We start from the raw sequence: 115,343 nt of genomic DNA, 5'->3' as shown, positions 1-115,343 counted from the left end.
AAGGTCGCCTTGTTATAAAGGGCGCGTTGGCGTTCTTTAGGCTCAAGCTTTAGGGTTAGGAGGGCATCGCTTTGTTGCAAAGCTTCTTGGATTTTGCCCTCTCTGCTTAGTGCGCTGATGAGCTGGTTTTGGGCATAGGGAGTGTAGCTGTTATTTTCGTAGCGCCTTTGCAAGGCAAGAAGGCTTTTAGCGTAAAGTTCTAAAGTTGTAGGGTTATTCTTGCCCCGCTGCTCGCTCTCTAAAAGCAAGGCATACACTTCAATCATCCGTTCATCATCCTTAAATTCTTTTTGTAATTGGCTATAGACTTTAAAAGCTTCTTGGGGGTTATTGGTTTTCATATAGTCTAAAAATACGGTGAAGGCGATGTCGTAGTACTTGGGCTGTTTTTTAAGATTGGCTAAAGTCAATGCATCCTTAGCCGCCAGTAAAGAGTTTTGGTAGTCATTTAAAGCGTAGAGGTTGCGCCCCTGTCTATAAAGCCAAGGGAGTTTGTCAATGGGTTTATCTTTTATAGCTGTGGTTGAAAAAATAGCGGCTTTGTCGTAAAGGGCATTTTCATACAAACAATCAAAGGCTTCGATTTGTTCTTCATCGTTAAAGCCGTGTGGATTGATTTTATCCATACGCACTAAGTAAGCACTAAAGCTTTTACAATCGGCCTCTTTTAGGGCTTGACGCTCTTGTTGCAATAGGGCTTCTTGCATAGCTGGGGAGTCTTTAGGGAGTCCCATATTTAAAACTTGGCTGTAGTAGTGGCGCTCTAAGAGCAATTTAGCCTTATACTCTAGGGCTTTTCGGTGCTCTTTAGAGGTTTTGGGGTAATCTTTTAAAACTTGGTTGTAGCGATCTAACTTTTCTTTATAATCCCCACGCATGGCAAACAAGACTTGCTCATCTCTAGCTTTAACCAAGGCGATGTGGATCACATTGGTGTAATTGTCTAGGTATTCTAAATTCGCAAAGTGGGCTTCGTTGGGTTGGTTGTTTTTAGCGTAGAGAAAGCCCAACTCAAAAGCAGCCTTTTCTTGGATAGTCTTATCGCTATCATCGTGGGAAAGCAAAGTGGCGATTTTAATGGCTGGACTGAAAATGGATTGTGTTTTTAAAGCAATGAGTAGATCGTAGGATTGGCTTGGGTGTTTCATGAAGTACTCAGGGTTGCCATAGATGATTTTATTTAAAATCAAGGTGGCGTTCTTGCCTCCATTGTCTACATCAAAAGACCCCCAACTAAAGGCGATTTGGCTCGCACTCTCAATGTCCTTAGCCTCACTATAGGCCTTTTGAAAGAGGGTGAGTGCACCAGAGCGATCCCCGCCACTAGCGGCTTGCTCGGCTAAATGCATTTGGGCTAGGGGGGTGTAGCGGCTGTCTGGGTATTCATCAATGATGCGCTTGTAGGCTCTGGTGGCTTGGATGGTGTAGTTGATTTGGCTATAGGCATTGCCTAACAAATAGAGAACATAGGGGATTTTGGGGTCTGAGGAGTAGAGTTTGATCCACTGCGTGGCGATTTGTGTTGTTAGGTCTTGCTTTTTTTTGAGTGCACTCAAGGCGACAATCTCGTAAAAATACAAGTCTTTCTTAAAAATGCTATTGGGGTAAAGCCTAAAGATCCGACTAATGGCTTCTAAGCCCTCCAAGTAGTCGCCATTTTTAATGAGTTGTTTTAAGGCTAAATACTCTTCTAAGTCTTGACCTTGGGAGTAGGTTAGGGGTCTATTGTCGACATCTAATTCTTGGATATAGGGGGTTTGCGCCCCATTTATAAGAATAGGAAAATTTAACCCCACATTGCTAGGGGCGCTGGGGTCTTTGGGGGTCAAAAACGGCAGTTGCTTGTAAAAGCCCACCACTTGCCACACCTTAGAAATTTTGAGTTGGAGTTTTTGTATGGGGATGCTCTGTTTGTAGTCGTAGGGGAGCGCAAATAAGGCTTCTTGGAATTTGGGTCTAATGTGTAAATGGAAAATAAAATTTTTCATTTCGTAGGACACTTTAAAAAACTCTGTTTTAAAGGGCATGAAACCGATCTTAGGCACGGACGCAATTGTGCAAGTGATCTCTACTCTAGGGTATTTAATGAATTCGCAGGCGAAAGGTTTATCGTTTTTAAGGGTCAAGGTGGCGAAATTGGAGTCCTTCTCCCGCCCCTTGGTTACGCTCAAATCAAGGGCGTGCAAAAAGGGCAAGAAGGCGCAAAAAAGGGCAAATAGGCGCAACATCAAGCTTGGCTAGAGTTTAAATAAAGGCGCAGCACAAAGATAGAGAACACGCACAAGAATGCCATCGCAGTGCTGACGCTATAAAGGGCAGGAGTGGCGTTTGTGGCGGGGGTGGTGCTGGGGGCTTTAAAGAACATCGCCACGAGCAAGCGCAAATAATACACCGCGCTCACCGCACTATTGAGCACCATCACAATGGGTAAAAAGACTTGGTGTTGGTTAATCACCTGCTCTAAAACCATCACCTTGCCCCAAAACATGGAAAAAGGGGGGATGCCCGCAAGCGAACATAGAAAAATTGCGCTTAAGATCGCTAAAAGGGGTTTGGTTTGGATTAACCCATTAAAACGCTCATAAGGGTAAGTGTAGGTGTTTTGTTTCGCGTCCTCTTGGTTGGTTACCATCCACAAAATCGCAAACGCCCCGATATTGGTGATTAAAAACAAGAGCCAATAGCCAAACAACGCCCCCGCGCCACCTGCCACGCACGCTAAGGCAAAGCCCGTATGCGAGATCGAGCTATAAGCCATCATGCGCTTGACATCTTTTTGCAAGAGCGCCATGGCATTGGGGATTGTGATCGTGAGCGCAATGAGAGCCGTGTAAAGGTTTTCAATGACAAAGGATTCAGTATTCATAAAGGCGTAAAGCACCCTTAACATCACCACTAGCCCCGCCATTTTGGGGACAATGGAGATGAAGCCGGCAAAAACGGGGCTATTGCCCTCGTAGATGTCGGGCATCCAAGTATGAAAGGGCACTAAGGACACCTTAAAGCCGATCGCCCCTAGCATGCACGCCAAAGCGACAAAGAATAGGGGTAGGGCTTTGGGCTCGTGGTGGAAAAACACGCTCCTTAGCCCATCGCCCACCCCGCTTAAGTCTAAATGCCCCGTGAGTAGGTAGAGCAAAGCCACACCCAGCACAAAGAACACCCCCGCTAAGACACTCATAGTGAAGTATTTCACCGCCGCTTCTAGCCCCGTTTGTTTGCCATTAAGTGCCATGAGAACACACATCGCCAAAGATGCGCTCTCTAGCCCCAAGAAAATCAAGAGCAAATGATCGGTAGAAACCATGAGCGTGAAGCCGCCCACCATAAAAAGGTAAAGGGGGTAAAACTCGGGGGTTTCAAACTCGCTAAATTTCTCTTTGCTTAGGGCTAAGAGCAGCAGGAGCAAGCTTGCTAGGGCGATGAAAAGCTGTCCGCTCAAAGACGCGCCATCGGTTAAGAAGTCGCCCACGCTATCTGTGGGGGGGTTGTAAAAGGCGATCCACAGCACGCTAAAGGTAAGGATCAGCCCGGCGATTGCCACGCTTAAAGGTTTAGAAAAGCCCCTGACATTTAAGAGCAGCAAGAAAATCCCGCCCCCTACGCACAGAAATAGGGGCATTAACACTTGTAGGTCTAACTCGGGCATGAGAGATGAGATCAAGGGATTCATTGTCTTTCCTTAGGCATTGATGCGCCCTTGTAGGCTTTCTAAGAGCACTTGCACGCTTTGCTCAATGGGAGCAAGCAGCGGTTTAGGGTAAATGCCTAAAAAGAGCACCGCCGCCACCAAGAGAGCCAACACACTTTTTTCGCTGCAGGTTAGGGGGGTCAGGGCTTTGGCTTTTTTAAGGGTATAGAAGCCTTGCGGCTCTGCACCATAGAACACCTTTTTATACAACACTAGCATATAAATAGCGGATAAAATAATGGTCGTCCCCGCTAAAAACGCTATAAACGGAGAGCTTTTAAAAAAGCCAAGTAGGCTTAAAAACTCACCCACAAAGCCGCTTGTAAGGGGCATGCCCACATTGGCTAAGAGAAGCACCATGAAAAACGCCGCATACGCCGGCATAGAGTGTGCCACGCCCTTAAAGGCGACAATCTTGCTAGAATTGCAGCGATCCAAGAGCACCCCCACCAAGATAAACAGCCCGGCACTCACTAGCCCGTGCGAGAACATGGTAAAGACAGCACCCCCCACGCCCTCGACATTCAAGGCGTAAAGCCCAAGCAAAGCCACGCCCATATGCGACATGGAGCTGTAGGCAATCAAGCGTTTCATTTCTTTTTGTGCGCTCGCCAAAAGCCCGCCATACAGCACCATTAAGAGGGCTAAGACGCTTAGGGGCAAGAAGTAATGCAAGATGACATTAGGGAATAGGGGGAGTAAGAAGCGCACCATCGCATAAGTCCCCATTTTTAAAAGCAAGGCAGAGAGCACCGCCGAGCCGATGACGGGGGCGTTGCCATAGGCGTAGGGCAGCCAATTATGGAGGGGGAAAATGGGGATTTTCACCGCAATGCCGACAAAGAAGGCGATAAACACCCATAAACGCTCTTTAGGGGGCAAGACTACGCTGTTAAAGGTTTCTAAATCAAAGTTAAAGGGGGTTTCAAGCGCGAGGCTACACGCATGGGCGTAGTAGAGAATGGCTAAGAGCATAAATAACGAAGCCAAAAAGGTGTAAAGGAAAAATTTAAGCCCCGAATAGACCTTAGGCCCCACGCCGTAACGCCCAATCATGTAAAGCACGGGCAAGAGCGACACCTCCCAAAAGACATAAAAGAAAATGAGATTAAGGGAAGTGAAAACCCCCATTAAAATCCCCTCTAAGAGCAAGATACAAATGAGCATGTCTTTTATGTGCTGACTCACATACAGAGCGAGCAAGAATAAAATGAAGGCGGTCAGCACCAATAGGATTAAAGAAATCCCATCCACGCCTACATGGTAGTTGATCCCTGCTTGCTTGACAAGGTCGGCAAACTCTTCAAATTGCAACACCCCCGTGTCCTTGTCAAAGAGCACCCACAGCCCCACAACAAGGGCGAGCTCAAGGGCGGTTACCAACACCCCATAGGGCTTGGCGTGCTTTTCGCTCAAGCCAAAAATGGGCAAACACGCCACAATGGGGAAGAAAATCAACACGCTTAAAAAGTGGTGCGGCAAAAGTGCGTCCATACTAACTCCAAAAACTTAACATTGTAACAAAGACAATCACCACCACCCCAAAAGCCATAAGGCGTAGTGCTCCGCTCAAATTGCCGCTTTGTAGGGGGGTTAGCATTTGCCCGATTAAAGTGGGGATTTTGGCAATGGTATCCACAAAGGCATCGAGCATACGCACTTCAATTTTACGCCACACCCAAAAGGCAAGGCTTAAAAACGCCTTAGAGATCGCCCCATACAGAGCCGGGATATAGTATTGGTTTAAAAGCAGGCGGTAGAAAAAGCCGCCTTCTTTATTGCCAAAGCCCTTTTTATACTTTTGCACGGCGTAAGCAATGGAGAGCAACACCCCAATGGTGGTGAGAGCCAATAAGAGCAATTTAGGCACGGGGTAATCGGCAAAAGAAGGCACTTTGATCGCTTGGGAAACAAAATGAAAAAACCCATGCTCAAAAAAGCCCGCCACCACCGCTAAAATCGCTAAGGGGAGCATCGCCCATAACATAAAGCTAGGGGCTTCGTGGGGGTGCTCGATTGTATGCACTTTGGGGGCAAAGAACACGAGCATTAAGAGCCTAAAACTATAAAAGGCGGTGAAAAGCGCGCCTACGAGTAGAGCTAAGAAGAGCCCGTGGTGTCCTGTAGCAAAGGCGACTTCTAGGATTTTATCCTTAGAGAAAAAGCCAGCAAAGGGGTAGAGCCCACACAGGGCTAGCGAAGCAAGCCCCATTAAAATGGCGGTGGTTTTTAAAGGCTTATACAGCCCGCCCATTTTGCTGATGTCTAGCTCATCGTGCATGGCGTGCATGACATTGCCCGCCCCCAAGAACAGCAAGGCTTTAAAAAAGGCGTGGGTGAAAAGGTGAAACAAGGCAATCCAGTAAGCCCCAAGCCCTGCACCCACGAACATATAACCCAGCTGTGAGAGCGTGGAGTACGCCACAATGCGTTTTAAATCTTTATTCACTAACGCCATGCTGGCCCCAAAGAGTGCCACAAACGCCCCCAAGCAGGCAATACCATAGCCCAATTCAGGCAAGGCACTATACAAGGGGTGGGCGCGAATGACTAGATACACCCCAGCGGTAACCATAGTGGCGGCGTGGATTAAAGCGGATACAGGTGTGGGCCCCTCCATCGCATTGGCTAGCCAAGTGTGTAGGGGGAACTGGGCGGATTTACCCACCGCCCCAATGAAGAGCAAGAGCCCGATACAAAAGAGCGTGTGCGGATTAGTGTTTGCGATATTGGCAAAAACCACGCTGTATTGCAATGAGCCAAAAGTCCATTGCACCAGCAAAATCCCCATGAGCATGCCTAAATCGGCGATGCGGTTCATCACAAAGGCTTCAATGGACGCATTGTTGGCACTCTCTTTATGATACCAAAAGCCAATGAGTAAATAAGAGCAAAGCCCCACGCCCTCCCAGCCCACAAACAGCCCCAAGAAGTTATCGCTAAGCACCAAGACAAGCATAGAAAAGACAAAGCCAGAGAGATAGCTAAAGTAGCGGTTATAGCCCTTGTCGTGTAGCATATAGCCGATTGAATACACATGCACCAAGAAGGACACTAAAGTAACCACCACAATCATCACAGCACCAATAGAGTCTAGCCCAAAAGAAAACTTGACGCTAAAGCCCCCGAGCGTGATCCAGTCAAACAACACTGCTTGTACGCTTTGGTGGTGTAGGCTTAAATTCAATAAATACAACGCCCCTAAAAAGGACAGCCCCAGCAGGCTAGAATTAACCACCCCCACTTGCACGCTTTTAGGGCAAGTGCCAAAAAGCCCGGCATAAACAGCCCCCAGCAAGGGCAAGAGCAACACCGCCTCCAACACCAAAGACGCACACATGCTCTCTTGCATACTAGCCCCTCATGCGTGCTAGAGTGTCTATGTCTAGGCTTTTGTGTTTTCTATGCCACAAAATCACAAGCCCTAGCCCCACCGCCACTTCTGCCGCCGCCACCGCGATCATAAACAGGGCGAAAATCTGCCCGTCTATGTTTTTTAGGGCGTGGGCGGTTGCCACAAAGGCGACATTGATGGCATTTAGCATGATTTCTGTAGAGAAAAAGAGCATTAAGATATTCTTGCGTCTTAGCATGCCAAAGAGCCCTACGCTAAAGAGCAGAGCCGAAAAGACTAAATAATGCGACAGGGTAACCATCAATGATCCTTTGTAGGGCTTTTTTTAAGGGCACTTGCCATCGCCCCGACTAGAGCGACTAAGAGCATGAACGCCCCCACTTCAAAGGCGACTAGGTATTTGGTGAAAAGCACATACCCAACGAGCTTGGTGTTTGAAGTGTTTAAGTCGGGGTTTAAGCTCTCTTGTAGGCTGTGGGCGTAATGCGAGATGAAGGGCGCGCCTAAAAGTGCCACCAGCACTAGGGCTAGGGCAATGGCAAGCAGGGCAGGGATTTTAGGGGCGTGTTTTCTCTCTTGCACCTCTTTGGACGCATTCAAAAAGAGCATGCCAAAGGCGTACATCACCACCACCGCCCCCACATAGACTAAGATTTGCACCACGCCTAAAAACTCAGCGTCCAAGAGAAAGAAAAAGGCGGACACAAACACCATCGCGGCGGCTAGAGAAGTCATGGCGTATAAAATATTCGTGGTTGTTACCACCACAAACGCCATGCCTAAAGTCAAAGCAGCGAAGAAGTAAAAGGCAAGGGTTTCAAGCATGGCTCTCCTCCTTCTCTTTTTTCTCTTTACCCTCTGTTGCCCCCTCTTTATTCTCTTGTGTCTCTTGTGCTTCTTTAGTGGCTTGTGCCTCTTTTGCCTCTTTAGCTCCAGCTTCCTTCGTCTCTTTTACCCCCTCTTTTTTCTCTTGCACGCCTTTAGCCTCAGCCTCCCCTTTTACCTCTCCCTTCACTTCTTTTACCTCTTTGGCTTCTTTTGTTTTTTTAGCCTCCTCTTTTTTGCCCTCATCTTTGGTCTCTTCTTCTCTCTCTTCTTTTAGGGCGTAATCTAGGGGGGTTTGGGCTAAGCGTTCATTAGCGTTTGTGCTAGGCGCACCAAAGCCCATGAACTCTTGGTGGGTATGGTTTTTGGCACTTTCTATGTCGGTTAGAAACTCTGCCTTGCCTCCAAATTGGGAGCGTTGCACGCTGCTGTTTTCAAAGCGTTGCCCCATCACAATGGCAAGCTCGGGGCAAACCTCCGCACACAATCCGCAATAAATGCAGCGTCCTAAATTGATGGTGTAGCTGTCTATGTATTTTCTCTCGTCCTCGCCCTTGTGGGTGATGATACGGATGCAATTACTCGTGCAAATCTTTTCACACAATCCACAGCCGATACACCGCTCACTGCCCGACTCCAAAAGCCTTTGTAGGTGATGCACTGCCCTATATCTAGGGCTTAAGGGCAACACCTCCATAGGGTAGTGTATGGTAACTTCTTTGCTGAAAAACTCTTTAATGGTGAGCCCCAAGCCCTTAAACAACTCTAGCCCAAAGCTGGTTTTGAGCGTGTCTAAGAGTTTGGGGCTTGGCTTCTTGGGGTCTAGCCACTTGTAGTTTTGTCCCACAAGCACCTCCTTAAAAAAGTAAAATGACTAGCCCAGTGGCTAGGATATTGACTAGGGCTAAAGGGAGCATGATCTTCCAACACAAACGCATGAGCTGGTCGGGGCGGACATGGGGGAAGGTCGCTCGCGCCCACATGGATAAAAACACAAAGAAACAGACTTTAATCAAAATTGCAATCCCCCCCGGGATAAAGCCCCACGCATTGTAACCCCCAAAGAAAATGAGAGAAATCACAAAGCAAAAGGCGAATAAATGGGCGTATTCGGCTAAGAAAAACATGCCCCAACGCAAGCCACTATACTCCGTGCAAAAGCCCGCCACGATCTCCGCCTCGTGCTCTAGTAAGTCGAAAGGGGTGCGGTTTAACTCGGCATAGCTAGAAATTAAGAATAAAAAGAAGGCTAAGGGCTGTTTAAACACTAACCAGTGCAACATGCCCCCCTCTTGGTATTGGTTGATTTCTACTAAAGAGAGCGAGCCTACTACCATAATAGGGGCTAAAATCGTTAAAGTACTCACCACTTCAAAGCTTAAAAGCTGTATGGTCGCCCTTGCCGCCCCGATTAAAGAATACTTGCTGTTAGACGCAAGCCCGGCTAAAAGGGGGGCGTAAATGCTCGCTGAGCCCACCGCTAAGAAAAACAAAAGCCCGACATTAATGTCGGAGATGATGGGCTTAATGGTGTGCCCGAAGACTTTAAAGTCGCCAAAGAAAGGGATGGGTGCCATGCTCACAAAGGCACTCACCATCGCAATCACGGGAGCGATAGAGAAAATCAAGCGGTTGGCATGTTGGGGGATAATGTCCTCTTTGGTGAAAAGCTTGATCGCATCGGCGATCACTTGTAACAGCCCAAAGGGGCCCACATAAGTAGGGCCTAAACGCCTTTGAAAATAAGCCAAGACTTTGCGTTCTAAATAAGTCCCAAACGCCCCTAGCCCAGAGAACACTAGCACCACCACTAAGATTTTAATGATGGTTTCTACAATTTCAGCACTCATGCACGCTCCCACTCTAAAGTTTCAAAGGGGCTAGCAAACACCCCTTCAGTGTCTAGGCTAGGGCTTGCCATAAACACGCTGCTTTTTAGGCTGTGATCGATATACACCTTGCCTGTGAGTGTATGCCCCTCTCTTTTTAGGCTAATGGTTGTGCCCTCCTCTAGCCCCAAACTCTCTAAATGTGCCTTAGAAGTGTAAATGCCCTCTTTGAGCTGTAGGTTTTGGCTCTTTAGGGTGTGGGTGTTAAACTGCGTCTCGGCAAATTGCAAATAGGTGTTAAACTCGCGGACACTCTCTAGGGGGCTTATGGCTTGGCTTTCTTCTGTGCTTTCTTTGGGGCTTGTGTTAAGTTTATAGCCCCTGTGGTTGCTCTTGTCATTGGCGTAAAAGTTTGTCAAATCATCATACGCCACGCCTAAAAAGCCCTTTTCTGTAGGCAATTCGTGGGTGTATTCGGCTAGCGTTTCGCCATAAAAGCCAAAATGCTGGGCAATGTCGGCAAAGTCTAGCCCCTCATAGGCTAGAGCCGGGCGAAGGGCAAGCACCCGACCCTCCAAATTCACCATGCTCGCCTCCATTTGTGAGAAGCTTGGCAAAATAAAATCCACGGGGTTTTGGGCGACTCCATCGCTATCCACGCAATCGCTATCGATCACAAAATCCCCTTTAGTCCGCACGCCTACGCTAGGACTAGCTTTGCTGTCCTTTTCTAAAGTGCAAAGCGACACAATGCCTAGAGCATTGGCACTTGGGGGGATTAAAAAGATTTTAAGCTTGTCTAGCTTGCTTGCCTCTTGCAACATTAAAGCGATATTTCTAGCTTTAGGGTGGGTGTAAATTTCAGGCCCGATTAACAAAGACACGCTAGCGGCTTTCTCTAACAAGCCCTTAATCTTTTCAAAGGTGGGGCTGTCTAACTTCACACTTTCTAGCATGGCATAAACAGGGGGTTTTGGCGCGGCTTTTTTAGGCTCTGCCTTTGCCTCGCCCTCTGCATTTTCTGCACCCTCTGCAACTTCTACAGGCTCAGGCTCTGGCTCAATAAGGGCACTATCTTTTAGACTCTGCAAGCTCGGGCTACTCACGCCCAAAGCCATTAAAAACGCCCCTAAAATGATCTCCTCCGCCCCCACAGCGTGGCACACGCTCACCACGCTACGGCTGATTTTCTCTACGCTCAAATCCTCTAGGGGGTGGGCGTAAATAAGGCTCGTGCCTTTATTCACTTTAAGCGTGTTTGCTATGGCGTATCTCAGTAGGGGGGCTTCGTTTTTCAGCCTTGAGCCCAAAGAAAGCACACAGCTAGACTTTTTCAAATCTGCCAAATCGTGCCACACGGGGTTAAAGGTGTTTAAAAACTCTTGAAAAGCGTAAAGTTTGTCGTTATGGATTTGAAAGCCACAAATGCGACGCATTTGCTCGATTAAATACGCCTCTTCGTTTGTGATATCCCCCCCCACATACACCGCCTTCGCCTCTTTGAACTTCTGCACCGCTTGTTCTATGTTGTTACTCCCCCCCCTTGAAGCGTGCAAGTCAAAAGCAAACCGCCCCGCCCCACAAATGGGGTTGTGGTAAAAGTCGTTGCCGACTCTAAAGATTTTTTGCTCTTCGCCCAAAGTGTCGAAGTGGCGGACTTGGTAATCCAACAAGCACCCTGCCGCACAATGCATGCAAGTTGAATCGATGTGCTTTAACTCCCACGCATTGGCTTTGTAGCTAAAGTCCTTATAGACAATCGCCCCCACCGGGCACACCGCAATACACTCCCCACAATCATAGCAAGGCGTGTCGCCCACAAAGGCGATCATGCCCTTTTGTTTGCGGCTCCAAACGCTAAAGGGGTCTTTTGGCATGCTCTCTTTGAATTTGTCGGGGGCGTGTAAATTCGCCTTGCTCGCCTTCAAATTGCTATCGCCTATGTTGTCGCTGCAAGTGGTAACACAGCGTTCGCACATGATGCATAAATTCGGGTCGTAGGACGCTTGCGCCCAAAAGGCAAAGGGTTTTAAATCGTCCCTCACGCTAAAGGGTTGCCGATCCACTAGGGTTCTATGCGTCATGTCTTGCAACTCGCACTCCCCGCTTTTGTCGCACACCCCACACTCTAGGGGGTGATTGACATCGTAGGTTTGCATGATCATTTGGCGTTCTGCCACTAGGGCGGGGGTCATCGTGGCGACTTTGGTGTTTGCCTTCGGTTTGGTGTTGCACGCATAAACCCTTTTGCCCTCCACCTCCACCATACACATTTTGCAAGCCACTGTTGGCGAGCACCCGCTCAAATAGCAAATGGCGGGAATATACACGCCGGCACTCCTTGCCGCCTCTAGGATTGTCTGCCCCTCGCTAAATTCTACTTGTTGCCCGTCTATTTCTATGCTTGGCATGCATTTGCCCTTTTCACCACTAAAGTCCAATCCACCCGATTAAAACGCAATGAGTTCATCAAAATATCCCCCCGATCTCTAATCGCCTCTGCACTCTGCTCCACAATGCCAAAATCCACCACTTCAAACATGAAAATCGCCACCTCCCCGGGGCTAACGCTTTTATCTAAAATCACTCCCATGCGTTCAATCACCACGCCATTAGGCTCATTTCTTAAATGCCTCAAGTCAAAGCGTTTCATCGATCCACCTCCCCAAAGACGGCATTGCTTGAGCCAATGATCGTTACAGCGTCTGCTAGATACTGCCCCACTAAAATATCTTGCATCGAGCCTATGTGAAAAAAGCTCGGGGCACGGATTTTTAAGCGGTAGGGGTAGGGCTCGCCCTGTGAGTGGATAAAAAAGCCTAATTCGCCTTTGGGCGACTCGGTGGGGGCATACACCTCGCCTCTTGGCGGACGCATGCCTTGCGTTACTAGGACGAAGTGTTGCATTAAGGCGTAATTTTGGCTCATGATGTCCTCTTTGGGGGCGCTGAAGTATTGCGGGGCATGTGCCATTATGCTAGGCTCTGTGGGGGCGTACATGGGGATTAATTGCTCTAAAATGCGTAAGGACTCTAAAATCTCAAGCATGTAGAGTTGATAGCGATCGTAACTATCCCCATAATTGCCTACGGGTATGTCAAAGTCTAGCTCAGGGTAAAGCTCATAGGGCTCTTCTTTACGCACATCATAGGCGATCCCAGTGCCCCTTAACATGATCCCACTCGCCCCCCACGATTTGGCTTGCTCTTTGGTGATTGTGCCGACATTTTCTAAGCGGGCTTTCCAAATGCGGTTGCTATCTAACAAGCCGCCCACAAGTTTATGCAAATCCCTCACTTCTTGCATGAATTTTTTAAGCCCCTCAAGCCAGTTAGGGGGCAAGTCTAAGGGCACGCCCCCGATTCTAATGGCGTTGTGTGTGAGCCTTGCGCCACAATAATCCTCCATCAAATCCAGCCCATATTCACGGGTTTTAAAGCAATACAAAAACACAGACATCGCCCCGACATCTAAGGCATGCACGCTTAAAAAGAAAATGTGCGAGATCACACGATTAAGCTCTAAAAGCAAAGTGCGGATCACTTGGGCACGCCTAGGGATTGTAACGCCTAAAAGCATCTCTACCGCATGGGCGAAAGCGTAGTTATTGCTCGTAGAAGAAGTGTAGTCTAGGCGGTCGGTGGTGGGCATATACTCGTTATAGGTCATGTTCTCGCCCAGCTTTTCACAGCCTCGATGCAAGTAGCCGATCTCGGGTGTGGCTTTGGTGATTTTCTCGCCCTCTAGCTCTAAAATGAGACGCAACTGCCCGTGTGAAGACGGGTGTTGGGGACCAAAGTTAATCACCATTTGCTTATCGTCTCTCTCAAACAAGACATTTTCAAATTGCGGTTTGAGTTTGGTGAAAATCTGTGCCATTAGGGGCGATCCTTTAACTCTGTGGGCTCTTGGCTGTGTAGGTCTTTGACGAACGCCGACTTTTCAAAGGCGTATTTGCCCGCCTTGTCCTCTAGGGGCAAGCCTTTTTCTTGCGTGTGCCCCACTTTAGAGAAGTTGAAGGTGTCCTTTTCATCTACCCTTGCACTATCCCTTTGCTCAGGACCTATGATTTCTCTATACTCTTTGCCAAAAATCTTATCCACCTCATACCATGCGGCATGTTCATCGCCTTTGAGCGGATAGGATTTTAAAAGGGGGTGTCCCACCCAATCATCGGGCATTAAAATGCGTTTTAAATGTTTATGCCCCTCAAAGACAATGCCAAACATGTCATATGCCTCCCTTTCGCTCCACACAGCCGAGCGGTATAAGTGGCTTAAAGTGGGGGGGTTGTCGCCTTTTTTCAACACCGCTTTTAGGCGTAATCGGCGTTTGGTGGCATAGCCGGGCAGGTAGGATAAAAACTGATAAAACAGCTCAAACTCCCCCCTTTTTTCTAAAAAGTCGATCGCACTCATTTCGCTTAAAGATTCATAGCCCAAATTCTTTAATCGTTCAGCGACTTTATCCACTTCGCTAACTTCGATCACAAACACCGCTGTGCCTAGCTCAATGAAGCTTGCTAGCACCTTGTGGTAGTAGCTGATATGGTTGTAAATCACTTCATAGGGCGAGCCGATAATGGCAACTTTGGGCGTTTTAGGCACGACATAGAAGCGATCGGAGTAATGGACTTGCTTTTGGATATTGGCGTTAGGGCGTTGTTTTCTAACCATATGAAGCCTTTAGACTAAGCGTTTCGTGTTGGTTTCAGGCAACGCCTTTTGGCGGCGGATTTTATCCTGCAGCACCATTAAGGCGTATTGCAGGGTTTCAGGGCGGGGGGCACAGCCGGGCAGGTAAATATCCACAGGGATCACCCGATCCACCCCCTGCACGGTGGCGTAAGTGTTAAACATCCCCCCCGTGTTGGCACAAGAGCCCATAGAGATCACCCATTTAGGCTCGGGCATTTGGTCGTAAAGCCGCCTTGTAAATTCGGCGTGCTTTTTGGTAAGCGTGCCAGCGATAATCATCACATCCGATTGTCTAGGCGAAGCCCTAAAGATCGTGCCAAAGCGATCAAAGTCAAAACGCGAACCCCCCGTTGCCATCATCTCAATCGCACAGCACGCCAGCCCATAAGTCAAAGGCCATAATGAGTTGCTACGCCCCCAATTCAACAACTTATCTAGCGTTGTCAAGGCAATGGGTAGCCCCCCGTTTTTTAAATAACTCACTGCATGCTGTGCCATTCTAGCGCTCCTCTCTTTAGGGCATAAACAAAGCCCACCACCAACAAGAAAATAAAACTTGCCATCTCAAAAAAGCCCAAAAAGCCCAATTCTTTAAAATCCAAAGCCCAAGGGAACATAAACACAATCTCCACATCAAAGAGGATGAACAACACCGCCATCGCATAGAATTGATGGCTCAAGCGGTTTTGTTGCTTTAAAGCGAGCGGACCGCACTCATAGGCGGCAAGTTTTAACTTCTCGTTTTGCTTGCGCGCCAACTTGCGGCTGATGAACCTTTGTATCCGCAAAGTCCAATTAAAGACTAGAAAACTAAAGACTAGTAAAACAAACGCCCCAAAGTAGGGGTGCTCGGCGACATTTTCTACGCCCATCGTCATCTCCCACAAACTAAGATAAACCAAAGCATTAAACCCAACTATTAAACCCAACTATTAAAGCATATTTTCATTAATCCTAACTTTTGGCAAGAGGATAAATGGAGGTAAGTGTGTCGTTTTGTGCTATAATGCCCCTTTCTTGCCCCATACTTTGCGGTGCAAACCATTGATAGGGACAGCCAATGTACACAATCAGTAAAAAAATCTTAAATGTCGTGGGGCGTACAAACGCCGCTTACAATCTCATCAGCGAAGGCGATAAAGTGCTTGTGGGGCTTAGTGGGGGCAAGGATTCGATTTTGCTCTCTTGCATTCTAGCACGCATGCAAGCGCATGCCCCCTTTGACTTCAGTTTTAAAGCCACCACCGTGCATTATGGGCTGAATGAAGATTTGGCGTGGCTTACTAAGCTCTGTGCTGAACAAAACATCCCCCATGAAATCCTACACACCAACATCGCCCAAACGATTAGAGAGAAACGGCGGGAGCAAAGCTCTTACTGCAGTTTCTGCTCGCGTATGCGCCGTGGGGTGCTTTATAATTACGCCTTAGAGAATGGCTTTAACAAACTTGCCATCGCCCACCATTTAGACGATGCTGTGGAGAGTTTTTTCATGAACTTCACTTACAACGGCAGTTTGCGTAGCATGCCCCCCATTTATAAGGCAGAAAATGGGCTATTTGTGATCCGCCCTTTAATCCACATAAGAGAACGCCAAAGCATCGACTTTGTCAAATCCCAAAACATCCCCACCGCCCCCGATTGCAACTGCCCGGCTAAACAACCCGACTCGGACAAGCCCCCCATTGCACGGCTTGCTACTAAGAATTTTTTAAAAGAAATGGAGCAGAACAACCCTCGTCTTTTTACATCGCTCAAAAACGCCTTTTGCAACTTGCACGCCAATAGCTTTAGCGATCACGCCTTTTTGGACGCACAGGGGGCGTAAATGGGGCTTGATTTAATCGTTTTCTTGCTTTTCATGGCTTTGGCGTTGTTGATTGACTTTAAGGCACACAGCCAAGACAAGGCTATGGGGCTAAAAAGTGCCATAGGGTGGTCGCTCTTTTGGGTCGCCACCGCCCTGCTCTTTGCTGCCTATTTGTATTGGCATGACGGCTCTGTTAGTATGTCGCTCTTTTTAACGGGCTATGTGTTAGAAAAAGCCTTGTCTGTGGATAATCTCTTTGTGATGATGGCGATTTTTGCGTGGTTTAAAGTACCCGAGATTTACCGCCATAGAGTGCTTTACTATGGCATCATCGGGGCGATCGTCTTTAGGCTCATTTTTGTGCTGGTGGGCAGTGGTCTTATGCACCTATCCGCCTATGTAGAAATTATCTTTGGCTTGCTGGTGGGCTATAGCTGTGTGGTGATGGTGAAAAACCAAGATAAAGAGGAGAGCGAGGGCGAAGAGGACTACTCCAAACACCTAGCCTACCGCCTTGTTTATAAGTTTTTCCCCGTCTATCCTAAGCTAGTCGGGCATGATTTTTTCATCAAAAAAGAGCAATTAAGCACTTTAGAACAAGATTTAAAGGGGCAGGAGGCAAGCGCGCTGCACCACCAAAGCGCCTTTGCCAAGGCTAAGATTATCGCCACGCCTTTGTTTTTATGCCTTGCGGTGATTGAACTTAGCGATGTGATGTTTGCCTTTGATAGTGTGCCGGCGGTGATTGCCGTGAGTAAAGAGCCCTTGATTATTTATAGTGCGATGATGTTTGCCATTTTGGGGCTTAGAAGTTTGTATTTTGTGCTTGAGGTGCTCAAAGGGCATTTGATCTACCTAGAAAAAAGCGTGATTGTGGTTTTAGCCTTCATCAGCTTAAAACTCATCTTAGCCGCCACCGATCAGCTCTTTGGCGTGGGTGTGGACATTAGCCCCACCATCAGCCTTTACATCGTGCTAGGCGTGCTGGGAGCGGGTGTGCTCTTGAGCCTATTCAAGGGCAAAGAAGAAAGTGTCCCTAACACCCAAAATAGCCCCGATCAATTTGAAGAGCCAAGCACCCAAGCACCCAAACAAGGAGTGGCGGACTTCATCAACGCAAGGCTCAACAACTGCGAGCACAAACTGCAAGAGCTCGAAGATCGGGTCAGCAGACTTGAAGGAGGGCAAAATAAGCCCTAAAATGGACTTAGTGGGTTAAAGTAGAGCCGATAGGGTTAAATTTTGCTAGAATAGTGTTCTTATTCCATAGTAAGGAGTTTGCTTGTTTAAAAAAGTGGTTTGCCAAATGGTGGGCTTTGGAGCTCTCTTGGGTTGCTTGCCTTTAGAGGCAGCTAAAGATGGTTGGTATGTGCAAGCGGGGGTGGATTACGCCCACGCAGCGGGGTCGAGCGCGACACGCACCCCTAACAGCACTTCTTCAAGTCCTTGGTCTGGAAATCTAGGTGGAGTAGACTTTGTGGGTGGTTACAAACAATTCTTTGGCAAAAAAAGGCATTGGGGTGTGCGCTACTATGGGCTCATCAATTTACAAGGCGGAGGTTTCTCACAAAAAATGGGGAATAAATACCCCACACAAGGACCCGTGGGGAATTTCTTCTATGGTGTGGGTATAGATGCGCTTTGGACTTTCTACCACAACAAGGGAAGTGAGTTTGGGGTCTTTGTGGGCATGGCAGTTGGAGGGAGCAGCTGGGCTTTAGGGGCAGGTAAGGCTAATGATGTATGCCAGACACGAGTGAATGGCGTTAATTGTGTGAGCACAAGCAATTTTTACTTCCAACAAGCCATTGGAAACCCAAGTGTCGTCTATTCTCCCACCTTTGTGCAGTGGATGTTTAACTTTGGGATGCGGGCTAACCTCGGGGCACATAATGGCATTGAAGTGGGCTTTAGAGTCCCTGCTATTAACGATCCCTATTACACACAAACCAAGGGCGACACCTCCACCTTCACCTATTCTTTTAGACGGGTGATTGATTTATACGCCAACTATGTCTATAACTTTTAAAAAGGAAAATGGTGCATAGGCTTGGGTGCGCTTTGTTGCCTTTAGTGTTGTTCTCTTGCGCCCATGCCGGGCAAATCTACAACGCCCAAAAGATCGCCGACTTGTTTTACCAACTGAGTGGCGATGCCAAAAACCCACACAAGAAAATCAACCACACCAAGGGCTTTTGTGCGCTGGGTGTGTTTATCCCCGATGAAAAAGCCAGCGCACGCCTAGATATTCCGCTTTTGGATAAAGCCAGTATCCCCACAGAAGTGCGCTATTCGCTAAGTGGGGGTAATTTGCATGCCAGCGATAAATCTAAGGGGCGAGGCATGGCTTTAAGGATGGGTAAAGATGATTGGGTGATGGTGATGACAAACGCCCCCATTAACTTTGCTAAAAACCCCGAAGAGTTTGGGCGTTACCTAGAAATCCGCATCCCTAAAAACGGGCATGTGGATCAAGAAAAGATCAAGAGGACAACACAAGAAGTGGCAAGTTTTAGAAACTTCGCCCACTATATGCAAGGCGTGGGCGTTACAGACAGCGTGGCGCACACGCGCTACTACTCTACGCATACTTTTTACTTCAAAGACAAACAGACCCAACGCTTCTTGCCCGCCCGTTTTAGTTTTGTGCCTGTGGCAGGGGTGCACGATTTAACCCACGCCGAGCTCAAACGCACCGGCAACGACTTTTTAGAAAGAGACTTTAAAGATAGGGTCGCCAAAGCCCCTATTGTCTATAACATGGTTTTAGAGCTCGCCAATAAAAACGATCCCACCAACGACACGACCAAGTTATGGCATGGCAAGCACGAGGAGATCAAAGTCGGGCAACTGAGGGTGCAAACCTACAAGGGGCATGGGTGCAATGGGGAGGTGTTTATGCCAAGCATGTTGCCTAGCGGGGTTGAGCCGCCCAAAGACCCGCTCTTTGAGTTGCGTAACGAGGTGTACTCCATCACCTTTTCTAAGCGGCAATGACGGGGTTGGCGTGGCAAAACGCCCTTAGTTTCCATGTCTTTTTAATGGCTTTGGGTCCCGTGCTGTTTGTCTTGAATCTTGCCTTTTTGTGGCTGGCTAAAAACTACGCCTCTTTAAACAAAAAACTTTATTTAATGATGCCCATGGTGTTTATGTGGGGGGCAATGGCCTTTTTTAGTGGGGTGTTTTTATTGGCAATGCAACACTTTAACTTCTCTTGGCGTGTGGGGTTTATGGGGCTTGTGCTGTGTGTAGTCTGTGGGGGTGAGGTTTTAAGGGTGCGTAAGCTTAAAATCGCGCGCACAAAAGAGCCGTTAATGCTTGCCTACATTAAAATGGTGCAAGGGTTTGTATGGGCTAAACTTGCTCTTGTGCCTCTTGTTGTTCCTTTAATGCGCTTTATTTACCACCCACTAGCCGGAGCACCCACTCTAAGTCTAGAGGATAAGGCTTACACACACATTTACCTCAGCCGCCGCACTTTAGCTACAGAACAACTCGCTTTGCGTAATCTCAAAGACGACAATTTATATTTTTATAAACCCCTAAGCGTGCAAAAGCACAGCGCAAAACTAGAGCTCGTGAGCGCACAAGCCCAGCCTATGCGCCCCACACAAGGTGCGCATTTAATTTGGGCGATCATCAGCACCAAGAGTATAGAAAAAGTCCTGCCCTATTTAAACCAAATGGGGGTGCTAAAGATTAGCTTTTTTATGGCGCAGTTTAGCCAAAGAAGTGAGGGGCTAGACAAAGCCAAGCTAGAAAGGTTTGAAAGGATTTTGATCGCCTCTTGCGAGCAATGTGGGCGCAGCGACTTAATGCCCCTAGAAGTGTTAACAGATTTAAAGAGTGCGCTAGAGATTTACCCACAAGCAGGGGTTTTAGATTTTGGCGGGCACGCACAAAGTTTAGAGCCCCAAAAGGGGGTCATCATCGGTCCCGAGGGGGGCTTTAGCCAAATGGAAAGGGAGCTTTTTAAAGACGGAAAAATATTTAGCCCTTCTAGATTAATAATGACAAGCGAGGGAGCAGCACTTTTTAGTGCCACTCTAGCCCTTAAGCCATAGGCTTAAGTTCAAAAGGCTTAGAGGGAGAGGGATTTCACATTTAAATCGTTGGGGAAAGTGCGGACAAAGATGATGTTGTTGGTATCGCCACAAACTTGTCCGGGAGCAGCGGGCTTACCATTGCAAGGGGCGATGGTGAAGTCTTGATGCAAATTATCAATTTGGATGCTAAATTTATGTGCTTTGTTATCCACGCGCCCCAAATAGACCATGCTTGGAAATACATTAGAACCTCTTGTGTCAGCGGCAGTGCTGGCTTTATTGACACTACGCATCACTGACCCAAGACCGCTCATGACAGCACCACCCACACCGGGGACAAATTGTCCGGCTGTTTCCATGCCTTTGCCCGCAGCTGTTTTTAAGATTGCTGAGCTAATGGCACGACCTCTAATGACGGGGAGGGTTGTTTGGAATTCTTTTTGCACAACAACATTGAAGTTAGAGAGCACGCCCATTTTTTCGCTTTTGCCATCTACTACAACGCTAAAGTTTGTGTGGAAAGCTTGCCCGTCTTTGAGTTTAGGCAACGCCAAGTTAATGGAGGGCATTTTAAATTCTCCCAAAGTGGGTTGCTTGCCATCTTCCACAATCACCCAAGTGAATTTTTCTTTGGTGTGGTCCATGAAGTTTTTAAGGTCTTCGCCCACAATTTTATTTTGGCTCACCCCATAGGCTTCTTTTAAGTCATCAATGCCCTTACTATCGCCTGTGCTAGCAAAGAACAACCCACTTACATAGTCAACTAAGGGGTTAATGAAACCGGTGTAGGTTTTAAATTGCGCCAAGTTTGAAAAGGTTTTGTCAAGTTCGCTCTGCCACCCAGCCGTGCCTGCAGTCAATTTACTAAACATTGCGCCATTTTTTTGTTTTGCCTTTTCCATTTCCTCTTGGGTTTTCTTGATTTGTTTTTTGTAGGCTTCTTTAATGCGGCGTTCTCTGTCAATGGTGCGGTTAAACTCGACTCTAGCGTCTTGTTTGTTGCCTAAGAACGCATAGTCTAGTGCCATGTAGTAGTTGGTGAGAGTCCACTCATACATGTGCCCTTCATAAGGCACATTGATGGCTGAACCCAAAGTGGCTGCTCCGGCTTTAGCAATGCCTTTTTCCATGCTTTTAAAGTTAGTGTCAAAGGTTTTGTTCGCCTTGTCTAGGGTGTCTAAAGAAGCTTTATACTGCCCCATCATAAAAGCATTGACCCCATCTTCTAAGTTCCACAAAGGCGCGTCTTTTTGTTTTTTATCCTCTTTCAAGGCAGCCTTAGACACTTGGTCGGCTTGTTTGTGGTCTTTGGCATAGTAAGCTTGTTGGAAACGATCCAATTCCCCACGACTCGCTGTGTGCGCACACCCCAAAATCAAACCTGCCACAGCAACGCTACAAACACCATATAACTTACGCATAGGACCTCTTTTTCTTAAAATTAAAGGCTCCATTCTAGTGTAAATAACTTTAAAAAGCGCTAAGTTTATGTAGCCTTTCTAAACGCCACAGAGAGTTCTATAATTTCTTCCTCGTTGGTTTGCAAGGCGTCGTATTTAACGATGATTGTGTTTTGGCTCTCGTTGATATACCACTCCAAAATCCCCACTTGTGCCTCAATGGCTCCAAACTTTTTGCGATCGAAGGCATCTAGGGGAAAATAGACATTTTTTTGACGGCTAGGGTTGCTAAGCAGGCTCACAAGCCCTAGCCACAACACACACACCACGACTACAAGGATTGCCACTTTTTCTACGCCAAGGTATGTATAACCCATGCCCCCTAGCATCCCCCCCACAAATGAGCCCACATAGCCATAAGTTACAAACATGCCAAGCACCAGCCCCCTTTGGTGCGCTTTGGCAAATTTGCTAGCCAGTGATTGCATGATGGGCTCAAGCGTGCCAAAGCCGGCAAAAAAGCACATGATCCCTGCGATAAAAAGCCAAGTCGTGGGCGAATTTAAATGCCGATCAGCATAGGCTAAACAAGCATAGGCGATTAAAAATAAAAACACCCCACTTAACAGCACACCCTTAGCCTTGTGGAACTTCTCGGCGATGATCGCCGCAGGTGCCATGCTCACCATGCCTAAGAACGCCCCCGCTGTGTAGATTTTCCAAAGCACGCTTTTATCCATTTTAAACTCATGCACGAGAGCTAGGGGGATTAGAACAAAAATCAAAGTCATCAAGCACTTTTCAAAGAAAGAACAAGAGTTGATGATGAAAATATCCTTGTTTTTTAAAGCGTCTTGCAAGCGGGGTTTTTCTTTGAGGGTATAGACGATCTTGGGGGGTTCTGGGACTTTAAACGCCATTAAGAGCATGGAGGCTAGGCTCAAAAGGGCGGTTAGCATAAAGAGCCACTGCACCCCAAAGTGCATGCCAATGCTAGGTCCTATCACCATTGCCGCTGTGAAGCTAAAGAAAATCCCCGCCCCCATCATCGCCATCGCATGCGTGCGCTTTTCCTCCTCCACAAGGTCGGCGATCATCGCGCTTAGCACTCCACCCATTGCGCCCATGCCCTGGATCAAACGCCCCACCACGAGCATTTGGATATTGTGCGCCATAAAGCAAAGAAAAGAACCTATGGTGAAAACCCCCAAGCACCACAGCACGACCTTTTTACGGCTGTATTTGTCGCTTAAAATCCCAATGGGGGTTTGGCATAAAATTTGGGTGAGATACGCCCCCCCCACCGCCAAGCCCATCATCGCCGCCGAAGCCTTGAAACCCACCGCATACAAAGAGATCACGGGCAAGACGATGAATAGCCCTAAAAAACGCAAAGAGGACACAAACACGAGGGGGAGAATTTTTTGCAACATAAACGACCTTTTTGCCCGCTAGTCTAGCTTTTGGGCTTTAAAACTCCTTGGCATGCTTTTTTGTCGTGGTGTAACACGCAAGCTTCTTGCAATTTTTTAAAATCTTGCTCTTTTTGCACTTGGCGCATTTGGTAGCTATAGACCCCATAAAAAGCCAAACCTGCAACTACAATAAATAACAAATCGCCCCGCCTAACCTTGGGGCAAAACCTGCAAGCCATGGTGTTTCTTTTTGCTAGCCTTATAACACATTTTCATTTAAGGTAGTATAATAAGGGCTTATCCTCTTTTTGGAGTTTTTCATGTGCGCCAAGTTGGCAAAGGTTTTCACCACCCCCCTAGATTTTATCACCCGTTATTTTAAAGCGATTGTGTTGCTTTTAATCGTGCTGTTCGTGCTGGCAAGCAGGACTGGCACACAGACCTCCCCACCCAATCTAGCCAAAATCTATCTCTATGGCCCGATTTTTGAAAGCGAGAGTTTAAGGGCGCAGGTGCAACAAGTGCTGGCAAATCCTAGCGTTAAGGGCGTGCTGTTGTTGATAGACTCGCCGGGGGGGAGCATTAGCGCGAGTGTGGAGCTAAACGACATGATCGCTGAGCTTAGGCAAAAACTGCCGGTGGTGGCGTATGTGCAGGGGGTGATGGCAAGTGGGAGCTACTATGCGGGCATGGCGGCCAATGCGATTTACGCCAATCGGGGCGCGCTGGTGGGCTCTATTGGGGTGATCTTTAGCGGGGTGAATATCCAAGCCCTCATGGATAAATTAGGCATCAAATCTCAAGGGCTGGCTAAGGGGGCGTATAAAGAGGTCGGTACTTTCACGCGCGCTTGGACGGACAAAGAGAAGCAATATTTAGACAAACTTCTCACGCAAGAGTATCAAATGTTTGTGAGCGATGTGGCTAAAGCGCGTAAGTTAGACTCCAAAAACGCCCCCGAGTTTGCCGAGGGCAAGATTTTTAACGCCAAAGAAGCCCTGGATTTGCACCTTATTGACCACATAGGCACTTATAACCAAGCCATTCAAGCCTTGCAAGATTTAAGCCATGTCAAAACCCCCATTTGGCTGCAAAAAGACCGCTTTGAAAGGCTCTTGGATAAATTCTTGCAATCGAGCACGCAAGTTTTGGGGCGGTATTTGGGCGTGGGGCTTCATTAGCCAAACTTAGGCTATAATGGGAGTTTTGATTTAGATTAAAGGTTACTCATGGCTGCGATTTACCCTTATGTCCTCATTGTCCACTTGTTTTGTGCGGTGATTTTCATCGGTTATTTGTTCTTTGATGTGGTGATTTTGCCCAATGTTAAAAAGCTTTACGGGGAAGAGGTTGCTAACAAAGCGGAGCAGGGGATCGGTCAGAGGGCGGTTAAAATCATGCCCATTTGTGTGTTGTTGCTTTTGATCACGGGGGGGATGATGGTGAGCCAATACATCGGGGGGGATAAGGGTTACTTTGAAACCCCCTTTCAAAAAGTTCTCATGTTAAAAATTTGCTTTGCATGTGGGATTTTTGCAATGGTGGGGATCGCTTTAACTTGCAAATTTTTAAACAAAAAAAACCCCATTGGAAACATCATCCACCCAGCCGTGTTAATTCTAGGCGCTCTCATCATTGTGTGCGCTAAACTCATGTGGTATGTCTGATGTGCCCTCTTTACACGGCTCTACCCCCCCATTATTTAAACTTGAGTGTGTGGCTTTCTTTCTTAAGGCGGTTTTAAAACGGCGTGGGCGGCGTTTTAAAGAGGGGGGCTGAAAGGAAGTTTGTGGAAAGCGAGCATTTAGAACGGGGCATTAAAGTGCGGCAATTATTGATGATTGCCTTAGGCGGAACAATCGGCACGGGACTATTTGTGGGCACGGGGGGCAATATCGCCAATGCCGGGCCTTTAGGGACATTGATCGCCTACATGGTGGGGGGGGTGATTGTTTATTCCATTATTTTGTCTTTAGGCGAGCTAGCGAGCGTCTACCCCACTACGGGGAGTTTTGGCGATTACGCCACACGCTTTATTGGTCCGGCAACAGGTTACATGGTTTTTTGGATGTATTGGGTGGGTTGGGTCATCACGGTGGCGGTGGAATACATCGCCGTGGGGCTTCTCATGCAAAGATGGTTTCCCCATGTGCCCGTGTATTACTTTGTCATGGGCTGTATTGTGCTGATTTTTTTACTCAATGCCTTTTCGGTGCGGGTCTTTGCTGAGGGGGAGTTTTTCTTAGCGTCCATTAAAGTTTTAGCCGTCTTTATTTTCATTATCTTAGGGGTGGTGGGGATTGTTTACCAAAGTTATCTGCACGGCTTTAGCCATGTATGGGATCATTTTTACATCACTAAAGCTAACCCAAACCTAGGATTAGAGGCGGGGTTTTTCCCCAAGGGGCTTTCTGGGGTCTTTGGGGTGATTTTAGCCGTGATCTTTGCCTACACGGGCACAGAGATCGTGGGCGTGGCAGCAGGGGAAGCAAAAAACCCGAGTGTGGCGATGCCTAAAGCCATCAAGGCGACTTTGTGGCGCATTGTATTTTTCTTTTTAGGTTCGGTGATCGTGATCTCTGTTTTTTTGCCTATGACCGACTCGAGCATCGCCAAAAGCCCCTTTGTCAGCACCCTAGAGCGTATCCCTTTGCCCTTTTTTGGCACGGGGATTCCTTACACTGCCGATGTGATGAATTTTGTGATCATCACGGCGATTTTATCCACCGCTAATTCGGGGGTCTATGCCTCTAGCCGCATGGTTTATGGTTTGGCACAAAAAAAGATGTTTCCCCCCATTTTTGCCAAACTCAATAAACAAGGTACCCCCGTTTACGCGATGTATTTGTCTATGGGCTTTACGCTTCTTGGCATGCTCACCCAAGCCTATGCCCCTGAAAAGATCATCGAATCTTTAATTAACATCATCAGTTTTAGCGTGATCATTGTGTGGATCAGCGTGAGCGTGGCGCAGTATAATTTTAGAAAGCAGTTTGTGGCTTCGGGCAAATCCTTAGACGACTTGCCTTACCGCGCCCCCTTTTTGCCTTTGATCCAATTCATTGGCATTAGTGGGTCGCTTGTGGGGGTCGTGGGGGCGTATATGGACCCAGACCAGCGCATTGGGGCGTATTTAACCATTGGCTACACCCTTTTATGCTATTTGGGCTACTACCTGACTAAGGATAGATGGGGGCAGGCTTAAACAAAGTTTGGTTATACTAAATAGAAATACTTATTTTTAAAGGACAGCGATGAGGTTTATAGCATTAAGCGTGGCTTTGGCCGTGGGGCTGGGGGCGGGGTCAATCAAGATACAGACCATGCCTGAGGTGAAAAACCGCGTGGGCGCAGATCACAATGGGATCAACACGATCTATTCTTACCACAACTCCGTAAAAGAGGCGACCAAGGCAGTGGTGAATATCTCCACACAAAAAAAAATTAAAAGCAATTTCATGGGTGGAGGGATTTTCAACGATCCCTTTTTCCAACAATTCTTTGGCGATCTTTATAACTCTGTGCCTAAAGATCGCGTGGAGCGCGCGCTGGGCAGTGGGGTCATTATCTCTAAGGATGGCTACATTGTTACAAATAACCATGTCATCGATGGGGCGGATAAAATCTCTGTCACCATCCCCGGGAGCAATAAAGAGTATGTGGCAACTTTAGTGGGTAAGGACGCGGACAGCGATTTGGCGGTGATTAAAATCAATAAAGAAAATCTACCTACCATCCAGTTTGCCGATAGCGGTGATCTCATGGTGGGGGATTTGGTCTTTGCCATCGGTAACCCCTTTGGGGTGGGCGAAACCGTAACACAAGGGATCATCTCTGCGCTCAATAAAACCAGTATTGGGATCAACAATTACGAAAACTTTATCCAAACAGATGCGGCGATCAACCCGGGCAACTCAGGGGGTGCGCTCATTGATAGTCGGGGCGGGTTGGTTGGGATCAACACGGCGATTTTATCGCGCACGGGGGGTAACCACGGCGTGGGCTTTGCCATCCCCTCAAACACGGTAAAACACATCGCCGTCCAACTCATTAAAACCGGCACCATCCACAGAGGCTATCTAGGCGTGGGGATCCAAGATGTGAGTTCCGAGTTACAGTCTAGCTACAATGGACAAGAGGGGGCGGTGGTCATCAGCATTGAAAAAGACTCCCCGGCTAAAAAAGCGGGCTTGATGATTTGGGACTTGATCATGCAAGTCAATGGCAAAAAGGTGAAAAACTCCGCCGAGTTGCGTAATTTGATCGGCTCTATGGCGCCCAACCAACGCGTGACGATCAAATACATGCGCAACAAAAAAGAATACACCACGAGCCTAGTCCTCACCGAGCGCAAAAACCCCAATAGAAAAGAAACCAGCACCGCCCACGAGGGTGCACACGGGCAACTGAGCGGCCTTAAAGTAGAGACCCTAACCCCCAAATTGCGCAAAGAAGCCCGTATCCCTGAAGAAATCCATGGGGTTTTGGTGCAAGAGGTGAAAGACAACTCTAAAGCGCAAGATTTGGGCTTTAGAGCGGGCGATGTCATCATGCAAATTGAAAATGTGAGCGTGCGCAACATTGAGGACTTCAACCGCGCCTTGAGCCGTTACCGCAATGTCCCCAAACGCTTTTTGGTTTTTGATCCTAGCCGAGGGTATAAACAAATTGTGGCAAAATAGCCCTAATGGAGGGGTTGATCACAGAAGAGAGGATGGGGGCGTGCTTTGAGAGGAATTTAGGGTTTTTTAAAGCCTACCTGCCTAAGCTCTATGCCACCCTTCTTAAACCCCCCACGCTCTATAACCTCTTAAGCGATCCGGGTGGGGTTAATATCATCAATTTAAACGACCATTCCTTGCTTTTTGCTTGCATAGAGGGGCAACACCAAATGTTATCCGTTGCCAAAGAGTGGGCAAAAGCCCCGCTTACAAATCCCAAATGGCGGCTAGATGATAACCAAATCACTCCCCTAAGTCCCCTTGAATCTCTGCCCTTAACCAACAAGGGTTGCCAAGCCCTTTTAAATCTAAGCCCCAATATAAAAACCTATCACTTGGGCGCAAACTTCTACCCCCCCACGATTTTTTATGGGCTAGCCGGCGGACTGGTGTTAGCCTTACTCTTAGAACAAGGGGCGTTTTTCCACGCCTTGTATTTATGTGAAGAACACCCCGATTTGTGGCGTATCAGTTGTTACTTCATCGATTACGCCCGCTTGTTTGAGGCAACCACACCCAATGCGTGCGTTCTAAGTCTAGGCACAATGCAACCAAAAGTCTTGCAACATATCTTTATTTCTAAAAAAATCACCCATAGCTTTTTGCACCTAGAATTTGACCCCTATAAAAACGAGGACACCAAAGCCCAAGCCCAAAGTTTTTACGCCCATAAAAAAAGCGCACTTAGGGGTTGGGGGAGCTTTGAAGATGAAATGCTAGGCTTTACAAACACCTTAAAAAACCTAAAAACAAACCCCCCGTTCTTGCGCCCAAAACGCATTAAGCCCATAGACTTGCCTATTTGTATCGTGGGTAATGGTCCTAGCCTAGATGGCTTATTGCCCTTTTTAAAAGAGCATGGGGATAAAATGATAATTTTTAGCTGTGGGACGGCTTTAAAGGTGCTCAAAAAGGCGGGGGTATCTGTGGATTTTCAAATTGAAATTGAGCGCATTGACTATTTAAAAGAGGTTTTAGAAAGCGCACCACTGGAGGACACGCCCTTAATCTGCGGCAATATGCTAAATCCTAAGGCCCTAGCCTACGCTAAAGAGGCGTATATGTTCATGCGGGGGGGGAGTGGGAGTGCCTACCTTGATCCGCATTTAAGCGTGGAGTTTAGCGCGCCCTTTGTGGGCAATGCGGGGGCAGCACTTGCCAGCCTCTTTAGCCACACCCTGATTTTATGCGGACTGGATTGCGGCTACATTGAGGGGCAAGCCAAGCATGCCAAAGGTTCATACTATGGCACAGAAAGCTCCTTTATCCCCCCAAATGCCCTAGAAGTGCGCTCGAATTTTGGTGACAGCAAAGTCTTTAGCGATGGCTTATTTCTGCTCTCAGCTAAACAAATGGAGCAGCTCTTTAAACAAGGCAAAAACCAAGTTTACAATCTCTCTAGTGGAGCTTTTATTGAGAACACCACCCCCCTAAGGGCGCAGGATTTAAAGCTCACGGGGGGCAAGAAAGACAGAGCCATTAGGCGCATTAAAAACGCCTTTAAGCCCCTGAAACTAAGCCCACCCATAGAGGGCTTCAACGCCTTTAAAGAGACTTTAGCAGAGCTTTTAAACACACCCATAAGCACCAAAAAGGAGCTCTACGCTTTGGTGGATCGAATCAATGCCTTTAGCGTAAAAACCACGCAAGAAAACCCCTTTGTGGGGATTTTGCTAGAGGGCTCACTCGCCCATTTGTGTTTGCACCTGCTCGTGGCGTGCTTACCCTTAAAACAAGCCGACTTGCCCGTCTTTTACGCCAAAGCCAAAGATATTATTTTAAACACTATAGATGAAATGCTAGACGCTTACAATGCAATGAACACATTTGTTTAAAACCATTTGTCCTTCTGTGCTAAGGTCGGTAATGTTGGAGTGCGAGAAAATGCCTATACTCTTGAGTTTGTTGGCTTTGTTTTTAGCGTGCTGTGCGCGCCAGAGTGTGCAGGTTGTGCTTGAACCAGAGCCCCCCGAGCAACACCCAAAACAACAAACGGCCTACACTTTGCAAAAAAACTATAAATCTTTGCCCTTAGAAAAAGCCCCCAAAAGATCAAAAGAACGCTCCTGTGCACGCCCAAAACAAAAGATCACAGGTTTGGGTAGACACCAGTATAGAAGCAAAATATGTCTGGATCTTTTGAACATCACTTGGTAGTTTATTGCATATTCTCAATGCTGTATTTGTAGCGTTGTTTTTCTAACTCGAGCTGTAAGCGGTTTTTCTCTTCTTGCAAAATCTCTTCTTGGCTTTGGAGTTTTTGGATCGAGCGGCTCATGTAGTAAATGTTGTTACTTAAGTAAATCTTAGGCACAAAGAGAAATAAAACAATAAAGAAAGTGGAGAAAACAGCGACTAAGGTGGGAGCAGATAACCCTTGTTGTTCTTCTTTGTTGTCAGCAAATAGGGCTTCTTTCTCTTTGTCTGTGGCACGCAGACGGCGTTCTTCGCTCTCAAGTTCTAAGGGCTTGGAGGATACCATCACAAAGCCTTAAAGTGAAAAGCCCGCATTTTGGCACTGCGCGCACGGGGGTTGTGTTGCACTTCAGTGGGGCTTGGGGTAATGGGCTTTTTAGTGAGCGTGTCGCCATAGATGTTGGCGTATTCTTTAAAGGCGTGCTTAACTTGCCTGTCTTCTAAAGAGTGAAAAGAGATGACACACATAAGCGTGTCTTGCAAGGTTTTAGAATACTCTAACAAAGCTTGTAGGTTTTGCATTTCGGTATTCACCTCCATACGGATCGCTTGAAAAACTAGAGTGGCGGGGTGCAACTTGCCCCTGTGGGTGTGCTTGGCTAAGAAGTTTGCTAAATCCTGCGCTGTGTTGAAGGGCTGTTTGTGGCGTTGCTGCACGATGAGAGAGGCGATTTTTTTGTATTCTCGCACTTCGCCCACCTGCAACATCCGTTCTAACTCGTAAAGGCTATAATGATTCACCACCTTAAATGCGTCCAAACTCTGCTCCGTGTCCATGCGCATGTCTAAACTCGGAGCGTTAAAGCCAAAGCCCCTATTTGGGTTATCTAGTTGCAAAGAGCTCACCCCCAAATCCGCCAAAATGCCTTGTGGAGGGGGTAGGGTGGGTAGAATCTGGGCGAAGTTGCCTTGTTTGTGGGTAAAACGCTCAGCATAGGGGGTAAGTTTGTCAAGGGCTAAAGCCTGTGCCTCTTTATCTCTGTCAATGCCGACAATGTGTAAATTCGGGTAGGCTTGCAACAAGGCTAGGCTGTGCCCACCTAGACCCAAAGTGCAGTCGATTAAAATAGGTTGTGGCTTTTGGCTTAAGGGCGAAAAAAGAGCGACAACCTCTTTTAATAAAACACTTTGGTGCATGCAATCCTTTAAGCATGGGCATAAGCCGAGTTCTGTCGAGGGTGGTTATTTATCTTGGATGGGTTTTGCAACCCACCTCTTGCGAAGTGCCTCATCAAAGACTTTACCATACACTTCTTGCTACAGATTGGGTTTACCTAAGCCGACCCCAATTGCTTGGGGCGCGGTGGGCTCTTACCCCACCTTTTCACCCTTACTCTTAAAGAGCGGTTATTTTCTGTGGCACTTTCCCTTAGCTTGCGCTAGCCATCCGTTAAATGGAATCTCGTCTTATGTAGCTCGGACTTTCCTCTTTGGTTTGATCCAAAGCAACCACCGCCCATGCGACTTATATTCTAACTAAAAATTCCTAAGTGTTACCTTTACACTCTGTTATATCTGTCTTAATTATTAAACGAATCAGGCAAACCATAGATCAAGCGGAGCAAGCCAATAGGATGGCGGTGTGATGAAAATTTTAAGAATGATTTTTTACAGGCCACAAAAAACCAACATCCTTCTTATGTGTCTCTAAATTTAGTCGCTATTTAGTCTTTATGCGTGGATATACTTGTTCTTATTGCCCCTAGTTTTAAATAGATTTTCCTATTTAGATCTAATCTAGACGCACTGCCTTATTTTTTGAAAAACTTTTGATAAGCCTTGTCTATCCTCTCTACTAACTTAGGTGGCATGCATCACAGCCAAAAGTGCTCATCATATGCACTACATGGCCAAATCTTGTTCTAAATCAATTTTATATAACTCTTTGAGCATCCAAAAAAATACGCCTCTAGGTTAAGGAAATGGAAGATTATTGTAAAGTGATTTAGACTATTTGCCTACATTCCATTTTGTTTGTGGAATTGAACCTTAAGATTTTGAAATCAGGTTTGTAAACTGCAACGAAAGCAGTTATCAGCTTTAGTTAGGAAAGTGCATGCGATCCACTCAATAAGTGCAGTTGCTAACTCTATGCTTATTTTTTGTACCCATTTTAATGTGATTCTTAAAGTTTAGGTCTATACTTTCTCATTATTTTATAAAAATAAGATTTCATTAACTTTAGAGTGTTATAATGGCGCGCCTTTTAACAACAACAAGGAGTTTTATATGGATTTGCAGTTTATCTTAAAACACATGAACGAAAACCATGTGAAAGACATGGAAGCCTTGCTCGCCAAATTCGGGCAAATTAAAAATGCGGTGGATGTGCATTTAAAAAACGCCACAACAGAGTTTATTGAGATCGCCTACAAAATCAAAGAGGGGGCACAGGAGCAAATCCAAAAAATCGACTACCCCGCTAGAGTGGCTGAAATGAAGGACATCAAAGATGCCATCATTGATCTGTGTAAGTCCATCCCACAAACCACCGACATCAAAGGGGTCAAAGAGGATTTAGAGAAGTTTAGGGACAGCTTTAGCAGTGTGTGTATCGCCAGCCTTAGCCCTGAAAACGAGGTCATTTGCTCTTATAGCGCACTTCTCTTTGACGAACACCACGACCACAAACATTTTTACATTTATGTGAGTGAAGTTGCCGAGCACTTCAAAAGCCTAAAAGCCCACCCTGAAAATGTAGAAATCATGTTTTTAGAAGACGAGGCGAGTGCAAAATCGCCCATTTTACGCAAACGCTTACGCTACCGCACAAAATTGCACTTCATCGAGAGGGGCGAGGAGTTTGACCGCGTGTATGACAACTTCTTAGCCAAACACGGCAAAGGACGGGGCTTAGAAACCATCCGCCACATGCAAGACTTCCACTTAATTAAATTAGAGTTTGTCAAAGGGCGCTTTGTCAAAGGTTTTGGGCAGGCTTACGACATCGATGCGCATGGCAATATCTCTTATGTCGGGGCTAAGGGCAACCCCCACACAAGGGGCAACCCCCACGGCGCGCACCCGCATGGCGAACATCCTCAAGGAGCGCATCCGCATGGTCATCCGCACGGTGCACATCCACACGGACACCCCCACGCTTAAACCGCTTTAGTCTAGCCACCCCATGCCCCTTAGTGGGTGTGGCTTAATTTAAACTTTATTCTTTTCACGCTAGAATAGCCACTTGCTTTATGCAAAATCACACACGCCCCGCCTTAAAGTGTTTTTAGGGAGCGTGGCGGCAAACTTTAAGGAGTTAAGTATGATCACAATGAAGGATTTATTAGAGTGTGGGGTGCATTTCGGGCACCAAACACGGCGTTGGAACCCCAAAACAGCCCGTTTTATCTTTGGGGTGCGTAAGAACATCCACATCATCGACTTGCAAAAAACCTTGCGTTACTTCCGCTACACCTACAATATCGTGAGGGACGCGAGCGCAGAGGGCAAAACGATCATGTTTGTGGGTACCAAAAAACAAGCCAGCGATGCGCTCAAAGAATACGCCATGCAAGTCAATGTCCCCTATGTCAATTACCGCTGGCTAGGCGGCATGCTCACAAACTTTAGCACCATTAGAAAATCTGTACGCAAGCTAGAAATCATGGAGGAAATGGAGAGCAGCGGGCAGATCGACCTGCTCACCAAGAAAGAAAAGCTGATGATTTTACGCAAAAAAGAAAAGCTTGAAAAATATCTAGGTGGGGTACGCCACATGAAAAAAATGCCCGATATGATGTTCATCGTGGATGTGGTGAAGGAAAAAATCGCTGTGGCTGAGGCACGCCGTTTAGGTATTCCCATCATTGCCCCCTTAGACACAAATTGCGACCCCGATTTGGTGGATTACCCGATCCCGGGCAATGACGATGCGATCCGCTCCATCGGCCTTTTCTGTAAAGAAATGGCAGAGGCGATCACAGAGGGGCGTGAGCTTGTGGGACGCAGCGAGGAAGTGGCGGAAGATGTGGAGGCAGCTAGCGAGGTAGAGAAAGAGGAAATTTTGGAGGAAATTGCCCAAGAAGAGGGGGTAGAAAATGAGTAATGTTAGTGCCGCCCAAGTTAAACAGCTGAGGGAAATGACAGACGCACCTATGATGGATTGCAAAAAAGCCCTTGTGGAGTGCGGGGGAGATTTAGAAAAGGCTGTGGAATATTTGCGTGAAAAGGGCTTAAGCAAGGCGATCAAAAAAGCCGATCGTGTGGCAGCTGAGGGTGTGATCGCCCTTGCCGCGGACAGCACCCAAGCGACCATGCTAGAGATCAATAGTGAAACCGACTTTGTCGCCAAAAACGACCACTTTAAAGCCCTTGTAGCAAAATCTTTAGAGCTTGCCAAAGACAAACAACCCAAAGACACCAAAGAGTTATACCAACTGCAAATCGAGGGGCAGGCTTACGAGTCCTACTTGCACGCTGCGGTGGCTAAAATCGGGGAAAACATCGTGGTGCGCCGTTTGGCTTGCGTGCAAGCGGGGGCTAATGAAGTGCTCAATGGCTACTTGCATGCCAACCACCGCGTAGGTGCGATCATCAAAATCGCCCACAAAGACCCCAAAAACGCCGATAAATTGCGCGAGTTAGCCAAGCACATTGCCATGCATGCGGCTGCCATGAAACCCGTAGTTTTAGATTACAAGGCCTTTAGCCCCGACTTCATCGCCAAAGAAAAACTAGCTTTAGTGGCAGAAATTGAAAAGGAAAATGAAGAGGCAAAGAGGCTAGGTAAGCCTTTAAAACACATCCCCACCTATGTAAGTAAAGCCGAACTGACAGAGGACATTTTAGCCAAGCAAGAGGAGGCTTACAAACAAGAGCTAAGGGATCAAGGCAAGCCTGAAAAAATCTTTGATAAAATCATCCCTGGCAAAATGGAGCGCTTCATCGCCGACAACACCCTACTAGACCAAAGGTTGACCTTGCTTGGGCAATTCTTTGTGATGGATGATAAAAAGACCATCCAACAAATCTTAGATGAGAGAAGCGCACAAATCAACGATGAAATCCGCATTGTGGAGTTTATCCGCTTTGAAGTGGGCGAGGGGATTGAAAAGAAAAGCGAGGATTTTGCGGCCGAAGTGGCGGCACAAATGAAATAACGCAAGCCATGCGATCAACTAATAAGGAGGACTTATGAGCTCTTATCTTTTTACCTCCGAGTCGGTTACAGAGGGACATCCGGACAAAATGGCGGATCAAATCAGCGATGCCGTCTTAGATTATATCATTGAGCGGGATAAAAACGCCCGCGTGGCGTGTGAAACCTTACTCGCCAATGGGTTTTGTATCATCACGGGCGAGCTCAAGACCAAGATTTATGCTCCCATGCAAGAGATCGCAAGGGGAGTTGTCAAAGACATCGGCTACACGGACGCGCTCTATGGCTTTGATTACCGCAGCGCAGCAGTGCTCAATGGGGTTGGCGAGCAAAGCCCGGACATTAATCAAGGCGTGGATCGCTTGGATGGCGAAGTGGGGGCGGGCGATCAGGGGATCATGTTTGGTTATGCTTGTAACGAAACCCCCCAACTCATGCCCCTAGCCGTTAGCCTTGCGCACGCCATCACTTTGGGGCTTGCCAACGCTAGAAAAAGCGCGACCTTGCCCTTTTTGCGCCCCGATGGCAAGGCGCAGGTTACGATCCGCTACGAGGGCCATGAGCCCGTGGGCATCGACACGATCGTGGTGTCTACCCAACACTCCCCCGAGATCGACCAAAAGCACCTACGCGAAGCGGTGATTGAAGAGATCGTGTATAAAGTCTTGCCTAAGGAGTTTTTAAACGACAACATCAAATACCACATCAACCCCACCGGTAAATTTGTCATCGGCGGGCCGCAAGGCGATGCAGGGCTTACGGGGCGTAAGATCATCGTGGATACTTACGGGGGTTCTTGCCCACACGGGGGTGGGGCGTTTAGCGGCAAAGATCCTTCTAAGGTGGATCGCAGCGCGGCTTACATGGCGCGCTACATCGCTAAAAATTTGGTGGCTAGCGGGGTGTGTAAGCGGGCGACTGTGCAACTCGCCTATGCGATCGGCATTGTGGACCCCGTGTCTGTCTACATCAACACCCACCACACAAGCATTTATACCCCCCAAGACCTTGAGGCGTGCGTGCGTGCGCTTTTTAAACTCACCCCAAAGGGGATCATTGAAAGTTTAGACCTCTTACGCCCCATTTACCGCCAAACGGCAGCTTACGGGCATTTTGGACGGGAAGGGTTTAGTTGGGAGCAAACCGACAAAGCCACAGCGATCGCTGACTTCTTGAGTAAATAACCAAAGTTTTTAGATTTTAGGGAGTGGTGGAGTGTAGGGGGATCGAACCCCTGACCTCAACGCTGCCAGCGTTGCGCTCTCCCAGCTGAGCTAACACCCCAAAAGTCCGCATTCTAGCACAGATTTTATAAAAATGCAAGCCTAACCATTGAGTTCGTGGTAGTGTTTTTGATACTCGGCTTGCATGTCCTGCTCTAATTTGGTGTACCAATCCGTGCTTAAATCGGGGGTGAAGGCGGGCATGAGCACCATGCGTAAATGCGTAGCTTGCGATTCTATGGGCTTGGTGTTAAAAATCTTGCGGGTGTTGAGTAAGAGTATGGGCTGGATTTTTAAATGTAACTTCTCGGCTAAAACCTTAGCCCCCGGCTTAAAGGGCAAGAATTTTTCTAGCCCACGGCTTCTTGTCCCCTCGGGAAAGATCACCAAGGGGCGGTCTTGCTCTAGCTTTTCTTTGGCAATTTTAAGCAAAGAGGCTAATCCGCGCCGATCCTCTCTGTCGATTAAAATCATCTCAGGAGTTTTAAGTGCGTAGCCATAGTAGGGCATATCGCCCAGCTCTTTTTTGGCGACCCAGCAAATGTTGCGGGGGTGGTAAGCCTCTAGGCAAATGATGTCGATGATGCTTTGGTGGTTGAGCACAATCAAATCTGCGCTTAAATCAAACTCCCCGATTTTCTCTAAGGGGGAATGCACTAAAAAGAAAAAAGAGCGACACCATTTACGGGTTTGGCGGGAATTGTTGTGTTTACGGGTTAGAAAGTTCATTAAAATGATGAAACCTAGCCCCAAACCCACGACCAAGAGCGTATAAATGCCTCGGATTCTACTCCACATCTTCCTTCCTCACCCAACCGATTTTCTCATCATCTGTCATGATTTTATAGTATTTGGCATGCTCGCCTATGATTTTGACATGCAGGGCTTGCTTGGGGATCAAGAGCAAAGTTGAATTTTGCGTGGGTAAGATTTTAATCGTTGCATTAGCTCTTAAAACCCCTGTGCGGTAGGTGGAAAGGACATTCCACAGCAAAACCCCCATGAGCAAAATAGCCACGACCAATGCCGTGTTTTTATAACTTGTGAGAAAATAGCACACTATAACCACAAGCAACAAGCCCATTAAAAAGATGTTTGAAAAGAGCAGTAAATTGTTCTTAGGCTTTAGGTTGCTCTGTGTGCTCACACTTTCTTCAATGGGGATTAAAGAAAAATGCAATTCCTTAAATTGTGCCTCTTGCAAGGAAAAATAATTAAAAGACAAGCTTTGCATGCTCTTTGGCAAAATACAATAATAAACCCCACTGACATTATCCGTACCTGAATGGCTGCCCTCAAAGCCTTGTTTGAATTCGCCGGGGATTTTAAAATCTTCTAAATTTGCGCCTTTGGCTTGCAACTCAAAGACGAGAATATTGTGGGTGGTGTCGTATTCTTTGACCTTGTAGCCGGTAACGCTAAAGTTTGTTGCCACCACGCCCACATAATTAGGGTGTGCTGAGAGGTCAACCACTTGCAAAGGGATGGCGGGCGCACTGGATTTATCCAAATAATCTTGATCCTGCACGAAGGCACTCACTTTAAGAGCAGGGATCACCGCCTTTGTGCCTAAAACCTTGTAATTGTAAGTGGTGCTGTAGCTGTCCGTGCCCGAAGCGACCCAATTTGGGGTAAAGTTTAGGCGTTTGAGCTCTTTAGGGTCGGGTAGGTTTTCTAACTCTGCCCCTAAAAATTTGGCTTGAGAGAAGAGCATTAAGTTATATTGTACGCGGATTCTTTGCCCCACATACACGGGCTTGCTGGTCAAATCTTGTAAATTCACCACTTTGACATACACAACCTTCGCCCGCACTTCCTCGCTTTGCAAACCAACTAGGCAAAGTAAGAAGTATAAAAGGCAAGCTAGCCCCGCCCTCACAAGCGTCTACCTATGTGCGCTCTCTTTGTTAGGAGCGGTTAGGATGTCCCAAACTTTTAGGGTGTCTATGGCGGTTTTTAGCTGAATATCCGCATTGATGTCCTTTTGGGTGATGGGTTTGCTCTCTTTGTCCTCAACCTTTTTACCATGTTCGTGTTTTTTGTTCTCGGATTTGCTGTTTAGCGATTGTAATTCTTGCTGCAAGTGGTGTTTTAAATCCGCCTCTTTAATGCTGAACTTGCTTTCATCTTGGGGGACATTGCCCGGATACACCACAATGTCGGGCTTGATCCCCACGGCTTGGATCGTGCGCCCGCTGGGCAAATAGTAGCGGGCGATGGTGATCTTGATCGCCTCGTCCCTACCCACGGGGAAGGTGGTTTGCACGCTGCCTTTACCAAAGGTGCTTTCCCCAATGATGACCGCGCGTTTGTGATCTTGCAGAGCCCCTGAGACAATCTCGCTTGCGCTGGCTGTGCCCGCATTGACTAAAACGGCGATGGGCAAATTGGGGTAGGGGGCTTTGCCATCGGCGTGGTATTCAATGTCCTCGGCCTTCACCCGTCCTTTTTGCGACACGATGATGCCGTGCTTGATGAAGAGATTAGATAGATCGATGGCTTGGCTTAAAAGTCCGCCCGGATTGGAGCGCAAATCGAGCACAATGCCCTGTAAGTTTCTAGCCTTTCTTAGCTCGGTGAGCACCCCTTTAACCACATTGCGATCAAATGAATTGACCCGCACATACAAGAAGTGTGTCCCTTCGATTTTTTTGGCGTGCACGGATTTAATCTTAATGATGTCGCGCAACATTTTCACCACAATGGGTTTGGATTCATTCTTACGCACCAAAGTGAGCTCAATGGGGGTTTTAGGCTTGCCACGCATGAGATTAACGGCGTTGTCAATGCTCATGTTTAAAGTGCTCTCTTGGTTGATCTTCAAGATCACATCCCCGGCCTTAATCCCGGCTCTAAAGGCGGGGGTGTCATCCAAGGGAGCGATCACGGTGAGCGCACCATCGCGGATACCCACGGTGATGCCAAGCCCCCCAAATTCGCCCTCTGTTTGGGCTCTAAAATCGCGGAATTTCTTAGGCGTTAAGTAGGATGAGTGCGCGTCTAGGTTCGTCATCAAGCCATCGATGGCTTTATCCACAATGTCGTTAATGCTGACCTTGTCTACATAGTAGCGTTCAACTTGTTCCACCACATTGGAGAATTTTTTTAGGGCATTGAGCCGCTCTTGGGTTGTGGATCTGCTATTTTTTTTAAAGTTTTGGGTGTGGGGGGTATTTTGCGCCACTCTGTCCTGTGGCAAGTTATGCGCCACCAACCACACACTCAAAATAGAAGACACAAGCCCCGTTACAAAATACTTATTCATCATGCCCCTTATCTTTCAATTCACATCAAAAAGTGCCATTCTACCGAAAACTAGGCAATTTTACAATTAGTCCACACAAACCCCAAATCTTATAAACCAAAGTTTAAAGCCCTCTATGGGCTTAGTTACTTTGTGTAGCGTCCCTTTGTTTTCTAGGGTTTTGGCGTGGGCTTGGGGCAACTCTAACAGAGTTTCCAATTTATAATCCTAAATGTAGGACGACTTCTAATAGGGCTAAAAGAAGGTTTTTACTCGGTCTATTCGGATCAGCCAAGGAGACAATATGCAAGATAGACATGAACAACGACAAGGGCAAAGTTTAGGCATTAGATCGAACTTCTCCGTTCTAACCTATGTCTGTGGACCATTGATGTTTTTTGCAACCTCTATGGATGCGTTCGAGTATAAGTTTGGCGGGCGTGCCGAGCAGACCTCTCAAATTGGGTTCAACACGAGAGAGATCGACCGCAGGAGAGGGCTTTACCCCATGCAACAATACGCCACCGTGTCCGGGTATTTGGATTTAAGCATGAGCTTTTTGCCCAAGAAATCCGCCCATGTGCTGAAAGGTGGGATCGGGGGCATGGTCGGGGGCGTTTTCTACGACAGCACCAAAAACCTCGATCGGGGCAGCCAAATCTTCAACTATTTTGGTTACTACAATGGATATCTAGACGGCAACCACAACTCCATCGCCACCGATGACGACAACCTAAAGGACAGCTTCATTCGAAAAAACTCGCGTACCTACATTTGGAGCGATGCATTTTTGGAGTACCAATACAAGGATTACTTTGGCATCAAGGGTGGCCGCTACACCTCTACAATGCCCTACAGAAGTGGGAAAACCCAAGGCTTTGAGGTCTTTGGGCAATATAAACACGCCCGCTTGGTGTGGTTTAGCTCGTGGGGGCGTGCGATCGCCAGCGGTGGATTTCTAATCAACTGGTATGCCCCTAGAACCTCTTACAGCGGGGGCTATGTGAAAAACGCCCAAGGGGGTTGGACCCCTGTAGGCTACAAGCTCTCTTACGGTACACATGCTGTGAGACTCATTTACAACCAACATAAATTATTGGCGGAGTTCTTCTACTACTTCTCGCCCAAGACTTTCAACGCCCCGGGCTTTACGCTCGGCTGGGACACCAACCCTAATTTTGACGGCAAGGGTTTTAAATCAGACACCCACATCACCGCCATCTTCCCCGTGTATGAGCCTTGGATGGTCTTTGGTTCAACGGGGGCGGTGAAGTATAAATACGGCACGCCCATCACCCAAACCGGCCAAAGCCTCATCTTGCGCCAACGCTTTGACTACAATAACTTCTACCTTGTGGGGACTTTTTACAAGAACTTTGGCAACCCCAACACCTATGTGGGCAACATGGGTAACCCGGCTGGTGTGCTTTTGGGGGGTAATAGCATCTATGTGGGCACGGCGGGTACGGCTTTAAAAGCCAATGCTGTAACAGGGGCGATCGCCTATGGAGCCACGCATTTTAATAAAAAGTTCACATGGCGGATGCAATGGCAGTGGACAAGCGCACCCGTGGCATGGGAGGGCCGCTACATGCTCACCCTAGGCTACAACTTCAACCAATACCTCAAAGCAACGGTCGACCTTGCATACTATGGGGTGCACACCAACAAGGGCTACCAAGCCGGCTTGAACAATCAAATCTGTATAACTTATTGTAGCGGTGGCTATCAGGATAGAAGTGCCCTTTACACAAACATCATGGTTTCGTTTTAGACGGACAAGCAAAGGGGATACGGAGGTTTGAGATCGGGGGGGCTTAAGCAAATTTTTGCTATCCTTAGCGTACAAGGGTAAATATTCTTAGATATTTGCTTGAAAATTTTAGATTTGAGGAGAGTTGATGGATAAAATAACAATAACCTTGACAAAATCCCCACAAAGCCTTTCTTCTCTAATCATGGTCATTCTTTGCGGAAGGAGGATGATGCGCGCAATGCTCTTTTGCGCGAGGCGTACCTTCAGGGTAACACAATAACCCCACCGAGTTGGTCTCACAAGTTTCTACAACGAGGGTTCTTGGGTGTGCTCTATCCAAGGACTTCACGATAGCAAAAGGATTTAAAATGAAAAAAGTTGTGTTACTCTCTAAGAGTTTAGTGGCCTATTTGGGTCTTCTGTCCCAAGCTTCCTCCATGGATTGGAAACATTTTGACCTACGGCAATTAGAGCAGTTTGCCAAGTTCAAGGCCGGGGTCGAGTCGTTTTCTAAGATTGGGTTCAATAACAAACCTATCAACACCAATAAGGGCCTTTATCCGACAGAAACCTTTGTAACCATTGTGGGGTATTTACAAATGGATCTTCCCGAAATCATGCCCAAAGCTGCCCGGGCTAACGGACACCACATGTCGGGCAGTTTAGGGGGCTTTGGGGGAGGGTTGCTCTATGATGGCACCAAAGACACCATCAACCAAGTTACGGGCAAACCCTATGGGAGTATGGCGTGGAACTACTTTGGTTACTGGGGCGGGCTCGTGGGGCAAAAGCCTTGGGCGCAGTGCTGGTATGGGGCAGGGGGAGGAAGCCAAGCATCCTACGCAGGCAAAAGTGCAGCCCAGTTACAAGCCATGTCGAATGCCACAAGCATTGGGGGGGTAAACACGGCAGATTGTGTGCAAGGCTATGCCAATAATACCCGTAACTATGTGATCTACAACGCCTACATCGACTACTCCTACAAGAACATTTTTAGATTCAGGGGTGGGCGTTATGAATCACCAGCCGACTACATGAGTGGTTACACGCAAGGGCTGGACATGACCTTAAATTTAAACCATTTTAAGTTTTGGTGGTTTAGCTGCTTTGGACGGGGCTTTGCCTACAACGAGTGGCTGTATAACTTCTACTCTCCCAAAACCTACACCCTAGCCGATGGCAAGAAGATCAACCCCGGGGTGCACGCCTTTTACATCACTTGGGAGTATAAGGGCTTTAGTGTGGTGCCCTTTGTCTATTTTTCGCCCAACAACGAATACAGCCCATGTTTTACTTTGATGTATGATAGCAACCCCAAATTTAAAGGGATTGGCTGGCGCTCCCAAACCGACATCACGGTGTTAAACCCCTTTTATGCCAAACGCTTTTGGGACACCTACCAGTTTGGCATGATCTCACACAGAAACGCCCACAGCTTGATGATCAAACAGCGCTTTGACTACAACAACTACAACTTTGGGGGCGGAATTTACCAAAACTTTGGCAACGCCAACTGGATGATCGGCTACCACGGGAGCCGTCTAGGGTTTGACTTTTGGGACAACACGGTTTATGCCAACACCATTAACTCCCTCTCTTACATGATGGACTCCAATGCCTTCACCGCCTTTCTCTTTGGCGGGGGGGTGTATAAAAAATGGCTTTGGGGTTTGATCGGCCGTTTGACCTATGGTCCCCGTGCGGATGAACAGGTTTTTGCGTTTAACCTCGGTTACGAGTTTTCTAAGCGTTTTTATGCCGACATTAAAGTGGAATACTATAACCAAATCATGCGTCACGGCTATAAAATTGGTTGGAACGGACCTTTCTTACCCGATCAGCCTGCCACCGACCAAGACAGAAGCCATATTTTTACCGAGATTAAGGTGAAGCTCTGATCTCGTAGAATAAGACTTAAAACCCAATAGAGGTGAGATAGATGAGCCGTAGGGGCTTGCTCTTTTATGTGTGCTATGTGGGTTCTATGGGGGCTTTTGATTATAAATTTAGCGGGACAAGTGAATCGGTCGCCAAGATCGGTTTTAACCACTCCCCCATCAACTCTAAAGAGGGCATTTTTCCCACAGAAAGTTTCATGACCCTAACCCTCAAAGCCCAAGTGGATGCGAGCTTGTGGGAAAACGAGAACAATAAAATCAGCGCAGGGTTAGGGGGGGGGCTGGGGGGGCTTGTTTACAACTCCACCAAAACCTTAATCGATCAGAGCACGGGACAGCTCTATGGATCTAAAATCTACTACTATTTTGGGCGTTGGTGGGGGTTTTTAGGCAACGCCCCTTGGAAAACATCAAATATTGAATCCACCCAGCACGCCCGCCCCTATGTGCTCTACAACGCTTTTTTGCGCTACGATTACCACCATGCCCTCACCATCATCGCCGGGCGTTACCTTTCCAAAACTATTTTTATGAGCGGTTACACCGAAGGCTTTGAGGCCTCCTATAAATTCCGCCCTTATTTTAAGTTGCGCTGGTTTAGCTCCTTTGGTAGGGCTTTGGCGGTGGGCGAGTTTATCCGCCCTTGGTATGCCCCCATCACGACTAAGAACAAGCAGGGCAAGGTGGTGGATTTGGGCATCCACGCTGTGGGCTTGAATTATGACACAAAACATTTTTCAGCGGTGGGCTTTGTGTATTTCTCGCCCAACACCTACACCACCCCGGGGGTGAAACTCCACTACAACAGCAACCCCTCCTTTGCGGGGTTGGGCTTTAAATCCTTAACCGACATGACGGTGATTTTTCCCATTTACAGCCCACACCTCTACGATACATGGTATCGGGGCTCTATGCTGGGTAAGGGTGGGGTGAGTTTATACATCCGCCAACGCTTTGACTATAACCAATACAACTTTGGCGGGGGGTACTTCCAAAACTTCGGCAACGCCAACGCCAAAATCAACTGGTACGGAAGCCCCATTGGCATCGACTACCGCGACAACAGCGTTTACGGGGGGTTGATGGATAACATGATCTCACCCAATGCTGTAACAGGTTTTGTGTTTATGGGTGGAGTGCATAAAAAACTCTTTTGGGGGCTTGTGGGGCGTTTGACTTTCTCGCCTAGAGCCAATGAACAAAGCCTAGCATGGAACTTAGGGATCAAGTGGAATCGTTATTTTTCAACGAACATTAAACTCGAATACAATGAAGTCGACACCCACAAGGGCTACAACATCGCCGAATGGTATACCAAAGACCCGAGTGCCCCCGCCACCCGCCAAGATAGAAGTTATCTAATGACCGCCATTAAGGCACAATTTTAGTAACATTTTGTAACATTTATAGGAGCTTCTGCACACTCTGTCTAAAAATGGGTATGACACCACTTAAATCTGTGCTAAAAGCTTAAAGACTAAATCCAAGGGGTTGCATTGATCACACGCAAACTAAGCCACATTCTCTATTCTTTGACTTTTTTAATAAACCCCCTCAAAGCCTTTGATTTTAAAATCACGGGGCGTTTAGACAGCTTTTCTAAAATAGGGTTTAACCACTCTAAAATCAACACCACTTACGGCATCTTCCCCACAGAGAGCTTTGTGGACATCGCCGGCTTTGCCCAAATGAAAATAGGGCTCTTGCCCAAACACACCACGGACCACCAATTGAGCTTCAGCCTAGGGGGGGCGATGGCAGGGTTGCCCTACGACTCGACCAAGTATCTAAGGGATCAAGATGGACAAATTTACGGCTCTGTGGTGCATAACTTCATTGGGGGTTGGCATGGGTATTTCTTCAATAAATACCTCACACAACTTTCAGGGGCTTACCACGCCCGCCCCTATGTGCTCGACACCGCTTTTTTACAATACGACTACAAGCATAAGTTTGGCTTTAAAATCGGGCGTTATGAAGCCAACATTGACTTCATGAGCGGGTCAAACCAAGGCTTTGAGTTTTACTACCGCCCGATTAAAAACCTCAAACTTTGGTGGTGGAGCTCCTATGGGCGGGGCTTGGCGTTCAACTCGTGGATTTACCAATTCTATGCTTCAACCGCTTATGAAAAACCAAACGGGCAGATGATCAACTACGGCTGGCATGGCATTACGGCAACTTACGATTACAAAAACTTAAGCGCACAGGCATTTTTTTACTTCTCGCCCAAGACCTACAACGCCCCAGGCTTTAAGCTCATCTACGACACCAATAAAAACTTCCAACTTGTGGGCTTTCGCTCCCAAACCCTTTTAATGGTGACAGTTCCCGTTTACGACTCGGGTTGGTATGACCCAAGCACAAAACAATACAGCATTTGGGATTCATTACAGCATGGTTCATATGTGGGTAAATACGGGGTAACTTTAAACATCCGCCAAGCCTTTTGGTGGAACCGCTTGGCGATCATCTTGGGGCTTTACCACACCTTTGGCAACTCCGATGCCCTCCTAGGCAGCCACACCATGCCCATGGGGAACAACACCTCCTATGTAAATAACTATGTGAGCTCAAGCATTGTCGGGTTTGACTTTTGGGACAACACAGCTTACGACGGGCTGGCTGACGCTCTCACCAACGCCAACACCACGACCATTTACGGCTCTGTGGGCAGTATTTATAAAAAGTTTGCATGGCACATTTTTGGACGCGTGAGTCTTGCCAACCGCAATGCGCAAGGGCACATCGGGCGCAGCAATGAATACTCTGCGGCTCTCAGTTTAGACTACGCCTTCACCCGCGCGGTGTTTTTACACTTTAAGCTCGAATACTACGGGGTGCAAATGCACCAGGGCTACCAAGTGGGCTACTTTGGCGCACCCCAGTGGAATAAACCCGACTATAGGGCGAATTACCAAGACAGAAGCCATATCATGACGAATGTCACTTTGAAGTTTTAGGCTTAGTATTAATAAAATATTTAAAGTAACATTCTATTTATTTACCAAATTTTTAAATTAAAATGCGTTTCTTTAAGAAAAAAAATACAAAAACTATATTAGAATGCACTTACACAATCGTAGTCTCGGGAGTAGCCCGGTTCTAGGGCTTTGCGGGTGTTCTGCGTAGTTCTCTAAATACCTAGGGTTACCAATCTGCGATTTGAAGGCAGCACTTAATGAATGAAGATAAAACGAAAAAAAGGTTACAAGGCATGAAGAAGAACGAAGACACTAGATGGAGTAAATTAGTGGAGGGGGTGCGTAAGTTGCGCAATGCGCTAACGCCCGCCTTGCTGGCTTCCTCCTCTTTGGGGGTTTGTGGGTTGGATGCGATCAGCTATGAAGTGCATGGCGATCTCATCAACTTCTCCAAGGTGGGGTTCAACAACTCTCCCATTAACCCGGTGAAGGGGCTTTACCCAACCGGTACTTTTGTGGAGTTGACGGGTAAATTAGAAAGCACCGTGCATTTAGGCAAGGGTTGGAGCTTTACCTTAGGCGGTGCGCTAGGGGGCATGCCCTACGATAACACTCGCTACGATAAATACGCTAGCGACATTAAAATACCGAAGTCTTGGGCGAATGCTTGTGGAAGTAACTATAACGGTCCGGACAGCGCAAACGGTTTCTGTGTGCCTTTCGATGACCCGAGTGCGCACCCCGTGCAAGGCTCTTACCAATACGCCATGCAGCACGGCGGCGTAGCCGACCCTAGGGGTATCGGTTATATGTTTATGGGTGAGTGGAACGGCTTGTTCCCCAACTACTACCCCGCCAGTGCCTACACCCCGGGGCAGTCGCGTAGGTATGAAATCTACAAGGCGAATGTCCAATACAAAAGCGATAAAATTTGGATCATCGCCGGGCGTTACGACACCACGCAAGTCAAAGACATCGACTGGTTCTACCAGTTGACCCAAGGTTTCTACGGCATGTTTAAACTCACGAATAAGCTGACCTTCCAAGTGTTCAGCTCCTGGGGCCGTGGTATTGCTGACGGGCAATGGATGTTCCCAATCTATCGTGAAAAACCTTGGGGCGAACACAAAGTCGGGGTGATCTACCAAGTGAACAAACACTTCTCCATCCACCCGCATGTGTGGTTTGCGCCTGAAGTGTTCACCGCTCCTGAGATCAAAATGTATTACGACACCAACCCCGAGTTTAGCGGTCGGGGCTTTCGCTCCCAGACCACTTTCTATGGCATGTATGTTTACCAATGGGACAACGCCATGTATGGTCGTTACGCCCCCGCGAGGTATAACACCTGGGATCCTTGGTTAGATGGCGGTAAATGGCGCGGGCTACAAGGTCCGGGCGGGGCGACCATTTTGATTAAAGAGCGCTTGGACTTCAATAACTACAATGTGGGCTTTGGTATCTACGATAACATCGGCAACCCGAACCCAAACATCGGTACCTATGGTAACCCCGTAGCGATCGATGGCGTCGAACAATGGACCGGTGGTATCTACTCACTAGGGTTTGCGTCTATCAACAACATCACCGACGCCGATGCTTTCACTGCTTATGTGAAAACCGGCGCGGTGTATGGCAAGTTTGACTGGGAGTTGGCAGAAAGGTACACCACCGCTCCTCGTGCGGATGGTCAGGCTCTAGCGTTGTATTTGGACTACCAATTTGGCAAACACATCAAAGCCGGGATCAAGCTCGAATGGTTCTTACAAGTCATCCGTGCGGGCTATAACCCAGGTGTGGGCTTCCTAAGCTACATGGGGCAACCTTTGAGCTTGAACACGGGTGCGTTCTCAGCTGCAGGCTTTTTCCAAGGTCCGCAAAACACGGGGGGCATTGCCCATACGGTTGTACAAGACCGTAGCCACTTGATGACCCACATCAGCTACAGCTTCTAGCCTTTGTTTTTACCTTAAGGGCTCTCTCCTTAAGGTATTCTTGTTATAATACCCCGCCTTAGTTTTCATAAATCTATCTCGAGCAGGTCGCCATGCAAGTTCAATTTAGGGGGAACCGCACCGCCCATAAGTGGCTTGTTCTTATGCTTCTTGTTTCAGAACGCATTTTGGCTTTTGATATGAGCATTAGTGGGAAACTGAGCAGTTACACGCTCTATGGCTTCAACAACAAAAAATACAACCCCTCCAAGTTCATTTACCCGACGGGCAGTTACACCTCGCTTTTAGCCGAAATGAATGTCAGCATGGACCTTTATAAGGGCTTGCACGCCGAAGTGGGGGGCATGCTCTCTGCCCTGCCCTATGACTCTACGGCGTATCAAGGCAACGACATCGCACCCGGGCAGCCGGGCGGTCCAGCGGTCAATGGGGGAAAAAATTATTATAACCACGATGGGGGGATATTTTGGGAATATATCGGGTGGTATGCTGGGCATAGCGGTTTAAATGTGCAACAACCCCGCTACGCCATGGTGCACAACGCCTACTTGAGCTACGACTACAAGGGGATTTTCGGCATTAAGGGGGGGCGTTATGAGCTCTCCGATTACGACTGGTTCACCTCCTTTAGTCAAGGTGTAGAAGGGTATGTCAAATACAAGGACTATAAATTAAGGGTGCTCTACTCGGACGCTAGGGCTTCTGCGTCTAGCGACTGGTTCTGGCCCTTTGGGCGTTACTACACCAGCGGTAAGCCCTTAATGATCGCCGAGTTTAGATACCAAAAAGACCATTGGAAAGTCAACCCCTATTTTTATTCGATCTTTGGACGCATGAACGCTCCCGGGATCAACATCACCTACGACACCAACCCCCACTTTAGAAATAAAGGTTTCCGTTGGGTCGGCACTTTTGTAGGCTTCTTCCCCTTCTTTCCCCCCTCTGGGCGGGGTTATGACATCATTTTGTTTGGGCAAGAAACCATGGGCAAAGCCGGGCAAACCCTCTTTTTCCGCTCCCGCTTTTATTACAATAAATGGCAATTTGGCGGTAGTATTTACAAGAACATCGGCAATGCCAACGGCGACATCGGCATTTATGGCGACCCCTTGGGTTACAACATTTGGACCAACAGCATTTACGACGCCGAGATCAACAACATCGTCGGCAAAGACGCGCTCAATGGTTTTTTATACTTTGGCTCACGTTTCCATGGCATCACTTGGAAGGTGCTGGGGCGTTTAACCACCTCACCTAGAGCGAATGAACAAAGCGTGGCTTTGTTCTTAGGCTACTTTTTGAGCCGTTACAATTTGAAGTTCGACTTAAAATTAGAGTATTACAACAACATCACCAAAAAAGGCTATTGTCTTGGCTATGGCTTTGAGGGTTCTGATCAATGCGGTTCATGGGACACTGAGACCAATAGCTACGCCCCTCGCCTACCCCACAATGTGGATTCGGGCCGCAGCCATTTAATGTTCACCGTAACCTATGGTTTCCAGTTGCTCTAGGGCAAGAGCCACACCAACACCTCTTGCTCCCCCCCTTGCAAACAAGCCATAGCATTTGCGCCACTCAGCGCATCGATCGCCCCCGCCCCGTAGGCGTTGTCTTTGTAGGGCGTGAAGACCCCATTTTCTAGCTGTCCTAAAATTAAATACGTGCGTTGCCCCTTTAAATTTAAGGGGCTTTTGAGGCGTGCCTTAATGGGGGGTTCTTGTGTGTGGCTGCCGGCTTGTTTGCAAAGCACGGGGCGCACAAGGGCTAAAAAAGTCAGCACACAACTTAAGGGGTTGCCCGGCATGCCAAAGATGCGTGTTGTCCCCACACTGGCGCATAAAATAGGTTTACCCGGTTTGACATGCACCCCGTGGTAGTGGATTTTTGCGCCCAAGTGCGCCAAAGCCTCTTTAAAATGATCCTTATCGCCCACACTCACCCCGGCACTGCTAATGAGCACATCGTAAGCCAACGCCTCTTTTAAGCGTGCGCTTTGCTCTTGCAAATTGTCGGGCAAATGCCCTAAATGCGTGGCTTCAAAGCCCAAATTTTGTAGCATTGCCACCAATACAACCCCGTTTGTGTCGTAAATTTGGTGTGGCTTAGCAACACTGCCTAAAGGCACAACCTCATCGCCGCTGCTAAACACCCCTACTTTCAATTTTTTAAAAACGCTTAAAGTGGCTAGCCCTTGCGAGGCAAGCAAAGCCATGTGCCCCGTTTTTAGGCGTGTGCCCTTGCTTAAGAGTAAATCCCCGACTTTAATGTTTTCTCCCTCATAGCGGATATTTGCCCCCTTTTTAAAACCTAGCGGAGCTGTGGCGTGGGTTTCGTTGTAACTTTGCATTTTCTCCCAAGGCACGATAACATCCACCTCATCGGGCACGAGTGCACCGGTCATGATTTTTGCGCACGCCTTAGGGGGTAAGGTGTCTAGGGGGCTGCCTGCATAAAGGGTTTTAGCAATGGGTAGAGTTTGCCCCAAATCCTCTAGCCGCAAGCCAAAGCCATCCATGGCGGAGTTTGTGGCTTTTGGCAAGGGGTCTTTAGCGTGCAAATCTACTGCCAAAATACGCCCGTGTGCCTCTTGCAAGCGCACTTCTTGCACCTCTAAGGGGATTTGGGGCAAATTTAACCCGATTTCTAAAGCTTTGGAAAATGCGATTAAATCCATGTTCTGCCTTTAAAATAATTTTGTGATCGCTTGGAATGCCTGCAACAATTCATCTTTAAAGCGGTGCATGATCGCGCCTAAAACCAAGATCAGCCCGATCAAGGCGATCGCAATTTTAAGGGGAAAACCCACTGCGAGCAAATTAAACTGCGGGTGGGTTTTCATGATCATGCCAAAGACAATGTCGCTAAACATCACGATCGCCAAAACAGGAAATGCCATGCTAAAGCCCACGACAAATAAATGCCCCAAGGCTTGCACGCTCGCTTTAACGATGTGGTTAGAGAGCACAAAGCCCCCTAAGGGGACTTGCTCTAGGCTGTGTTGCACCCACAAGATCACCAAGTGGTGCATAGAGGTTTGGAGCATGGTTAAAATGGCTAAGAGTAGGACCACCTGCCCCACCACTGCCTTTTGCGCTCCTGAAACGGGGTCATAGGCACTTGCCATGGTAAGCCCCATGGAAAAGCTGATCGTGTCTGTGGCAAAGGCGATGGCGTTAAAGATGACATGCAAAAAGAAAGAGGCGCACAGCCCCAAAAATGCCTCTGCACAGCAAGCGATTAAAAAATCCTCAGCCCGCAAAAACACGGGACTAGGGGGCATGGAGGGATAAAAGACCAGAGTTAAAAAAAAGCTCAAAGCCCCACGCACAGACACCGGGATCAAATTATTGTCAAAAAAGGGAAAGAGCGCGACCACCCCACTTAAGCGCAAAAAGAGCAGTAAAAAACCCTGCACATGGCGATCGCTCATGTAGACTAACCAATCCAGCATAGGCGGCATTATAGCGCAGCAAGATTTTTATTAGGCTTTTAATGCTAGAATGGGCGGCTGAATTTTAATTTTATAAAGAGGAAGATATGCGTAGATTTTTCTGTGCTTTGAGTTTGTGTGTGGGGCTTGTGGGGGCGGTTGAGAGCAGGGTAGGGCAGGCTGTGGTGGATCTCATCGACAAACAAATCCATAAAAAAGTCAGCGTGCTAGAGGTTAAGTCCCTAAAGTCTAATAGGGAGTTTCAAGTGGTGGTGGTGGAAGACCCCGACACAAAATATAAAATCCCCTTGTTGGTGAATAAAAATGGGGATTTGGTATTAGGACTTACGAATATCTTTTTTAGCAAGAGCAAACAAGACACCGAGTTCGTGCAACAGATCTACCACGACACCCAAAGCTACAACTTTAAACAGCAAAATAGCGCAGCCCTAAATGCCCTTTTTGAAGGCTTGCCCCAGGGTTACGCCATCGATTTAAAATCCACCACCCCCGGGATGAAAAAGAACCTCTACATCATCTCCGATCCCGTGTGCCCGCACTGCCACCACGAATTGGAGCAGATCGACAAACGCTTGAAAGAAGCCAATGTGCACATGGTCTTGGTGGGCTTTTTAGGGCATGAATCCACGCTCAAAGCCGCCGACATCTTAAAGCAAGTCAAAAAAGCCCACAACACGAGGGATAAAGTGGACTTGTTGCAAAAAGTTTACGCCACCGCCTACAAAGTGGCAGATGCCCCCGATGACAAAGTCCAAGAAGTGGAAAAGGTAACCAAAAAGATCTTAGACACGGGGCTTATCAAGGGCGTGCCTTTCATTTACGAGTACCACAAAGTGAATAAAAAATAACTATTTGGGGGGCAGTCTTTTTAAAACCACTTGACTATACGCCCCCCAAAAAATATAAAGAAAAGTAAAAAGCCCTAGGAGCCCTTGATACCACAAAAACCCCGCCACTTCTAAAAACCCAACATGTTCTTTGGCAAAACTAAGCAAAATCAACATTTGCGCTCCATAGGGGATAATCCCTTGAAAAACGCACGAAAAAACATCTAAAATCACCGCACTTTCCCGCCGATCCACCCCAAATTTTAAACTGATTTTCTTGCTGATCGCCCCCACAATCACGATCGCCACGGTGTTGTTCGCCACTGCTAAATCCACAAGGCTCACCAACGCCGCAATGCCCACTTTCGCGCTCTTTGCGCCCTTAATACAACCCTCGATCTTAGAGATGATCCACGCCACCCCCCCCTCTTTATCCACCATGTAAGCAAGCCCGCCCGTAAGCAAAGAGAGCAAAAAAATCTCTTGCATGCTTGAAAAACCCTTATAAACTTCTTGCCCTAAAGAGAGCCAAGTAAAATGCCCCCCATAAAGCCCAATCCCGCCTGAAAGCGCGATCCCACTAAAGAGCACCAAAAAGACATTGACCCCCAAGAGTGCCAACACCAACACAAAGACATAGGGCAGGGTTTTGATGAGTTCATAGCTGTGGGCATGCACGGGCGTGGCGTGGGGGGGCTGCCCCCAAATCAAGAGCAAGATTAGGGTCAATACGCTCGCCGGTAGGGCAATGTAAAGGTTGATTTTAAACTTGTCCTGCATGCCGACATCTTGCGTGCGGGTGCTGGCGATCGTGGTGTCCGAGATGATGGACAAATTGTCCCCAAACATCGCCCCACCCATAAGAGCGGCTAGGACCAAGGCTAAGGACAAATGCCCTTCCTCAGCTAACCCTACGGCAATGGGGCCCAAGGCGACAATCGCCCCCACGCTCGTGCCAATCGCCAAAGAAATGAAGGACGCCATGGCAAAAATCCCGGCGGCTAGATATTGTGGGGGTATGTAGGTGATCCCCAAATTCACGGTCGCATCCACCCCCCCCATCGCCTTGCTCACCACCGCAAACGCCCCGGCAAGTAGGTAAATCACGCACATGGTCATGATGTTTTTGTCCCCACAGCCACTTAAAAAGTCGTTGAACTTCTGCTCCAAGCTTCCTTTAAAGAGCATAAAGGCGGCCGCCACCCCCACCATCGCCGCCACAGGTCCGGGTAGTTTGTAAAAGCCCATTTTCACCCCGCTAAATTCTAAATAAAACCCTGTGCCTAGGTAAATCCCAATGAAGATCCCAAAGGGGATCAGGGCGTGAAAATGCGGTGTGTTTTCCGACTCGTTAGTCATTTTGTTCCTTTTTAAGTTGGTTGATGAGCCCTTCCAAACGCTCTTTAGCGCGCTCGTGGTTTGCTATAAAATCCCTATGGGCGTGGGCGTTGGTGTAGTTGGTAACACAAAACACCCCAAAACATGGCAGGCCATAACATTGTGCCACACTAAGCACGCCAAAAAACTCCATGTTTTCTAACAAAATACCCGCGTGGCACATGGCTTTAGAGAAGTCGGCGTCTGTGTGTATGTAGTTGCTGCTATTGACAAGGGCTATCGGTAAATCTAAAGTTGGTTGCGCTTGCGCTTGCACACCATTGTCTAGGGGGGTGTAGCTATGCTTTAATGTAAAACTCTCTTCAATTTGCGTAGCTTGGTGGCTGATAAAAAGACTTAAAAGGGGCATAGAAAAATCGTAACTGCCCGCTGTGCCGATAAAAATGATCTCTTTAGGCTTTTCAAGCAGACATAGGCGACTTAAATTTAAAGTGCTTTGCACCAAACCCACGCCCACACTTTTAGCGCAAGCAAAACTCTCTGTGTTACCTGCACACACAAACATAAAACCCCTTTTTTTGCAAAGTCTAGCCCTTAAGCTAGCCCATGTTAAAATAGCTAAAAGTTTTTAAAGTGAAATTATGGCACTTTTGGGGCAGCATTTTTTGCACGACCCGCACTATTTAGAGCAGATCTTGCAATCCATCCCCCACGCCCACTTTGCCGATGCCGTGCAAGTTGTGGAAATAGGGGTTGGCTTGGGAGATTTGACAAGCCGACTGCTTAGCAGGTTAAAGCCACCCAAAAGTTTGTTAGCCTACGAGGTAGATACCCGTTTAGCCCAAAGGTTGAAACCGGTTTTAGGGGCATTGGCGGGGCGTTTGGACTTGGTTGTGGGCGATGTGATGCAAAACAAAGGGGTCAAGGATGGAGAGAAACAACAAATTGGAGGGCTTGGGGTCTTTCAGTGCGCTTTTTTGCACCCCAAGCCCTATTTTTTGGTTTCCAATTTGCCCTATTACATTGCCACGCCGATCCTCACAAGATGCCTTAAAGATGCGCTTTGCGTGGGGATGGTGGTGATGGTGCAAAAGGAAGTGGCGCTGAAATTTTGCGCCGCTGCAAATGAAAGCGACTACGGGGCTTTGAGCGTTTTAAGTGCCAGTGTGTGTCTTGAGCGCACATTGTTGTTTGAAGTCCCCCCTAAAGCCTTCAACCCCCCCCCCAAGGTGCAATCTGCCGTGATGCGCCTACTCAAAGCCCCCACCAACGAGGCAAAGCAAGAGTGCATGCCCCTTGCTTTCTTAGAGAGTGTGTTAAAAGCGTGCTTTCAGGCAAACCGCAAAACCCTTTTTAACAACCTTAAAAAAACCTACCCCGTGGCGCAAATCCAAGAGTTTTTCACCCAAAGCGGGCTGGAGCTTTCCACCCGCCCCCACCAAGTGGCACCCGCCCACTATGTCAGTTTAGCGCAATTCTTTCACAAAAAAATAAACAGGACAACACATGGAAAACAATCCCTTTAAAGACAATCCAGCAGAGGGCAATCACAAAAATAACCAAAACCCCCAAAACCATGAAAACCCCGCCCAAGAAGTCCGGGAGAATCAAGAAAGCCCCCAAGGTGGCAACGCCCCCCAAAACAATAAAAGGCTCCATAAAAACCGCTTTAATAACCGCATCAAACAAGGCAGGGAGGCGATCAACAACAACCCCCGCATGCAAGAGCAAAGCGGGGTGAAAAACATCACCAAAGCCAACGAGCGGGGTAATTTGGGCTTTCATAAAGAATTAAAACAGGGCGTGGAGGCAAACCATAAAATCCACATCAACCACCTAAACCCCCACTACAAACTAGATTTAAATGTCAAGGCACGGGTGAAAATCACGCCCCTTGGCGGTTTAGGCGAGATTGGGGGCAATATGATGGTGCTAGAAACCCTAAACCAGGCTATCATCATTGATGTTGGGATGAGCTTTCCTAGCGAGGACATGTATGGCGTGGATATTTTGATCCCCGATTTTAGCTACCTACACAGCATTAAAGATAAAATCGTGGGCGTTTTAATCACCCACGCCCACGAGGATCACATCGGGGCGGTGCCCTATCTTTTCAAGGAATTTCAATTCCCCCTTTATGGCACGCCTTTAAGTCTTGGCATGATTGGCAATAAATTTGATGAACATGGGCTAAAAAAATTCAAAAGCTACTTTAAAATCGTGCAAAAACGCCAGCCGATCCAAATCGGGGAGTTTGTCGTGGAGTGGATACACATCACCCACTCCATCATAGACGCAAGTGCCCTAGCGATCCAAACTAAAGTCGGCACGATCATCCACACGGGCGATTTTAAGATCGACCACACCCCCGTAGACAACATCCCCACCGACCTTTACCGCCTAGCGCACTATGGGGAGCAGGGGGTGATGCTCTTACTCAGTGATAGCACCAACTCTTACAAACCGGGCATTACGCCCAGTGAAAGCAGTGTGGGGCCCGTGTTTGAAAACCTCTTTAAAAACGCCAAGGGGCGGGTGATCATGAGCACCTTCTCCTCCAACATCCACCGCGTCTACCAAGCCATCCAACACGCCTTAAACCATAACCGCAAAGTCGCCGTGATCGGGCGTTCAATGGAGAAAAACCTAGACATCGCTAGAGAGCTAGGCTACATCCACCTGCCCTCAAAAACCTTCATTGAGGCGCACGAGGTGGAGAAACACCCCGACCATGAGGTGTTCATCGTTACGACCGGCTCGCAGGGCGAAACCATGAGCGCGCTTTATCGCATGGCAACCGATGAGCACCGCCACATCAGCATTAAGCCTAGCGATTTGATCATCATTTCGGCTAAGGCGATCCCGGGCAATGAGGCGAGCGTGTCGAGCATTTTAAATTTATTAATGAAAAAGGACGCGCAAGTCGTGCACCACGCCTTTGATGTGCATGTGAGCGGGCACGCCGCCCAAGAGGAGCAGAAATTAATGTTGCGCCTCATCAAGCCCAAATTCTTTTTACCCGTGCATGGCGAGTATAACCATGTCGCCAAACACAAGGAAACGGCGATCTCTTGCGGAATCCCTGAAAAGAACATTTACCTAATGGAGGATGGCGACCAAGTGGAGGTGAATCCTAACTTCATGCGCAAGACCAAGAGCATTAAGAGCGGAAAAAACTATGTGGACAACACGAACAACACCAGTATTGCCGAAAAAATCGTGCAAGAGCGCCAAGAAATCGCCAGCGCTGGGCTACTAAGCGCGGTGCTCTTCATCTCCAAAGAGGGGCAGGATTTAATGCCCGCTTCTAAGCTCACAAGCCTTGGCATCGTAAACATGCAAGAGGAGAGGGCGTTTTTAAAAGAGCTGCACGGGTCGCTGAGCCTTCACATCAAAGCCTTGCGTCAAGACATTTTGGGTAACCACAAATACCTAGACGAAAGTGTCCGCAACTTCTTAAGAAAAGCCTTGTTTAGGCACACCAAAAAATACCCGGCGATCGTAAGCCATGTATTTGTGAGCTGATGAAAGCGTGGGTTTTAGGCTTAGTGGCGGCAGCAAGCTTAAATGCGGCGGAGGTGAAAATGCACACAATTTATTTAGCCGGAGGGTGCTTTTGGGGTTTAGAGGCGTATATGGAGAGGATTTATGGGGTGAAGGACGCTCTAGTGGGCTATGCCAATGGCAAGAGCGATCAAACCAACTACCACGAATTACACAACACCGACCACGCCGAAACCGTGAAAGTGGAATTTGACCCCTCTAAAATCAGTTTGGATAAACTCTTGCTCTACTACTTTAAAGTGGTCGATCCCACGAGTTTAAACCAACAAGGCAATGACAAGGGGCGGCAATACCGCACGGGCATTTACTACACCGACAAAGCCGATGAGCCCATCATCGCCAAAGCCCTAGCCCATTTACAAAGCCATTACAAAGAGAAAATAAGGATTGAGCTAGAGCCTTTAAAAAACTTCGTGGTGGCAGAGGAATACCACCAAGACTATTTAAAGAAAAACCCCGGGGGCTATTGCCACATTGACCTCAAAAAAGCCGATGAGGTCATCATCGACCCCAACGACTACCACAAACCTAGCCTTGAGCAGCTTAAAAAGCAGCTTACCGACTTGCAGTATAAGGTAACCCAAGAGAGCCACACCGAACGCCCCTTTGACAACGAATACGACAAGCTAGACAAGCCGGGGATTTATGTAGACATCACCACGGGCGAGCCCTTGTTTCTCTCCACCGATAAATTTGACAGCGGTTGCGGCTGGCCCGCTTTCTCTAAGCCCATTGAAAAGGAAGTCGTGAGCTATGCCAAGGACACCAGCCACAACCGCATCCGCACTGAGGTTAAAAGCCGTGTGGGGCACGCACACTTAGGGCATGTCTTTGAGGACGGACCTAAAGAGCTTGGGGGCTTGCGTTATTGTATCAACAGCGCGGCCTTAAAGTTTATCCCCCTAGAGGACATGGAAAAAGAGGGCTATGGGGCTTTGATTCCCGTGCTTAAAAAAGCCCTGCTGAAAAAAGAGGTGCGCAAATAATGGACTACGCCCGCCTTGCTACACAGAGCCTAGATTTAGCCATTGAGGCGCTGCAAGATGCCAAGAGTGGCTTAAGCCACAGCACCCTAAAGCCCATTGTAGAGCTGTTGGGCAATGCCCCGCTTGTGGTGGTGATGGGGGTGGGTAAGAGCGCGCACATTGGACACAAAATCGCCGCCACGCTCACCAGCACTGGCACGAAGGCGGTGTTTTTACACCCCACAGAAGCCATGCACGGGGATATGGGGATTGTTAGTGAAAAAGATGCAATCCTAGCCATTAGCTATGGGGGCGAGAGCGTGGAGCTGTTGGAAGCCTTGCGTTACATCAAATGTGCCGGGGTTGTGGCGATGAGTAAGCACAAAAACAGCTCGCTTGCTAAGAGCGCAAGCTATCATTTAGAGCTAAAAATTAAAAAAGAGGCGTGCGGGTTTAACTTAGTCCCCACGACTTCCACCACCCTAAGCCTGGCTTTAGGCGATGTCTTGGCGGTGTGTTTGATGGCGTATAAGAACTTTAGCCAAGAGGACTTTGCCAAGAGCCATCCGGGCGGACTCTTGGGTAAAAAAATGCATTTAAGGGTGAAAGACATTTACCGCACCACCAATTTACCCTTAGTGGATGCCAATTGTTGCTTGCACGAGGCGCTCTTGGAGGCGACCGCAAAGGGGCTAGGCAATGCGCTTTTAGTGGATAGTGGGGGGCATTTAGTGGGGGTCTTAAGCGATGGGGACATTAGGCGCGCCCTTTTGCAGCCGGAAAACTTTGATTTAAACGCCCCGGCTAAAAACTACGCCACCTTAAAACCTAGGATCATCACCGACTTAGACATGCTCGTGGTGGAGGCACTAGAGCTCATTGAGCAAACCCAAATCTCGCTCTTAGTGGTGTGTGATAGTAAAAATCAAGTCTTGGGGGTTTTGCACCTACACACCTTACTTAGTCTAGGTTTAGGGAGCTAAAGTGTTTGAAAAATTAGAACTCATCATCAAGGACATTGAAAACGCCAAGGAAGAGGTAGAGCTTTTACTAAGGATCGCCCATTTGAGTTTGAGCGATTTTATTTTAATGAAGCGGGGGAGTTTGGACATCCCGCCCACTTTGGACATGGCGTTTTACACGCAAATTGGCGAAAGAGTGGAGGAACTCAAAGAGGCCATCAACGCCCTCAACAAATATAAACGAGAAATGTTGGTTTTTTAAAGGAATTTTATGTGCGGAATTGTGGGCTATTTAGGGCTTGCTGAGAAAAAAGAGCTGTTGATCCACGGTTTGGAGGAACTAGAATATCGGGGTTATGACAGCACAGGGCTAGCGGTGCTTGAGGCTGACAAACCCCATTTGCACTTATTTAAAGTGAGCGGCAAGGTGCAAGCCCTGCAAGAGCGCACCCACAACTTCAAATCCAACGGGCTAGGCGTGGGCATTGCGCACACCCGTTGGGCAACCCATGGCAAGCCCACAGAAGCCAACGCCCACCCGCACGCCTACAAATCCTGCGCCATCGTGCACAATGGCATCATTGAAAACTTCGCCCCATTAAAAGCCCAGCTACAAGAAAAGGGGCATGTTTTTTCTAGCCAGACAGATAGCGAAGTGATCGCCCATTTATTTGAAGAGGCATTGAGTCAAGAAACGCATATCAGCGTTAAAACCGCCCTACAAGCCTTTAAAAGCACTATCACCCAGTTGGAGGGGGCATATGCGATCTTACTCATTTGCGACAAGTTGCCCACCTGCATTTTTTACGCCAAACAAGGCTCGCCCCTACTCATCGCCACAGGTGAAAACGGGATTTATTTAGCCAGTGCGCCCAGTGCCCTAGTGGGCAAAGCTAGCCACATGGTGCGTTTAGCCGATGGGGTGGTGGGTGTGCTTGAGGCGGATAGACCCTTAAACCTAGAAAAGCTGGGCAAGCTAGATAGCGTCCCCACAGATAGCCAGCAGGGCGATAAAGAGGGCTTTAAAACCTATATGGAGAAAGAGATTTACGAGCAGGGCAGGGTTTTAACCCTGCTTGGGCGCTTAAGCCCCAAGGGCGTTAGCCTAGAGTTGCCCGAGGGCTTTTTAGAGGGGGTGAGCTGTCTTAGCATTTGTGCGTGCGGGACAAGTTACCACGCTGGACTCGTGGGTAAATACTTGATCGAAAGTTTAGCCGGGCTTAAGGTGCAGGTGGAGCTAGCCAGCGAATACCGCTACGCCCAGCCCGCCACGCTAAAGGGCGAGCTCTTCATCGCCATCTCGCAAAGCGGAGAGAGCGCAGACACCCTAGAGGCGTTAAAACTTGCCAAGACTCTAGGCTTAAAGACACTTGGCATTTGCAATACCCAAAGCTCGAGCATGGGTGCTTTGGTGGATGCCATGCTTTTAACGCATGCGGGGCTAGAACGCTCTGTGGCCTCCACGAAGGCCTTTGCCAGCCAAGTTTTGGTGCTGTGGCTTTTAGCCTTGCAACTTGCCAATTTAGGAGGGACTTTAGAGCCTCAAGAGGAGCAAGCCCACCTACAAGCCTTAAGCACAAGTTTAGACACCATGCAAGAGGCATTAAAGGCACACACCCAAATTAAGGACTTGAGCATCCAAATAGCCAAAAGGGATTTAAAAGGGTATTTTTTCATGGGGCGGGGGGTGTTTTACCCGCTTGTGCTTGAGGGCGCGCTCAAACTCAAAGAGATCGCCTATGTGCACGCACAAGGCTACGCCAGTGCCGAGATGAAACACGGGCCCATCGCCCTAGCCGATAGCACTCTTTTAAGCACGACTTTACTCCCACAAAACCTACTCTTTGCTAAGAATTTAAGCAATGTGGAGGAGCTCAGTGCCCGCGATTCTTTGATTTTCGCCCTAAGCCCCCTAGAGGTCGCCCCTGCCACCTTTTACTTAAGAACTCCACCCTATCCCCACTACATGAACGAGTTTTTTTATATGCTCGTGCTTTTGCAGCTCTTTGCCCTAGAAATGGCGCAACTAAAAGGGTTAGATGTAGATAAACCCCGCAATTTAGCTAAAAGTGTGACCGTTGAATGAAAATATCCCCATTTACATCATACACCTAGAAAACTCCGCTAGGGACATTGCCCCCCTACTGTGGCATTTAAACTATCTCTTGGAGAGAACTCCCCACAAGGGTTTTTCTATACAAGTGTTTAACGCTGTCCATGGGCATAAGGACTTCTTAGCTAAGGGCATCACCTACACCCACACCCACGCCGTGTTTAACAATTTTAGCCCCCACCTGCCCGACTTTAAAGAGGGATTAAGTTTAATGCGCCTTGCCTTAAAAAGCCGTGTGAACTTCCAAAGCTTCGGGCAACTGGGGTGCTTTGCCAGCCATTATTTGTTGTGGCAAGAGTGCGTGAAACTGCAAAAACCCATCATTGCGTTAGAAGACGATGTTTTACCCACTTTTGAGTTTTTTGAAAAATGCGCTTTAGGGTTAGAGGGTCTCTACACAAATAAAGCCCAAATGGTGCGGCTTTTTGCCCCTTACTTTAAACGCCACTGCTTGACAAAGTCTAAGGGATATCACTTTGATCAGCTCTTTAGTCCTATGGGGGGCATGGGGACACAGGGGTATATCTTAAGCCCGCTTGGGGCGCAAAAGCTCATCGATCGTTGCCCCGAGCAATGGATTTTACCCGTAGACACCTACATCGATGCCTACTACACACATAAGGTTTCTTGCTTAACTTTTAAAAATCCTGCCCTATTTGTGGATGAGCTCGTTTCACAAATCCCACCCAGCACGGACTATTTTAAGGGCAAGCTTAAGTTTTTCTCTCATCTCATGCGGGCGTGTAATTACATACTCAAGTGCCGTCTCTTTGTGCAACACTTGCTCTTTTCATTTTTAGCCCGCAAGGCCTAACAGCCAATGCTTAGGCGGGCAGAGAGCATGAAGTCCTCTTTGGCTGGGGTGCCTTGGGTTTTAAAGCGGGTGGGGACGGGGCTGGGGTAAAAGTCTAAATGCTGGATATGGCATTCTTTCTTGAATTGTTTGCCCATCCAGCTCACTTGTTCTTGGGCTTTTTTAATCAAGTCTTGGCGCAAGACACTCCAATCCACCTCTTCTACTTGGGGGTAAAGGGCAGGGGTGCTTGGTAAAATGAGCCCAGTTTTTGACACCACTTGAGAGATTTTGTCTTTTAGATCATCGTAGGCTTTGAGCTTGTCTGCGGGGATTTTACAATCCATCACACCTTGCAAGTTGTAGCCGTTTAAATTTTGTTTAGGTCCAAAGCTGTAGTAGGGGTGCAAGCTGTAGGTGGCTTGTTGGCATAAATGACTCTTTTGGACTAAATCGTTGATCTCTTTAAAACTCTCTTTGATCGCCTTGTCCTGCTCAGGGCTTAAGGTTTGGCTCTTTAAGAGCTCTTGGCTCGCGCTAAAGATAAAATGCGCGCTATAAGCTTTAGGGGTTAAAGCTTGCGTGCTTTTGATCTGTAAAGTGATGCTACTCTCTTGGTTCTTTTGGTGTTTGCCTAAAACAAAGCGTTCAAAACTAAGCCCACCGATAAAAACCACCAAAAATACCGCAATTACAAATGCATTTTTAACATATCTCATCGTTACCCTTTGTTTTTAAGAGATTTGGATTTCATCCAACTTTTTAAGCCTTGCGCTCATTTGCTCCACCTCATCTAAATTGTAGTGCTCTTTGATGTGCCCGATCACCTCTTTGACAAGAAGCAAGCTTTGCTTAGGGACTTTGTCTAGGGCGATGTCCGTCTTGTTGGTCAACACGCTGCGATAGACATGCATTTTTAATACAATCCACTCAATATGGTGCATGACATGGTTTAAACCTATTTCAAGCTCTTGGTTATTGTCTATGCTTCTATGGCTATCATCTACGAACGCCTCCAACACCTTTAAAAACTCCTCAAAATGTGCGTTAATGCCCGTGCTTAAGCGTTGCACCTCCACGAAAGCGGCGACCACTTTATTAATCTCTTCTTCAAAACTACTAAAACTGCTTTTAATGTTGTTGACCTCTTTGGTCACCCTCTCGGCTAATTTACGGATCTCATCAGCCACCACCGCAAAACCTCTGCCCTACTCTCCGCTTCTGGCTGCCTCAATGGCGGCGTTGAGTGAAAGTAAATTTGTCTGATCGGCAATGTCGCTAATCACATTTGTAACCTGCATGATGAATTCCATGTTGCTTTTGAGTTCATCCATCACGGCATTTGTATTCGCACAGCTCGCATTGAGATCGTCTAAGTCTGTATGTATGCCGTGGATTTTATCTTGGCTTTTTAAAGAATTTGCCTCGATATTTTGGGCTAACTCTTTGTTTTCCAAGCATTGCTTAACACGCTCAGATAATTCACCAAGCACCTCTAAAATGCCCTTGGCTCCCCCACCCATCTCTGCTAAACGCAACACAATTTCGCTATTATTAGCTTTTATGATCCCATCGACATGGGACTTAGCATGCGTGGCGTATTGTTTAAAAATCCCCCGATAGCCCTCTTCAAAAACATTTCGATAATCCTTGCCCTCCTTAGCCGCCTGCACGCATGCATTCATTTCCCTAAACACCGATTCGACTTGGTCTAAGAAATCGTTTAAATCGTGCATGATCTGGCTATAAGGACCTGCCTCATCGATCTCTGTCATGCGGCACTCCAAATAGCCGTCTCTAATTTGGGCGGCGAATTTTTGGATTTTAGCTAAAGAAACATCCGGGCTAGTGCTGAACCACTTAAGCATGTGCATCCTCATAGGCGTTGGAGTTGGTTGACCCATTGTTCATAATTACATTCTTGCTTGAGCAAAAACTCTTCAAAAACCCGCTCACTCTCAGCAACCCCACTCTTTTTCTCGGCTTCTAACAAACGGGCATAAAGGGGGATGACAATCTCTAGGGCTTTTTTATTGGGGGCACGCCGCACAGAGTAATAGCCAATGATGTTGTGTTGCTCATCGATGGAAGCAGTGATGTTGGCAAAAACCCAATAAAAATGCCCGTCAAAGGTTTTATTTTTAACATAGGAAAAGATTTCTTTTTGTTTGGTGATGGTTTCCCACATGAGCTTAAAGATCAAAGCGGGCATGTCAGGGTGGCGGACAATATTATGCGGTTTGTGTAAAATATCTCTCTCATGGCAATTCAAAATTTCTAAAAAAGGTTTATTAGCGTAGGTGATGTTGCTCTTTGTGTCTGTTTTGGTTACCAAAAAATAATTCTTATCAACAAACTTTTCCATGATCTCCCTTTGGCACTCCAACCCCTTGATTGTATCTAAAATTAATAATCTTTATCTTTAGAATTTATCAGCCCCCCCTCGATTAAAAAGCGCGAAGGTTCATAAGCGGTCTTTTTCATTTTATCCTCTTTGGCGTAGGACAAATATAAATGATCTCTAGCGCGGGTTACCGCCACATAAAACAGCCGCCGCTCTTCCTCCAAGCTCCCACTTTGTTTGGCTAGCTTGAGGTTAGGAAAGCGCCCCTCCATCAGATCGATCACATACACCGTGTCAAACTCCAGCCCCTTGCTCGCATGCACGCTTAAAAGCTGCACCCCACTGCCGCTTGCCATCTCTTTAGAGCCTAAGACCATTGCGTGCAAGAAGTCGCGCAAACCTTTATAACTTGTGGCAAGCTGCACCAATAAATCCACCCTTTGTTTGATCTTATCTAATGCGCTCTCGCATAGTTTTTCATCCACGCGCCCATCTTTAAGTTTCGCCCGCTCTCTAGCTAGGCTTTGGGTGATGTTGTCAAACCACGCCGACCTAGCAATATGGGTTAGGCTATGGGCGGGCAACTTAGGGCTATAAGTTTTGCAAAGGGTGTAGAGTTGGTCTAAAAAAGTGGCGGCGGTTTGGCTGAGTTTGGGGTGGGTGAGTAGGGGGTGGTTTTTAAACGCAGGGCTCACTTGGTGGGTGGGGGTGGCTGGGGGCAGAATGGATTCAAACAAGCCCATTTGGGGGCGTTTAGTTTGCGGGTAGGGGTTCTTGTTGTTGGGCTTTAACAAGCCTTGTAGGCTATTGCCATCGCCTAAAATTTGCAGGGCTAAATAAAGGTCTTTGGCTAGAGCGTTGCCAATCCCGCTGCCATGGCTTAAAACCTGCATGGTCGCCATCATGTCCTTAGAGTAGCTCAAAAAAGCGCAAGTGTCCAAGAGTAATTTCACTTCCTTGGTGTCAAAAAACCCCACCCCCCCCTTGCGCCTTGAGGGCACGCCAAGCTCCCTTAGTGCCGCCTCGCACCCCTCAGCACTGGAGTTGTTTCTAAATAAAATCGCTGTGTCTTCAAACCCCCCCCGCCTAGCGATGTGTGCCGCAATGCCCTTGTATTGCTCAAACAGCTCGCCATATTGCAAAAGGGTCGGGGTGGAGGGGTTAGCCGCTTTCACCACCTCCAATTGCTTGGGGTAAATGCGGGGGTTGTTGGCGATGACTTTATTGGCAAGGCTTAAAATCGCACGGCTGGATCGGTAGTTTTTCTGCAAGGTGAAGACTTGAGCTTGTTTGTACTTCGTGGCGAAATTGCTAATAATAGAAATGTCCGCCCCATTGAAGGCGTAAATGCTTTGGTCGTAATCGCCTACGCAAAAAAGGCTTTGGGGGCGCAACGCGTCTAAAACCGCGTCTTGCAAGGGGTTAGTGTCTTGGTATTCATCGCACAGCACTTCTACAAAGGCAGGGGGCTTTTGCGCCATGGTTTCCTTGTAGCGCAGCAACAAGTCGTTGTAGTCTACATAGTTTTGTTCTCTCTTAAGCTCGTTAAAAAGCTCTAGGGCACACTCATAACGCTGAATGTAGTCGGCTTGTTTGGCGTTGCGCCCTAAGAGCCAATCGGCAAAACTCTCTTTACTTTGGGCGTTGATATAGTAGGAGTGTAGATCGTATAAGTGGCTCGCCCCATAGGCGTCGTCTTCTTTGGTCTTGTGGTCCTGCTCTAAAATGCTTTTAAGCAGGGTTTGCATTTCTCTAGGCTGTTTGAGGCAGAGCGTGGGGTCAAAGGTTTTTAAGTAGCGGTAGGCGATGGCGTGGAAGGTCCCCGCTTCAATGGCGGCGGCTTTGTCTGTGTGCTGGGCGAGTCTTGCCTTCATTTCTTGGCTGGCCTTGTTGGTGAAGGTGAGCAATAAAATTTTCTTAGGGTCAATGCCGCTTTCTAGCAGGTGTAAAATCCGCCCCACAATGGTGGAGGTCTTGCCCGTGCCGGCTGAGGCGATGACTAAATTCGCCCCTAAGGGGGCTTTGGTGGCTTGTAATTGCTCCGCGTTTAAACCCACTAAGTCAGCTCTTTGATTTTGTCTAAAATCGCCGTAGCACGCAGTTTTAAAAAGTCTTGGTAGTTCTCAAGCACTTTAGGGTCGTTTATGTCGATTAAATGGGTTTTGAGGCTATCTTGCAAATGGGGGTTTTTGGCGTGAAACTCGGGGATATAAACCTTAGGGGGCTTGTCTTTGATATGCTGGTTGAGCTGTGCGCTTAAAAACGCCACATTGGCGATCACATCGGGGTTGCTCTTGGGGGCTATGTGTTTTAAGTGGTTTTTGGGGAAGAAGTGGTGTAGGTTGCGTTTTTTGGTGTTTTGCAAAAAGAGATTGTCGAGCACCACTTTACTATTGTTATCAAAATCCCTAGGTTCTAAAGTGGCGAGCACACATAAAACCCCCCGATGCAATCCGCTTTTAATGTTGATTTTCTCTCCTGTCAAAAACTCTTGGGTGATGCTATAAAATGGGAGTTCTTTTTTAAAATCAATGGGCTTTTCTTCATAAATGCACTTCACCAAACCTAATTGCTTCAGCAGAGTGTCCCCATCTGTTTTAGTGCTAAAAAACGCCCCCCTAAAAAAGAGTCGCCTTAAGTTGGTGATTTGGCTAGCGTTAGGGCTTTTATATCCGCTTAGGGCGTAAAAATACGCCATAAGCATGAATAGACCCACTGAGGGCAAAAAGTCAAAAGAGGGGATTTTTAAGTCGTGCTTGAGCAAGTGGGCGGCGCGAGAAAAGCAGGGGGCGGCAAAATTCCATGTTTCTTGCACCTTCTCGGGTTCTAGTTTTAAAATGGTGGGGATGGAGATTCTTGCTTTTAAATTAGACGCATTGCTGTGCAATAAATACGAAATGAGTTGCAGCACCACCATAGGCTGGTTAAAGGCGTAGTCCAAGTGCCCCAGCTCATCTGTGAGGTTTTCAAAGCACTCTTGCAAGTCAAATTTTGGCTTGATGATGATGGTTTGGCTGGGGTCGGTTTTTGCAGGGCTGTAAAATTTTGCACACATCACTTCAAAGGGAGTGAGCTTTGTCCCGCCCGTGTTGATCCGTGCAAAAATCTCCACAATTTGCTCTAGTGGGGCGTTGTCAATGGCAACAATGGGGAAGCGGTAATTCTCCATGCGCTTTTTAAACTCTTCAAAGCGTTTCGCCTCTTGCAGGCTCAAGTTGTATTTTTCTTGTATCTCCAAAATGCTTTGGGTGATGAGGTCATAGACGCTCACCGCCACTTCATTAAGCTCGGCTTTAGGGTCGCCCACAAAACAAAAATCTTTGTCCTCATCGGCTTCTAGCCTTAGCATGATGTCTTTATAATCGTCTATTTTTGGGGGCTTGGTTACGGGGGTCTCTTGCTGGGTGTTCTTTTCTTGGTAGTGGTCTTTCTTGCGCTTTCTTTCAATTTGCAAGCCCTTAAAAACCACAAACAACGCGCCCATGCGCTGTTGCCCATCTAGGACATAATAAATGTGCTCCTCTGCTTTGGGCTTTCTAATCTCCACCTTGCCTATTTTGCGATTGGCCTGCAGCCTCTCTTTGGTCTTCCACAGCACGAAGCTGCCCGTAGGAAAACCCCTAACAAGGCTGTCTATGAATTTAGCCACCTGCTCCTTACTCCACACAAAATCGCGCTGAAACCTAGGGATTTGGTACTCGCCCTCCTCTAAAAAGCGCACCAACTGCGCAAAACCCTTTTCATCGTAATTGCAAAAGGACATGCTCTACTTCTTTAAATTAATCGCTTCTTTTACCAAATCATCGCCCGTAGTGAAGGCTTTAGCATTCATAGAATAACCCCGCTGCATTAAAATTAAATTCGTAAGAGAGCTGCCGGCATTGACATTGCTCGTTTCCAAATATTTATGCATGACCTTGCCAAACTTCAACTTGCCATCATCGCGATCCCAGCCTAAAATGGGGTTGCCGCTTAGAGGGGCTGCTCGCCCGTTTCTTGTAACATTGGCGATGTCAAAGAGATTGCTCCCCACTTTGCGCAGTCCTTGATCATTGGTGAAGGCGGCGATGCCCACCCGCCCCATCGTTTCGATCGCTCCATTGCTAAAAGCCAAATGGATCACCCCATTGTCGTCGATACGCATGTTTTGCAACAAGCCTTTAGGCTTGCCATCTTGGGAGATTTGATAGATTTTGGAGTCTTCATAGGGCACATCGCTGGATTGGTAATCCTCGCTCTTGGCGATGTTGTAGGTCAAGGGAGTGCCTTTAAAGTTTAATGTAACGGGCTTGGCCTGCATTTTGCCGTCTTTGTCAAAGGTGATCGTTTGGCGCACGGTTTGCGGAGTGATGGGCAGCTTGGAACGCATTTCTATAATGGAGCTCTCCACATCCCATTTCTCTGTGGTGGGGGGGGTTGCCATCGGGTCTTTGGAGTTAGTCATAAAAAAGTCGCTCTTAAGCAAATACTTATCCCCGCCCTTGTCGTAAATCTCGGCGGTGGTGCTGTAAAAGGGGATTCTAATCCCCACAGAGTCGCGCGTTTCGCCCTTTTTAAGGATCATCCCACTCGCCGTCCAACCGAGTTTCTCCGCCATCGGCCCGCCGATAAACAGCGTGGCTTCGGGGTCTGTGGGGTTTTTGATCTGTAGCATGAGTGGGGATTTGATCTGATCGGGCTTGCTTTTGGCGATCGTTAAATCTAAGTTGGCTTTGGTTTTTAAGAGATTTTTTAAATCGCCCAGAGTGTGGAACTCGTTTTTTTCAGGCCCGCCCGTGCCGTATTTAAAGGTCAAGTCCTGCGCCATGTCGCCTTTAACCATCATGATCTCCAAATTGCGGTGCATGGCTAGATCCAAAGGCTCGTTGTCGTCATTGGCTAGGGCGTTGGCGTCTTGGTTTAAAAAGCGCTCGTTGATGATCTCGCCATCTTTATTTAAAAAATACTCTTCAGCGGGGCGGACATGGTTTTTGGCATTTAAATTGAGACTCATGTCCACCTTAGTGGTCAGCACGGGTTGGTATTGCACATCTCGGGGCAAGTATAAAGTGCTGAGTTTGCCGCTTTTTAAAATCTTGGCTTCTTCATCGGGGTTGCCCGCTGTCAACACCCCATTTTTAATCTTATGTAAATCCACGCCATAGAGGTAGTAGCCATGCGTGTTGACGATGTAGCCATCCGCGTCCCTTAAAAAATTGCCCTCCCTAGTGTAAAAGTTCTCTTGCGCCTGCTTGTAGCCATCCTTATTGATCTGCATGCTCCCGTTTTTATTCGGACCCACAATGAACCACCCGCTCCCCTGATAGGCCATGTTGAACTCGCCATCGCTGGGCATATACTCGCCATCGCGATCGGAAATGGCGTTGCTCCCCTTAGTAACCCCAAAGTTGCGATCATCGGCGGTAACATTGCTCGCCCCCAAAGTGTCCAAATGGGCGGAGAAAAGGGATTTAAACTCGGGGGTGTTCTCTCGATAGCCCACCGTGTTGATGTTGGCGATGTTGTTAGAAAGGCTGTCGATGCCAAACTGGTGGGTCTTGATGCCTGAATAGGCGTTTAAAAGGGTGTCGTTCATGCAAGACTCTTAGAAGTGGGGTTAGCGTGGGTGCTGGCTTGTTCCAAAGGATTTAAGCGGTGTGTGTGCGGTGCTGTGCTAGTGGTGCTGGCGTGGTTAAAGCCTTGATTGGGGCGCGTGCCCTGTGCAGTGTGGGCTGTGGTGTTTAAGGGGCTAGGTGCATTGAGCGGGCTGTGGTTGTTGGTGCTGTGTTGCACTGCACTCAAAGGACTGTGGCTGCTGGCTTGGTTTAGCCCGCCATTTTGGGCGGTGTGTGGGGTGTTTAGGGGGCTTTGTGTGTGTGGCACATGCGGGCTTTGGGGGGCGTGGCTGGGTGTTTGGTTTAATGCGCTTGTCTGCGCGGTGTGTGGGGCATTTAGGGGGTTTGTGTGGCTAGGGGTGCTTAGAGGCGTGTTATGCGCTAGGGGGGTTGTTGGGGCGTGGGTGGTGGCGTTGAAGCTTTGGGCTGTGCCTGCGTGGCTGGCGGTGGGGGTTTTGGCAAGAGTGGGCAGATTGTTTAAATTTGTGGGTTTAGCCGCTTGTGTAGGGGCGGTGGGTTTGGGAGCAGATTTTTCGGGCACAAAATGCACGGCGTTTTCTCTTTGCTCTTTTTCTCGTCTGGTGGTGTTGCGATCGTAAAACTCTAGGGCACTATCCATTGGCAAGACCATTTCGCCCATGCGTAACATCGGTTTGCCCTTTTCAAACACCACGCTTTGCACTTCACCCCGCCCTATGCGGGTGTGTAGGTATTTGTTACTCTTGGGGTCTAAATTATACTCGGCAAAGACTTCATAAGTGCCCGGGGCGACAGGCTTGCCTTGATCGTTCAAGCCGTCCCACTCAAAGCGCACATACCCCCCCTGCCCCTCTTTGCTTTTGAGCGATAGGGTGCGGACCAATTGTTTATCCTTGTCAAAGATTTGCACCCCCGTGTTGCCCTCGCTGTTTCTAATGGGCTCGTCAAAGTAGAGCGAAAACTCGACCTTGCCCTTTGTAACATTGATCCCCTTGACATCGGTTTCGGCGATTTTGCCAATCATCGACACGCTGTTAAGCCCGCTCGCCTGCGTCATCGCCAAGTTGCTTTTTAAGGTGTTGTCCACGCCCTGATCTAGGTGGTCTAAGGTTTCTTTAAGCTTGCCCTGAAAATCCTTTAAGGATTTGTTTGTGTCCCTCGTAGATTGCATCGCATCGGCGACTTCCTTCATCGCCTTTTTGTTCTCCTCTTGCATTTCCACTTGCGAGAGTTGGGCGGTTTGGCTAATGATTTTATCCGTTTCCATCGGGGCGGTCGGGTCTTGGTTTTTGAGTTGCTCTAAAAAGAGCTTCATAAAAGCGTCTTTATCTAAGCCATTGGCGATCTTAGGCTCGTGTTTCTTTTTTTCCATCGCCGCCTTTTGCCCCGTAACTTCGGCTAAATCAATGGGCATGCCATCCTCCCAAACCTAAGAATTAGCCCCCATTATACACTAGAAACCCTAAAGCTTAAAACCACCATGTGTAAAGGGTAAAAATTTAGTTTTTTACTCATCTTCCCCAAAAGGATTAGAGTATATGTAAACAGCGTTGGATGATTGGAGTCGACAGCTTGAGACTAAAAAACATAGATAATGCCCATGTGCCTTTCGCTCTAGGGGCGTTAATACCGAAAAAAATTATCTTTAAGCCCTTTGCCATTGCAAATATGCTAAAAACCGGACAGCGATTACTCCATGCGCCTTTGAATAGAATGCGCAGATTAATCACAGCGAAATAAAATAAAGTTGAGGCATGCACACACATAGGAATATTATGTTGGGTTCAATCTTAGGGCTTTGTGTCATAGGGGTTTTAGCCCTTGTGTCGCTAAAAATCGCCCATTTACCCTTTTTAACCACACACCACATTTCGCCCTTGTTAGTGGCGGTTTTAATTGGGCTCTTGGGTTCGTTTCTTTACCCAAAAATCGCCTACTGGACGCACCACGGCGTGCATTTTAGTGCTAAAAAGCTCTTGCGCTTGGGTATTATTTTATACGGCTTTAATGTTACGATCAACGATATTCTGCACTACGGCTACACCCCCTTGTTTGTGGCGTTGGTAGTGGTTGTAGGGATATTCTTACTCGGGGTGTGGCTGGGGGGCAAAATGGGCTTAGAGAAAGACTTAAGCATGCTCGTGGCGTGTGGGAGTGCAGTGTGTGGGGCGGCGGCGGTCTTGGCTTTAGAGAGTGTGCTTAAATCCCCTCCCTTTAAGGGCGTGGTGGCGGTGGGCACCGTGATCGTCTTTGGGCTCTTGGCAATGTTTCTTTACCCCTTTGTTTATAACTTGGGCTGGGTGCCCTTAAGCCCCCTTGCTGAGGGTGTGTATATTGGGGCGACCTTGCACGAAGTCGCCAATGTTGCGGGGGCAGCCAGCGGGATTTCTTTAGAAGCCGAAAAGGTCGCTGTAACTATAAAAATGGTGCGCGTGATCATGCTCATCCCCTTGCTTTTAGCCGTGTCGTTTTACTTAAAAAGCACGAACGCTGAACACAAGCACAAGGTCAAATTACAAGTGCCTTGGTTTGCCTTTATTTTCTTAGGCATGGTGGTGGTGCACTCTTGCTTACAGCCCTTATTTGGCGGCTTTGTGGCGCCCGAGGTGCTCAAACACAGCGTGGAGATGTTGCGTTTTGGGTCTGTGGTGTGCTTGGTGTGCGCGATGGGGGCTTTGGGCTTACAAGTGGAGCTAAAAAAGTTTTTAAGCTTAGGGGGGCGCGCTTTTGGTTTAGCCTTTGCACTTTTTATCATTTTAATCTTTGGGGGTTTTGGGTTGGTGAAGGTGTTTTTTGTGGGATAGCGTAGGAAACGCTCAAATAGCTTAGTCGCGCTTAGAATAAGTGCTATCCATGCAAAAACGCTATGCATCCTTTCCTTCTTAAGCCACTTCAAGCTAGAATAAACCAAAAACTTCTAAGGATTCTCATGGACTTCCCTCCCTTTGACAACGCCCTAGAAAAACGCTTTTACCAAATTTGGCAAGAGCGGGGGCATTTTGAGGTGAGTGAGGATACAACCAAACCCCCCTTTTGCATCATCATGCCCCCACCAAATGTTACCGGCAAGCTACATATGGGGCATGCGCTCACGCTGAGCCTGCAGGACATTTTGGTGCGCTTTAAGCGCATGGATGGGTATCGGGTGCTTTACCAACCGGGGCTAGATCACGCCGGCATCGCCACGCAAAATGTCGTGGAAAAGCAACTTTTAGCGCAAGGGGTAAGAAAGGAACAACTCGGGCGTGAGGCGTTTATTAAAAAAGTGTGGGCGTGGAAGGAGGCTTGCGGGGGGCAGATTTTAGAGCAGATGCAAGAGCTTGGGGTATCTTGTGCGTGGAGTCGCTTGCGTTTTAGCATGGATAGCGGGCTAGAGAAGGCTGTAAGGCTCGCCTTTAAAGCGTGGTTTGATAAGGGCTTGATTATCCAAGACACCTATATGATTAACTGGTGTTGCAAGGACGGGGCTTTAGCGGACATTGAGGTGGAGTATAAAGAGGAGCTAGGCAAGCTGTATTATTTACGCTATCCGCTAGAAAGTAGGGGAGAGGTGGTGGTGGCGACCACGCGCCCAGAAACTTTCTTTGGGGATGTCGCTCTAATGGTGCACCCTGAGGATGAACGCTACAAACACCTAATCGGGCAAAACGCCTTATTGCCCCTCACACACCGCTCTATCCCCATTATAGCCGACGAGTATGTCGATCCTAGCTTTGGGAGTGGGTGCGTGAAGGTTACGCCCGCCCACGACCCTAATGACTATGCTGTGGGTAAAAGGCATAATTTAACTCCTTTGGTGATTTTTAACGAGCAGGGGGTGTTAAACGCACATGCCGGGGCATTTGCTGGGCTAGACCGCTTAGAGGCACGCCCTAAGATTGTAGAGGCTTTAAAAGAAGGGGACTATCTTAAAGAGGTGCAAGAACACCCGCACCAAGTGGGCGTGTGCTACCGCTGTGATAGCCCCATTGAGCCCTACATTTCTAAGCAGTGGTTTGTCAAACAAGAAGTTGCCAAAGGTTCTATAGAAAAAATGGCGCAAGGTTTAGCGCAATTTTACCCCCCCCACTGGCGCAACAACTACAATGCGTGGATGCAGGAGCTGCGCCCGTGGTGTATCAGCCGGCAACTTTGGTGGGGACACCAAATCCCCGTTTTCACCTGCGCTAACAAACACCAATTTGTGCCCCTAGAAACCCCCACACACTGCCCCACTTGTGGCGACACCCACCTAGAGCAAGACCCCGATGTGTTAGACACTTGGTTTAGCTCAGGGCTATGGGCGTTTAGCACGCTAGGCTTTGCCCAAGAAGGGCTAGAGGGCTTTGAGGGCGTGAAGTTTAACCTCGATGATTTAAAAGACTTCTATCCAAATAGCGTGTTAATCACGGGTTTTGATATTCTCTTTTTTTGGGTGGCAAGGATGCTTTTAAGTGGGGAGAGTTTGCTAGGCAAGTTGCCCTTTAAACACATTTACCTACACGCTTTGGTGCGCGATGAAAACGGCGAAAAGATGAGTAAATCTAAGGGCAATGTGATCGACCCCTTAGAGCTCATTAAGACCTATGGGAGCGACTCCGTGCGTTTTGCTTTGGCGATGTTATGCGTGCAGGGGCGGGATTTATGCCTAAACCCCAAAGTGCTAGAGCAAGCCAAACACTTTAGCCACAAGCTCTACAACGCCGCCTTTTTCTTAAGCACACAACCTGCCACCAAAACCACCGGCTTTAACACAAGCTTAGGGACATATGCCAAATCCCGCCTAAATGCCGCTACTAAAGAGGTGCGCTACGCTTTGGAGCTTTACCGCTTCAACGATGCCACCACCGCCCTTTACCGCTTCTTTTGGGGTGAGTTTTGCGACTGGGTGCTGGAGTTTTCTAAGGCGTTCAAGCACAGCCAACAAGCCCCCCTAGTCTTTGGTGAGCTTGTCGCAGTGTTTCAAGAGGGCTTGAAACTCTTGCACCCCTTCATGCCCTTTCTTAGCGAGTATTTACACCAAAGCCTAGATCAGCAGAGCCTAGAAAATGCCCCGTCCATTATGATAAGCCCCTACCCCAAAGACAGCACGCAAGATGAGGGGCTGGAGGCACGCTTTAACTTAATGAAAGAGAGCATCACCGCTTTAAGACGGCTTAAGATTTTGCTAAACGCCCCCATTGAGTCCGCTTCTATTGAGAGTGCCACCGCCCTAGAAGTGGAGGATTTGCAATGCATTAGCAAACTTAGCAAAATCCCTAGCATTTCTGTAACGCAAAGCAAACCGCCTAAATCTTTGAGCGACACGGGGGAGCTGGGTGTAGTGCATGTCAGCCTAGAGGGGGTGGATGTAAGCGCGCTTGTAGGGCGTTTAAAAGCACAATTAGAGAAGTTGAAAAAAGAGCAGGCGAAGTTAAACCTAGACAACCCACAATTTTTAGAAAAAGCCCCCAAAGCCTTATTAGAGAGCCTGCAAGAACGCAGCAAGACCATACTTGAAAAACAAGCCCAAGTGCAAAAAGAACTTTTAATGCTAGAAGGATAAGTATGTTTGACACCTTGACACAATCTTTTAAAAACGCCTTAGGCAAAATCCGCTTCCAAGACGATTTAAAAGCCCTAGAAAAAGCCCTAGATGAGCTCAAAAAAGCTTTATTAAGAAACGATGTCCACCACAAAGTCGCCAAAGAGCTCGTTAAAAACATAGAGGCAAAGACCAAAGCAAAGGGCATTGGCAAACAGCAGTTTTTAGACGCACTGCAAGAGAGTTTATTAGAGATTTTGAGTGTGCCCGGGGCTGCTAGCGGTTTTGTCTATGCCCCCACACCGCCCACGATCGTGCTGATGTGTGGCTTGCAAGGGGGGGGCAAAACCACGACTTGCGCCAAGCTAGCAAACTACCTCAAAACCCGTAATAAAAAGGTGTTGTTGGTGGCATGCGATTTGGAGAGGTTAGCCGCTATAGAGCAGTTGCAGGTTTTGGGGGCACAAATCGGGGTGGAGGTGTTTCATAAAGAGGGGAGCGTGCTTGACATTGCTAAGGGGGCACTAGAGAGGGCGAAAGAGGGGCAGTTTGATGTGGTGCTTGTGGATAGTGCGGGGCGTTTAGCCATCGATAAGCCTTTAATGGACGAGCTCAAAGCCCTAAAAAATCTCTTAAACCCGCTGGAAACCTTCTATGTGGCGGATGCTTTAAGTGGGCAGGACGGGGTGCGATCCGCCCAGACTTTCCACACCGAGATAGGCATTAGTGGGGTGGTGTTAAGCAAGTTTGACAGCGACAGCAAGGGGGGCGTGGCTCTTGGCATTGCCCACCAACTTCAAATCCCCTTGCGTTTTATCGGGCATGGGGAGAAAATCCCCGATTTAGATATTTTCGTGCCTGAGCGCATCGCTAATCGCCTCATGGGCGCGGGCGATATTGTGAGTTTAGTAGAGAAAACTAGCAGTGTGATCGACCCCAAAGAGGCCAAAAACATTTCTAAAAAACTCAAAAAGGGGCAATTTGGCTTTAACGACTTTTTGGAGCAGTTAGAAAAGGTTAAAAAGCTCGGCTCTATCAGCTCTTTGGTGTCGATGATCCCCGGGCTTAGTGGGGTGGCAGGGGCACTTAAGGGCACGGATTTAGAAAACTCAGCGGAGATCAAAAAGATTAAGGCGATGGTGAACTCCATGACCGCTAAAGAGCGCGACAACCCGTCTATCCTCAATGGCAGCCGCAAAAAACGCATTGCGCTAGGCTCGGGGTTAGATGTGGCTGAGATCAATAGGATTTTGAAGAGATTCGATCAAGCAAGCCAGCTTGCTAAAAAGCTCAGTTCTAAGGGGGGTGTGGCGAATCTACTCCACATGTTGCAACAAAATCAGCCTCCTAGATGATTTAAGTTAGTGCTCTAACTCAAAGAGGGCTAGACTTAAGGGATCATTCATCGATTAGGGTAACGAGTTTGCGCTCTAGGTTTGCCATTGTTTGGAGTTGATCTACAATCTCGTGCAAGAGGGGGATGAGGGGGGCTAGGTGGGGATCTTTTAAAGCATCTTCTAGAATGGTGTTATAACCTTGAAACACGCCTTCAAGGTAATCAAGTGACACCATGTCCTTCGTGTAGTATTCTTGCAAGACTTGGAACAAAATGGTGCTCTCTTTGAATAAATCCTTTTCATCGTTGGTGTCTGTCTTTTGCCTTTTGCGGTCTTTGGCGGTGGAGTGTTTGAGCTGGTCGTTAAACAGTGTGATGTCTTCACGCACGCTCACTTGGTAAACCGCCATTTCACGCACAGCGTCATCGATCGCTTGCAACGAAAACTCCGCACACAGCGGGGGGGCAAAAAGGGTGATGAACACCAAAGACAAGCACAAACGCATACAAATCCTTTACCTTGAATTATACACCAAAACCCACGGGTTTATGTTATACTGACGCTTTACACTGCCAATTAAAGAGGAAGCTTGAAACCCACGCAAACCCTGCTCTTCACCCCGGGACCCACCCCCCTACACCCCGCCGTTGCCAACACCTTAAGCCAACCCATACTCCACCACCGCACGCCTGAATTTGAGGCGATCTTTGGCTCTGTGCGCCAACAACTTAAAGAGATGATAGGGCTAGCTGAGGTTTTGACACTCGTTAGCAGCGGCACGGGGGCGATGGAGGCGGCGTTGTTGCAATTTGTGCGCCCCAGCACAGAGCCCGCTTTGTTGGTGCTGAATAATGGCAAATTTGGCGAGCGTTTTGGCAAGATCGCAAGGGCACATAGCCTAAGCGTGGTGGAGATCAAAAGCGCGTGGGATACGCCTATTAGCCCTAAAGAGGTGCTAGAGGTGCTGCAAAAAAACCCGAGTATCCAAGCGATCGCCTTGCAGGTGTGCGACTCTTCGGGGGGGCTGCGTTTAGACTTTGAGAACATCACCAAAGTGGCTAAAGAGCACAACCCTAAGATTGTTACAATCATTGATGCCATCACCGCTTTAGGAGTCGAGCCTTTACAAACAAGCCATATCGATGTGTTGATCGGCGGTAGTCAAAAGGCATTCATGCTCCCAGTGGGCTTAAGCTTTTTGGGCTTAAGCGATTTTGCGCTTTCACAATTAGAGGATCGGGGCTATTACTTTAACCTCAAACTAGAGCTAAAAAACCAGCAAAAAAACACCACCGCCTTTACGGCGGGTATTTCGCACATTTTGGGACTACAAACCTACTTTGAGTGTGTGCAAAATTTAGGCGGATTTGACACCCTTTACACTGCCACGAAAAAGAGGGCGGAGAGCACCCACAAAGCCCTTGAAGCCCTAGGGCTTGAAATTTACCCCAAAGCCCCCGCGCTGTGTATGTCTGTGATTTACCATGAACAAGCAAGCCGCATTAGAAAGCACCTACACCAAAAATATGGGGTCTTGGTAGCAGGCGGACAGGACGCTCTAAAAGATTATCTTTTGCGTATCAACCACATGGGGATCATAGAAACACACCAAAGCGCATGGGTGCTAAGTGCCCTAGAGCAAAGCCTTGTGGATTTGAAACTGCGCCCAAGCTTTGAGGGCGTGGCGATCAAGGCGTTCATGCAACACCACTACAAGGAGGTTTAATGCGCCTTTACTACGGCTACAACGAATTTAGACAAGATGTGGTGGATTTAGCCAAAATGGTTGAGGTGGATTTTAAACCCCAAGCGATCGTGTCTATTTTAAGGGGTGGCATGACTTTGGCGCACTTTTTGGGGCTTTACTGGGACACTAAAGAGGTCTATGCGATCAACGCGAGCTCTTATGGAACGGATCGCAAACAAGGTGAACTTGTGATCGACAATGTCCCCAAACTCAAACCCACCCACAAAGAAATTCTAGTTGTGGATGAGATCGTGGATAGTGGCCGTAGCTTTTTGGGTGTGATGCAGGTGCTAAAAGAACATTACCCCACAGCCCGCTTTAAAAGTGCGGTGCTCTTTGCGCATAAGAGTGCACATTTTCAGGCGGATTACACCCTAAAAGAGGCGACTTCGTGGATAGACTTCTTTTGGGAGGTGGATACACAGGGAGATTACATTGCCTAAATTACATTTGATTTCTTTGGGTTGTTCTAAAAATTTAGTGGATAGTGAAGTGATGCTAGGCAAACTCGCCCATTACGAACTCACCAACGATTTAAGCGTCGCCGATGCGATCATTGTGAATACTTGTGGGTTTATCCAGTCGGCTAAAGAGGAGAGCATTCGGGTTTTGCTCGAAGCCATTGAGGGGCGTAAAAAGGGGGCGGTGGTCGTGGCTAGCGGTTGTCTTAGCCAACGCTATAAAGAAGAGTTGGCGAAAGAATTGCCCGAAATCGACATTTTCACGGGCGTGGGCGATTACGACAAAATAGACACCCTGCTCGCCCAAAAGCAAAGCCAGTTTTCTAAACGCGTCTTTTTAGCTAGCCAACACGCCCGTACCATCATCGGCTCGTCTGTGCATGCCTATGTCAAATTAAGCGAGGGGTGTAACCAAAGTTGTAGCTTTTGTGCGATCCCCAGCTTTAAAGGGCGTTTGCAAAGCAAGAGCATAGAGAGTGTGTTAAACGAAGTGGAGGGGCTAGCCAAGAGAGGCTACACGGACATTAGTTTTATTGCCCAAGACTCTAGCTCTTATTTGCAAGATTTAGGCGTTAAAGAGGGATTAACCCAGCTCATTAAAGCCATTGATAAACAAGGCACACTCAAAAGTGCCAGGATTTTTTATCTCTACCCCACAAGCACCACGCACCAACTTATCGAGGCGATCGCAAACTCGCCCATTTTTGCCAATTACTTTGACATGCCCATCCAGCACATCAGCGACTCCATGCTAAAAACCATGCGCCGTAACTCTAGCAAAGCCAAGCATTTAGAGCTCTTAAAAGCCATGCGTGCGGTGCCCGGTAGCTTTTTACGCTCTACCTTGCTTCTAGGTCACCCACACGAACAAGAGAGCGACATAGATGAGCTAGAGGCGTTTTTACAAGAGTTTAAATTTGACCGCTTAAATCTCTTTGCCTTCAGTGCTGAGGAGGGCACAAAGGCTTATGGCATGCCCCAAATTGCAGAGAAACTTATTAATGAGAGGCTCGATCGCATCAACGCCCTAGTGCAAGAGCAGGTGCAAGCCTCCATGCAAAGCCTCGTGGGGCAGACCTTGGAGGTCATTGTGGAGGGGGCTAGCGAGGACAATCTCTTTTTGCGTGCGCGTGATCGGCGTTGGGGCTTAGAGATCGATGGAGAAATTTTAATCAATGAAAGCCATTTAGAGCACACCCCCCCGGGGCACTACATCGCCCACTGCCACAGCTTCCAAGAGGGGATACTCTTAGGTAGGGTGGTGGCTTAAGTTCTACTTGGGGCTCAGTGCCCGGCACTTGTGTAAATGAAGAACCTTTGTTTTTTGTTAAAAAATGCCCTCATCGTTGAGATCTAAAATCTTTTGCCCCAAGTGTCTTTGCCCCCTTTCTATTATTTTAGCCCTTTATGCGAGGGATCAGCAGGGCGTGGATTTTGATTTTATCGCCAATTTCCTCTTTGCTACCCTAGAGGGCAAGGGCTTTAAGCTCAAAGACTGAGCCCATCACCCCCCACATAGACAAATACCCCAACGCTAAAAAGGCAAAAGAGACGCAGGCATTCTTCTACCCGCCAAGAGACATCAACGCCCTGTCCGCTCACAAACCTTTATGCCAAGCCAAAAGACGCATAGCGTGCTAGTCGCCCCACAAAAATACGGCCTGTATTGCTACATTGATATTTTTGATTCTTATCTTGGTGGAGATTGTGATTAGAGAAAAGCAAGGGGCAATGGGGATGCAACCCATGCTCTATGTCTGTATCCCTATCACCCACCTAAACACAGCAACCCCACTTTTAGGAAGAAGGGCGGGGTTAAAAGAGTGTGGTTTTTATTTTAGGGGCAGAACACAAAGATTTTTATTGGAACTTTTTAAGATTTTTGCTACTTTAAGCCCTAACCACCACCATGATATCCTACAAATTTTGGAAGTGATTTTATGTACCAGAAAGACCTAGAAAACTATTTAAAAACCCACATCCCTAGGGCGGTGTTGCTCTATGGAGAGTGGGATTTTTACATTGAGTATTACGGGCAAAAGATCGCCAAGCTCTACCCACAAGCGCAAGTCAATCGGGCGTATTTTAGCGAGTTTGATTTAAACGAGTGTCTGGAGTGGCTCGGGCAATCTAGCCTATTTGCACAGGGTAATTTAGTGTGGCTAAAGCTAGATAAAAAACTAGGGGTCAAGGATATCCAAAAACTCTTAGACGCTCTAGTCAAGAATCCCAAAAACGCCCTCATCGTTGAGTTTTATAGGGCGAAAAGCCAAAGCGAGTACGCCCAAGATTTTAGGCAATTTAGCGGGTATTTCAAACACCCTATTTTGTTAGATGCGGTGCTAGAAGTGCGCTTTTTCACCCCCCCCTATGACACACTCCTAAAGTTAGTGCAAGAGAAAATCCATGAGTTGCAACTGCAAATCAGCCAAGAGGCGTTGCACTTGCTCTTAGAGGGGCATAATTTTGATTTGCGCTTGGTCCATAGGGATTTAGAAAAATTAGCCCTATTAGAGCAGAATGTAGGCTTACAAGAGGTGCAGGATTTTGTGCAGGGCATGGGGGCGGTGGAGGTGAGCGGGTTTTTAAACGCCTTGTTTGCCAAAAGGGGAGTGTTGGAGCTTTGGGGGCGATTGCAAAATGAGGGGCTAGATGAAAACGAGTGGCTTAGGGCGTTGTGGCGGTATTTTTATCAACTCTTTGGCTTTTACGCCTATAGTCAAAAAGGGCAAGCGCAGGCTAAGGACATTTTAGGCTACACCCCCCCACCTGCCGTGATTAAAGAGTTAAAAGGGCGGTGCCAAAAAGTCGCCGACTACGCTACGCTGTTTGGTTTGTTGCAAAGTTGGCACAACGCAAACTTGCAGGGGCAAAGAGAAAAAAGTTGGCATTTTTTAATCAAAATACAAGATTGTATCCGCTAGAATTCCGGGGTTAACCTTGCTCTTTTTCAAGGATAGAAGGGCGTAAACCAAAAGGAGATTTTTTTGAAGCATTACGAGACGATGTTTATCCTTAAACCCACTTTGGTGGAAGAGGAACTTCAAAGCAAGATTGCTTTTTACCAAGAAGTGATCACGGGACAAGGAGGCGTGATCGCCAACACCTTAGATATGGGCGCACGCCATTTGGCTTATGAGATTCAAAAGCACAAAAGGGGTTATTACTTTGTCATCTATTTTCAAGCCGAGCCTGAAGCAGTTTTAGAGCTTGAAAGGCTTTACCGCATTAATGAGGATGTGTTGCGCTTTATCATTTTGAAATACGAGAATAAAAAAGAACAGAAAGCGTGGCACACTTTGGTGGATCGAGCGAGCAAGAAAATCTTGCATGCCGTGCCTGAAAAGCCCCACAAAGAAACCTCTGCCAAAGAGCCCCCAGCAGAAGGTCAAGGTGTATAATAAAATCACCCTTGTCGGACATTTCACAAGAGATGTAGAAGTGCGCCACTTGTCTAGTGGGTCTGTGGTGGGGAGTGGGGGGATTGCCACGAACCACACCTACAAAAAACAAGATGGGAGCAAGGAACAAGAAACTTGTTTTGTGGACCTCACCTTTTTTGGGCGTACGGCTGAGATCGCCCAGCAATACCTGCATAAGGGGTCTAAGGTACTCATTGAAGGACGCTTAAAGTTTGAGAGTTGGACAGACAACGCAGGCAATAAACGCAGCAAGCATGTTGTGGTGGTGGAGAATTTGGTGATGTTGGATAGCAAGGCGCAAAGCGAGGGCTATATGCAAATTCCGCAAGGCTACGCACAAACCCCCCAAGGTGGTTTTGCTCCCCAAAATAATTTCGCCACGCAAGGCTATCAGCAAGCCCCCAAGCGGGAAGAAAAAATCCCCGAGATCAATGTCGATGATGACATGCCTTTTTAAACCACACTAAAGGAAGTAAATGGAAAGAAAGAAGTACTCGAAACGCTACTGTAAATACACAGAAGCCAAGATTGAGTTCATCGATTATAAGGATTTGGAGTTGTTAAAACACTCCCTATCCGAACGCTATAAAATCATGCCCCGCCGTTTGACGGGCAATAGTAAAAAATGGCAAGAGAGGGTTGAAGTGGCAATCAAAAGGGCAAGGCACATGGCTTTGATCCCCTATGTGGTGGATCGTAAAAAAGTGGTGGATAACCCTTTTAGATTGTCTTAATTCCAAAACAAGGAGAAAACATGGTTTCTAAAAAGTTAGTGTTGTTAGGTTTAGCTGGGGCTTTAGCCCTAGCCGGGTGCGATAAGGCTAAAGAAGACCACAATTCCAAAAAAGAGGAAAGCCACAAAGAAGCCCCTAAAACAGATATGAAAAAAGAAGGGGCAGATAAACCCGGTGTAAAAAAAGAAGAGGGTAAACCCACAAGTCAGGTGGCTAAACCCGAAGAGGGTCAAGTTGTTACCAAGGCAGAGGCCATTACAGACCAAGATGTTGCTAAAGTGGCTAAGAGCGCACTAGAGGATATGCTAAAAGACCCTAAAGTGCAAAAAATTAAGGAGCATAACATTTTTGTTGTTGAGGCTAAAAACAGCATCAAAGGGAAAATCGACACAGCTAAGCTCACCCATATAGAGGAAGCTGTGCTGAAAGAGCAAAAAAAATTTGTTGTGATTGAGCCCCACGCCAAGAACGCGAAAACCGCTGGTTTGATGTTAAGCACCCATTTAGAACAAAACACCACTAAAGCAGGTGTTGCGGTGTTGGTTTTGCATTTAATGGATGCCAAAAATGGTTCAGCTATATGGAAAAAAGAACTTCCCATCACACACGCTGAGTCACAAGCCAAAGCGGGCATTAAGTCTTAGTTGTTTTTTTGTGCTAGAATTTGACTTCATGTTATTTTTAAGGGAGCAGACATGGGTGTTAAGAAGTGGTTGTTACTAGGGAGTGTTGTGGGCGCATTGGTTGTTGTGGGGTGCGGTGAGCCCAAATCTGGGGTGAGCAAAGAGAACAAGGAATACTATAAGGAGACCAAGGGCGCACCCAAGTGGGTGGCTGGCGATCTCAACGACATTAACATGCACGACAAGCAATACAGTGGCGTTTTCTTAGGCCGTGGAGAATACGGTATTGTGGATGGGGATGTGTCTTTTGCCACAGATCAGGCAGCCGCAGCAGCTAAGGCTAATTTGGCGGCAAACCTACAAACCACCCTTCAAAAGGAAGTTAGTAGCCAAAAAAGTAGCGATGGAAAAACCATGAACAAGACTAGCAGCACACAAATAAAAGAGGTGGTCAACAAAGAATTAAACGCTACTAAGTTGGTCGCTAGATATGTTGGGAAAGACAAAGTTTGGGTTCTATATGGGCTTGACCAAGGCATCGTGTCTAAAATCCGTGCAGAATTAGGCATGACCTCTAAGTAGGTGGAAAGGCTTTGGCTGGGGGGGGTTTTGTTGTTTTTTAGTTTTGGCTGTGGGGCTCCTGGTTGGGTGCAAAATTGCCCCACTAAAGCCTACACAGAACAGAGCAACCTTTTAGCTTGTGCCAGTGCGCCTATTGTGGGTGGGGATGTAGATTACGCCACAAACCTTGCGGGCACAAAAGCTAGGGATGAAATGGCTTCTTGGGTCTTGGCAGAGCAAAGGCAAGCCCCTAAGCAGGCTGTGCGTGTGGAGCTTGTGGGGGCACGTTTGGAATCTAAATGGGTGGATGCCTCTAAGGTCTATGTCTTGTTTAGCGTGGATTTGCAAGCGGCTAAAAAAGCTAAAATCGCACCTATACCCACCCACACTAAAGAGCCAGAAACTAAAGAATCCCAAGAAAATACACAAAGTCTTGGCATGTCAAAACCGCCAGAGAAGACTGAGGAGCTGAGTGCCCCCAAAGTGGGCGCGCCAAAGGCAAATTTGCAAACCCCCACGCCAGAGGTCAATGCGTCAAAGAAAAACAAGGCTAAGGGTGTAAAACCCGGAACGGATGAGTCAAAGGCAAAGGAGCCAAAAGGAAAGGGGCAACAAAAACCCCTACAAGTAGAAAAGAAAGGGAACAATCAAAATGGAACTGAATAAAAAAATCTTGGCTTCCTGTGTGGCGGGAGCTTTGGCTTTAGCGATCACGGGGTGCGGTAATGGTGTGTCCTACGCCTCCCAAAAAGATTTAAACGACAAAAAATACGCCACTGTGGGGTTGGATTACCAAGATGTAGAGGATGCAGCTAAAACCGCTGTGGCTTCTATGTTGCAAAGCCCTGATTTCAAGCAATTACAAGGTAAAAAGGTGATCCAAGTTGCAGATGTCATCAACGACACCATGCAACATTTTGACACAGAACAGCTAACCCAAATGGTGTTGCAAACCCTTAAAGACAAGGTGCAGGACAAATTCTATGTAACAAGGGTTGCGGGTAGCCAAAGCAGTCAGGACAAAACAATCGAGCAGTCTAGAAAATTGCGCGACAATGCGGAGTTTAACCAAGAAACCACGCAGGAAAAAGGCACGCTAAGAGCCCCCGATTTGAGCCTAAGCGGTAAGGTGATTCAGCGCAACGCCCGTGTAAGCTCGAGTAAACAGCGCATCGATTACATCTTTATTTTACGCCTTGTCAGCATTAAGAGTGGATTAGAATTGTGGAGTAGAGAGTTCCCCATCACCAAATTAGGGAGCAATAAAGCCGTTTCATGGTAGAGCACAAAAAGAATTTTAGTCTTTGCCAACAAATCCTAGTTTCTTGTGCATTAGGGGTTTCTATCTTAGGAGTTATGGGTTGTAACGATGCCCCTACACAAACGATATCCAAGAGCACCGGGCTCGCTGCCGATATTGTCAACACTGCTAGGGGAGCTTTGGCTTCTATGTTAGAAAGCCCCAAAATACAGCAATTACAAGGGGCGGTCTTTGGAGTCTTGAATGTAGCCAACAACACCAAACAACGGCTAGACACCGAGCAACTCACTGAAATATTGCTCAAAACTTTGGAGGAGAGTGCCCATGGTAAATTCTTTGCTACAAGAGCGTTCGCTGATAATAGCGCAGACCATACAATTGGTAAGGCTAGGGAATTGCAAACCCCACAACCCTCCTCTAAAAAACCCACTCTCTTCTTGGATACCTCCATCATTCAGCGCACAAGCGACCAGCATACAACGAATTATATCTTAGCTTTGAGGGTGGTGAAGATTTCTACTGGTTTGGAAGTGTGGAGTGGGGAATTTTTAACAAAATAGCCTTAATCTAAAGCCCACTGCATAGAAATTCTTTGAGCTTTTAAAAATTCTTGGGCTTTTTTAAAAACCCCACTACCCAAGAAAACGGGAGGGCGGCTTTGAGCGAGCGGACTTGGGTGTGGAGCGCATAGGATTAAATGTTTAGAGTTTTGGCTTAGAACTTTCGTCTTTTCTTGTGCCACTCTGCCTAGGAAGATAAACAATAGGGGGCGATCTAGCTGTGAAAGCATGTTTAAAACCTGATCTGTGAAATTCTCCCACCCTAAATGGGCATGCCCCTTGGGTTGTCCCTTTGGCACACTCAAAATCGCATTCAGTAGCAACACTCCTTGATGTGCCCATGCACTTAAATCGCCGTGCTTACTTAGAGGCGTGTTTAAGCTGATGTGCAATTCTTTATAGATATTTTGCAAACTCTTGGGCAGGGGGGCGATTCTTGGCACACTAAAACTCAGACCACAAGCAAAGGGTTTTTCTTGGTTGTCATGCTTAAAGGTGCCCGGGTAGGGGTCTTGACCTAATAAAATTGTGTGTAATTTCTCAAAAGGTGTAGCTTCAAAGGCTCTAAAGATTTGGCGCATGGGGGGAAAAACTTGCGTGTTTCGTGCCTGCGCTGCCTTTAGGCTTTCTGTGTAATTGTCATTGAGTGCACTAAAGGCGGGGGTCCGGCTCAAGGGCTCTAACAGCTCAAACCATGCCGTGTTTTGTAACCGGGTCAAAATGCAGCGCAACATGACACTTGAAACTTAGAAAACTTTTGGTTTGGCTGCTCATTGTTGGTGCGCACTCTTAGATATTCCTTGCTAAAAAGATCGATCGCTTCTTTAGAGGGGACAAAGTTGCATGCGCGCCTTGGATCCCTTGGCTGTCTTTTATAACTTCTTTGGCCATATTCATCAAGGCTTGGCTAATGACTTCGATCAAAGCCACGCTTTGGGCAGTTGTGAGTCTTTCATGGCCAATACGCAGACAATAATAAACCATCCCCACAACTAGCGATGCGGCGATTAAAATACGCGCCGTCATTTTGGCTTTAATGCTCTTTAACACCCAACATGCCCTTTTATTTATTATATTGGCTATTATTATAACAAAGATTGGTTTTTAAGGTGCATAAATGAAAATTTTAGTCCGCTTACCTAATTGGCTCGGCGATGGTGTGATGGCAACCCCCTTTTTACAAATCCTACAAGCCCATTTTCAAGAGATCAATGCGGAGTTTATTTTAGTTGGACCACCCAAGATCTGCGCCCTCTTTGAGCACACGCCTAATTGCACGCTGGTGGTGGACAACACCAAAAAGGCCTTTTGGCGCGCCCTTGCCACCTATCGGCTAGCTAAGCGTATCGGCCCTTGCGACATTGCGATCACACTCAATAACCACTTTTATGCCGCCCTGCTGCTCTATTGGACCAACACACCTAAACGCGTCGGCTACCGACGTACAGGGCGCACTTTTTTACTCACCCACCCCCTAGAACCCATCAATGCCCACCAAGTAGAAAGTTATTGCCACCTACTAAGCCCTTTAGTGCCCAAAACCCCCCTGCCCCCCCTACTCATCCACGCCAACCCCCTAAATCTCACAGGGTCTAAAAATATAGGGGTGAGCCCGGGGGCTGCCTTTGGGAGCGCTAAACGCTGGAAGCCCGCTTATTTTAGGGAGTTGATCGCCAACTTATTAGAAAGGGGCTATGGGGTGTATGTGCTGGGGGCTAAGGACGATTTAGCGGTGGTACAAGAAGTGTTAGAGCCGCTAGAGGAAAACTCGCTTTTGCATAATCTGTGCGGCAAAACAAGCATCCCCGAGCTCATAGACACCATCGCCGCTTTAGACCTTTTTATCTGCAATGATAGCGGACCTATGCACATTGCGGCCGCCTTAAATATCCCCATCATCGCCCTTTTTGGCCCCACAGACCCCAGAGAAACCGGGCCTTGGCAATACAAAAAGGCGACCCTACTCTCTAAGGCCATGCCTTGCTCGCCCTGCAAACAGCGCACCTGCCCCCTCAAGCACGACAACCACGCCTGCATGACGCGGCTCTTGCCCTCAAGCGTGCTTAAGGCTGTGGATGAGGTTTTGGCTTAGCGTGTGCCTGTAGGTGGCACAAAATGGCTTGCAAAATGTCCTCATCGTCCTTACTCGGGGCTTTTAACAAGACATTTTGATCGCCACCCATGAACAAGGTGATGTTCTGCCCGTATTGTGAGATTTTGCTGATGTTTAGGCGGTTGGCTAAAATCTTGACTCTAATGATTTGCAAGAATTGCGTACTCATGGTGTCTAGCGCACCAAAGCGATCGCGTATTTCGACTTGAATCTCTTGCACGCTAGCCAAGTCCTTGCAAAAGCTAAGACGCCGATACAGCTCCAAACGCAGACTGTCGCTGGCAATGAGTTTAGGACTTAAAAACCCACTGACACTTAAGCTTAAATCCACGCCCACATCCTGCGTACGCCCACAAATCGCCTCTTCGAGCATTTTCGTGTAAAGCCCGTAGCCGATACTCTTGATGTGCCCGCTTTGATCCGCGCCTAAGAAATTGCCCCCGCCTCGAATCTGTAAATCGTGCATGGCAATGCTCGCTCCACTGCCTAGATACGAGTTTTTCTCCAAAGCAACAAGCCTTTTTTTCGCCTCATTGCTTAGGCTTTGGGTGTCTTGCACGAGAAAATAGCAAAAGCCCTCCAAATGCCCACGCCCCACGCGCCCGCGCAGCTGGTGCAAATCCGCCAGCCCGAAGTTGTCGGCGTTGTCAATAATAATGGTGTTGGCGTTGGGTAAATGCAGTCCCGACTCCACGATCGAAGTGCATAAAAGCACCTCATATTCTCCCTTAGCAAAATCTAGCAAGGCTTGTTCGGCCTGCAGGGCGGGGATCTTAGAGTGCAGGATTTGTATGCGCAAGTGGGGCAGTAGTTTTAAAAGGGTGGCCTGCACTTTTGGCATGCTCTCGATGTGGTTGTGGATGTAAAAGACCTGCCCCTTGCGGCGCAACTCCCTTAAGATCGCCTCTTTTAAGAGTGCATCCGTCTTTTCCTTGACAAAGGTGCGGCTGGGCTGTCTTATGCTAGGCGGGGTGTTTAAGGTGCTGACCCCTTTAAGTTTAGATAGAGCCATGCTTAGGGTGCGGGGGATGGGCGTGGCGGACATGCTAAGGCAGTGCACGCCCTCGCTTAAGGTCTTGATCGCCTCTTTTTGCCTGACCCCGAATTTATGTTCCTCATCCACCACAACCAGCCCCAGCTCTTTAAACTTTGCGTCCAAAAGCGCATGTGTGCCCACCACTACATCAACCAAGCCCTGCTTTAAGCCCTCCAGCACCACCCTTTTATCCTTGCTGAAGCGATCGAGTTTTGCCACTTTCAGCCCAAAGGATTCTAGGCGCTCTTTGAGGGTCGCAAAGTGCTGGGCACTTAAAAGCGTGGTGGGCACAAAGAGCGCGCTTTGCTTGCCGCTTAAAGACATGGCGTAAATGGCATGCATGGCGACCTCTGTTTTGCCAAAGCCCACATCCCCATTTAAGAGCCGATCCATCACCTGTCCACTGGCAAAATCCTGCAAAATGGCGGCGATGCTCTGCTCTTGATCGGCAGTGAGCGCAAAGCCACAGGCTTTTTTAAAGGTCTGCATTTTGGACATGTCGATGGCTGTTTGGCCGCTTTTAAGCAAGTTGCGTTTAGCGGCTAAGGCGATGATTTGAGAGGACATGTCTAAAATTTTAGAGCGCACCTTGTCTTTCACCTTGGCAAAGCTGCTCTTGCCTAGCTTATCTAACAAGGGCATATCTTGGTTAGCGATGTAGCGCTCGATGAGGTGCAAATTCTCCACGGGTAAGAGCAGGCGGTCGGCGTTTTGGTATTCTAGGGCGATGAAGTCGCGCACACTGCCCAGCACGCTTTGCTGCACCAGCCCCTTAAACAGCCCGATGCCGTAGTTTTCATGCACCACAAAATCCCCCGGGGTGAGTTCATTGAGCATGAGCTTGGAGTGGCCCGCACTCCCTGGTGTCTCGTAGCTATGCATGGATAAAAAGAGCTGTGTGGGGGTGCTAAAGTGTAGCACACACGCCGAGATCGCACTCTCAAAGGGAGCGTTGATGTGAGGCAAGAAGTCTACATTTTTGGCGATGAGCGTGGCTTTCTTGGCAGCGTTGAGTTTTAAAAAGTCTTGTAAGTTGGCTGGCTTTTGGATGTCTTGGTAATGTGGCGGTGTGGGCAAAATGGGTAGGCTTAAGGCGCGCTCTAGGGCTGGGCTTGGCTCTAGGCTGTGCCACTCCTTGGCTTGCTCTTTAGCCTCTGGGCTTAAAATGGTAGCGTAGTGCGTTAAAAAATCGCACCCAAAATCCTCCAACACCCAAAAGCCCAAGGAGGCCAAATCGGGCAGAAACACGGGGGCGTTGAGCTTGTCTAGGCGTTGTTGCAGCATCGCATGCGTGGGCGCATCTAGGCTAAAAAGAGCGGGGGTGATGTCTATGTGCTCGATGATGGGCGGGTCGCTAAGCTGCGTGCGCAAATCAAAGGTGCGGATGTCCTCGCAATCTTGGCCTAAAAAGCTTAAGCGGTGTGGCTTTGCTTGCCCGGGGATGAAAATATCCACAATGTCGCCTCGAAAGCTCGCCTCGCCGGGCAGTTCGATCAAATCCACAAAGTCGTAGCCAAAAAGCCTTAATTTTTCTTGTAACTCTTGTAGGGGGTAGCTCTCCAAACAAGTAACACGAAAACTTTGTAAGAGTTTGGCACAAGGTAGGGGGTGTAAGAGCGCACTTAGCGGGGCTAAAAGCTTGGTGTTGGGATCGCTCCTTAAAGAAGTGTAAAAACGCCCTAGAGTGCTTAAAAGCTCTTTGAGTTCGCTGCTAAAGGCGCGCATATCATCTAAGTAATGGGCGCGCAGATCGGGCAGCACAAACACGGGGGTGTGTGGGCTAAAGAAGCGCCACACTTGCAGGGCTTCTAGGGCTTCTTTAGCATCCTTGGTGGCTAGGATTGTGGGCTTGAAAGTGCCTAGAGCTGCATAAAGGCTAGATTGAATCATTCTTGGGGGGTTTGTTCTCCATAGATTTTTTAAGAGAATCTTTAGGGTGGCTCTCGCCGGTTAAAACTGCCTTGCGCTCGATCACCAATTCTGCGCTCACAATTTTACCATCCACATACCCCATGGACATGATTTCAATGATGTCGGCATCAGCATTGCCATTGAATTTGCCACTCACAACAATCTTAGAGGCAAAGATTTCGCCCATCACCACGCCATTTTTGCCGATCACCACCACGCTTTTCGAGTGGATGGTGCCCTCAAACTCGCCATCGATGTGTAGGTGGCAGTCAATATTTAATTCGCCTTTGAACTTGGTGCCTTGGGCGATGATGGTGGCTGATCCATTAGCAGGTTGTTTATGATCGTTAGCAAAGATTGCCATGCAATGTTCCTTTCCTTTGTGAAGATAAAATCAAAATCTTTCATGTTCCACTTAATAAAATCCATGGGGTTGATGGGCTTGTTCAAAAAGCGCACTTCATAGTGCAAATGTGGGCCCGTGCTCATCCCAGAGCTACCGCTGTAGGCGATGAGTTGCCCTTTTTTGACAAACTCTCCATTTTTCACCACGATTCTCTTTAAGTGGGCGTAGTAGGTCTTAAAACCAAAGGGGTGGTAGAGCTTGAGTAAGCGCCCATACCCCCCATTCCACCCCCGCCCCGCAAAGCCCACCACCCCATTGGCGGTGGCGTAAACGGGGGTGCCAATGGGGGTGCTTAAATCCACGCCCGTGTGGTTGGCCATGCGGTGCAAAATGGGATGGTAGCGTTTAGCAAAGGTGCTAGAAACCCTTTTAAAACTCTCTAGCGGGTTGTCGTTGGGGATGAAGCGCATGATAAAGGTCTTTTGCATCCCTGTGATGCTGGCAACATCTAGGCGTTGAGATAGGGGGGCGTCGTCGTCCCCCTGGCTGTTGTCGATGCCCACAAAGTCCTCTAAATCGTTGATGCGATCGCCGGCGAGCATGATCTCTTCTAGGTAGCCTTGTAATTGTTGGTTTAATTGGGCGTGGACTTGTGTGCTCTTTTGGTATTTGCGGTTAAGCTTTTTAGTTTGGACTTTGGTGGCGTGGATTTCGTGCTCGAGCGTGTAAAGAGCGATGGCCAAAAAGAGCAACACCCCTACTACCAATAAAAGCAAATAATAGGCTAACTGTTTGCAGACAATGGGGATGTTTAGGGTCTTGCTCCCATCGTTGTAGGTGAAGATTAAAATCAGCCGCTTATTGAGCCACACTAAATTCCCCTAAACCTTGAGCTTGGGCTTTTTTATAGCCCTGCACTTGCACCATGTCCTCAATGCTGTAAAAGAGATTCTGCCAATCCACTTGTTCGTCTTGAAAAACCACGCTAAAATTTTCCAAACTCCAATCCATGAACAAGGGCATGTCCACAATCCGCCCCAAAAAGCGGATTTCATAGTGTAAACTCGCGCTGCTATAACCCAAGAGTTCGCCCTTTTGCACAAAAGTGTGGGGTTTAATGACTATGGAGTTTAGGCGGGCATAAATAGAAGTGAAACCAAAGGCGTTTTCTAGACGGATCAATTTGCCATAGTCTCTAAAATTGTGTTGCAACAACAAATCCACCACCCCACTAGCGCATGCGTAAACGGGGGTGTTGACAGCCACGCTAAAGTTATAGGCACTGTAAGGCCCCAGCGATTTTTTATGCAAAGTGTTCGCCTTCAGCTTTGCATGATAGCTTTTGACGGGCTCGCCATTGGGGATAAGGGCTAAAGCGAGGGTTTTATTTGCTTTAGACAAGGCGTCCAGGGCCACCTTGTAAATCTTATTCCCCTTCATTTTTTCCACTTTCAAAATGCTCTCTAGGTCTTTAATTTTATGGGTTACAAGGGCAATTTCTCGGTTTTTTTGGATGATTTCTTGGGCTAAAGTGCTGTTTTTATTGTAGAGATTTTGATAATTGGCTTGGATGATATTTTTATCTAAGGTGAGGCCGCTGACCCTATGCACCAAGTAGCTTAAAATTAGGCCTCCACCCAAAAGCACCATAAGCACCACAGCCACGGCGATCAAAGCATGCTTCTTAGCGTTTCTAGGCACCCGCCACTGCCTCGAGCCGTTTTCATCAATGATGGTGAGCATGAACTTATCTGCCAAAAAACCCCCCTTGTAAAAAGGCACGCACCACGCTAAAAGAGCCCACCACTAAATAAGATTTACTAGGCTCGATCACCCCCCTAAAAGGGCTAAAGGGCAAATTGAGTTGCTTTAAAATCCCTTGCAACTTCTCTTGGGGCATGATCTGCGGGTCTGGCACGGGCAAGATCCACACATGCTGCACATAGGGCTTTAAACTTTCTAAGACCCCCAATGCGTCTTTTCTGGCGTAGCTGTTGTAAATCAAGTCTAATTGCCGCCCTTTTAAAGCCTCAGCCAAAGCCCTAGCCCCCCCTACATTATGCGCCACATCTAATAAGATATTGGGCGTAATGTGCTCAAAACGCCCCCTTAAATTGAGCCGTTTTAGGGCTTTGGGTGCGAGATCTAGGGCTGTTAGGGTGCTTAGGGCTGTTTGTAAATTCTGCACCAAGAAGGGCGGATAGCCCCACTTTTGCCCCTCTCTTAGGGCTTCTTGGCTTAACTCCTCAATAAAAGCCAAATTTTGGCTAGGCAAAAGTTTTTTGGTAAGCTCTTGCACTTCCGGCTCTTGTTTAGCAAAAATCATAGGCACTTGTGGCTCTAAATGTAGCCCCGCTCTTAGTTTAGTCGTGGCAATTTCTAATAAGCTACTGCCTAGGCGATCGGTGTGATCCACACTAATGGGCGTGAAAACCAGCGCAATGCGTTTGTTTAAACTCGTGGTGCTGTCAAACTCCCCGCCTAGCCCTGCCTCAGCGACCATAAAGTCGCAGTCCTTAGCTAAGACCACTGCTAAAAGCGTGGCGTATTCAAAATAGCTTAAGTGCGCATCTATGGGTAGGCTTCGCAAATAGGCGTGGGCCTGTTCTAATTCACTTTGGGGAACATTCCGTCCTTGTGTGTAAAAACGCTCATTAAAGTCTAGCAAATGTGGGGAGCTAAAGTGCAGGACCTTAAAGCCACTCGCCTCCAAGCTTTGGGCTAAAAAGCGCCCTGTGCTGCCCTTGCCATTGGTACCGATGATTTGGATTTTAGGCGTGTTGTCTTTAAAATGCTGGCAAAAATCCCTGTAGACTTGCTTAAAACGCTGAGGCTCAAAGGGGGCGAGCTCAAAGGGTTTTGTGGCAAGAAAATCGTTTAACTTCATTTATTCACCTTGCCCTCGTAGGCAATTTGGGACACAAATTGCGTGAGGGTTTGCTCCAACGCCTGCCCGATGGCATACAGGCGGTTGTTGTAGGTGATTAAGGGGTCTTGCAAGGACACGGCGTAGTTGTAATAGCCATTGTCCTCAAAGGTCTTGGTCGTGCCCTTTTTATTGTCGTAGGTGTAGGTGACATACACCGTCACGCGGTAAAAGGTGGTGAAACCCTCTTGGTTTTGGCTGATGGAAGTGTCGATAACCCTTTTCATTTCAATGGTGATGATCGAGTCGGCTTGCTTCTCTGTGGTGAGGGTGTTTTGGAAGCGCTGCACGATGAAGCGGTTTAACAAGTCCTTAAACTCCACAGAGTTTTTAGGGTTGGGCAAGTTCACTACGAGGCGCACATAAACCCCTTTACCCAACACCTTATCCGCAAAGTTGGCGATGGGCTGATACCCACAGCCCCCAAACAACAAAACTAAAACCCACGCCCGCCACATTTCTTAAGCAAGCACGAAATTCACCAGCTTGGCTGGCACGACCACTTCTTTAAGCACGCTTTGCCCCTCTAGCCACTTTGCCACCTCTTGGCGGGCAGTCTCTAGCAACGCCTCTTTAGGGGTGTCTTTAGGCACGCTCACTAGCCCACGCTTTTTACCATTAATGGTGATGGCGACATTCACGCTCTCTTGCTCTAGGGCCTTGGCGTCCACTTCTAGGGGTTTAAAGTTGCTAAGCTTAAAAAGCCTATTGGCAATTTCAAAGCATACATGGGGGATGATGGGCTCTAGGGTGTGGGTGAGGATGTAATAGCCCTCCGTCCACACGGCCGTGTTCGTGCTCTTTTCTAGGGCATTTAGTGCCTCCATGCACGCAGCGATTAAAGTGTTGAAGGGGTAGTTGGGGATGGTTTCTTTAAAAATGTCGTGGCATTTTTGCAAAGCCATATGCACCTTTTGGCGGGCTTGTTTGTCCTCTGCATTTAGGCTATTTGGCTCTATTGTTGGCGCGCTCTCACAGGGCTTGGCCAAAAAGGATTTTTCATAAAAACGGCGTAAAAAGCGCGCCGCCCCCTCTAGGGCTTGATCGTTCCAATCTAGCTCTTTGTGCGGGGGGGCGACAAAGTGGATGTAGAGCCTTGCAATGTCCGCCCCGTGCTTGTTTAAAATCTCTCTAGGGGTGACGACATTACCCTTAGACTTGCTCATTTTCGCCCCGTCTTTAAGCACCATGCCCTGCGTGATGAGCGTTAAAAACGGCTCGTCTAACTTGACATAGCCCAAATCCCTTAAAGCCCTTGTGAAAAACCTCGCATAGAGCAGGTGCAAAATGGCGTGCTCGATCCCCCCAATGTAAGTATCCACACCCAGCCAATAGGCTAATTCTTGGGGCTCAAAGGCTTGTTTGTCCCATAACTCTTTGGGCGTGGTGTAGCGCAAAAAATACCAACTTGATTGGAAAAAGGTGTCCATCGTGTCGGTTTCTCTTTGCGCCTTGCCCCCACATTGTGGACAAGTGCAGTCTTTAAAAGTCGGGTGCTTGTCTAAGGGGTTGCCCTCGCCATCGATCGTAACATCTTCGGGCAGTAAGATAGGCAAATTTTCTAACTTCTCACACACCAGCCCACAATTAGCACAATGCACCATGGGAATCAGCGCCCCCCAATAGCGTTGCCGTGAAATGCCCCAGTCTTGCAGGCGGTAATTAATGACCCTTTGCCCCAAGCCCTGCTCTTCAAAGAGCATGCTTAATTTTTCTTTCGCCTCCGTGGTGCTTAAGCCATTGTAATTGTGGCTGTTTTGTAAAACCCCCACCTCATTGCAGGGCACTTCCTGCCCCACAATCAAGGGGACAATGGGGATATTTAAGAGCGTGGCAAACTCGTAGTCCCTAGGGTCGCAACCGGGCACGCCCATTAACGCCCCACTGCCATAGTTTTCTAACACAAAATTAGCCACATACACGGGAATTAACTCTTTTGTGAGGGGATGAATCGCCCTTAAAGGCAAAGCAACCCCCCTCTTTTCTAACGCCCTCGTGCGCATGTTGATGTTTTGGATGGCGATGATTTCTTTAGAGGCTTTGGGGTCTAAAACGCCCTTGTCTAGCAAGGTTTGCACGAAGGGATGTCCCGGGGCTAGGGCAATGAAAGTAACGCCGTAAATGGTGTCTATGCGGGTGGTGAAAACCTCCAAGTCTTGAGAATACCCCAAGAGATCTTGGCTAGCTTGATCTAGGCTAAAGCTAAAGGCTAAGCCGGCAGATTTGCCCATCCAATTTTCTTGCATACGTAGTACTTGGTTAGGCCAATACCCCTCTAGAGTCTTTAAGCCCTCTAGCAGTTCCTCCACATAGGCAGTGATTTTTAGATAGTATTGGGGCATTTCCTTTTGCTCTACCAAGCAATCGCAACGCCAGCACCGCCCATCGATCACCTGTTCATTGGCTAAAATGGTTTTATCGTGAGGGCACCAATTGAGCCACGCCTTTTTTTGATAGACCAAACCCTTTTTATACATCTCAATGAAGAATTGCTGTTCGATCTTGGTGTAATCGGGCGCACAAGTGGCAAACTCCCTCTCTTGGCAAAAGGAGAAGCCCAGAGCCTTAAACTCTTGGCGCATTTTTGCCATGTTCTCATAGGTCCATTTTTTAGGGTGCACGCCGTGCTTAATGGCGGCGTTTTCTGCAGGCATGCCAAAGGCATCAAAGCCCATGGGGTGCAAGACATTATGTCCCATTTGGCGGGCATAGCGCGCCAAAGCGTCGCCTATGGCGTAGTTTCTCACATGCCCCATATGCACCTCTCCGCTAGGATAGGGCAACATGCTTAAAATATACCTCTTGGGTTTGCTAAAGTCATCACTAGGTTCAAAGGCGTTCGTTTGCGCCCAAACTTGTTGCCATTTTTCTTCAATTTTTTTAGGGTTGTAGGTTTGCATTTAATATTCCAAATCCGTATTTTTAATGCTGTCGATCACCAAGAGCACCAAACAAAAGACATTACTGATCAATGCCCCGATCATCAAGGTGTAGGCAAAGATCAAATTGTTTAAGATTTGCAAAAACACAAAGGCGGGCATGAGGTGCAAGAGGGCGACTAGCGAACCGCCCATAAGCTCGGAGGCGAATTGCTTTTGCACTCCGATTTTCAGCGTGGTTACAATGAGATTTAGTGCCAACGCCACAAAGAGGATCACCACATTGGGCTCATACAAAAACCCCGCAATGGAGGTGGTGCTCGCCAAACTAAAAACGGTAAAGACAACCCGACCCCAGTCCATAACTCTCCTTTCTACACCCGCCCGTGTTCGTATTGGCGGCGCAAGCGTTCTTTTTCTTGTTTCTTTTTGGCTTTTTTTAGCTCATTTCCGTGGTAGCGCTCCAAGTCAAAGCCGAGCAAAACCGCCACTCTAGGGGCAATGAAAATCGAGCTGTAAGTCCCCACGATCGTGCCAATGAGCATGGGCAAGGAAAAGCCCACCAAGATTTTAGAGCCAAAGACATACAGCACCAAGAGCACAAAGAACACGGTTAAGGAAGTGAGTAAAGTCCTTGTAAGTGTGCTTGAAATCGCTTCGTTAATGACATAATCTAAATCATTTGTGCGCTTGGTGAGCATGCCCTCACGGATACGATCAAAGATGATGATCGTGTCATTGATCGAGTAGCCAATCAGCGTCAAAATGGCGGCGATGACTTCTAGGTTTAAATCAATGTTAAACACGATCACGCTTGTGGCGGTGATGAGACTATCGTGCAACAAGGCGATCACACTGGCGAGCGCGAAACGCCACTCGTAGCGCACCCCCACATACAACATCATCGCAAGGATGGCAAGCACCAAAGAGAGTACACCCTTTTTCTTCAGCTCATCGCCCACTTTGGGCCCCACGCTGTCTAACTTGCGGATCTCAAACTGCCCCAAGGGCTTTAAAATCTTAGTGATCTCGGTGCTCAAGTCCTTGTGCACCTTGCCCACGGGAATTTTGATCACCACTTCCCGCTCCGAACCAAAGGCGCTCACCTGCACGCCGCTAAAATGCGCCTCATTGAAGGCGTGGCGGATTTTGGCAATGGGGGCGTCTTTAACAAAGCGCACCTGTGCCACGCTCCCGCCCGCAAAATCCACACCCAAATTAAAGCCCTTAAAAAAGATCAGCCCCAAACAAGCGATCACTAAAAGCGTGGAGGCTGCAAGCCCCCATTTGGAATACTCCATGAAGTTGATGATCTTAACCCGCTTAAACAGCTCCACTACGCCCCCTTTGAGAAACTTGACTCTGCACGCCAAACCACAACGCCAAGTTTTTGTTGCGCGAGATTTGGGGCAAAATGGCTTGGTAAAAGCCCTGCGTGCCGACAATGGCGGTGAGGATCGAGGCTAAAATACCGATACCCGTGGTGAGCGCAAAGCCCTTGATCGAGCCCGTGCCATAGGCGTAGAGCAAAAACGAGGCAATGAGCGAGGTTAAGTTCGAGTCAAAAATCGCCCTTGAGGCGTTGGCATAGCCCGAGTGTAGTGCCTGAGCAATGCTCTCATTGCGCCTTAAACCCTCTCTAATGCGCTCATTGATGATGATGTTTGCGTCCACCGCCATCCCGACGGTGAGCACAATACCCGCCATGCCCGGCAAGGTCAAGGTCGCTCCAAAGATCGCCATCACCGCAATGATTAAAAATAAGTTGACAATGAGCGCCACGCTGGCGATCACCCCGGCGAGGGCGTAGTAGCTGATCATAAAGACCATCACCAAAATAAAGCCCCCAATGAGTGCCACGATCGAGGTTTTAATGCTATCTGCTCCAAGGCTAGGACCAATGATGCGTTTTTCTAAAATCACCAGGGGCGCACTCAACACCCCGCTTCTTAGCGCAATGGCTAGATCGCTTGCTTGTGCGACCGTGAAGTCGCCACTGATTTGCCCACTGCCCCCCCCGATACGCTCACGGATATAGGGCGCAGAGTAGACTTTATGATCCAACACCACCGCCATGCGTTTGCCCACATTCTCGCCTGAAAAGTCGCCAAAAATCTTTGCCCCTTGCGAGTTTAAAGAGAAGCTCACCACGGGTTGGTTGTTCTTGTCATAGACCACCTGCGCGTCTGTGAGCATTTCGCCATCCAAAATGGGGATCGCCTTTAAGAGCAAATGCCCATAGGCTTGCCCACCTCTGCCCGCATAAGGCAAGACCACATCGCCTAATTTTTTAATCTCTTCATCGGTGAGGCTGTCTAAATACTCGTTTTTCTCTTCATCGACTGCCATCATTTGCAAGTGGGCGGATTTGGTGATGAGATCCTTCGCTCTTTGCTCTTCCTCAATGCTGTTGATCCCGGGCAGTTGCACCAACACCGCGTCTTTGCCCTGTTGCAACACGGTGGGCTCGGCTAGCCCAAATTGATCGAGACGGTTTTTAATGGTGCTGATGACCTGCACCACGGTTTGCTGCTTGTAGGCTTGTGTCTTTCTAAAGGAGAGGCGTAGGGTGTAGTTGCTACCGGTGGTGAAAATTTCCACCCCGTCTTTGCGCCAATCTTGCAAAATCTTGTCTACATTCTTTTCATCGTCCTTGTCTAAGAGTGTGAAAGACACGCCCTGCAAAGAGGAGTGCAAATCCTGCACTAGGATATTCTGCTGCTTGAAGGCGTAGTCGAGTGAAGAAGCAATGGAGGCGTATTTGGTCTTTAGGGCTTCCTCCACGCCCACCCCTAAAAGCAAACTAAGCCCACCCCTTAAATCCAGACCTAAGGTGATCTTAGGGCCTTTAGTTTGTAAAAAGCTGGGCAAAGCAAAACCTACGCCAAAGATTAGGGCACAAATAAAAACTAAAAGCCGTGTATTAAACACCCGTTGCACGGGCTAGTTTCCTTCTGTTGGGGCTTGGTCTTCAAGCTTGTAAGCGACATGGTTTTTAGAGAGCTTGACCTCTATGTTATCGTTGAGCTTGACTTTAAAAAAGTTGCTCTCGGGCTTGATGACCTCACAAATGAGTCCACCCTGCGTTACGATCTTATCACCCTTTTGCAAGCCTTCCACCATTTCCTTATGTTTCTTGGCTTGCACCCTTTGGGGACGGATGATGAGAAAATAGAAAATCAAAAACAGCACCAAAAGGGGCAATAGAGAGGTTAAGATGTCCTTGGTTTGATTCATACAATTCCTTATGTGAGTAAGCGCAATTATAACGACTTTTTCTAATTTTTAGCTTTTTTGAGTGCCCCCAGTGCAAGTAAATATAAGGTGCCCACAATGCCCGAAGTGATCGAGCCTAATAAAATGGCGATTTTAGACACTTCCATGGCGTCCGCGCTGTTAAAAGCGATGTTGGAGATAAACATGGACATGGTAAAGCCAATGCCTGCGAGCATGCCAGCACCCAAAATCTGCCCCCAGCTCACCCCCTCGGGGCGTTTGGCAATGTGCAGTTTCTCGCTTAAAAAGGTGATGCCTAAAATCCCGATGGGTTTTCCCACCACTAGCCCCAAAACCACGCCCCATAAAATCTCATCTACATGGAAGTTTAAATTTTCGCCAATTTGCACCCCGGCATTGGCAAAGGCAAAGAGGGGCATGATGAAGTAAGCCCCATAGGGGTGCAAGATGTGCTCCAAACGCTCTAAAGGGCTTTGCAGCGACATGGTGGCATTTTGTAGGCTATAAAGCGCATCTCTTTGGTCTTGCTCTAGGGGTTTGGTGGCGGGGTTTTTAAAGCAATCTTTAAAATGCTCTAGGGCTTTTGAAAAGGATTGTAAGACCTTAGAGGGTTGAGAAACCTTAATGGGGATCGTGAACGCCAAAGCCACGGCGGCAATGGTGGCGTGGATCCCGCTATTGTGTGTGGTGAACCACAGCCCCACACCTAAAATGATGTAGGGGAATAGGTTTTTCACTCCCAAGCGATTGAGCACTAGCAAGATGAGTAAAATCAACGCCGAGCCGCCCAGCCAAATCAATTTTAAATGCGTGGTGTAAAAAATGGCGATCACCACAATCGCGCCTAAATCATCGGCGACCGCTAGGGTTACCAAGAAAACTTTAAGTGCAGGGGGGACGCGTTTGCCCAAAAGCAAAATCACCCCCAAAGCAAAAGCGATGTCGGTTGCCATGGGAATGCCAAAGCCATGCGCGCTGTTGGTGCCGGCATTGAGGCTATAGTAAATGATCCCGGGGGCCATCATCCCTCCCAGCGCGGCGATCACGGGGAAGGCGGCCTTTTGAAACCCGCACAACTCCCCATACATCACCTCCCGCTTGATCTCCAAGCCCACCACCAAAAAGAAAAACGCCATCAACACATCGTTGATCCAATGGTGGATGGAGAAACCAAAAAATTTCATCCCAAAGACGATGCCTAGCTTGGTGTGCCACAGCCCGAAGTAGTAATGGGACATAAACGAGTTGGCGTAAATCATCGCCCACACGGCACTCACAAACAAGAAAATCCCCCCAAAGGATTCGCTTTTGACAAAATCTACGAAAATGTTTTTTTTCATGTCGGGCATGGCTAGCCTTGTCGTTGCAGTTGTATCTGGGTTTTCAGCACATAAACCAAGAACGCTTGGGTGTTTTTCTGTGGGTAGAGGGCTTGCACTCTTTGCAAATAGCCCTTCACTTGTGCTTGGTGTGCTTTTATGTCCCCCTCTCCACTTTTATAATCTAGGATGGTGCAGTTGTCTTGATCCAAGGCGACCATATCCATGCGCAACAAATCCTTGCCAAATTTAAAGCCCACCTCAGCCACAACTTGCCCTTTTAACAAATCTTTAAAGTCCTTGTCTTGCTCTAGCAGTTCTAGGCGTTTTAATAGGGCCTTAGTGGGCATCTCAAAGCCATAGTGGTGGTGTAAATACTCTTGCACGCCCTTTAATCCAATCCCATAGCCATAAAATAACTCTAAAGCTTTGTGCAACGCTAGCCCAAAGATCCGCGCAGGGCGGCTGCCCTCCAGCTCTTTTTTAGGTTCTTGGTTTTGGTTTTTGTCCTCTTGTGCCCCAAAGGCTTTTTGGCTGTTTAAAAGTGCTGCACCTGTGGGTTTAGGGGTGGCTAAGGACTCTTTGGGGGTGCTTTTAGGTAATTGCCCTTTTACGCAATCTAAAAGCCCAAGGGGCATGAAGGCACTTTCTTTGTCCTTTTGCACAATGTTTAAACTCTCTTTAGCCCGCGTGCAGGCGACATACAAGACATTAATGCCCTCCTCTTTGCGAGATCCATCGCTTGCGTCTAGGGCTTTCTTGTAGAGGGGGTCTACATGCTTTCTATGGCTCTGTTTATAAAAAATGCGCTGATTGTACTCGAGGAATTGTTGCGTGTCGTTTGTCGCCTGCTGGCTCAAGCGATCCATTAAGATCACATGCCCAAACTCCATGCCCTTAGACTTATGGATGGTCATGATCTTTAGCCCCACCGCCTCGCTTTGGGCGATTTGGATGTTCTTTTGCTCCAAATCTTCTAAAAATTCTATAGGATCGTTGAACTCTAAAGAGTGTTCTAAAAAGTGGAGTGCACTCGGGCTAAACAGCTCTAAGGTTTGCATAAGATTTAAAATATGGGCGCTCAAATTGGAATTTAAGGAGGGCAATGTAGGCGGATTATTTAAAGCCAAGCTACACAACTTAGTAACATTGGCTAAGTGGTAGCTTTGTTGTTCAGCCGGGCAGAGAGTATAAAGCAGGGCGTGGCGCAAGGCTTTGACCTCTTTCTGCGCCAAGAGGCTTAGATCGGTCGCGCTCACAATCTGCACCCCCTTTAAATGGGGGGTTAAAAACTCCTTTAGGTCGTTGACATCATCATTTTTAAAACATAAAATTGCGATCTCTTGCGCCGCTACCCCAGTGTTTAACAGCTCTTTTATGGCGTTTAAAACCCCGGTTAACACCGCCTCTACTTTTGCCTCGTTTTCTAAATCCGCTATTGGGACGCTTTGCACCCGTACATAGCCCTTGTCGGCTAAATCTTGGCGTTTTTCGGGAAGTTTTTGAGGGGTGTAGCCTACAATCTTGGGCGCAAAGGTAGCGTTCACAAAGTCTAGCACCACACCCGTGCTGCGGTAGTTATGCTCCAAAGACTGGCTAGGTATCTCAGTGCAAACCCTTTCAAAAAGCGCACTTTTGCTCCCCCTAAAGCCATAAATGCTCTGTTTAGAGTCGCCCACAAAAAACACACTGCGATCCCCCCACTTTTGCCCCTTACCCGCCTTGATCTCATCTACTAAGGGCTTTAAAATGCCAAATTGCAAGGGGTTGGTGTCTTGAAACTCATCGATCAAAATATGCATGATTTGGCTATCTAGGCGGAAGTAAAAGAAGTCTTTGTCGATCAAATCTCTTAGCAGTTGGTTGACTTTGAGCGTGATTGCGGAGAAACTTAAGCGGTTGGGGTTGCGGTTATGCTTTTTGTAACACTCTAAAAAATAGGCAAATTCGTTTAAAATAGCGGCTTCTCTTAGATTAAAGTAATCCGCAATTTTGGCTTTCAAATCGGGGTTTTCGCTTAAGGCTATTTGTGCCCCCTGTGTGTCCAAGGCTTTGAGGACAGCTTGAAAGTCTTCTTTGGGTTTTCTTTGCTTAGGGATCTTTAAAACGCTATATGCCTCAAAAATCTCTTGCTCCAGTTGTTTAAAGTTAACATTTGGGGCGGTGGGGGGAGCGAAGTCCACGCCGCCATCGTGCAAGTCTAAAAAGCCTTTAAGTGCGTGGGAAACACTCGAGCGCCCCGGTGTGAGCAACAACAGACAAAGGCGTTTAAATCTGCCTAAGTCTTGGGGCTTTAGATGGCTTAAAAAGGCGTTGAGTCGTTCATCTAAAGAAGTCTCGCCCACTTCAAAAGCCGACACCACGCCCACGAAGTAACTGAATTTTCTTAAGACTTGTTGAAAAAAAGCATCGATCGTGATAATGGGGGGGGTTTCTTGTAAAAAGTCAGCGTAGATTTTGGGAGCGTTTAGGCTGGCTAGGCGTGCTAGGGATAAATTGTAATCCCTTTGCAAAACCTCTAGGATTTCTTGGGTTTTAGGCTCGGGTTGGTGGGTGGGGTCTTGCTGGTAGGCAAGGCTAGCCGTGCTTAAAAGGGCAAGGGTCTCGTAGATGCGATCATACATTTCGGCAGCGGCCTTCTTGGTAAAGGTCAAGGTTAAAATATTTGCCGGATGCGCCCCTTCAAAGAGCAAAGCGACATAGCGCAAAGTCAAGGCAAAGGTCTTGCCACTGCCCGCCGAAGCCCTAAGAGCTAGCCAAGCGTGTGCGTGTGCTGATTGCGTTTTCATAATTTGGGTATTGTAGCAGAAAATAAACCTTTTTAAACATTAACATGTCCATGCTATCCATGCTATAATAAGGTCTTTTTGAGACTAACGCAAGGGAATAGTGTGCGCTACATTCGGTTTTACAAAGAATTGAACAATAAAGATGTGCCTTTGGTAGGGGGCAAGAACGCCAGCATTGGAGAGATGTTCCAAGAACTCGTGCCTAATGGGATCAAAGTGCCCAATGGCTTTGCGATCACTAGCCAAGCCTATTGGTATCTCTTGGAGCAGGGGGGGATTAAAGAGCAAATCATCAGCTTGTTAGAGGGTGTGGACACCACAGAGTTAGATGTGCTCAAAATGCGCTCTAAGCAAATCCGCGAGCTCATCTTTGGCACGCCCTTTCCTGCCGACTTACGCGATGAGATTTTGCAAGCCTACCAAATGCTTAGCGATGAATACCACATGCGCGAAGCCGATGTGGCGGTGCGTAGCTCTGCCACTGCTGAGGATCTGCCCGATGCCTCCTTTGCCGGGCAACAAGACACCTATTTGAATGTCAAGGGCAAAACCGAACTTATCCACTACATTAAGGCGTGCTTAGCTTCTTTATTTACCGATAGGGCGATCAGTTACCGCGCCTCTAGGAATTTTGACCATTTAAAAGTTGCCCTCAGTGTGGGGGTGCAAAAAATGGTGCGTGCCGATAAGGGCAGTGCTGGGGTGATGTTCTCCATCGACACTGAAACGGGTTTTAAAGACACGGTTTTCATCACCTCTAGCTGGGGCTTGGGCGAGAGTGTGGTCGGGGGGTTGGTAAACCCCGATGAGTTTTATGTGTTCAAGCCCACACTCAAAGCGGGTAAACAACCCATCATCAAACGCCAACTAGGCGATAAAACCCAAAAGATCGTGTACGCCAGCCGGGGCAGTGAAAGCCCCACCAAGAGCGTCCCCACCACCCCTAAAGAGCAAAACAGCTTTTCTTTAACCGATACCGATCTTTTAAACCTTGCGCGCTATGCCATGCTCATTGAAGAGCACTACAGCCAAGAGGCGGGGCAATACCGCCCGATGGACATTGAATGGGCCAAAGACGGGGACAGCGGGGAGATTTTCATTGTGCAAGCCCGGCCTGAAACCGTGCAAAGCCAAAGCTTGAAACAAAGCGCACGGGTGTATGAAAAATACTATTTTAAAAGCAAAGAGGGACGGGAGGTCTTGCTCACAGGGCGGGCGATTGGCAGTAAAATCGGTGTGGGTAAAGTGAGGGTGATCAACAGCTTGGATCACATGAACATTTTTAAAGAGGGTGAAATCCTTGTAACCGACAACACCGACCCGGATTGGGAGCCTATCATGAAAAAGGCGAGTGCGGTCGTTACTAATCGGGGGGGGCGCACCTGCCACGCCGCCATTGTGGCGCGCGAAATTGGCGTGCCCACGATTGTGGGGGCACTTGGGGCAACTGAACTGCTCTACACGGGCATGGAGATCACGATCTCGTGTGCAGAGGGCGAGATTGGCTACATTTACTCGGGTGCGCACCCCTTTGAAGTGGAGAAAATCGCTTTAGACAACTTGCAGGAACCTAAGACGAAAATTTATCTAAACATAGGTAACCCCGAAAAGGCGTTTAAGTTCTCCCAACTGCCTAATCACGGCGTGGGACTAGCACGCATGGAGCTCATCATGCTTAACCAAATCAAGGTCCACCCATTAGCTCTAGTGGACATGCAGCACAACAAGCCCATAGAAAACCAAGATCGCGTAGAGGCACTGATTGCGGGCTATGAAAGCCCTAAAGATTTTTTTGTGAAGAAAATCGCCGAGGGAATGGGCATGATCTCTGCTGCCTTTTACCCCAAACCCGTGATTGTGCGCACCAGTGATTTTAAATCTAACGAATACGCAAGGATGCTCGGCGGAAGCGTGTATGAACCCCATGAGGAAAACCCGATGCTGGGCTACCGAGGGGCGAGCCGCTACTACTCGGATCTGTATAAAGAAGCTTTTGGTTGGGAGTGTGAGGCGTTATCCATGGTGCGCGAGCAAATGGGCTTAAGTAATATGAAAATCATGATCCCCTTTTTACGCACCATTGAGGAGGGTAAAAAGGTTTTAGAGATTTTGCGTAAAAATGGGCTGGAATCGGGTAAAAACGGGCTGGAGCTATATGTCATGTGTGAGTTGCCCATCAATGTGATCCTCGCCGATGACTTTTTAAGCCTTTTTGATGGCTTTTCGATCGGCTCAAATGACTTAACTCAGCTCACCTTAGGCGTGGATCGCGATGGGCAATTGGTTAGCCATGTCTTTGATGAGCGCAACCCCGCCATGCTAGAAATGTTTAGGCGTGCCATTGAGGCGTGCAAAAGGCATGGCAAGTATTGCGGGATTTGTGGACAAGCCCCTAGCGACTACATCGAGGTGGCGGAGTTTTTGGTCAAAGAGGGCATCAGCTCCCTATCACTCAACCCTGATTCCATCATCGCCACTTGGAACCGCGTTGTGCAGTTGGAAAGCTAGTTATCCCTAGTGCATGGCGTTTTCGCCAAAAAAGCGTAAGCTGAGTTTTCTAAGCATGCCCTCTAAGCGCAAGTTTTCTAGGGCACGGTTGATACAAGACAATGCCACATCATTAAATTTGTTGAGCACAAAACCCGTGTGCCTTTCGTCCTCGGACTCCCATAAAATCCTAAAGACTCCGCTGTATTTACTCATGTATTCTGAAGCACTTAAAGAGGTGCTAAAAGTAATGTCTGCGCGCCTATCTCGAATGAGCAGTAGGGCTTTTTCGGTGTTTTCCGCCGGGATAATGTGCGCATAGTGGGTGAGAGCTAAACCAGCATAATCTATTCGGCTTTGCGCAGCGCGTAGTCCTTGAATTTTATCCAAATTGTGGATGGTGTCTTGGTCTCTGCGCCCCACGATCACCGTATGGAAGTAGGTGTAGGGGGTGGATTCATCAAAATAGGTATATCTGTTGTTGCTGGTGATCTCTAACTGATTGGCAATTAAATCCACATGGCCTGAGTGTAACTTTTTAAGCATCACATTTGAGGACATTTCGTAAAACACGATCTTCACGCCCATTTCTTTGGCCACAGCGCGCGCCACTTCCACATCATAGCCTGTGAGCTGTCCCTGCTCATTGCGGTAAGAAAAGGGTGGGTAAGTGCCTTCTGTTGCCACGATAATTGTGTCTTTATTGCGGATCCGTTCATAAAGGTTAGAGGCAGGCAAAAAGTTTAAGGTGATGCATAAGTTTAAAAGAATCTTTAGCATATAGCCTCCTTATGAGCTATTACAATAAATCCTAGGCAGGCGGCGGGTGAGCATCGTGATCGCCTCGTAATTGATGATGCCTAAAATCTTAGCGACATCACCCGCCCCCATCGCCCCACTTTGTGGGTCGCCAAGCAAGATGACTTCATCGCCCTCTTGTGCCTCAATTTTACCCACATTAATGAAACATTGATCCATGCACACCCCCCCGATCACGGGAACTTTTTGCCCATGCAAGAGCCCCCACGCCTTGTTTCCTAAAATTTTAGACAGCCCGTCCCCATAACCTAGGGGCAAAACCCCCACTTGTGTAGATTCTAAACAATAATAATCTTGCCCATAGCCCACCAAGCGCCCTGCCTCAATGGTTTTTAGGCTCACAATGTGGGCTTTGAGGGTGATGGCGTGTTGCAACTCTAAGCCCTTTTTGTTGAGTGCGTCCTGCGTGTAGACTGAGGGGTGCAGACCATAGAGTGCGAGCCCTGCGCGGGCCAGGTCTAGGCCGTAATTATCCATGGACAGAGCCGCTGCGCTGTTGGCCATGTGGCGGTATTTAAACTCTAGCCCCAAAGCTTTAAGTTGGGCCAAAAAATCCATAAAGCGCTCGGCTTGCTCTAGGGCGTAGTTTTTGAACATGGCATCGGCGTTGCTGTGGTGAGTAAAAATCCCCTCCACTTCTAGCCCTTGTAGCTTGGCGATCTTCACCACTTCCTTAGCGTTCTCTTGCGTGGGTAAAAAGCCTAGGCGGCTCATGCCCGTGTCTACCTTAATGTGCACCTTGAGCTTTTGTTTGAGTGAGAGAGCCACAGCTGAAAAATGTTCGGCTTGTTTGTAGCTAAAGATTGTTTGGGTGATCTTGTGCTCTACAAGCGTTTTTGCCATGTGATCTGGAGTATAGCCTAAAATCAAAATAGGGATGTCTTTAAACTCCGTGCGTAGCTCCAGAGCCTCGTCTAGAGTTGCCACGCCCAGATAGATCGCCCCCTGTTTGACAAACACCCGGCTAGCCCCCAAAGCCCCCGCCCCATAGGCGTTCGCCTTCACCACTGCCATTAAAGGCATTTGACACACTTCTTGGATGAGTGAAAAATTATGCGCTAGGGCGGCGGTGTTGACCTCTACATAGCTAGCGCGTGAGGGGTGATTTTCTTGCATGTTGGACTTCTTCCTCTTGGGGATTAAAGTAAGATTTGGTTTCCGCCACAACAACTTTATAGAGCAATAAAAGGGCGATGAGGTTGGGGATGGCCATTAAGGCGTTGGCGATGTCGGAGAAATTCCACACAAAGTCTAGTTTAGTTACAGATCCAACAAAAATCCCGATCAAATACAAAATGCGGTAGTAAAAAATATAATCCCCGCCAAAGGTAAATTCAATGCTGCGCTCCCCATAGTAAGCCCAACCCACTGCCGTGGAGTAGGCAAAAAAGATCGTGGAGGCAAACACGATCCAGCCCCCATTAGGGTAGAAATAGCGCACGCTCTCGTAGGTGAGTAGGCTTGCATCGTGGAAGGTTTCGTGCACGGGTGCCATCAGCACTAAAAGGGCTGTAGAGGTGCAAACCACTAGAGTGATGATTAAAGGCTGTAACATAGTGATGAGGGCTTGTTTTACCGGGTGTGCGCTCTTAGAGGCGGCGGCAACAATGGCGGCAGAACCCATGCCTGCCTCGTTAGAAAAGAGCCCCTTAGACACCCCGATTTGCACAATGGTTAAAAGCGCGACCCCCCCTGCTGTCCCACTGATCGCCTCTTTGGGGCTAAAGGCACTGCCTACAATGAGTTTAATGGCGTTGCACGCCTCGCTAAAGTGGGCCGCTACGATGTAAATCGTGGTGAGGACATACAAGAGCACCATAAAGGGGGCGAAGTAGTCGCTAAACTTGCTGATGGATTGAATCCCGCCCATTAAAATGATCCCCGTGATCCCTGAGATGATGAGCCCTGAAAGCCATGCAGGCATGGAGGCGTGGTGCAAGAGGATCGAGGAAACCGCATTGGCTTGGGTCATGCTACCGATGCCAAAGGACGCGATGAGGGTGAAAATGGCAAAAAAATACGCGAGCTTTGGCATGTGTAAGCCGTTTTTGATGTAGTACATCGGTCCGCCCTTGTAGCCAAATTGCCCGATTTCTCTATATTTTAAGGACAGCACCCCCTCGGCGTATTTGGTCGCCATGCCCACAATGCCCGTCACCCACATCCAAAAAATACTCCCCGGGCCGCCGGACACAATCGCCACACTCACACCGATGATGCTGCCAATACCCACAGTCGCCCCGATGGAGAGCATTAAACTAGAGAACTGCGAAATGTCGCCCTTGGAGTGTTCATCGCGGGTGCAAAGCACCTTAAAAGCATAGAAAGTTTTAGAAAATTGTAAGCCCTTGAGCACCACGGTGTAGAATAAACCCGTGCCCACCAACAAAATGAGCAGGGGTAAGCCCCAAACCCATTCCTTGATGAGATCTAAAAAAGAGTTCAAATAACCCATGGCTTTCCTTTAAATTGCGCATGTTAATCCCTGAAAAAAGCGGAGAAAAGCATGATGTCTGCGCTTTTCTCGTTTGCGCCCTCAGTGGTGAGGTTGGCGATGACGCGCCCAATGGCAGGGCTAAAGGTGATGCCTAGCCAACCTAACCCCGTGGCGTGGATCAAATTTTTGTATTTTTTATCATAGCCCAAGTAGGGGATGTCATTAGGGGTTAAGGGTCTAAATCCGCTCCACTCCACGGGGTTTTTCATCACAAAGGGCTTTGTGAAAGTGGTGAAGTTTTTCTTCATGTTGGCGATCTGCGCGGGCGTGATGCTAGGATCAAGGGTGTTTAGCTCGAGCTTAGAAGTGATGCGCACGGTGTTTCTGCGCGGAGTCATGGCTAAGAAAATGTCGGCAAAGAGGGAAGAAGTTTTGGGTTTGAGCTCTTCTTCCATTTCAAAGGTGATGCTGTAACCCTTTGCACCCATCATTAAAAAGTCGTTGCCGGTTTTTTTAATGAGTTGGGGGTTTGCGCCTGTGGATAAAATGATCGTGTCGGCTTGGAAGCGATTAGCCGTGGTGATGATCCCATTGATTTTATTCCCACTAAACTCAAAGTCCAACACTTCCTCATTGTAGTAAAACTCCACGCCCTCTTTTTTGAGGTAGGCTTGTAGGTATTCCATCACCTCGCGGGCATCCACATGGGCGTTTTCAGTGAGTAGGACACTGCCGGCGATGGTTTCTTCTTTTGCCACGGGCATGTATTCTAAGGTCTTTTTAGCGTCAAAAATTTCGTAGGTCTTAGGATCGTAATGATCTTGGCATAATTTGATTTTTTTATCAAAGTTTTCTTGCAAGGTGTAGATCATCAACAATCCGTCTTCTTTATACCAAAAGTCCATGCCATCGGCGAGCATTTCGTGGTAAACATCGATACTCAGCCACCCGTAGCGTTCAAAGAGTGCCATCGTGCGGGCGGTGGCTTTGGCGTTTGCACTTTTCACGAATTTACACAACCATTTATAAAGTTGGGCGTTTAGACCCCAATGGATGCTCAAAGGAGCTTGACCCTTTAACATGAGTTTTAGCGTATCGCCCACCACGCCCGGGCAAGAGAGCGGAGATTTTTTAAAGGCGGAGATCAATCCGGCGTTGCCAAAGGAAGTCCCGTTGCTCCCATCCCCCTTTTCAATCACGCTAACCTTGCGCCCGAGTTTATGCAAGGAATAGGCACAACTTAAACCGACAATGCCTCCACCGATGACAACGGCATCTTTTTGCATAGACTTCTCCTGTTATTTTTGGGCAATGGCTTCGATTTCAACCAAGCCATCTTTAGGCAGTTTTGCGACTTGAAAAGTGGCACGGGCGGGGTAGGGTTCTTTAAAATAGCTCCCATAAATTTCATTCACCACCGCAAAGTCGTCTAAACTTTTTAATAAAATCGTGGTTTTGACAATGTGGTGCATGCCAAGCCCGGCGGCGTGTAAAATTGCCTTGATGTTTTCCATGGACTGCGTGGCTTGCGCCTTGATATCCGCTCCGGCAAACTCACCCGTTGCGGGGTTAATGCCTAATTGCCCGGACACAAACACAAGGTGCTCAGTGGCAATCGCTTGAGAGTAAGGGCCAATAGCTCTAGGAGCTTTTTGAGAATGCACAGCGTTCATATCTATCCCTTTTGAAAAATAATTTTTAAAAAATAAAAAGACGGGGGATTGTACCCCATGCGGGCTGTATTTCAGCTGATAAAACATTATTTGATCTGCACATGCACGGGTTTAGCCACATCTTTACTCACTTTTTCGAGCTCCTCATCGGCTTTTTCCTTGCTCTCAAAGGGACCGATCAAGTAACGCTTTTGCCCCTTAAAGTCTTGGACTTTGTGTGGATAGGCTTTGAGTGCCTCTAAGAATTTAGTATTCGGGGTTTTACTAAACACGCCCACTTGCAAATAAAAACCCTTAGGCAGACCCACCGCAGTCGGGTGTTTAGCAACTGGTTTGCTCTCGTGCTTTGTGGCGTGTGCGGGCTTTTCTTTATGGACAGGGTGTTCTGCCTTGCTTTCTACCTTGTGCTCCACTTTATGCGCTGTGTGGATGGCTTCTTTTTTGTGGTGTGTGGGCTTATGGGCTTCTTGGTGGGCTTTGTGCGCTTCGTGGTGCTCAGACTTATGTGCTTGTTCGGGCTTGTGCGCTTCGTGGTGGATTTCTTTATGGGCTTCTGTATGTTCCTTATTCACGGGTTTATGCGTGGGGGCGGATTGTCCTATGTCTTTATGTGTGGGTGTGGGTCTATCTAGGGGACTTGCTGGTAGAGCGTTTAACTTAGCGTTATTGTTGTCCTCTGTGGGGGATTGGTTTTGCTTGCTCTGGATGTCTTTGACGATTTTATCAAAGCGATCTTCCTCGGGCTTTTTTACCGCAGGTTCTAAAGTCAAGCTTTCAAAGTCGTGGCCGTTACCGACCTTTTGCATATTTTTTTCAGGGGGTAAAGATGCACTTTTGGCCGGCTCTCTCGTGCTTTTATAAAATACCAAAACCACCACCACTAAAATGATGAGCGCGATGGCCACGATGAGGAGGATTTTTTTGAGCCCTGAGCCTTTTTGCTCTTCATGCCCATTCACCACTTCATTGAGCCTTCTGTTTAAGCCTTGTTCAAGTTCACTAAATTCGTTTTTGTCCATTGTGATCCTTTCATTACATGTGTCTTGCCCAGCCCGCACCCCGCTCTTTAGCGTAAACCCCATAGGGCAAGATCAGTATATTAAAGGAATGGGGTAAATCGGTGTTGGGGAAAACCCGCCATTCATTTGGCAAGCCTTGTGCGAGTTTCATAGACAAGGTGCGTATCAAACGCTGTCCTTCGCTAAGTTCGGTGTGGCCCTTGTGCACATAGAGGTGCAAATGCCCGGGGGTCTTGCTCTCGTAGGCAGTGAAGTTTATAAATCCTTCCTCTCTTAGCAAGAGTTGCGCCTTGTGGTAAAAGCGCTCGGGATTGCGCCCGTTGTAGTCAAAGACAATGTTTTCAACTTTATTGTTGGGCAAAATCAAGGCGTGGGCGATGGTGAGCTCTTTTTTCCAGTGCTTTTGGATCAACATGGAAGTTAAGGGCGCTTCGACTTTCTCAAACTTATCGTAATAGCAACGCCCCATGTGGGTTACCCTCTGTCCCAAGCCCGGCTTTAAGGCATAGTAAAAACCCGTTTGTATTTTGATTAACTTTAAGTCCATTTCAACCATGCTGTTCCTTAAAAAATGGGCTGTGCATAGGTTTTATACCCCTTGCTAAATGCCTCGATCTCTTGGTAAACCCCACTTTGATCGCCTTTGATATTGCGTAAAACTTGGGCTATTTTCTCAGCGATGAAGGCAAAGGCTTTAGAGTCTAACCCCCGACTCGTGAGGGCGGCTGCGCCTAGCCTAATCCCGCTGGTGATAAAGGGGCTTCTCTTTTCACCGGGCACCGTGTTTTTATTCACGATGATCCCCGCCCTGCCTAAAGCCTCTTCAGCCTCTTTACCGCTAAAGTCTTCAAAGCGCATCACTAATAAGTGGTTGTCGCTCCCCCCACTCACTAAGTTAAAACCCTGCTCTAAGAGCCCCTGCACTAAAACCTGCGTGTGTGCTTTCACAGCTTTAGCGTAAGTGCGCCATTCGGGTTTAAGGTTCTCTAAAAACCCCGCCGCCTTGCCGGCGATGACATGCATTAAAGGCCCGCCCTGCGTGCCCGGGAATAGGGCTTTATTGACCTTAGCCGCGATCTCCTCATCATCGGTTAAGACAATCCCACCTCTAGGGCCTCTTAGGGTTTTGTGGGTCGTGCTGCTGATGATGTGGCAATGGGGCAGGGGGTGGGGGTGCTCGCCGGCGACCACAAGCCCGGCGATGTGGGCGACATCGCCCATGAGCAAAGCCCCCACCGAGTCGGCGATCTCTCTAAAGCGTTTAAAGTCGATTTCTCGTGGGTAAGCCGAATATCCACAAACGATGAGTTTAGGGCGCACAACTTGGGCGATTTTATAAACTTCCTCGTAGTCGATCCACCCCTCATCATTAACTCCATAATGAAAACCTTGAAAGTGTTGCCCCGTCATGCTGACTTGAGATGCATGGGTTAAATGCCCCCCGCTGCTAAGTTCCATGCTTAGAATTTTGTCATAGGGTTTTAACAAGGCGTGGTAAATTGCCATGTTAGCTTGAGAGCCTGAGTGGGGCTGGACATTGGCAAAGGCGCAGTTAAAGAGTTTTTTTGCCCTTTCAATGGCAAGGCTTTCGATTTTGTCCACCACCTCACAGCCTCCATAGTAGCGTTTATTGGGGTAGCCTTCAGCGTATTTATTCGTTAAAACGCTGCCCATCGCCTCCATCACGCTCTCAAAGGTGTAGTTTTCGCTGGCGATCATCTCTAAGTGGGCAATTTGACGCACCCACTCCTCTTTAATCAACCCAAACAACTCGGGGTCGCTTTGCTCTAAAAAATACTTAGGCATGGTTGTCCTTATTTTCGGGCTTCATCGCCGGGAATAAGATCACATCTTTGATCGTTTTAGAGTTGGTGAGCAACATCACGAGCCGATCGATGCCGATCCCCTCGCCGGCTGTGGGGGGCATGCCATGCCCTAAGGCCCACACATAGTCTGTATCCATGAATTGCGCTTCTTCATCGCCGCTCTCTTTGGCCCTCACTTGCTCTTCAAAACGCCCGTATTGGTCTATGGGGTCGTTGAGCTCACTAAAACCATTGGCGATTTCTTTGCCCGCAATGAAGAGCTCGAAGCGATCGGCAATGTCGGGGTTTGTATCGTTGC

104 protein-coding genes, 1 tRNA gene, 1 other RNA gene and 2 pseudogenes (2 of these 108 only partly in view) are annotated in these 115,343 nt (G+C 47.9%); 47 read left to right on the top strand and 61 right to left on the bottom strand.

The window, feature by feature from the left end:
* The 14 genes and pseudogenes from QSJ47_RS01760 to QSJ47_RS01695 form a co-directional block, all read right to left on the bottom strand.
* Window positions 1–2,228 carry the 5' portion of a DUF7494 domain-containing protein gene (locus QSJ47_RS01760; RefSeq protein ID WP_285602225.1) on the bottom strand. 118 nt of this gene lie to the left of the window's left edge, so 2,228 of the gene's 2,346 nt are visible here — the first part of the coding sequence; it begins with the start codon at window positions 2,226–2,228; its stop codon lies beyond the left edge, outside the window.
* Window positions 2,228–3,673 carry an NADH-quinone oxidoreductase subunit N gene (locus tag QSJ47_RS01755; protein WP_285602224.1) on the bottom strand — a complete coding sequence of 482 codons (1,446 nt, stop codon included), beginning with the start codon at window positions 3,671–3,673 and terminating at the stop codon, window positions 2,228–2,230. Before QSJ47_RS01755 ends, QSJ47_RS01760 begins: the two co-directional genes overlap by 1 nt.
* Window positions 3,674–3,682: 9 nt before the next feature.
* Window positions 3,683–5,185 carry a complex I subunit 4 family protein gene (locus QSJ47_RS01750; protein WP_285602223.1) on the bottom strand — a complete coding sequence of 501 codons (1,503 nt, stop codon included), beginning with the start codon at window positions 5,183–5,185 and terminating at the stop codon, window positions 3,683–3,685.
* 1 nt (window position 5,186) lies between these two features.
* Window positions 5,187–7,031, bottom strand: coding sequence for an NADH-quinone oxidoreductase subunit L (gene nuoL / locus QSJ47_RS01745; RefSeq protein WP_285602359.1), 1,845 nt, complete (start codon window positions 7,029–7,031; stop codon window positions 5,187–5,189).
* Between the two features lie 13 nt (window positions 7,032–7,044).
* Window positions 7,045–7,347: an NADH-quinone oxidoreductase subunit NuoK gene (gene nuoK, locus QSJ47_RS01740; RefSeq protein ID WP_285602222.1), complete on the bottom strand. Its 303-nt coding sequence runs from the start codon at window positions 7,345–7,347 to the stop codon at window positions 7,045–7,047.
* A complete protein-coding gene (locus QSJ47_RS01735) occupies window positions 7,347–7,871 on the bottom strand; it encodes an NADH-quinone oxidoreductase subunit J (RefSeq protein WP_285602221.1) in 525 nt (174 codons plus the stop codon). Before QSJ47_RS01735 ends, nuoK begins: the two co-directional genes overlap by 1 nt.
* Before the next feature lie 276 nt (window positions 7,872–8,147).
* Window positions 8,148–8,724: pseudogene (nuoI, locus tag QSJ47_RS01730) on the bottom strand (NADH-quinone oxidoreductase subunit NuoI); the annotation flags it as partial.
* Between the two features lie 4 nt (window positions 8,725–8,728).
* Window positions 8,729–9,721 carry an NADH-quinone oxidoreductase subunit NuoH gene (gene nuoH, locus QSJ47_RS01725; protein ID WP_221272009.1) on the bottom strand — a complete coding sequence of 331 codons (993 nt, stop codon included), beginning with the start codon at window positions 9,719–9,721 and terminating at the stop codon, window positions 8,729–8,731.
* On the bottom strand, window positions 9,718–12,111 hold the full coding sequence (locus QSJ47_RS01720) for an NADH-quinone oxidoreductase subunit G (protein WP_285602220.1): 2,394 nt from the start codon (window positions 12,109–12,111) through the stop codon (window positions 9,718–9,720). Before QSJ47_RS01720 ends, nuoH begins: the two co-directional genes overlap by 4 nt.
* Window positions 12,099–12,353, bottom strand: coding sequence for an NADH-ubiquinone oxidoreductase subunit E family protein (locus QSJ47_RS01715; protein WP_285602219.1), 255 nt, complete (start codon window positions 12,351–12,353; stop codon window positions 12,099–12,101). The genes QSJ47_RS01720 and QSJ47_RS01715 overlap by 13 nt, the downstream gene beginning before the upstream one ends.
* Window positions 12,350–13,579, bottom strand: coding sequence for an NADH dehydrogenase (quinone) subunit D (gene nuoD, locus QSJ47_RS01710; RefSeq protein ID WP_221272007.1), 1,230 nt, complete (start codon window positions 13,577–13,579; stop codon window positions 12,350–12,352). The genes QSJ47_RS01715 and nuoD overlap by 4 nt, the downstream gene beginning before the upstream one ends.
* On the bottom strand, window positions 13,579–14,376 hold the full coding sequence (locus QSJ47_RS01705) for an NADH-quinone oxidoreductase subunit C (RefSeq protein ID WP_221272006.1): 798 nt from the start codon (window positions 14,374–14,376) through the stop codon (window positions 13,579–13,581). Before QSJ47_RS01705 ends, nuoD begins: the two co-directional genes overlap by 1 nt.
* 9 nt (window positions 14,377–14,385) lie before the next feature.
* Window positions 14,386–14,895 carry a NuoB/complex I 20 kDa subunit family protein gene (locus QSJ47_RS01700; RefSeq protein ID WP_221272005.1) on the bottom strand — a complete coding sequence of 170 codons (510 nt, stop codon included), beginning with the start codon at window positions 14,893–14,895 and terminating at the stop codon, window positions 14,386–14,388.
* Window positions 14,877–15,269, bottom strand: coding sequence for an NAD(P)H-quinone oxidoreductase subunit 3 (locus QSJ47_RS01695; protein WP_221272004.1), 393 nt, complete (start codon window positions 15,267–15,269; stop codon window positions 14,877–14,879). The genes QSJ47_RS01700 and QSJ47_RS01695 overlap by 19 nt, the downstream gene beginning before the upstream one ends.
* Before the next feature lie 188 nt (window positions 15,270–15,457).
* Here QSJ47_RS01695 and QSJ47_RS01690 point away from each other — a divergent pair, with 188 nt between their 5' ends.
* From QSJ47_RS01690 to QSJ47_RS01670, 5 genes are all read left to right on the top strand, one after another.
* Window positions 15,458–16,225, top strand: coding sequence for a PP-loop family protein (locus QSJ47_RS01690; protein ID WP_221272003.1), 768 nt, complete (start codon window positions 15,458–15,460; stop codon window positions 16,223–16,225).
* Window positions 16,226–17,407, top strand: a complete 1,182-nt coding sequence (locus QSJ47_RS01685) for a TerC/Alx family metal homeostasis membrane protein (protein WP_221272002.1) — start codon at window positions 16,226–16,228, stop codon at window positions 17,405–17,407. It begins immediately after the preceding gene.
* Between the two features lie 82 nt (window positions 17,408–17,489).
* The gene (locus QSJ47_RS01680; protein WP_285602218.1) at window positions 17,490–18,236 is read left to right on the top strand and encodes an outer membrane protein; all 747 of its coding nucleotides are present in this window, start codon (window positions 17,490–17,492) and stop codon (window positions 18,234–18,236) included.
* Window positions 18,237–18,247: 11 nt separating this feature from the next.
* On the top strand, window positions 18,248–19,204 hold the full coding sequence (locus tag QSJ47_RS01675) for a catalase (protein WP_285602217.1): 957 nt from the start codon (window positions 18,248–18,250) through the stop codon (window positions 19,202–19,204).
* Window positions 19,205–19,596: 392 nt separating this feature from the next.
* Window positions 19,597–20,271 (top strand): 16S rRNA (uracil(1498)-N(3))-methyltransferase, encoded by a 675-nt coding sequence (locus QSJ47_RS01670; RefSeq protein ID WP_285602358.1) that lies wholly within the window; start codon window positions 19,597–19,599, stop codon window positions 20,269–20,271.
* Window positions 20,272–20,288: 17 nt separating this feature from the next.
* Here the strand turns inward: QSJ47_RS01670 and QSJ47_RS01665 are convergent, their stop codons facing one another.
* The 3 genes from QSJ47_RS01665 to QSJ47_RS01655 all read right to left on the bottom strand — a co-directional run bounded on the left by QSJ47_RS01665 (window position 20,289) and on the right by QSJ47_RS01655 (window position 23,307).
* Window positions 20,289–21,674 (bottom strand): COG3014 family protein, encoded by a 1,386-nt coding sequence (locus QSJ47_RS01665; RefSeq protein WP_285602216.1) that lies wholly within the window; start codon window positions 21,672–21,674, stop codon window positions 20,289–20,291.
* A gap of 65 nt (window positions 21,675–21,739) precedes the next feature.
* Window positions 21,740–23,086: an MFS transporter gene (locus tag QSJ47_RS01660; protein WP_221271997.1), complete on the bottom strand. Its 1,347-nt coding sequence runs from the start codon at window positions 23,084–23,086 to the stop codon at window positions 21,740–21,742.
* Window positions 23,087–23,109: 23 nt separating this feature from the next.
* Window positions 23,110–23,307 carry a hypothetical protein gene (locus QSJ47_RS01655; RefSeq protein ID WP_221271996.1) on the bottom strand — a complete coding sequence of 66 codons (198 nt, stop codon included), beginning with the start codon at window positions 23,305–23,307 and terminating at the stop codon, window positions 23,110–23,112.
* 81 nt (window positions 23,308–23,388) lie between these two features.
* Here QSJ47_RS01655 and sppA point away from each other — a divergent pair, with 81 nt between their 5' ends.
* From sppA to QSJ47_RS01630, 5 genes are all read left to right on the top strand, one after another.
* Window positions 23,389–24,249 carry a signal peptide peptidase SppA gene (gene sppA / locus QSJ47_RS01650; protein ID WP_221272530.1) on the top strand — a complete coding sequence of 287 codons (861 nt, stop codon included), beginning with the start codon at window positions 23,389–23,391 and terminating at the stop codon, window positions 24,247–24,249.
* 48 nt (window positions 24,250–24,297) lie between these two features.
* Window positions 24,298–24,735, top strand: coding sequence for a CopD family copper resistance protein (locus QSJ47_RS01645; protein WP_221271995.1), 438 nt, complete (start codon window positions 24,298–24,300; stop codon window positions 24,733–24,735).
* Window positions 24,736–24,857: 122 nt separating this feature from the next.
* The gene (locus QSJ47_RS01640) at window positions 24,858–26,273 is read left to right on the top strand and encodes an amino acid permease (RefSeq protein ID WP_285602357.1); all 1,416 of its coding nucleotides are present in this window, start codon (window positions 24,858–24,860) and stop codon (window positions 26,271–26,273) included.
* A 49-nt stretch (window positions 26,274–26,322) separates the two neighbouring features.
* A complete protein-coding gene (locus QSJ47_RS01635) occupies window positions 26,323–27,750 on the top strand; it encodes a Do family serine endopeptidase (protein WP_221271994.1) in 1,428 nt (475 codons plus the stop codon).
* A gap of 5 nt (window positions 27,751–27,755) precedes the next feature.
* On the top strand, window positions 27,756–29,624 hold the full coding sequence (locus QSJ47_RS01630; RefSeq protein WP_285602215.1) for a motility associated factor glycosyltransferase family protein: 1,869 nt from the start codon (window positions 27,756–27,758) through the stop codon (window positions 29,622–29,624).
* Window positions 29,625–29,947: 323 nt separating this feature from the next.
* Here the strand turns inward: QSJ47_RS01630 and QSJ47_RS01625 are convergent, their stop codons facing one another.
* The 3 genes from QSJ47_RS01625 to rnpB all read right to left on the bottom strand — a co-directional run bounded on the left by QSJ47_RS01625 (window position 29,948) and on the right by rnpB (window position 31,449).
* Window positions 29,948–30,271: a hypothetical protein gene (locus tag QSJ47_RS01625; protein ID WP_221271992.1), complete on the bottom strand. Its 324-nt coding sequence runs from the start codon at window positions 30,269–30,271 to the stop codon at window positions 29,948–29,950.
* The gene (gene rsmH / locus QSJ47_RS01620; RefSeq protein ID WP_285602214.1) at window positions 30,271–31,122 is read right to left on the bottom strand and encodes a 16S rRNA (cytosine(1402)-N(4))-methyltransferase RsmH; all 852 of its coding nucleotides are present in this window, start codon (window positions 31,120–31,122) and stop codon (window positions 30,271–30,273) included. Before rsmH ends, QSJ47_RS01625 begins: the two co-directional genes overlap by 1 nt.
* 6 nt (window positions 31,123–31,128) lie before the next feature.
* An RNA gene (gene rnpB, locus QSJ47_RS01615) (RNase P RNA component class A) lies at window positions 31,129–31,449 on the bottom strand.
* A gap of 765 nt (window positions 31,450–32,214) precedes the next feature.
* On the opposite strand from rnpB, the gene QSJ47_RS01610 reads away from it, so the two are divergent.
* The 4 genes from QSJ47_RS01610 to metK all read left to right on the top strand — a co-directional run bounded on the left by QSJ47_RS01610 (window position 32,215) and on the right by metK (window position 36,270).
* On the top strand, window positions 32,215–33,090 hold the full coding sequence (locus tag QSJ47_RS01610; RefSeq protein ID WP_285602213.1) for a HugZ family heme oxygenase: 876 nt from the start codon (window positions 32,215–32,217) through the stop codon (window positions 33,088–33,090).
* A gap of 160 nt (window positions 33,091–33,250) precedes the next feature.
* On the top strand, window positions 33,251–34,033 hold the full coding sequence (gene rpsB, locus QSJ47_RS01605; RefSeq protein WP_221271989.1) for a 30S ribosomal protein S2: 783 nt from the start codon (window positions 33,251–33,253) through the stop codon (window positions 34,031–34,033).
* Window positions 34,026–35,087, top strand: coding sequence for a translation elongation factor Ts (tsf, locus tag QSJ47_RS01600; protein ID WP_285602212.1), 1,062 nt, complete (start codon window positions 34,026–34,028; stop codon window positions 35,085–35,087). Before rpsB ends, tsf begins: the two co-directional genes overlap by 8 nt.
* Window positions 35,088–35,121: 34 nt before the next feature.
* Entirely contained in the window at window positions 35,122–36,270 is a 1,149-nt protein-coding gene (gene metK / locus QSJ47_RS01595) for a methionine adenosyltransferase (protein WP_221271987.1), read from the top strand.
* 24 nt (window positions 36,271–36,294) lie between these two features.
* On the opposite strand, the gene QSJ47_RS01590 is transcribed toward metK, so the two are convergent.
* The 5 genes from QSJ47_RS01590 to QSJ47_RS01570 all read right to left on the bottom strand — a co-directional run bounded on the left by QSJ47_RS01590 (window position 36,295) and on the right by QSJ47_RS01570 (window position 39,772).
* Window positions 36,295–36,370, bottom strand: a tRNA-Ala gene (locus QSJ47_RS01590).
* Between the two features lie 41 nt (window positions 36,371–36,411).
* Complete coding sequence (locus tag QSJ47_RS01585; protein WP_221271986.1) at window positions 36,412–37,107, bottom strand: 1-acylglycerol-3-phosphate O-acyltransferase; 696 nt, start codon at window positions 37,105–37,107, stop codon at window positions 36,412–36,414.
* Window positions 37,097–38,122 carry a hypothetical protein gene (locus tag QSJ47_RS01580; protein WP_260321609.1) on the bottom strand — a complete coding sequence of 342 codons (1,026 nt, stop codon included), beginning with the start codon at window positions 38,120–38,122 and terminating at the stop codon, window positions 37,097–37,099. The genes QSJ47_RS01585 and QSJ47_RS01580 overlap by 11 nt, the downstream gene beginning before the upstream one ends.
* Before the next feature lie 72 nt (window positions 38,123–38,194).
* Complete coding sequence (locus tag QSJ47_RS01575) at window positions 38,195–39,574, bottom strand: S41 family peptidase (RefSeq protein WP_285602211.1); 1,380 nt, start codon at window positions 39,572–39,574, stop codon at window positions 38,195–38,197.
* 66 nt (window positions 39,575–39,640) lie between these two features.
* The gene (locus QSJ47_RS01570) at window positions 39,641–39,772 is read right to left on the bottom strand and encodes a hypothetical protein (protein ID WP_285602210.1); all 132 of its coding nucleotides are present in this window, start codon (window positions 39,770–39,772) and stop codon (window positions 39,641–39,643) included.
* A 172-nt stretch (window positions 39,773–39,944) separates the two neighbouring features.
* On the opposite strand from QSJ47_RS01570, the gene QSJ47_RS01565 reads away from it, so the two are divergent.
* From QSJ47_RS01565 to QSJ47_RS01540, 6 genes are all read left to right on the top strand, one after another.
* On the top strand, window positions 39,945–41,327 hold the full coding sequence (locus tag QSJ47_RS01565; RefSeq protein ID WP_221272528.1) for an outer membrane family protein: 1,383 nt from the start codon (window positions 39,945–39,947) through the stop codon (window positions 41,325–41,327).
* A gap of 350 nt (window positions 41,328–41,677) precedes the next feature.
* Complete coding sequence (locus tag QSJ47_RS01560; RefSeq protein WP_221271984.1) at window positions 41,678–43,207, top strand: outer membrane family protein; 1,530 nt, start codon at window positions 41,678–41,680, stop codon at window positions 43,205–43,207.
* Window positions 43,208–43,248: 41 nt separating this feature from the next.
* Window positions 43,249–44,595, top strand: a complete 1,347-nt coding sequence (locus tag QSJ47_RS01555) for an outer membrane family protein (protein WP_285602209.1) — start codon at window positions 43,249–43,251, stop codon at window positions 44,593–44,595.
* A 108-nt stretch (window positions 44,596–44,703) separates the two neighbouring features.
* On the top strand, window positions 44,704–46,170 hold the full coding sequence (locus QSJ47_RS01550) for an outer membrane family protein (RefSeq protein ID WP_285602208.1): 1,467 nt from the start codon (window positions 44,704–44,706) through the stop codon (window positions 46,168–46,170).
* Between the two features lie 254 nt (window positions 46,171–46,424).
* On the top strand, window positions 46,425–48,086 hold the full coding sequence (locus tag QSJ47_RS01545; RefSeq protein WP_260321607.1) for an outer membrane family protein: 1,662 nt from the start codon (window positions 46,425–46,427) through the stop codon (window positions 48,084–48,086).
* Window positions 48,087–48,229: 143 nt separating this feature from the next.
* On the top strand, window positions 48,230–49,600 hold the full coding sequence (locus QSJ47_RS01540; protein WP_285602356.1) for an outer membrane family protein: 1,371 nt from the start codon (window positions 48,230–48,232) through the stop codon (window positions 49,598–49,600).
* On the opposite strand, the gene QSJ47_RS01535 is transcribed toward QSJ47_RS01540, so the two are convergent.
* Window positions 49,597–50,763, bottom strand: coding sequence for a molybdopterin molybdotransferase MoeA (locus tag QSJ47_RS01535; protein ID WP_285602207.1), 1,167 nt, complete (start codon window positions 50,761–50,763; stop codon window positions 49,597–49,599). The genes QSJ47_RS01540 and QSJ47_RS01535 overlap by 4 nt on opposite strands.
* A 9-nt stretch (window positions 50,764–50,772) precedes the next feature.
* Window positions 50,773–51,540, bottom strand: coding sequence for a flagellar biosynthetic protein FliR (fliR, locus tag QSJ47_RS01530; protein WP_221271980.1), 768 nt, complete (start codon window positions 51,538–51,540; stop codon window positions 50,773–50,775).
* Window positions 51,541–51,626: 86 nt separating this feature from the next.
* Between fliR and QSJ47_RS01525 the strand changes: the two genes are divergently transcribed.
* Window positions 51,627–52,388 (top strand): DsbA family protein, encoded by a 762-nt coding sequence (locus QSJ47_RS01525; protein ID WP_285602206.1) that lies wholly within the window; start codon window positions 51,627–51,629, stop codon window positions 52,386–52,388.
* On the opposite strand, the gene QSJ47_RS01520 is transcribed toward QSJ47_RS01525, so the two are convergent.
* Both QSJ47_RS01520 and QSJ47_RS01515 read right to left on the bottom strand, forming a co-directional pair.
* A complete protein-coding gene (locus QSJ47_RS01520; RefSeq protein ID WP_221271978.1) occupies window positions 52,389–53,726 on the bottom strand; it encodes a Na+/H+ antiporter NhaC family protein in 1,338 nt (445 codons plus the stop codon). It abuts the gene before it with no gap.
* On the bottom strand, window positions 53,719–54,270 hold the full coding sequence (locus tag QSJ47_RS01515; RefSeq protein WP_221271977.1) for a phosphorylase family protein: 552 nt from the start codon (window positions 54,268–54,270) through the stop codon (window positions 53,719–53,721). The genes QSJ47_RS01520 and QSJ47_RS01515 overlap by 8 nt, the downstream gene beginning before the upstream one ends.
* A gap of 76 nt (window positions 54,271–54,346) precedes the next feature.
* Between QSJ47_RS01515 and rsmA the strand changes: the two genes are divergently transcribed.
* The 7 genes from rsmA to QSJ47_RS01480 are packed head-to-tail and all read left to right on the top strand — an operon-like array spanning window position 54,347 to window position 62,123.
* Window positions 54,347–55,231, top strand: a complete 885-nt coding sequence (gene rsmA, locus QSJ47_RS01510; protein ID WP_285602205.1) for a 16S rRNA (adenine(1518)-N(6)/adenine(1519)-N(6))-dimethyltransferase RsmA — start codon at window positions 54,347–54,349, stop codon at window positions 55,229–55,231.
* A complete protein-coding gene (locus QSJ47_RS01505) occupies window positions 55,212–57,230 on the top strand; it encodes a ribonuclease J (protein WP_285602204.1) in 2,019 nt (672 codons plus the stop codon). The genes rsmA and QSJ47_RS01505 overlap by 20 nt, the downstream gene beginning before the upstream one ends.
* Before the next feature lie 59 nt (window positions 57,231–57,289).
* Window positions 57,290–58,255 carry a peptide-methionine (R)-S-oxide reductase MsrB gene (gene msrB / locus QSJ47_RS01500; protein WP_285602355.1) on the top strand — a complete coding sequence of 322 codons (966 nt, stop codon included), beginning with the start codon at window positions 57,290–57,292 and terminating at the stop codon, window positions 58,253–58,255.
* Entirely contained in the window at window positions 58,255–59,217 is a 963-nt protein-coding gene (locus QSJ47_RS01495; protein WP_285602203.1) for a KpsF/GutQ family sugar-phosphate isomerase, read from the top strand. Before msrB ends, QSJ47_RS01495 begins: the two co-directional genes overlap by 1 nt.
* Window position 59,218: 1 nt before the next feature.
* Window positions 59,219–59,458, top strand: a complete 240-nt coding sequence (locus tag QSJ47_RS01490; protein ID WP_221271972.1) for a DUF2443 family protein — start codon at window positions 59,219–59,221, stop codon at window positions 59,456–59,458.
* A gap of 9 nt (window positions 59,459–59,467) precedes the next feature.
* Entirely contained in the window at window positions 59,468–61,282 is a 1,815-nt protein-coding gene (glmS, locus tag QSJ47_RS01485) for a glutamine--fructose-6-phosphate transaminase (isomerizing) (protein ID WP_285602202.1), read from the top strand.
* Window positions 61,275–62,123: a glycosyltransferase family 25 protein gene (locus QSJ47_RS01480; protein ID WP_285602201.1), complete on the top strand. Its 849-nt coding sequence runs from the start codon at window positions 61,275–61,277 to the stop codon at window positions 62,121–62,123. The genes glmS and QSJ47_RS01480 overlap by 8 nt, the downstream gene beginning before the upstream one ends.
* Here QSJ47_RS01480 and QSJ47_RS01475 read toward each other — a convergent pair.
* The 7 genes and pseudogenes from QSJ47_RS01475 to flgD form a co-directional block, all read right to left on the bottom strand.
* Window positions 62,120–62,821, bottom strand: coding sequence for a hypothetical protein (locus QSJ47_RS01475; RefSeq protein ID WP_285602200.1), 702 nt, complete (start codon window positions 62,819–62,821; stop codon window positions 62,120–62,122). The genes QSJ47_RS01480 and QSJ47_RS01475 overlap by 4 nt on opposite strands.
* Window positions 62,822–62,836: 15 nt before the next feature.
* Window positions 62,837–63,787 (bottom strand): annotated as a pseudogene (locus tag QSJ47_RS01470) (methyl-accepting chemotaxis protein).
* Window positions 63,788–63,978: 191 nt separating this feature from the next.
* Complete coding sequence (locus QSJ47_RS01465) at window positions 63,979–64,467, bottom strand: PAS domain-containing protein (RefSeq protein WP_285602199.1); 489 nt, start codon at window positions 64,465–64,467, stop codon at window positions 63,979–63,981.
* A gap of 41 nt (window positions 64,468–64,508) precedes the next feature.
* Complete coding sequence (locus QSJ47_RS01460) at window positions 64,509–66,503, bottom strand: ATP-dependent helicase (protein ID WP_285602198.1); 1,995 nt, start codon at window positions 66,501–66,503, stop codon at window positions 64,509–64,511.
* Window positions 66,503–68,209, bottom strand: coding sequence for a GmrSD restriction endonuclease domain-containing protein (locus QSJ47_RS01455; protein WP_285602197.1), 1,707 nt, complete (start codon window positions 68,207–68,209; stop codon window positions 66,503–66,505). Before QSJ47_RS01455 ends, QSJ47_RS01460 begins: the two co-directional genes overlap by 1 nt.
* A 3-nt stretch (window positions 68,210–68,212) precedes the next feature.
* Window positions 68,213–70,021 carry a flagellar hook-basal body complex protein gene (locus tag QSJ47_RS01450; protein ID WP_285602196.1) on the bottom strand — a complete coding sequence of 603 codons (1,809 nt, stop codon included), beginning with the start codon at window positions 70,019–70,021 and terminating at the stop codon, window positions 68,213–68,215.
* Window positions 70,018–71,433, bottom strand: coding sequence for a flagellar hook assembly protein FlgD (gene flgD / locus QSJ47_RS08250; protein WP_285602195.1), 1,416 nt, complete (start codon window positions 71,431–71,433; stop codon window positions 70,018–70,020). The genes QSJ47_RS01450 and flgD overlap by 4 nt, the downstream gene beginning before the upstream one ends.
* 361 nt (window positions 71,434–71,794) lie before the next feature.
* On the opposite strand from flgD, the gene QSJ47_RS01440 reads away from it, so the two are divergent.
* The 3 genes from QSJ47_RS01440 (at window position 71,795) to ffh (ending at window position 76,877) form a co-directional block, all read left to right on the top strand.
* Window positions 71,795–72,823, top strand: coding sequence for a YeiH family protein (locus QSJ47_RS01440; protein WP_260321604.1), 1,029 nt, complete (start codon window positions 71,795–71,797; stop codon window positions 72,821–72,823).
* Between the two features lie 125 nt (window positions 72,824–72,948).
* Window positions 72,949–75,543 carry a valine--tRNA ligase gene (locus QSJ47_RS01435; protein ID WP_285602194.1) on the top strand — a complete coding sequence of 865 codons (2,595 nt, stop codon included), beginning with the start codon at window positions 72,949–72,951 and terminating at the stop codon, window positions 75,541–75,543.
* 2 nt (window positions 75,544–75,545) lie between these two features.
* Window positions 75,546–76,877, top strand: a complete 1,332-nt coding sequence (gene ffh, locus QSJ47_RS01430; protein ID WP_221271963.1) for a signal recognition particle protein — start codon at window positions 75,546–75,548, stop codon at window positions 76,875–76,877.
* Window positions 76,878–76,920: 43 nt separating this feature from the next.
* Here ffh and QSJ47_RS01425 read toward each other — a convergent pair whose 3' ends face one another.
* Entirely contained in the window at window positions 76,921–77,364 is a 444-nt protein-coding gene (locus QSJ47_RS01425; RefSeq protein WP_285602193.1) for a hypothetical protein, read from the bottom strand.
* Window positions 77,365–77,448: 84 nt separating this feature from the next.
* Between QSJ47_RS01425 and QSJ47_RS01420 the strand changes: the two genes are divergently transcribed.
* The 14 genes from QSJ47_RS01420 (at window position 77,449) to QSJ47_RS01360 (ending at window position 86,228) form a co-directional block, all read left to right on the top strand.
* Window positions 77,449–78,585 (top strand): pyridoxal-phosphate-dependent aminotransferase family protein, encoded by a 1,137-nt coding sequence (locus QSJ47_RS01420; protein WP_285602192.1) that lies wholly within the window; start codon window positions 77,449–77,451, stop codon window positions 78,583–78,585.
* Window positions 78,585–79,049: a phosphoribosyltransferase gene (locus QSJ47_RS01415; protein WP_221271960.1), complete on the top strand. Its 465-nt coding sequence runs from the start codon at window positions 78,585–78,587 to the stop codon at window positions 79,047–79,049. Before QSJ47_RS01420 ends, QSJ47_RS01415 begins: the two co-directional genes overlap by 1 nt.
* 52 nt (window positions 79,050–79,101) lie before the next feature.
* The gene (locus tag QSJ47_RS01410; protein WP_502875104.1) at window positions 79,102–80,337 is read left to right on the top strand and encodes a MiaB/RimO family radical SAM methylthiotransferase; all 1,236 of its coding nucleotides are present in this window, start codon (window positions 79,102–79,104) and stop codon (window positions 80,335–80,337) included.
* Between the two features lie 76 nt (window positions 80,338–80,413).
* Window positions 80,414–80,566, top strand: coding sequence for a hypothetical protein (locus QSJ47_RS01405; protein WP_285602190.1), 153 nt, complete (start codon window positions 80,414–80,416; stop codon window positions 80,564–80,566).
* A gap of 232 nt (window positions 80,567–80,798) precedes the next feature.
* Window positions 80,799–81,026, top strand: a complete 228-nt coding sequence (locus QSJ47_RS08195; protein ID WP_352155119.1) for a R.Pab1 family restriction endonuclease — start codon at window positions 80,799–80,801, stop codon at window positions 81,024–81,026.
* On the top strand, window positions 81,008–81,991 hold the full coding sequence (gene holA, locus QSJ47_RS01400; RefSeq protein WP_285602189.1) for a DNA polymerase III subunit delta: 984 nt from the start codon (window positions 81,008–81,010) through the stop codon (window positions 81,989–81,991). Before QSJ47_RS08195 ends, holA begins: the two co-directional genes overlap by 19 nt.
* 63 nt (window positions 81,992–82,054) lie before the next feature.
* Complete coding sequence (gene rpsF / locus QSJ47_RS01395; protein ID WP_221271957.1) at window positions 82,055–82,468, top strand: 30S ribosomal protein S6; 414 nt, start codon at window positions 82,055–82,057, stop codon at window positions 82,466–82,468.
* Window positions 82,461–82,946 (top strand): single-stranded DNA-binding protein, encoded by a 486-nt coding sequence (gene ssb / locus QSJ47_RS01390; RefSeq protein ID WP_221271956.1) that lies wholly within the window; start codon window positions 82,461–82,463, stop codon window positions 82,944–82,946. Before rpsF ends, ssb begins: the two co-directional genes overlap by 8 nt.
* A 19-nt stretch (window positions 82,947–82,965) precedes the next feature.
* Complete coding sequence (gene rpsR, locus QSJ47_RS01385) at window positions 82,966–83,223, top strand: 30S ribosomal protein S18 (RefSeq protein ID WP_015107151.1); 258 nt, start codon at window positions 82,966–82,968, stop codon at window positions 83,221–83,223.
* Window positions 83,224–83,243: 20 nt separating this feature from the next.
* Window positions 83,244–83,867 (top strand): hypothetical protein, encoded by a 624-nt coding sequence (locus tag QSJ47_RS01380; RefSeq protein ID WP_285602188.1) that lies wholly within the window; start codon window positions 83,244–83,246, stop codon window positions 83,865–83,867.
* 51 nt (window positions 83,868–83,918) lie between these two features.
* Window positions 83,919–84,428: an LPP20 family lipoprotein gene (locus QSJ47_RS01375; RefSeq protein WP_285602187.1), complete on the top strand. Its 510-nt coding sequence runs from the start codon at window positions 83,919–83,921 to the stop codon at window positions 84,426–84,428.
* A 30-nt stretch (window positions 84,429–84,458) separates the two neighbouring features.
* Complete coding sequence (locus tag QSJ47_RS01370; protein WP_285602186.1) at window positions 84,459–85,073, top strand: hypothetical protein; 615 nt, start codon at window positions 84,459–84,461, stop codon at window positions 85,071–85,073.
* Window positions 85,060–85,689, top strand: a complete 630-nt coding sequence (gene lpoB / locus QSJ47_RS01365) for a penicillin-binding protein activator LpoB (protein ID WP_221271952.1) — start codon at window positions 85,060–85,062, stop codon at window positions 85,687–85,689. Before QSJ47_RS01370 ends, lpoB begins: the two co-directional genes overlap by 14 nt.
* A gap of 74 nt (window positions 85,690–85,763) precedes the next feature.
* Window positions 85,764–86,228: an LpoB-related protein gene (locus tag QSJ47_RS01360; protein WP_285602185.1), complete on the top strand. Its 465-nt coding sequence runs from the start codon at window positions 85,764–85,766 to the stop codon at window positions 86,226–86,228.
* 2 nt (window positions 86,229–86,230) lie between these two features.
* On the opposite strand, the gene ung is transcribed toward QSJ47_RS01360, so the two are convergent.
* Together ung and QSJ47_RS01350 are read right to left on the bottom strand one after the other, a co-directional pair.
* The gene (gene ung / locus QSJ47_RS01355; RefSeq protein WP_285602184.1) at window positions 86,231–86,962 is read right to left on the bottom strand and encodes a uracil-DNA glycosylase; all 732 of its coding nucleotides are present in this window, start codon (window positions 86,960–86,962) and stop codon (window positions 86,231–86,233) included.
* Window positions 86,963–87,017: 55 nt separating this feature from the next.
* Window positions 87,018–87,278, bottom strand: a complete 261-nt coding sequence (locus QSJ47_RS01350) for a hypothetical protein (protein WP_221271949.1) — start codon at window positions 87,276–87,278, stop codon at window positions 87,018–87,020.
* A 67-nt stretch (window positions 87,279–87,345) separates the two neighbouring features.
* On the opposite strand from QSJ47_RS01350, the gene waaF reads away from it, so the two are divergent.
* A complete protein-coding gene (waaF, locus tag QSJ47_RS01345) occupies window positions 87,346–88,320 on the top strand; it encodes a lipopolysaccharide heptosyltransferase II (RefSeq protein ID WP_285602183.1) in 975 nt (324 codons plus the stop codon).
* Here the strand turns inward: waaF and mfd are convergent.
* Genes mfd through QSJ47_RS01280 form a run of 13 tightly spaced genes read right to left on the bottom strand, consistent with a single transcriptional unit; the run spans window position 88,292 to window position 104,784 of the window.
* Complete coding sequence (gene mfd / locus QSJ47_RS01340) at window positions 88,292–91,267, bottom strand: transcription-repair coupling factor (RefSeq protein ID WP_285602182.1); 2,976 nt, start codon at window positions 91,265–91,267, stop codon at window positions 88,292–88,294. The genes waaF and mfd overlap by 29 nt on opposite strands.
* Entirely contained in the window at window positions 91,254–91,652 is a 399-nt protein-coding gene (locus tag QSJ47_RS01335; protein ID WP_221271948.1) for a bactofilin family protein, read from the bottom strand. Before QSJ47_RS01335 ends, mfd begins: the two co-directional genes overlap by 14 nt.
* Window positions 91,565–92,506 (bottom strand): M23 family metallopeptidase, encoded by a 942-nt coding sequence (locus tag QSJ47_RS01330; RefSeq protein WP_285602181.1) that lies wholly within the window; start codon window positions 92,504–92,506, stop codon window positions 91,565–91,567. Before QSJ47_RS01330 ends, QSJ47_RS01335 begins: the two co-directional genes overlap by 88 nt.
* On the bottom strand, window positions 92,493–93,392 hold the full coding sequence (locus QSJ47_RS01325; protein WP_221271947.1) for a M23 family metallopeptidase: 900 nt from the start codon (window positions 93,390–93,392) through the stop codon (window positions 92,493–92,495). Before QSJ47_RS01325 ends, QSJ47_RS01330 begins: the two co-directional genes overlap by 14 nt.
* A complete protein-coding gene (locus tag QSJ47_RS01320; protein ID WP_285602180.1) occupies window positions 93,382–94,521 on the bottom strand; it encodes a bifunctional folylpolyglutamate synthase/dihydrofolate synthase in 1,140 nt (379 codons plus the stop codon). Before QSJ47_RS01320 ends, QSJ47_RS01325 begins: the two co-directional genes overlap by 11 nt.
* Window positions 94,518–95,018, bottom strand: a complete 501-nt coding sequence (gene lptE, locus QSJ47_RS01315) for an LPS assembly lipoprotein LptE (RefSeq protein WP_285602179.1) — start codon at window positions 95,016–95,018, stop codon at window positions 94,518–94,520. Before lptE ends, QSJ47_RS01320 begins: the two co-directional genes overlap by 4 nt.
* Before the next feature lie 3 nt (window positions 95,019–95,021).
* Window positions 95,022–97,460: a leucine--tRNA ligase gene (gene leuS, locus QSJ47_RS01310; protein ID WP_285602178.1), complete on the bottom strand. Its 2,439-nt coding sequence runs from the start codon at window positions 97,458–97,460 to the stop codon at window positions 95,022–95,024.
* A complete protein-coding gene (locus QSJ47_RS01305) occupies window positions 97,461–97,802 on the bottom strand; it encodes a DUF6394 family protein (protein ID WP_221271943.1) in 342 nt (113 codons plus the stop codon).
* Between the two features lie 11 nt (window positions 97,803–97,813).
* A complete protein-coding gene (gene secF / locus QSJ47_RS01300; RefSeq protein ID WP_285602177.1) occupies window positions 97,814–98,776 on the bottom strand; it encodes a protein translocase subunit SecF in 963 nt (320 codons plus the stop codon).
* Window positions 98,763–100,379, bottom strand: a complete 1,617-nt coding sequence (gene secD / locus QSJ47_RS01295; protein WP_285602176.1) for a protein translocase subunit SecD — start codon at window positions 100,377–100,379, stop codon at window positions 98,763–98,765. Before secD ends, secF begins: the two co-directional genes overlap by 14 nt.
* Before the next feature lie 3 nt (window positions 100,380–100,382).
* Entirely contained in the window at window positions 100,383–100,676 is a 294-nt protein-coding gene (gene yajC / locus QSJ47_RS01290; protein ID WP_285602175.1) for a preprotein translocase subunit YajC, read from the bottom strand.
* Window positions 100,677–100,717: 41 nt separating this feature from the next.
* Window positions 100,718–102,025: a sodium/proton antiporter NhaA gene (gene nhaA, locus QSJ47_RS01285; protein WP_221271938.1), complete on the bottom strand. Its 1,308-nt coding sequence runs from the start codon at window positions 102,023–102,025 to the stop codon at window positions 100,718–100,720.
* A gap of 2 nt (window positions 102,026–102,027) precedes the next feature.
* Entirely contained in the window at window positions 102,028–104,784 is a 2,757-nt protein-coding gene (locus QSJ47_RS01280; protein ID WP_285602174.1) for a RecB-like helicase, read from the bottom strand.
* A gap of 102 nt (window positions 104,785–104,886) precedes the next feature.
* On the opposite strand from QSJ47_RS01280, the gene ppsA reads away from it, so the two are divergent.
* The gene (gene ppsA, locus QSJ47_RS01275; protein ID WP_285602173.1) at window positions 104,887–107,292 is read left to right on the top strand and encodes a pyruvate, water dikinase; all 2,406 of its coding nucleotides are present in this window, start codon (window positions 104,887–104,889) and stop codon (window positions 107,290–107,292) included.
* Between the two features lie 6 nt (window positions 107,293–107,298).
* Here ppsA and QSJ47_RS01270 read toward each other — a convergent pair whose 3' ends face one another.
* From QSJ47_RS01270 to lysS, 9 genes are all read right to left on the bottom strand, one after another.
* A complete protein-coding gene (locus QSJ47_RS01270; protein ID WP_285602172.1) occupies window positions 107,299–108,051 on the bottom strand; it encodes a transporter substrate-binding domain-containing protein in 753 nt (250 codons plus the stop codon).
* Between the two features lie 9 nt (window positions 108,052–108,060).
* Entirely contained in the window at window positions 108,061–109,206 is a 1,146-nt protein-coding gene (alr, locus tag QSJ47_RS01265) for an alanine racemase (protein ID WP_285602171.1), read from the bottom strand.
* The gene (locus QSJ47_RS01260; RefSeq protein WP_221271928.1) at window positions 109,178–110,545 is read right to left on the bottom strand and encodes an alanine/glycine:cation symporter family protein; all 1,368 of its coding nucleotides are present in this window, start codon (window positions 110,543–110,545) and stop codon (window positions 109,178–109,180) included. The genes alr and QSJ47_RS01260 overlap by 29 nt, the downstream gene beginning before the upstream one ends.
* Window positions 110,546–110,568: 23 nt before the next feature.
* A complete protein-coding gene (locus QSJ47_RS01255) occupies window positions 110,569–111,813 on the bottom strand; it encodes an NAD(P)/FAD-dependent oxidoreductase (RefSeq protein ID WP_285602170.1) in 1,245 nt (414 codons plus the stop codon).
* A gap of 12 nt (window positions 111,814–111,825) precedes the next feature.
* Window positions 111,826–112,200 (bottom strand): RidA family protein, encoded by a 375-nt coding sequence (locus QSJ47_RS01250; RefSeq protein ID WP_221271926.1) that lies wholly within the window; start codon window positions 112,198–112,200, stop codon window positions 111,826–111,828.
* Window positions 112,201–112,286: 86 nt separating this feature from the next.
* On the bottom strand, window positions 112,287–113,219 hold the full coding sequence (locus QSJ47_RS01245; RefSeq protein WP_285602169.1) for an SPOR domain-containing protein: 933 nt from the start codon (window positions 113,217–113,219) through the stop codon (window positions 112,287–112,289).
* A 13-nt stretch (window positions 113,220–113,232) separates the two neighbouring features.
* On the bottom strand, window positions 113,233–113,775 hold the full coding sequence (locus QSJ47_RS01240) for a DUF1882 domain-containing protein (protein ID WP_221271922.1): 543 nt from the start codon (window positions 113,773–113,775) through the stop codon (window positions 113,233–113,235).
* A gap of 8 nt (window positions 113,776–113,783) precedes the next feature.
* The gene (locus QSJ47_RS01235; RefSeq protein WP_285602168.1) at window positions 113,784–115,025 is read right to left on the bottom strand and encodes a serine hydroxymethyltransferase; all 1,242 of its coding nucleotides are present in this window, start codon (window positions 115,023–115,025) and stop codon (window positions 113,784–113,786) included.
* On the bottom strand, window positions 115,018–115,343 hold the 3' end of the coding sequence (gene lysS, locus QSJ47_RS01230; RefSeq protein WP_285602167.1) for a lysine--tRNA ligase. It continues 1,171 nt past the right edge of the window; the window shows 326 of its 1,497 coding nt (coding positions 1,172–1,497); the start codon falls outside the window, past its right edge — the gene reads right to left on this strand; it ends in the stop codon at window positions 115,018–115,020. Before lysS ends, QSJ47_RS01235 begins: the two co-directional genes overlap by 8 nt.

The organism is Helicobacter sp. NHP22-001 (genome assembly GCF_030270165.1).
In the GTDB taxonomy this organism is placed as follows: domain Bacteria; phylum Campylobacterota; class Campylobacteria; order Campylobacterales; family Helicobacteraceae; genus Helicobacter; species Helicobacter gastrofelis.
This window is presented reverse-complemented; position numbering and strand designations above follow the sequence as displayed.

Excerpts from the sequence above, each read along its gene's own strand:
- alr (WP_285602171.1), bottom strand. The coding sequence starts at position 109,206 with ATGCAAGAAAATCACCCCTCACGCGCTAGCTATGTAGAGGTCAACACC.
- metK (WP_221271987.1), top strand. The coding sequence starts at position 35,122 with ATGAGCTCTTATCTTTTTACCTCCGAGTCGGTTACAGAGGGACATCCG.
- QSJ47_RS01380 (WP_285602188.1), top strand. The coding sequence starts at position 83,244 with ATGGTTTCTAAAAAGTTAGTGTTGTTAGGTTTAGCTGGGGCTTTAGCC.
- QSJ47_RS01735 (WP_285602221.1), bottom strand. The coding sequence starts at position 7,871 with ATGCTTGAAACCCTTGCCTTTTACTTCTTCGCTGCTTTGACTTTAGGC.
- ung (WP_285602184.1), bottom strand. The coding sequence starts at position 86,962 with ATGTTGCGCTGCATTTTGACCCGGTTACAAAACACGGCATGGTTTGAG.
- leuS (WP_285602178.1), bottom strand. The coding sequence starts at position 97,460 with ATGCAAACCTACAACCCTAAAAAAATTGAAGAAAAATGGCAACAAGTT.
- QSJ47_RS01450 (WP_285602196.1), bottom strand. The coding sequence starts at position 70,021 with ATGAACGACACCCTTTTAAACGCCTATTCAGGCATCAAGACCCACCAG.
- QSJ47_RS01635 (WP_221271994.1), top strand. The coding sequence starts at position 26,323 with ATGAGGTTTATAGCATTAAGCGTGGCTTTGGCCGTGGGGCTGGGGGCG.
- QSJ47_RS01630 (WP_285602215.1), top strand. The coding sequence starts at position 27,756 with ATGGAGGGGTTGATCACAGAAGAGAGGATGGGGGCGTGCTTTGAGAGG.
- QSJ47_RS01720 (WP_285602220.1), bottom strand. The coding sequence starts at position 12,111 with ATGCCAAGCATAGAAATAGACGGGCAACAAGTAGAATTTAGCGAGGGG.
- QSJ47_RS01515 (WP_221271977.1), bottom strand. The coding sequence starts at position 54,270 with ATGTTTGTGTGTGCAGGTAACACAGAGAGTTTTGCTTGCGCTAAAAGT.
- QSJ47_RS01335 (WP_221271948.1), bottom strand. The coding sequence starts at position 91,652 with ATGGCAATCTTTGCTAACGATCATAAACAACCTGCTAATGGATCAGCC.
- QSJ47_RS01375 (WP_285602187.1), top strand. The coding sequence starts at position 83,919 with ATGGGTGTTAAGAAGTGGTTGTTACTAGGGAGTGTTGTGGGCGCATTG.
- QSJ47_RS01270 (WP_285602172.1), bottom strand. The coding sequence starts at position 108,051 with ATGCTAAAGATTCTTTTAAACTTATGCATCACCTTAAACTTTTTGCCT.
- tsf (WP_285602212.1), top strand. The coding sequence starts at position 34,026 with ATGAGTAATGTTAGTGCCGCCCAAGTTAAACAGCTGAGGGAAATGACA.
- nuoL (WP_285602359.1), bottom strand. The coding sequence starts at position 7,031 with ATGTGTGCGTCTTTGGTGTTGGAGGCGGTGTTGCTCTTGCCCTTGCTG.
- ffh (WP_221271963.1), top strand. The coding sequence starts at position 75,546 with ATGTTTGACACCTTGACACAATCTTTTAAAAACGCCTTAGGCAAAATC.
- QSJ47_RS01435 (WP_285602194.1), top strand. The coding sequence starts at position 72,949 with ATGGACTTCCCTCCCTTTGACAACGCCCTAGAAAAACGCTTTTACCAA.
- nuoK (WP_285602222.1), bottom strand. The coding sequence starts at position 7,347 with ATGGTTACCCTGTCGCATTATTTAGTCTTTTCGGCTCTGCTCTTTAGC.
- QSJ47_RS01660 (WP_221271997.1), bottom strand. The coding sequence starts at position 23,086 with ATGTTGCAAAAAATTCTCCCCCTCGTGTTTGTGTCCTCTTTGCGTTTT.
- QSJ47_RS01525 (WP_285602206.1), top strand. The coding sequence starts at position 51,627 with ATGCGTAGATTTTTCTGTGCTTTGAGTTTGTGTGTGGGGCTTGTGGGG.
- mfd (WP_285602182.1), bottom strand. The coding sequence starts at position 91,267 with ATGATTCAATCTAGCCTTTATGCAGCTCTAGGCACTTTCAAGCCCACA.
- lptE (WP_285602179.1), bottom strand. The coding sequence starts at position 95,018 with ATGTGGCGGGCGTGGGTTTTAGTTTTGTTGTTTGGGGGCTGTGGGTAT.
- QSJ47_RS01250 (WP_221271926.1), bottom strand. The coding sequence starts at position 112,200 with ATGAACGCTGTGCATTCTCAAAAAGCTCCTAGAGCTATTGGCCCTTAC.
- rsmH (WP_285602214.1), bottom strand. The coding sequence starts at position 31,122 with ATGCACCAAAGTGTTTTATTAAAAGAGGTTGTCGCTCTTTTTTCGCCC.
- QSJ47_RS01475 (WP_285602200.1), bottom strand. The coding sequence starts at position 62,821 with ATGAGATATGTTAAAAATGCATTTGTAATTGCGGTATTTTTGGTGGTT.
- nuoD (WP_221272007.1), bottom strand. The coding sequence starts at position 13,579 with ATGGCACAGATTTTCACCAAACTCAAACCGCAATTTGAAAATGTCTTG.
- glmS (WP_285602202.1), top strand. The coding sequence starts at position 59,468 with ATGTGCGGAATTGTGGGCTATTTAGGGCTTGCTGAGAAAAAAGAGCTG.
- QSJ47_RS01505 (WP_285602204.1), top strand. The coding sequence starts at position 55,212 with ATGGAAAACAATCCCTTTAAAGACAATCCAGCAGAGGGCAATCACAAA.
- QSJ47_RS01655 (WP_221271996.1), bottom strand. The coding sequence starts at position 23,307 with ATGGCTTGCAGGTTTTGCCCCAAGGTTAGGCGGGGCGATTTGTTATTT.
- QSJ47_RS01235 (WP_285602168.1), bottom strand. The coding sequence starts at position 115,025 with ATGCCTAAGTATTTTTTAGAGCAAAGCGACCCCGAGTTGTTTGGGTTG.
- QSJ47_RS01700 (WP_221272005.1), bottom strand. The coding sequence starts at position 14,895 with ATGGCACAGCATGCAGTGAGTTATTTAAAAAACGGGGGGCTACCCATT.
- QSJ47_RS01245 (WP_285602169.1), bottom strand. The coding sequence starts at position 113,219 with ATGGACAAAAACGAATTTAGTGAACTTGAACAAGGCTTAAACAGAAGG.
- QSJ47_RS01540 (WP_285602356.1), top strand. The coding sequence starts at position 48,230 with ATGCTTCTTGTTTCAGAACGCATTTTGGCTTTTGATATGAGCATTAGT.
- QSJ47_RS01750 (WP_285602223.1), bottom strand. The coding sequence starts at position 5,185 with ATGGACGCACTTTTGCCGCACCACTTTTTAAGCGTGTTGATTTTCTTC.
- QSJ47_RS01665 (WP_285602216.1), bottom strand. The coding sequence starts at position 21,674 with ATGCGTAAGTTATATGGTGTTTGTAGCGTTGCTGTGGCAGGTTTGATT.
- nuoH (WP_221272009.1), bottom strand. The coding sequence starts at position 9,721 with ATGAGTGCTGAAATTGTAGAAACCATCATTAAAATCTTAGTGGTGGTG.
- msrB (WP_285602355.1), top strand. The coding sequence starts at position 57,290 with ATGCACACAATTTATTTAGCCGGAGGGTGCTTTTGGGGTTTAGAGGCG.
- rpsB (WP_221271989.1), top strand. The coding sequence starts at position 33,251 with ATGATCACAATGAAGGATTTATTAGAGTGTGGGGTGCATTTCGGGCAC.
- rpsR (WP_015107151.1), top strand. The coding sequence starts at position 82,966 with ATGGAAAGAAAGAAGTACTCGAAACGCTACTGTAAATACACAGAAGCC.
- QSJ47_RS01535 (WP_285602207.1), bottom strand. The coding sequence starts at position 50,763 with ATGGATTTAATCGCATTTTCCAAAGCTTTAGAAATCGGGTTAAATTTG.
- sppA (WP_221272530.1), top strand. The coding sequence starts at position 23,389 with ATGTGCGCCAAGTTGGCAAAGGTTTTCACCACCCCCCTAGATTTTATC.
- QSJ47_RS01705 (WP_221272006.1), bottom strand. The coding sequence starts at position 14,376 with ATGGTTAGAAAACAACGCCCTAACGCCAATATCCAAAAGCAAGTCCAT.
- QSJ47_RS01495 (WP_285602203.1), top strand. The coding sequence starts at position 58,255 with ATGGACTACGCCCGCCTTGCTACACAGAGCCTAGATTTAGCCATTGAG.
- QSJ47_RS01260 (WP_221271928.1), bottom strand. The coding sequence starts at position 110,545 with ATGGGTTATTTGAACTCTTTTTTAGATCTCATCAAGGAATGGGTTTGG.
- QSJ47_RS01425 (WP_285602193.1), bottom strand. The coding sequence starts at position 77,364 with ATGCGTTTGTGCTTGTCTTTGGTGTTCATCACCCTTTTTGCCCCCCCG.
- waaF (WP_285602183.1), top strand. The coding sequence starts at position 87,346 with ATGAAAATTTTAGTCCGCTTACCTAATTGGCTCGGCGATGGTGTGATG.
- QSJ47_RS01610 (WP_285602213.1), top strand. The coding sequence starts at position 32,215 with ATGGATTTGCAGTTTATCTTAAAACACATGAACGAAAACCATGTGAAA.
- QSJ47_RS01715 (WP_285602219.1), bottom strand. The coding sequence starts at position 12,353 with ATGAAACGCTTTGACTTGAGGCATTTAAGAAATGAGCCTAATGGCGTG.
- QSJ47_RS01575 (WP_285602211.1), bottom strand. The coding sequence starts at position 39,574 with ATGAATAAGTATTTTGTAACGGGGCTTGTGTCTTCTATTTTGAGTGTG.
- QSJ47_RS01320 (WP_285602180.1), bottom strand. The coding sequence starts at position 94,521 with ATGAAGTTAAACGATTTTCTTGCCACAAAACCCTTTGAGCTCGCCCCC.
- QSJ47_RS01440 (WP_260321604.1), top strand. The coding sequence starts at position 71,795 with ATGTTGGGTTCAATCTTAGGGCTTTGTGTCATAGGGGTTTTAGCCCTT.
- QSJ47_RS01585 (WP_221271986.1), bottom strand. The coding sequence starts at position 37,107 with ATGTGGAGTAGAATCCGAGGCATTTATACGCTCTTGGTCGTGGGTTTG.
- QSJ47_RS01545 (WP_260321607.1), top strand. The coding sequence starts at position 46,425 with ATGAAGAAGAACGAAGACACTAGATGGAGTAAATTAGTGGAGGGGGTG.
- lpoB (WP_221271952.1), top strand. The coding sequence starts at position 85,060 with ATGGAACTGAATAAAAAAATCTTGGCTTCCTGTGTGGCGGGAGCTTTG.
- QSJ47_RS01465 (WP_285602199.1), bottom strand. The coding sequence starts at position 64,467 with ATGGAAAAGTTTGTTGATAAGAATTATTTTTTGGTAACCAAAACAGAC.
- QSJ47_RS01360 (WP_285602185.1), top strand. The coding sequence starts at position 85,764 with ATGGGTTGTAACGATGCCCCTACACAAACGATATCCAAGAGCACCGGG.
- QSJ47_RS01560 (WP_221271984.1), top strand. The coding sequence starts at position 41,678 with ATGAAAAAAGTTGTGTTACTCTCTAAGAGTTTAGTGGCCTATTTGGGT.
- nhaA (WP_221271938.1), bottom strand. The coding sequence starts at position 102,025 with ATGCCCGACATGAAAAAAAACATTTTCGTAGATTTTGTCAAAAGCGAA.
- rsmA (WP_285602205.1), top strand. The coding sequence starts at position 54,347 with ATGGCACTTTTGGGGCAGCATTTTTTGCACGACCCGCACTATTTAGAG.
- QSJ47_RS01690 (WP_221272003.1), top strand. The coding sequence starts at position 15,458 with ATGTACACAATCAGTAAAAAAATCTTAAATGTCGTGGGGCGTACAAAC.
- QSJ47_RS01410 (WP_502875104.1), top strand. The coding sequence starts at position 79,102 with ATGCTAGGCAAACTCGCCCATTACGAACTCACCAACGATTTAAGCGTC.
- QSJ47_RS01645 (WP_221271995.1), top strand. The coding sequence starts at position 24,298 with ATGGCTGCGATTTACCCTTATGTCCTCATTGTCCACTTGTTTTGTGCG.
- QSJ47_RS01755 (WP_285602224.1), bottom strand. The coding sequence starts at position 3,673 with ATGAATCCCTTGATCTCATCTCTCATGCCCGAGTTAGACCTACAAGTG.
- QSJ47_RS01415 (WP_221271960.1), top strand. The coding sequence starts at position 78,585 with ATGCGCCTTTACTACGGCTACAACGAATTTAGACAAGATGTGGTGGAT.
- QSJ47_RS01565 (WP_221272528.1), top strand. The coding sequence starts at position 39,945 with ATGTTTTTTGCAACCTCTATGGATGCGTTCGAGTATAAGTTTGGCGGG.
- QSJ47_RS01520 (WP_221271978.1), bottom strand. The coding sequence starts at position 53,726 with ATGACTAACGAGTCGGAAAACACACCGCATTTTCACGCCCTGATCCCC.
- QSJ47_RS01685 (WP_221272002.1), top strand. The coding sequence starts at position 16,226 with ATGGGGCTTGATTTAATCGTTTTCTTGCTTTTCATGGCTTTGGCGTTG.
- QSJ47_RS01670 (WP_285602358.1), top strand. The coding sequence starts at position 19,597 with ATGCGCTTTATTTACCACCCACTAGCCGGAGCACCCACTCTAAGTCTA.
- holA (WP_285602189.1), top strand. The coding sequence starts at position 81,008 with ATGTACCAGAAAGACCTAGAAAACTATTTAAAAACCCACATCCCTAGG.
- QSJ47_RS01455 (WP_285602197.1), bottom strand. The coding sequence starts at position 68,209 with ATGTCCTTTTGCAATTACGATGAAAAGGGTTTTGCGCAGTTGGTGCGC.
- QSJ47_RS01240 (WP_221271922.1), bottom strand. The coding sequence starts at position 113,775 with ATGGTTGAAATGGACTTAAAGTTAATCAAAATACAAACGGGTTTTTAC.
- yajC (WP_285602175.1), bottom strand. The coding sequence starts at position 100,676 with ATGAATCAAACCAAGGACATCTTAACCTCTCTATTGCCCCTTTTGGTG.
- flgD (WP_285602195.1), bottom strand. The coding sequence starts at position 71,433 with ATGCCCATTGATTTAGCCGAAGTTACGGGGCAAAAGGCGGCGATGGAA.
- QSJ47_RS01280 (WP_285602174.1), bottom strand. The coding sequence starts at position 104,784 with ATGAAAACGCAATCAGCACACGCACACGCTTGGCTAGCTCTTAGGGCT.
- QSJ47_RS01255 (WP_285602170.1), bottom strand. The coding sequence starts at position 111,813 with ATGCAAAAAGATGCCGTTGTCATCGGTGGAGGCATTGTCGGTTTAAGT.
- QSJ47_RS01695 (WP_221272004.1), bottom strand. The coding sequence starts at position 15,269 with ATGGGCGTAGAAAATGTCGCCGAGCACCCCTACTTTGGGGCGTTTGTT.
- fliR (WP_221271980.1), bottom strand. The coding sequence starts at position 51,540 with ATGCTGGATTGGTTAGTCTACATGAGCGATCGCCATGTGCAGGGTTTT.
- QSJ47_RS01305 (WP_221271943.1), bottom strand. The coding sequence starts at position 97,802 with ATGGACTGGGGTCGGGTTGTCTTTACCGTTTTTAGTTTGGCGAGCACC.
- QSJ47_RS01625 (WP_221271992.1), bottom strand. The coding sequence starts at position 30,271 with ATGGTATCCTCCAAGCCCTTAGAACTTGAGAGCGAAGAACGCCGTCTG.
- QSJ47_RS08195 (WP_352155119.1), top strand. The coding sequence starts at position 80,799 with ATGGGGATGCAACCCATGCTCTATGTCTGTATCCCTATCACCCACCTA.
- QSJ47_RS01555 (WP_285602209.1), top strand. The coding sequence starts at position 43,249 with ATGAGCCGTAGGGGCTTGCTCTTTTATGTGTGCTATGTGGGTTCTATG.